General features: G+C 39.4%; 110 protein-coding genes, 1 tRNA gene and 2 pseudogenes (2 of these 113 running past the window's edge). 61 read left to right on the top strand and 52 right to left on the bottom strand.

What is annotated here, in order from left to right; translation table 11 throughout:
• Window positions 1–299, bottom strand: partial view of a gamma carbonic anhydrase family protein gene (locus ACHFIZ_RS02815; protein ID WP_410882646.1) — the 5' portion only. 211 nt of this gene lie to the left of the window's left edge; only the first 299 of its 510 coding nucleotides appear in the window; it begins with the start codon at window positions 297–299; the stop codon falls past the left edge of the window.
• A 1-nt stretch (window position 300) separates the two neighbouring features.
• Window positions 301–1,887: an L-aspartate oxidase gene (nadB, locus tag ACHFIZ_RS02810; RefSeq protein WP_410882644.1), complete on the bottom strand. Its 1,587-nt coding sequence runs from the start codon at window positions 1,885–1,887 to the stop codon at window positions 301–303.
• Window positions 1,888–2,336: 449 nt separating this feature from the next.
• On the opposite strand from nadB, the gene nadA reads away from it, so the two are divergent.
• Window positions 2,337–3,335 (top strand): quinolinate synthase NadA, encoded by a 999-nt coding sequence (gene nadA / locus ACHFIZ_RS02805; protein ID WP_410882642.1) that lies wholly within the window; start codon window positions 2,337–2,339, stop codon window positions 3,333–3,335.
• Window positions 3,336–3,370: 35 nt separating this feature from the next.
• Window positions 3,371–4,411 carry a thiamine-phosphate kinase gene (gene thiL, locus ACHFIZ_RS02800; RefSeq protein WP_410882640.1) on the top strand — a complete coding sequence of 347 codons (1,041 nt, stop codon included), beginning with the start codon at window positions 3,371–3,373 and terminating at the stop codon, window positions 4,409–4,411.
• Window position 4,412: 1 nt separating this feature from the next.
• Here the strand turns inward: thiL and ACHFIZ_RS02795 are convergent, their stop codons facing one another.
• Window positions 4,413–5,657 (bottom strand): DNA recombination protein RmuC, encoded by a 1,245-nt coding sequence (locus ACHFIZ_RS02795; RefSeq protein ID WP_410882638.1) that lies wholly within the window; start codon window positions 5,655–5,657, stop codon window positions 4,413–4,415.
• A gap of 355 nt (window positions 5,658–6,012) precedes the next feature.
• Here ACHFIZ_RS02795 and ACHFIZ_RS02790 point away from each other — a divergent pair, with 355 nt between their 5' ends.
• Window positions 6,013–6,708, top strand: a complete 696-nt coding sequence (locus ACHFIZ_RS02790) for a zinc metallopeptidase (RefSeq protein ID WP_410882636.1) — start codon at window positions 6,013–6,015, stop codon at window positions 6,706–6,708.
• On the opposite strand, the gene apaG is transcribed toward ACHFIZ_RS02790, so the two are convergent.
• Window positions 6,705–7,091 (bottom strand): Co2+/Mg2+ efflux protein ApaG, encoded by a 387-nt coding sequence (gene apaG / locus ACHFIZ_RS02785; protein ID WP_410882634.1) that lies wholly within the window; start codon window positions 7,089–7,091, stop codon window positions 6,705–6,707. The two genes, ACHFIZ_RS02790 and apaG, sit on opposite strands and share 4 nt — an antisense overlap.
• A complete protein-coding gene (gene dusB, locus ACHFIZ_RS02780; protein WP_410882632.1) occupies window positions 7,076–8,074 on the bottom strand; it encodes a tRNA dihydrouridine synthase DusB in 999 nt (332 codons plus the stop codon). The genes apaG and dusB overlap by 16 nt, the downstream gene beginning before the upstream one ends.
• A 53-nt stretch (window positions 8,075–8,127) precedes the next feature.
• Between dusB and ACHFIZ_RS02775 the strand changes: the two genes are divergently transcribed.
• Window positions 8,128–9,033, top strand: coding sequence for a CPBP family intramembrane glutamic endopeptidase (locus ACHFIZ_RS02775; protein WP_410882630.1), 906 nt, complete (start codon window positions 8,128–8,130; stop codon window positions 9,031–9,033).
• Window positions 9,030–9,836: a phosphatidate cytidylyltransferase gene (locus ACHFIZ_RS02770; protein WP_410882628.1), complete on the top strand. Its 807-nt coding sequence runs from the start codon at window positions 9,030–9,032 to the stop codon at window positions 9,834–9,836. Before ACHFIZ_RS02775 ends, ACHFIZ_RS02770 begins: the two co-directional genes overlap by 4 nt.
• Window positions 9,837–10,192: 356 nt before the next feature.
• On the opposite strand, the gene ACHFIZ_RS02765 is transcribed toward ACHFIZ_RS02770, so the two are convergent.
• Together ACHFIZ_RS02765 and mfd are read right to left on the bottom strand one after the other, a co-directional pair.
• Window positions 10,193–10,402 (bottom strand): DUF3820 family protein, encoded by a 210-nt coding sequence (locus ACHFIZ_RS02765; protein ID WP_410882626.1) that lies wholly within the window; start codon window positions 10,400–10,402, stop codon window positions 10,193–10,195.
• Window positions 10,403–10,407: 5 nt separating this feature from the next.
• Complete coding sequence (gene mfd, locus ACHFIZ_RS02760; RefSeq protein WP_410882624.1) at window positions 10,408–13,749, bottom strand: transcription-repair coupling factor; 3,342 nt, start codon at window positions 13,747–13,749, stop codon at window positions 10,408–10,410.
• A 77-nt stretch (window positions 13,750–13,826) separates the two neighbouring features.
• On the opposite strand from mfd, the gene ACHFIZ_RS02755 reads away from it, so the two are divergent.
• The 5 genes from ACHFIZ_RS02755 (at window position 13,827) to ACHFIZ_RS02735 (ending at window position 17,967) form a co-directional block, all read left to right on the top strand.
• Window positions 13,827–14,138 carry a DUF2752 domain-containing protein gene (locus tag ACHFIZ_RS02755; protein WP_410882623.1) on the top strand — a complete coding sequence of 104 codons (312 nt, stop codon included), beginning with the start codon at window positions 13,827–13,829 and terminating at the stop codon, window positions 14,136–14,138.
• An 11-nt stretch (window positions 14,139–14,149) separates the two neighbouring features.
• Window positions 14,150–14,509, top strand: coding sequence for a TM2 domain-containing protein (locus ACHFIZ_RS02750; RefSeq protein WP_410882621.1), 360 nt, complete (start codon window positions 14,150–14,152; stop codon window positions 14,507–14,509).
• 28 nt (window positions 14,510–14,537) lie between these two features.
• Window positions 14,538–15,635 (top strand): Nif3-like dinuclear metal center hexameric protein, encoded by a 1,098-nt coding sequence (locus tag ACHFIZ_RS02745; protein ID WP_410882619.1) that lies wholly within the window; start codon window positions 14,538–14,540, stop codon window positions 15,633–15,635.
• Window positions 15,635–16,378 carry a zinc ribbon domain-containing protein gene (locus ACHFIZ_RS02740; RefSeq protein ID WP_410882617.1) on the top strand — a complete coding sequence of 248 codons (744 nt, stop codon included), beginning with the start codon at window positions 15,635–15,637 and terminating at the stop codon, window positions 16,376–16,378. The genes ACHFIZ_RS02745 and ACHFIZ_RS02740 overlap by 1 nt, the downstream gene beginning before the upstream one ends.
• A 95-nt stretch (window positions 16,379–16,473) precedes the next feature.
• Entirely contained in the window at window positions 16,474–17,967 is a 1,494-nt protein-coding gene (locus tag ACHFIZ_RS02735) for a tetratricopeptide repeat protein (RefSeq protein ID WP_410882615.1), read from the top strand.
• Here the strand turns inward: ACHFIZ_RS02735 and ACHFIZ_RS02730 are convergent.
• The 4 genes from ACHFIZ_RS02730 to rsfS all read right to left on the bottom strand — a co-directional run bounded on the left by ACHFIZ_RS02730 (window position 17,964) and on the right by rsfS (window position 22,239).
• Complete coding sequence (locus tag ACHFIZ_RS02730; RefSeq protein WP_410882613.1) at window positions 17,964–19,046, bottom strand: 3-oxoacyl-ACP synthase III family protein; 1,083 nt, start codon at window positions 19,044–19,046, stop codon at window positions 17,964–17,966. The genes ACHFIZ_RS02735 and ACHFIZ_RS02730 overlap by 4 nt on opposite strands.
• Window positions 19,047–19,110: 64 nt before the next feature.
• Window positions 19,111–19,755, bottom strand: a complete 645-nt coding sequence (locus ACHFIZ_RS02725; RefSeq protein ID WP_410882611.1) for a LutC/YkgG family protein — start codon at window positions 19,753–19,755, stop codon at window positions 19,111–19,113.
• Window positions 19,756–19,815: 60 nt separating this feature from the next.
• Window positions 19,816–21,840, bottom strand: a complete 2,025-nt coding sequence (gene ftsH / locus ACHFIZ_RS02720) for an ATP-dependent zinc metalloprotease FtsH (protein WP_410882609.1) — start codon at window positions 21,838–21,840, stop codon at window positions 19,816–19,818.
• 24 nt (window positions 21,841–21,864) lie between these two features.
• The gene (gene rsfS, locus ACHFIZ_RS02715) at window positions 21,865–22,239 is read right to left on the bottom strand and encodes a ribosome silencing factor (RefSeq protein WP_410882607.1); all 375 of its coding nucleotides are present in this window, start codon (window positions 22,237–22,239) and stop codon (window positions 21,865–21,867) included.
• Between the two features lie 41 nt (window positions 22,240–22,280).
• Here rsfS and ACHFIZ_RS02710 point away from each other — a divergent pair, with 41 nt between their 5' ends.
• A complete protein-coding gene (locus tag ACHFIZ_RS02710) occupies window positions 22,281–23,057 on the top strand; it encodes a biotin--[acetyl-CoA-carboxylase] ligase (RefSeq protein WP_410882605.1) in 777 nt (258 codons plus the stop codon).
• An 85-nt stretch (window positions 23,058–23,142) separates the two neighbouring features.
• A complete protein-coding gene (gene pfkA / locus ACHFIZ_RS02705; protein WP_410882603.1) occupies window positions 23,143–24,126 on the top strand; it encodes a 6-phosphofructokinase in 984 nt (327 codons plus the stop codon).
• Here the strand turns inward: pfkA and ACHFIZ_RS02700 are convergent.
• A complete protein-coding gene (locus tag ACHFIZ_RS02700; RefSeq protein WP_410882601.1) occupies window positions 24,121–24,639 on the bottom strand; it encodes a 5' nucleotidase, NT5C type in 519 nt (172 codons plus the stop codon). The two genes, pfkA and ACHFIZ_RS02700, sit on opposite strands and share 6 nt — an antisense overlap.
• Window positions 24,640–24,798: 159 nt before the next feature.
• Between ACHFIZ_RS02700 and ACHFIZ_RS02695 the strand changes: the two genes are divergently transcribed.
• The 4 genes from ACHFIZ_RS02695 to rplS all read left to right on the top strand — a co-directional run bounded on the left by ACHFIZ_RS02695 (window position 24,799) and on the right by rplS (window position 27,142).
• Complete coding sequence (locus tag ACHFIZ_RS02695) at window positions 24,799–25,377, top strand: 30S ribosomal protein S16 (RefSeq protein WP_410882599.1); 579 nt, start codon at window positions 24,799–24,801, stop codon at window positions 25,375–25,377.
• An 88-nt stretch (window positions 25,378–25,465) separates the two neighbouring features.
• Window positions 25,466–25,993, top strand: coding sequence for a ribosome maturation factor RimM (gene rimM, locus ACHFIZ_RS02690; RefSeq protein ID WP_410882597.1), 528 nt, complete (start codon window positions 25,466–25,468; stop codon window positions 25,991–25,993).
• Window positions 25,994–25,996: 3 nt separating this feature from the next.
• Window positions 25,997–26,674: a tRNA (guanosine(37)-N1)-methyltransferase TrmD gene (gene trmD, locus ACHFIZ_RS02685; RefSeq protein ID WP_410882595.1), complete on the top strand. Its 678-nt coding sequence runs from the start codon at window positions 25,997–25,999 to the stop codon at window positions 26,672–26,674.
• Between the two features lie 120 nt (window positions 26,675–26,794).
• A complete protein-coding gene (rplS, locus tag ACHFIZ_RS02680) occupies window positions 26,795–27,142 on the top strand; it encodes a 50S ribosomal protein L19 (RefSeq protein WP_410882593.1) in 348 nt (115 codons plus the stop codon).
• Window positions 27,143–27,333: 191 nt separating this feature from the next.
• Here rplS and ACHFIZ_RS02675 read toward each other — a convergent pair whose 3' ends face one another.
• From ACHFIZ_RS02675 to ACHFIZ_RS02665, 3 genes are all read right to left on the bottom strand, one after another.
• On the bottom strand, window positions 27,334–27,993 hold the full coding sequence (locus ACHFIZ_RS02675) for a phosphatidylserine decarboxylase family protein (RefSeq protein ID WP_410882591.1): 660 nt from the start codon (window positions 27,991–27,993) through the stop codon (window positions 27,334–27,336).
• A gap of 61 nt (window positions 27,994–28,054) precedes the next feature.
• The gene (gene hpt, locus ACHFIZ_RS02670) at window positions 28,055–28,597 is read right to left on the bottom strand and encodes a hypoxanthine phosphoribosyltransferase (RefSeq protein ID WP_410882589.1); all 543 of its coding nucleotides are present in this window, start codon (window positions 28,595–28,597) and stop codon (window positions 28,055–28,057) included.
• Between the two features lies 1 nt (window position 28,598).
• Window positions 28,599–30,758 (bottom strand): transglycosylase domain-containing protein, encoded by a 2,160-nt coding sequence (locus ACHFIZ_RS02665; RefSeq protein ID WP_410882587.1) that lies wholly within the window; start codon window positions 30,756–30,758, stop codon window positions 28,599–28,601.
• Between the two features lie 124 nt (window positions 30,759–30,882).
• On the opposite strand from ACHFIZ_RS02665, the gene ACHFIZ_RS02660 reads away from it, so the two are divergent.
• The 3 genes from ACHFIZ_RS02660 to ACHFIZ_RS02650 are packed head-to-tail and all read left to right on the top strand — an operon-like array spanning window position 30,883 to window position 32,933.
• Entirely contained in the window at window positions 30,883–31,950 is a 1,068-nt protein-coding gene (locus ACHFIZ_RS02660) for an Mrp/NBP35 family ATP-binding protein (RefSeq protein WP_410882585.1), read from the top strand.
• A gap of 41 nt (window positions 31,951–31,991) precedes the next feature.
• Window positions 31,992–32,237 carry a NifU family protein gene (locus ACHFIZ_RS02655; RefSeq protein WP_410882583.1) on the top strand — a complete coding sequence of 82 codons (246 nt, stop codon included), beginning with the start codon at window positions 31,992–31,994 and terminating at the stop codon, window positions 32,235–32,237.
• A gap of 54 nt (window positions 32,238–32,291) precedes the next feature.
• The gene (locus ACHFIZ_RS02650; protein ID WP_410882581.1) at window positions 32,292–32,933 is read left to right on the top strand and encodes a hypothetical protein; all 642 of its coding nucleotides are present in this window, start codon (window positions 32,292–32,294) and stop codon (window positions 32,931–32,933) included.
• Here ACHFIZ_RS02650 and def read toward each other — a convergent pair.
• Together def and ACHFIZ_RS02640 are read right to left on the bottom strand one after the other, a co-directional pair.
• The gene (def, locus tag ACHFIZ_RS02645; RefSeq protein ID WP_410882579.1) at window positions 32,930–33,484 is read right to left on the bottom strand and encodes a peptide deformylase; all 555 of its coding nucleotides are present in this window, start codon (window positions 33,482–33,484) and stop codon (window positions 32,930–32,932) included. The two genes, ACHFIZ_RS02650 and def, sit on opposite strands and share 4 nt — an antisense overlap.
• Window positions 33,485–33,502: 18 nt before the next feature.
• Entirely contained in the window at window positions 33,503–34,732 is a 1,230-nt protein-coding gene (locus tag ACHFIZ_RS02640) for a M16 family metallopeptidase (RefSeq protein WP_410882577.1), read from the bottom strand.
• A 145-nt stretch (window positions 34,733–34,877) separates the two neighbouring features.
• On the opposite strand from ACHFIZ_RS02640, the gene htpG reads away from it, so the two are divergent.
• The 5 genes from htpG (at window position 34,878) to ACHFIZ_RS02615 (ending at window position 40,120) form a co-directional block, all read left to right on the top strand.
• Entirely contained in the window at window positions 34,878–36,767 is a 1,890-nt protein-coding gene (htpG, locus tag ACHFIZ_RS02635) for a molecular chaperone HtpG (RefSeq protein ID WP_410882575.1), read from the top strand.
• A 157-nt stretch (window positions 36,768–36,924) separates the two neighbouring features.
• Entirely contained in the window at window positions 36,925–37,488 is a 564-nt protein-coding gene (locus ACHFIZ_RS02630; protein ID WP_410882573.1) for an Lrp/AsnC family transcriptional regulator, read from the top strand.
• A gap of 120 nt (window positions 37,489–37,608) precedes the next feature.
• Window positions 37,609–38,289: a DUF4397 domain-containing protein gene (locus ACHFIZ_RS02625; RefSeq protein WP_410882571.1), complete on the top strand. Its 681-nt coding sequence runs from the start codon at window positions 37,609–37,611 to the stop codon at window positions 38,287–38,289.
• 18 nt (window positions 38,290–38,307) lie between these two features.
• A complete protein-coding gene (locus tag ACHFIZ_RS02620) occupies window positions 38,308–38,874 on the top strand; it encodes an RNA polymerase sigma factor (RefSeq protein ID WP_410882569.1) in 567 nt (188 codons plus the stop codon).
• Window positions 38,864–40,120, top strand: coding sequence for a hypothetical protein (locus ACHFIZ_RS02615; RefSeq protein WP_410882567.1), 1,257 nt, complete (start codon window positions 38,864–38,866; stop codon window positions 40,118–40,120). Before ACHFIZ_RS02620 ends, ACHFIZ_RS02615 begins: the two co-directional genes overlap by 11 nt.
• Here the strand turns inward: ACHFIZ_RS02615 and ACHFIZ_RS02610 are convergent, their stop codons facing one another.
• Window positions 40,121–42,271, bottom strand: a complete 2,151-nt coding sequence (locus tag ACHFIZ_RS02610) for a S9 family peptidase (RefSeq protein ID WP_410882566.1) — start codon at window positions 42,269–42,271, stop codon at window positions 40,121–40,123. It lies immediately after the preceding gene.
• A gap of 80 nt (window positions 42,272–42,351) precedes the next feature.
• Here ACHFIZ_RS02610 and ACHFIZ_RS02605 point away from each other — a divergent pair, with 80 nt between their 5' ends.
• Entirely contained in the window at window positions 42,352–42,615 is a 264-nt protein-coding gene (locus ACHFIZ_RS02605; protein WP_410882564.1) for a hypothetical protein, read from the top strand.
• Here the strand turns inward: ACHFIZ_RS02605 and ACHFIZ_RS02600 are convergent.
• From ACHFIZ_RS02600 to ruvX, 7 genes are all read right to left on the bottom strand, one after another.
• Window positions 42,612–44,150, bottom strand: a complete 1,539-nt coding sequence (locus tag ACHFIZ_RS02600) for a YifB family Mg chelatase-like AAA ATPase (protein ID WP_410882562.1) — start codon at window positions 44,148–44,150, stop codon at window positions 42,612–42,614. The two genes, ACHFIZ_RS02605 and ACHFIZ_RS02600, sit on opposite strands and share 4 nt — an antisense overlap.
• 86 nt (window positions 44,151–44,236) lie before the next feature.
• On the bottom strand, window positions 44,237–45,577 hold the full coding sequence (gene ffh / locus ACHFIZ_RS02595) for a signal recognition particle protein (protein ID WP_410882560.1): 1,341 nt from the start codon (window positions 45,575–45,577) through the stop codon (window positions 44,237–44,239).
• A gap of 95 nt (window positions 45,578–45,672) precedes the next feature.
• Complete coding sequence (locus ACHFIZ_RS02590; protein ID WP_410882558.1) at window positions 45,673–46,677, bottom strand: DUF3078 domain-containing protein; 1,005 nt, start codon at window positions 46,675–46,677, stop codon at window positions 45,673–45,675.
• A gap of 54 nt (window positions 46,678–46,731) precedes the next feature.
• Entirely contained in the window at window positions 46,732–47,484 is a 753-nt protein-coding gene (locus ACHFIZ_RS02585; RefSeq protein WP_410882556.1) for a hypothetical protein, read from the bottom strand.
• A 49-nt stretch (window positions 47,485–47,533) separates the two neighbouring features.
• Window positions 47,534–48,454: a glucosaminidase domain-containing protein gene (locus tag ACHFIZ_RS02580; protein ID WP_410882554.1), complete on the bottom strand. Its 921-nt coding sequence runs from the start codon at window positions 48,452–48,454 to the stop codon at window positions 47,534–47,536.
• Between the two features lie 4 nt (window positions 48,455–48,458).
• The gene (locus ACHFIZ_RS02575; RefSeq protein ID WP_410882917.1) at window positions 48,459–49,094 is read right to left on the bottom strand and encodes an O-methyltransferase; all 636 of its coding nucleotides are present in this window, start codon (window positions 49,092–49,094) and stop codon (window positions 48,459–48,461) included.
• Window positions 49,095–49,115: 21 nt separating this feature from the next.
• Complete coding sequence (ruvX, locus tag ACHFIZ_RS02570) at window positions 49,116–49,529, bottom strand: Holliday junction resolvase RuvX (protein WP_410882552.1); 414 nt, start codon at window positions 49,527–49,529, stop codon at window positions 49,116–49,118.
• 286 nt (window positions 49,530–49,815) lie between these two features.
• Between ruvX and ACHFIZ_RS02565 the strand changes: the two genes are divergently transcribed.
• Genes ACHFIZ_RS02565 through ACHFIZ_RS02555 form a run of 3 tightly spaced genes read left to right on the top strand, consistent with a single transcriptional unit; the run spans window position 49,816 to window position 52,832 of the window.
• Window positions 49,816–50,964, top strand: a complete 1,149-nt coding sequence (locus ACHFIZ_RS02565) for an ATP-binding protein (RefSeq protein WP_410882550.1) — start codon at window positions 49,816–49,818, stop codon at window positions 50,962–50,964.
• A 1-nt stretch (window position 50,965) separates the two neighbouring features.
• A complete protein-coding gene (locus ACHFIZ_RS02560) occupies window positions 50,966–52,372 on the top strand; it encodes a stage 0 sporulation family protein (RefSeq protein ID WP_410882548.1) in 1,407 nt (468 codons plus the stop codon).
• Window positions 52,365–52,832 (top strand): gliding motility lipoprotein GldH, encoded by a 468-nt coding sequence (locus ACHFIZ_RS02555; RefSeq protein ID WP_410882546.1) that lies wholly within the window; start codon window positions 52,365–52,367, stop codon window positions 52,830–52,832. The genes ACHFIZ_RS02560 and ACHFIZ_RS02555 overlap by 8 nt, the downstream gene beginning before the upstream one ends.
• Here ACHFIZ_RS02555 and ACHFIZ_RS02550 read toward each other — a convergent pair.
• Window positions 52,824–54,125 carry a UDP-N-acetylmuramoyl-tripeptide--D-alanyl-D-alanine ligase gene (locus ACHFIZ_RS02550; protein ID WP_410882544.1) on the bottom strand — a complete coding sequence of 434 codons (1,302 nt, stop codon included), beginning with the start codon at window positions 54,123–54,125 and terminating at the stop codon, window positions 52,824–52,826. The two genes, ACHFIZ_RS02555 and ACHFIZ_RS02550, sit on opposite strands and share 9 nt — an antisense overlap.
• Window positions 54,126–54,215: 90 nt before the next feature.
• On the opposite strand from ACHFIZ_RS02550, the gene ACHFIZ_RS02545 reads away from it, so the two are divergent.
• The 4 genes from ACHFIZ_RS02545 (at window position 54,216) to ACHFIZ_RS02530 (ending at window position 62,476) form a co-directional block, all read left to right on the top strand.
• Window positions 54,216–56,705: a M14 family metallopeptidase gene (locus tag ACHFIZ_RS02545; RefSeq protein WP_410882542.1), complete on the top strand. Its 2,490-nt coding sequence runs from the start codon at window positions 54,216–54,218 to the stop codon at window positions 56,703–56,705.
• A 542-nt stretch (window positions 56,706–57,247) separates the two neighbouring features.
• Window positions 57,248–60,247: a SusC/RagA family TonB-linked outer membrane protein gene (locus ACHFIZ_RS02540; RefSeq protein WP_410882540.1), complete on the top strand. Its 3,000-nt coding sequence runs from the start codon at window positions 57,248–57,250 to the stop codon at window positions 60,245–60,247.
• A 19-nt stretch (window positions 60,248–60,266) separates the two neighbouring features.
• Window positions 60,267–61,715, top strand: a complete 1,449-nt coding sequence (locus ACHFIZ_RS02535) for a RagB/SusD family nutrient uptake outer membrane protein (RefSeq protein WP_410882538.1) — start codon at window positions 60,267–60,269, stop codon at window positions 61,713–61,715.
• Window positions 61,716–61,807: 92 nt separating this feature from the next.
• A complete protein-coding gene (locus tag ACHFIZ_RS02530; protein WP_410882536.1) occupies window positions 61,808–62,476 on the top strand; it encodes a hypothetical protein in 669 nt (222 codons plus the stop codon).
• A gap of 70 nt (window positions 62,477–62,546) precedes the next feature.
• On the opposite strand, the gene ACHFIZ_RS02525 is transcribed toward ACHFIZ_RS02530, so the two are convergent.
• On the bottom strand, window positions 62,547–63,452 hold the full coding sequence (locus tag ACHFIZ_RS02525; protein ID WP_410882534.1) for an LD-carboxypeptidase: 906 nt from the start codon (window positions 63,450–63,452) through the stop codon (window positions 62,547–62,549).
• Window positions 63,453–63,492: 40 nt separating this feature from the next.
• Here ACHFIZ_RS02525 and metG point away from each other — a divergent pair, with 40 nt between their 5' ends.
• Window positions 63,493–65,598 carry a methionine--tRNA ligase gene (gene metG / locus ACHFIZ_RS02520; RefSeq protein WP_410882532.1) on the top strand — a complete coding sequence of 702 codons (2,106 nt, stop codon included), beginning with the start codon at window positions 63,493–63,495 and terminating at the stop codon, window positions 65,596–65,598.
• Here metG and ACHFIZ_RS02515 read toward each other — a convergent pair.
• Window positions 65,575–66,438 (bottom strand): hypothetical protein, encoded by an 864-nt coding sequence (locus ACHFIZ_RS02515; RefSeq protein ID WP_410882530.1) that lies wholly within the window; start codon window positions 66,436–66,438, stop codon window positions 65,575–65,577. The two genes, metG and ACHFIZ_RS02515, sit on opposite strands and share 24 nt — an antisense overlap.
• A gap of 305 nt (window positions 66,439–66,743) precedes the next feature.
• On the opposite strand from ACHFIZ_RS02515, the gene ACHFIZ_RS02510 reads away from it, so the two are divergent.
• Window positions 66,744–66,815: transfer RNA gene (locus ACHFIZ_RS02510), tRNA-Arg, on the top strand.
• A 262-nt stretch (window positions 66,816–67,077) separates the two neighbouring features.
• Window positions 67,078–68,370 (top strand): site-specific integrase, encoded by a 1,293-nt coding sequence (locus ACHFIZ_RS02505; protein WP_410882528.1) that lies wholly within the window; start codon window positions 67,078–67,080, stop codon window positions 68,368–68,370.
• A gap of 225 nt (window positions 68,371–68,595) precedes the next feature.
• Here the strand turns inward: ACHFIZ_RS02505 and ACHFIZ_RS02500 are convergent, their stop codons facing one another.
• The 4 genes from ACHFIZ_RS02500 to ACHFIZ_RS02485 all read right to left on the bottom strand — a co-directional run bounded on the left by ACHFIZ_RS02500 (window position 68,596) and on the right by ACHFIZ_RS02485 (window position 73,860).
• Complete coding sequence (locus ACHFIZ_RS02500; protein ID WP_410882915.1) at window positions 68,596–69,462, bottom strand: IS3 family transposase; 867 nt, start codon at window positions 69,460–69,462, stop codon at window positions 68,596–68,598.
• Window positions 69,459–69,773, bottom strand: coding sequence for a transposase (locus tag ACHFIZ_RS02495; RefSeq protein ID WP_410882526.1), 315 nt, complete (start codon window positions 69,771–69,773; stop codon window positions 69,459–69,461). The genes ACHFIZ_RS02500 and ACHFIZ_RS02495 overlap by 4 nt, the downstream gene beginning before the upstream one ends.
• 406 nt (window positions 69,774–70,179) lie before the next feature.
• Window positions 70,180–72,669: a hypothetical protein gene (locus tag ACHFIZ_RS02490; RefSeq protein WP_410882524.1), complete on the bottom strand. Its 2,490-nt coding sequence runs from the start codon at window positions 72,667–72,669 to the stop codon at window positions 70,180–70,182.
• Window positions 72,670–73,860, bottom strand: a complete 1,191-nt coding sequence (locus ACHFIZ_RS02485; protein ID WP_410882522.1) for a hypothetical protein — start codon at window positions 73,858–73,860, stop codon at window positions 72,670–72,672.
• Between the two features lie 516 nt (window positions 73,861–74,376).
• Between ACHFIZ_RS02485 and ACHFIZ_RS02480 the strand changes: the two are divergent.
• Window positions 74,377–74,512 (top strand): annotated as a pseudogene (locus ACHFIZ_RS02480) (transposase); the annotation flags it as partial.
• Between the two features lie 678 nt (window positions 74,513–75,190).
• Here the strand turns inward: ACHFIZ_RS02480 and ACHFIZ_RS02475 are convergent.
• The 3 genes from ACHFIZ_RS02475 to ACHFIZ_RS02465 all read right to left on the bottom strand — a co-directional run bounded on the left by ACHFIZ_RS02475 (window position 75,191) and on the right by ACHFIZ_RS02465 (window position 76,989).
• Entirely contained in the window at window positions 75,191–75,655 is a 465-nt protein-coding gene (locus tag ACHFIZ_RS02475; protein ID WP_410882520.1) for a DUF4488 domain-containing protein, read from the bottom strand.
• A 59-nt stretch (window positions 75,656–75,714) separates the two neighbouring features.
• Entirely contained in the window at window positions 75,715–75,846 is a 132-nt protein-coding gene (locus ACHFIZ_RS02470; RefSeq protein WP_410882518.1) for a hypothetical protein, read from the bottom strand.
• Between the two features lie 117 nt (window positions 75,847–75,963).
• Window positions 75,964–76,989: a LacI family DNA-binding transcriptional regulator gene (locus ACHFIZ_RS02465; protein WP_410882516.1), complete on the bottom strand. Its 1,026-nt coding sequence runs from the start codon at window positions 76,987–76,989 to the stop codon at window positions 75,964–75,966.
• Between the two features lie 217 nt (window positions 76,990–77,206).
• Here ACHFIZ_RS02465 and ACHFIZ_RS02460 point away from each other — a divergent pair, with 217 nt between their 5' ends.
• From ACHFIZ_RS02460 to ACHFIZ_RS02445, 4 genes are all read left to right on the top strand, one after another.
• Window positions 77,207–77,527: a hypothetical protein gene (locus ACHFIZ_RS02460; RefSeq protein WP_410882514.1), complete on the top strand. Its 321-nt coding sequence runs from the start codon at window positions 77,207–77,209 to the stop codon at window positions 77,525–77,527.
• A 24-nt stretch (window positions 77,528–77,551) separates the two neighbouring features.
• Window positions 77,552–80,026: a glycosyl hydrolase family 95 catalytic domain-containing protein gene (locus ACHFIZ_RS02455; protein ID WP_410882512.1), complete on the top strand. Its 2,475-nt coding sequence runs from the start codon at window positions 77,552–77,554 to the stop codon at window positions 80,024–80,026.
• A 123-nt stretch (window positions 80,027–80,149) separates the two neighbouring features.
• The gene (locus tag ACHFIZ_RS02450) at window positions 80,150–80,404 is read left to right on the top strand and encodes a hypothetical protein (protein ID WP_410882510.1); all 255 of its coding nucleotides are present in this window, start codon (window positions 80,150–80,152) and stop codon (window positions 80,402–80,404) included.
• Between the two features lie 113 nt (window positions 80,405–80,517).
• On the top strand, window positions 80,518–81,165 hold the full coding sequence (locus ACHFIZ_RS02445; protein WP_410882508.1) for a Pr6Pr family membrane protein: 648 nt from the start codon (window positions 80,518–80,520) through the stop codon (window positions 81,163–81,165).
• Between the two features lie 89 nt (window positions 81,166–81,254).
• On the opposite strand, the pseudogene ACHFIZ_RS02440 reads toward ACHFIZ_RS02445, so the two are convergent.
• Window positions 81,255–81,494, bottom strand: a pseudogene (locus ACHFIZ_RS02440) (hypothetical protein); the annotation flags it as partial.
• 180 nt (window positions 81,495–81,674) lie between these two features.
• Here ACHFIZ_RS02440 and ACHFIZ_RS02435 point away from each other — a divergent pair.
• A complete protein-coding gene (locus tag ACHFIZ_RS02435; RefSeq protein ID WP_410882506.1) occupies window positions 81,675–82,019 on the top strand; it encodes a hypothetical protein in 345 nt (114 codons plus the stop codon).
• Between the two features lie 340 nt (window positions 82,020–82,359).
• Here ACHFIZ_RS02435 and ACHFIZ_RS02430 read toward each other — a convergent pair whose 3' ends face one another.
• Both ACHFIZ_RS02430 and ACHFIZ_RS02425 read right to left on the bottom strand, forming a co-directional pair.
• Window positions 82,360–82,818, bottom strand: coding sequence for a MaoC family dehydratase (locus tag ACHFIZ_RS02430; protein WP_410882504.1), 459 nt, complete (start codon window positions 82,816–82,818; stop codon window positions 82,360–82,362).
• A gap of 181 nt (window positions 82,819–82,999) precedes the next feature.
• On the bottom strand, window positions 83,000–84,064 hold the full coding sequence (locus ACHFIZ_RS02425) for a glycoside hydrolase family 43 protein (RefSeq protein ID WP_410882502.1): 1,065 nt from the start codon (window positions 84,062–84,064) through the stop codon (window positions 83,000–83,002).
• Between the two features lie 104 nt (window positions 84,065–84,168).
• Between ACHFIZ_RS02425 and ACHFIZ_RS02420 the strand changes: the two genes are divergently transcribed.
• The 4 genes from ACHFIZ_RS02420 (at window position 84,169) to ACHFIZ_RS02405 (ending at window position 89,521) form a co-directional block, all read left to right on the top strand.
• Window positions 84,169–84,927, top strand: coding sequence for an MBL fold metallo-hydrolase (locus tag ACHFIZ_RS02420; RefSeq protein ID WP_410882500.1), 759 nt, complete (start codon window positions 84,169–84,171; stop codon window positions 84,925–84,927).
• 113 nt (window positions 84,928–85,040) lie between these two features.
• Window positions 85,041–85,418, top strand: coding sequence for a sensor histidine kinase (locus ACHFIZ_RS02415; RefSeq protein ID WP_410882498.1), 378 nt, complete (start codon window positions 85,041–85,043; stop codon window positions 85,416–85,418).
• A 9-nt stretch (window positions 85,419–85,427) separates the two neighbouring features.
• Window positions 85,428–86,039, top strand: coding sequence for an alpha-ketoglutarate-dependent dioxygenase AlkB family protein (locus tag ACHFIZ_RS02410; RefSeq protein ID WP_410882496.1), 612 nt, complete (start codon window positions 85,428–85,430; stop codon window positions 86,037–86,039).
• 71 nt (window positions 86,040–86,110) lie between these two features.
• Complete coding sequence (locus ACHFIZ_RS02405) at window positions 86,111–89,521, top strand: ThuA domain-containing protein (protein ID WP_410882494.1); 3,411 nt, start codon at window positions 86,111–86,113, stop codon at window positions 89,519–89,521.
• On the opposite strand, the gene ACHFIZ_RS02400 is transcribed toward ACHFIZ_RS02405, so the two are convergent.
• Window positions 89,518–90,726, bottom strand: a complete 1,209-nt coding sequence (locus ACHFIZ_RS02400; RefSeq protein WP_410882492.1) for an ROK family protein — start codon at window positions 90,724–90,726, stop codon at window positions 89,518–89,520. The two genes, ACHFIZ_RS02405 and ACHFIZ_RS02400, sit on opposite strands and share 4 nt — an antisense overlap.
• A 372-nt stretch (window positions 90,727–91,098) precedes the next feature.
• Between ACHFIZ_RS02400 and ACHFIZ_RS02395 the strand changes: the two genes are divergently transcribed.
• Genes ACHFIZ_RS02395 through ACHFIZ_RS02385 form a run of 3 tightly spaced genes read left to right on the top strand, consistent with a single transcriptional unit; the run spans window position 91,099 to window position 94,682 of the window.
• Window positions 91,099–93,603 (top strand): family 20 glycosylhydrolase, encoded by a 2,505-nt coding sequence (locus ACHFIZ_RS02395; protein ID WP_410882490.1) that lies wholly within the window; start codon window positions 91,099–91,101, stop codon window positions 93,601–93,603.
• A 24-nt stretch (window positions 93,604–93,627) separates the two neighbouring features.
• The gene (locus ACHFIZ_RS02390) at window positions 93,628–94,191 is read left to right on the top strand and encodes a thiamine pyrophosphokinase (protein WP_410882489.1); all 564 of its coding nucleotides are present in this window, start codon (window positions 93,628–93,630) and stop codon (window positions 94,189–94,191) included.
• Window positions 94,188–94,682: a GNAT family N-acetyltransferase gene (locus ACHFIZ_RS02385; protein ID WP_410882487.1), complete on the top strand. Its 495-nt coding sequence runs from the start codon at window positions 94,188–94,190 to the stop codon at window positions 94,680–94,682. The genes ACHFIZ_RS02390 and ACHFIZ_RS02385 overlap by 4 nt, the downstream gene beginning before the upstream one ends.
• Before the next feature lie 6 nt (window positions 94,683–94,688).
• On the opposite strand, the gene ACHFIZ_RS02380 is transcribed toward ACHFIZ_RS02385, so the two are convergent.
• On the bottom strand, window positions 94,689–95,999 hold the full coding sequence (locus ACHFIZ_RS02380; RefSeq protein ID WP_410882485.1) for a M20/M25/M40 family metallo-hydrolase: 1,311 nt from the start codon (window positions 95,997–95,999) through the stop codon (window positions 94,689–94,691).
• A gap of 11 nt (window positions 96,000–96,010) precedes the next feature.
• On the bottom strand, window positions 96,011–97,099 hold the full coding sequence (locus ACHFIZ_RS02375) for a DUF4407 domain-containing protein (RefSeq protein ID WP_410882483.1): 1,089 nt from the start codon (window positions 97,097–97,099) through the stop codon (window positions 96,011–96,013).
• A 107-nt stretch (window positions 97,100–97,206) separates the two neighbouring features.
• On the opposite strand from ACHFIZ_RS02375, the gene ACHFIZ_RS02370 reads away from it, so the two are divergent.
• Window positions 97,207–97,524 (top strand): rhodanese-like domain-containing protein, encoded by a 318-nt coding sequence (locus ACHFIZ_RS02370; protein WP_410882913.1) that lies wholly within the window; start codon window positions 97,207–97,209, stop codon window positions 97,522–97,524.
• A 2-nt stretch (window positions 97,525–97,526) separates the two neighbouring features.
• Window positions 97,527–97,727, top strand: coding sequence for a DUF6358 family protein (locus ACHFIZ_RS02365; RefSeq protein ID WP_410882481.1), 201 nt, complete (start codon window positions 97,527–97,529; stop codon window positions 97,725–97,727).
• On the opposite strand, the gene ACHFIZ_RS02360 is transcribed toward ACHFIZ_RS02365, so the two are convergent.
• Window positions 97,702–98,739 carry a dipeptide epimerase gene (locus tag ACHFIZ_RS02360; protein WP_410882479.1) on the bottom strand — a complete coding sequence of 346 codons (1,038 nt, stop codon included), beginning with the start codon at window positions 98,737–98,739 and terminating at the stop codon, window positions 97,702–97,704. The two genes, ACHFIZ_RS02365 and ACHFIZ_RS02360, sit on opposite strands and share 26 nt — an antisense overlap.
• A gap of 87 nt (window positions 98,740–98,826) precedes the next feature.
• Here ACHFIZ_RS02360 and ACHFIZ_RS02355 point away from each other — a divergent pair, with 87 nt between their 5' ends.
• Window positions 98,827–99,795, top strand: a complete 969-nt coding sequence (locus tag ACHFIZ_RS02355; RefSeq protein WP_410882477.1) for a hypothetical protein — start codon at window positions 98,827–98,829, stop codon at window positions 99,793–99,795.
• On the opposite strand, the gene ACHFIZ_RS02350 is transcribed toward ACHFIZ_RS02355, so the two are convergent.
• From ACHFIZ_RS02350 to ACHFIZ_RS02340, 3 genes are read right to left on the bottom strand one after another with little or no spacing between them, the layout of a single operon-like run.
• Window positions 99,792–100,409 (bottom strand): rhomboid family intramembrane serine protease, encoded by a 618-nt coding sequence (locus ACHFIZ_RS02350; protein WP_410882476.1) that lies wholly within the window; start codon window positions 100,407–100,409, stop codon window positions 99,792–99,794. The two genes, ACHFIZ_RS02355 and ACHFIZ_RS02350, sit on opposite strands and share 4 nt — an antisense overlap.
• Window positions 100,409–102,148, bottom strand: coding sequence for a M14 family metallopeptidase (locus tag ACHFIZ_RS02345; RefSeq protein ID WP_410882474.1), 1,740 nt, complete (start codon window positions 102,146–102,148; stop codon window positions 100,409–100,411). Before ACHFIZ_RS02345 ends, ACHFIZ_RS02350 begins: the two co-directional genes overlap by 1 nt.
• Before the next feature lie 12 nt (window positions 102,149–102,160).
• Window positions 102,161–102,862 carry a hypothetical protein gene (locus ACHFIZ_RS02340; protein ID WP_410882472.1) on the bottom strand — a complete coding sequence of 234 codons (702 nt, stop codon included), beginning with the start codon at window positions 102,860–102,862 and terminating at the stop codon, window positions 102,161–102,163.
• Between the two features lie 34 nt (window positions 102,863–102,896).
• Between ACHFIZ_RS02340 and pepT the strand changes: the two genes are divergently transcribed.
• On the top strand, window positions 102,897–104,150 hold the full coding sequence (gene pepT / locus ACHFIZ_RS02335; protein WP_410882470.1) for a peptidase T: 1,254 nt from the start codon (window positions 102,897–102,899) through the stop codon (window positions 104,148–104,150).
• Here pepT and ACHFIZ_RS02330 read toward each other — a convergent pair.
• From ACHFIZ_RS02330 to ACHFIZ_RS02315, 4 genes are all read right to left on the bottom strand, one after another.
• On the bottom strand, window positions 104,128–104,817 hold the full coding sequence (locus ACHFIZ_RS02330; protein ID WP_410882468.1) for a class I SAM-dependent methyltransferase: 690 nt from the start codon (window positions 104,815–104,817) through the stop codon (window positions 104,128–104,130). The genes pepT and ACHFIZ_RS02330 overlap by 23 nt on opposite strands.
• Window positions 104,818–104,832: 15 nt before the next feature.
• Window positions 104,833–105,342 (bottom strand): MBL fold metallo-hydrolase RNA specificity domain-containing protein, encoded by a 510-nt coding sequence (locus ACHFIZ_RS02325; RefSeq protein WP_410882911.1) that lies wholly within the window; start codon window positions 105,340–105,342, stop codon window positions 104,833–104,835.
• A 67-nt stretch (window positions 105,343–105,409) separates the two neighbouring features.
• Window positions 105,410–105,487 (bottom strand): hypothetical protein, encoded by a 78-nt coding sequence (locus tag ACHFIZ_RS02320; RefSeq protein WP_410882909.1) that lies wholly within the window; start codon window positions 105,485–105,487, stop codon window positions 105,410–105,412.
• A 172-nt stretch (window positions 105,488–105,659) separates the two neighbouring features.
• Window positions 105,660–105,866, bottom strand: coding sequence for a YtxH domain-containing protein (locus tag ACHFIZ_RS02315; RefSeq protein WP_410882466.1), 207 nt, complete (start codon window positions 105,864–105,866; stop codon window positions 105,660–105,662).
• A gap of 71 nt (window positions 105,867–105,937) precedes the next feature.
• Between ACHFIZ_RS02315 and ACHFIZ_RS02310 the strand changes: the two genes are divergently transcribed.
• Both ACHFIZ_RS02310 and ACHFIZ_RS02305 read left to right on the top strand, forming a co-directional pair.
• Complete coding sequence (locus ACHFIZ_RS02310) at window positions 105,938–106,300, top strand: hypothetical protein (RefSeq protein WP_410882464.1); 363 nt, start codon at window positions 105,938–105,940, stop codon at window positions 106,298–106,300.
• 75 nt (window positions 106,301–106,375) lie between these two features.
• Complete coding sequence (locus ACHFIZ_RS02305; RefSeq protein ID WP_410882463.1) at window positions 106,376–107,071, top strand: DUF2490 domain-containing protein; 696 nt, start codon at window positions 106,376–106,378, stop codon at window positions 107,069–107,071.
• Window positions 107,072–107,176: 105 nt separating this feature from the next.
• On the opposite strand, the gene ACHFIZ_RS02300 is transcribed toward ACHFIZ_RS02305, so the two are convergent.
• The 3 genes from ACHFIZ_RS02300 to ACHFIZ_RS02290 form a co-directional block, all read right to left on the bottom strand.
• Window positions 107,177–107,728, bottom strand: a complete 552-nt coding sequence (locus ACHFIZ_RS02300; RefSeq protein ID WP_410882461.1) for a fasciclin domain-containing protein — start codon at window positions 107,726–107,728, stop codon at window positions 107,177–107,179.
• An 85-nt stretch (window positions 107,729–107,813) separates the two neighbouring features.
• Window positions 107,814–109,337, bottom strand: a complete 1,524-nt coding sequence (locus ACHFIZ_RS02295; RefSeq protein ID WP_410882459.1) for an LruC domain-containing protein — start codon at window positions 109,335–109,337, stop codon at window positions 107,814–107,816.
• Window positions 109,338–109,362: 25 nt separating this feature from the next.
• Window positions 109,363–109,773 (bottom strand): hypothetical protein, encoded by a 411-nt coding sequence (locus ACHFIZ_RS02290; protein ID WP_410882457.1) that lies wholly within the window; start codon window positions 109,771–109,773, stop codon window positions 109,363–109,365.
• 715 nt (window positions 109,774–110,488) lie between these two features.
• On the opposite strand from ACHFIZ_RS02290, the gene rplM reads away from it, so the two are divergent.
• The 7 genes from rplM to frr all read left to right on the top strand — a co-directional run.
• Window positions 110,489–110,932 (top strand): 50S ribosomal protein L13, encoded by a 444-nt coding sequence (gene rplM / locus ACHFIZ_RS02285; RefSeq protein ID WP_410882455.1) that lies wholly within the window; start codon window positions 110,489–110,491, stop codon window positions 110,930–110,932.
• An 11-nt stretch (window positions 110,933–110,943) separates the two neighbouring features.
• Window positions 110,944–111,330, top strand: a complete 387-nt coding sequence (gene rpsI / locus ACHFIZ_RS02280; RefSeq protein ID WP_410882453.1) for a 30S ribosomal protein S9 — start codon at window positions 110,944–110,946, stop codon at window positions 111,328–111,330.
• Between the two features lie 18 nt (window positions 111,331–111,348).
• Window positions 111,349–112,176, top strand: coding sequence for a 30S ribosomal protein S2 (rpsB, locus tag ACHFIZ_RS02275; protein WP_410882451.1), 828 nt, complete (start codon window positions 111,349–111,351; stop codon window positions 112,174–112,176).
• Window positions 112,177–112,275: 99 nt separating this feature from the next.
• Window positions 112,276–113,112: a translation elongation factor Ts gene (gene tsf, locus ACHFIZ_RS02270; RefSeq protein WP_410882450.1), complete on the top strand. Its 837-nt coding sequence runs from the start codon at window positions 112,276–112,278 to the stop codon at window positions 113,110–113,112.
• A gap of 73 nt (window positions 113,113–113,185) precedes the next feature.
• Window positions 113,186–114,307, top strand: a complete 1,122-nt coding sequence (gene nagA / locus ACHFIZ_RS02265) for an N-acetylglucosamine-6-phosphate deacetylase (RefSeq protein WP_410882448.1) — start codon at window positions 113,186–113,188, stop codon at window positions 114,305–114,307.
• A 23-nt stretch (window positions 114,308–114,330) separates the two neighbouring features.
• Window positions 114,331–115,035 (top strand): UMP kinase, encoded by a 705-nt coding sequence (gene pyrH / locus ACHFIZ_RS02260; protein ID WP_410882446.1) that lies wholly within the window; start codon window positions 114,331–114,333, stop codon window positions 115,033–115,035.
• Between the two features lie 18 nt (window positions 115,036–115,053).
• Window positions 115,054–115,343 carry the 5' portion of a ribosome recycling factor gene (gene frr, locus ACHFIZ_RS02255; protein WP_410882444.1) on the top strand. 274 nt of this gene lie beyond the right edge of the window, so 290 of the gene's 564 nt are visible here — the first part of the coding sequence; the start codon lies at window positions 115,054–115,056; its stop codon lies off the right edge, out of view.

Below are 115,343 nucleotides of genomic sequence, written 5' to 3'. Positions count from 1 at the left end.
CCAATAAGAATGTGGTTCCTAACAATGCATCCATGAACTATCGCATTGTGGCCGATAGACACGCGATTACCTACAACAGTAGCAGCCTTAAGGTAGGTAGCATGGATTACAGCACCATCCTGAATATTAGTATCGTTACCGATGGTAATACTATTTACATCTCCGCGAATCACCGCATTAAACCATACTGAACAATTATCCCCCATCTCTACAGTCCCAACAATCGTTGCATTTGGGGCTATAAAACAATTTGTTCCCCACTTAGGAAGAATTCCTTTCACTGGTAAAATGATAGCCATATTAGAAAACTGTATCTTGTAAATTAACTTGATGACTTGGATAGTCAGTAGTATAATGTAATCCCCTACTCTCCTTTCTGGCCATTGCAGACTTGATAACAATGAAGGCTACTTGAATGATATTTCTAAGCTCACATAGCTTAACGGATACTTTATTCATCTTGTAGAATTCTTCAGTCTCTTGATGTAAAAGATAGAGACGGCGCATTGCACGTTCCAACCTAAAGTCGGATCGAACAATCCCTACATAATCACTCATCAACTTTTGCGTTTCTCTTAGATTATGTGTAACTAAAATATCTTCATTTGACTGGGTAACACCATGCGAATCCCATTCAGGAATGTCATCAGGAATAACGCTCTTCTTGAATGCTTCTATCACATCGAGGTAGATGCGATGTGCAAATACAGGAGCCTCAAGGAGTGAATTAGAAGCCAATCTATTTGCCCCATGGAGTCCTGTAGAAGAACACTCTCCGCAAGCATATAAATTCTTAATAGACGATCGTCCAAAATCGTCAACAAGAATACCTCCGCACATGTAATGTGCTGCAGGAGTAACAGGAATAAGATCCTTGGTCATATCAATACCAATGGATAAACATTTGGCATATATATTAGGAAAATGACTTAAGATATCCGTCTTTTTACGATTTCTGATGTCTAAATAGACGAAATCTTCTCCTGACTTTTTCATTTCTGAATCAATCGCCCTAGCTACAATATCCCTTGGTGCCAATGAACCTCTCTTATCATATTCATACATAAATTCTTCGCCATTCTTTCTTCTTAATACACCTCCAAAACCTCTTACAGCTTCCGAAATAAGAAAAGCCGGATACTCTCCAGGATGATACAAAGCTGTAGGATGGAATTGTATAAATTCCATATTTCTAACTTTCCCCTTAGCTCGATAAACCATTGCCATTCCATCACCTGTAGCAATAACAGGATTAGTTGTACTCGAATAGATATGTCCAGCGCCACCGGAAGCAAGGATAGTCACATTCGCTAATATCTTTTCAACATCGTTACGTTCTGTGTTAAAGGCATATATACCATAACAGCTAATATCTTGTGTACTCTTATTAACATGTATACCTCGATGATGTTGGGTAATCAGCTCCAAACAAAAGTAATGTGTTAATATCTCTATGTTAGCGCTCTCATGAATTTGTTTTAGGAGAACACTTTCAATTTCATAACCTGTCACATCTTTATAATGAAGGACACGGTTTTCAGAATGTCCGCCTTCCTTCGCCAAATCATACACTCCTCTCTGATTCTTATCGAAGTTTATACCATAGTCGATGATCTCTTGAATACGTTGAGGACCCTCAGTGACAACTATCTCAACTATTTTTTCATCGCACAATCCATCGCCCGCAATGAGTGTATCTTCAATATGTTTTTCGAAGGAATCACCCTTATCCACAACAACCGCTACTCCACCCTGGGCATATTTAGTGTTGGATTCATCTTCATTCGACTTTGTAACTATTAAAACCTTACCGAACTGTGCTGCCTTCAATGCAAAGCTTAAACCCGCAATACCTGATCCTATGACCAAAAAATCAACCTTTTTCATTAATTATTATAAGTGAAAACATAATGTTAACAACTATTAAATAAGTGTTAACTTAATGTCTAAATAAATAGAGCAATTAGTTTACAATGTTTAAAGCTACTCTAAAATGATAATCGAGCACAATATTTTAACTTATTTTTAAGCAACTTTGTATATGTTATTAACGTTTGACATACCTGTTAACAACAAACAAATATCTATTGATAAGTTTTTATATAAAATAATATCAGCTTGTAAATCAGCTAAAATTTCAATTTAAATAACATTTAAAATGTGAATAAAATAATAGTAAGTCATAATCTACTATCAAAAAAAAGTAATTACAAACATTACCAACACACTAATAAACAATAGAAATCTATTTATATTAAATAATTATAAATTATTGATCTGTTGAAAGCACTTACCTTTACAAAAGCTCAACAGCCAAGAACAGAAAAATGAGATCGATGGAACTGGATACTTTAGAAGAATTAAGCAGGAAAGGATTTATAGATGAAAAAATAGATCCAACTCTTGATCTGTTTGATGAGATTGAAAAGTTAAAAAAGGAAAAAAATGCAATCATTTTAGCACATTACTATCAAGATCCTGATATCCAAGATATTGCAGATTATATTGGTGATAGCTTAGGCCTTTCTCAAGAAGCTGCAAAGACTGAAGCAGATATTATAGTTTTTGCTGGTGTCCATTTTATGGCCGAGACAGCCAAGATCTTATCTCCAGGTAAAAAAGTTCTCTTACCTGATATTAAAGCCGGCTGTTCTTTAGCTGATAGTTGCCCGCCACATTTGTTTAAAATATTTAAAGAGAAATACCCGGATCATTTGGTTATCACTTACGTGAATTGTACCGCCGAACTGAAGGCAATGAGTGATATTGTCTGTACCTCTACAAACGCCGTTCAGATCGTAGAAAGTTTACCTAAGGATCAGAAGATAATTTTTGGTCCTGATAAAAATTTAGGGGCTTGGGTTTCAAAAAAAACTGGTCGTGACTTAGTGCTTTGGAATGGTGCTTGTATGGTCCATGAAATATTTTCAAGGGAAAAAATAACTAAACTTAAAGAACGCCACCCATTTGCTAAGTTCATTGCGCATCCAGAATGTGAAGACGCTGTGTTACAGATGGCCGATTATATTGGATCAACCACAGGTTTATTAAAGTATACAACGAATAGCGATGCTAAGGAGTTCATCGTGGCTACCGAAAGTGGAATTATTCATCAGATGGAAAAGGCAAATCCAAGAAAAACTTTTATTCCTGCACCACCTAACAACAATTGCGCATGCAATGACTGTCCTTACATGAAGAGAAATACGCTTGAGAAACTGTACCTGTGTTTAAAAAATGAATCACCTGAGGTTACGGTTCCGGCACATATAATTATTAAAGCAAGAAAGCCCATAGAGAGAATGTTAGAAATTTCTGCTCAGTTTGGACTGTAAAGCTTTGAATACTATTTTAATAAAAATGATAAATAATGTTTGAAAATAAAGAACTTACGGATATAGCAGAATTAGGAGAGTTTGGGTTAATTAAGCACCTGACAGATAACTTTAAAATTCGACATGAAACTAGCGTAAAAGGAATAGGTGACGATGCTGCTGTTCTTAACTTTGGTGAAAAAGAAGTTTTGATATCGACTGATTTATTACTTGAGGGTATTCACTTTGATCTTGCTTATGTACCACTAATGCATTTAGGTTATAAGGCCGTACAAGTCAATTTAAGCGATATTTATGCCATGAATGGTGTTGCTACTCAAATTACTGTTTCCATAGGCTTATCGAGCAAGTTTCCTTTAGAGGCTGTAGAAGAAATATACAAAGGTATTGAACTAGCTTGCAATAAATTCAATATTGACTTAATTGGCGGTGATACATCAGCCAGTAAACAGGGTTTGGTTATTAGTGTAACAAGCATTGGGTACGCCGATAAAAAGGATGTTACTTATAGAAACGGTGCTGAAGAAGGTGATCTTCTATGCGTTTCAGGTGACCTTGGTGGAGCCTATTTGGGTCTTCAAATACTAGAAAGGGAGAAGTTGGTTTATTTGGAGAATCCAAACATACAGCCAGATTTGGAAGGTAAGGATTACATTATAGAAAGACAATTAAAGCCTGAGGGAAGACGAGATATTGTAGATCTCTTGGCGCAAATGGATATTAAACCTACGTCAATGATAGATGTGTCTGACGGTTTAGCTTCTGAGATTTTGCACATATGTGAACAGTCAGATAAAGGATGTAACCTTTATGAAGAAAAAATTCCAATTGATCCTGTAACCTATGAAACTGCCAGGGAACTTGGCTTAGATCCAACGGTCTGTGCGTTAAGCGGTGGGGAAGATTATGAATTGCTTTTTACCATTAAACAATCTGACTATCCAAAGCTTAAAAATGATGTAGATATTAGTGTGATTGGTCATATTACGGATAAGAACTCGGGATGTAAAATGATTTCAAAGTCTAATGTTGTACATACAATTACAGCTCAAGGATGGACAGCTTTTAAAGGATAAACTATTCATTATCAGTGCTTAGATCGAGAAATCTAGTGTCTATTTGTTTAGTATTTTTAGCACCTAGTTTTCTTATCTTTTCTGAGGTACTGGAAAGGTTGCCCGCCCCTGTACTCAGTTTATTAACTGCTTTATCATAAGCAACCTGCGTCTGTTTGATGTTTTTTCCAATGCTTTCCATGTCATTAAGGAAGCCTACAAATTTATCGTACATACTTCCACTCAAACGTGCTATCTCCAGTACATTCCTATTTTGTCGTTCCTGCTTCCATATACTGGCAATGGTTCTTAGCGTTGCCAGTAAAGTTGAAGGACTTACAATTACAACTTTTCTGTCCCAGGCATAATTAAAGAGTTCTGAATCCTGCTGAACTGCTATTCCAAAAGAAGACTCAATTGGCATAAAAAGCAATACGAAGTCTGGGGAATTGATCTCATAAAGTTCATGATAGTTTTTACCTGACAGACCTTGAATGTGTGTCTTGACAGATAGGACATGTTGCTTTACATACATTTCGCGTTCTTCCTCCGTTTGCGCAGATAATAGTCTGTCATATGCCAGCAGCGAGACTTTTGCATCTATGATTACATGCTTTTCATCTGGGAGATCCAAAATTACGTCTGGCTGTAACTTGTTACCCTCTTGATGGTTTAAACTAGCTTGCAAGCGGTATTCTCTGTCTTTTACCAAGCCTGAACGCTCTAAAATACGTTCCAAAATAACTTCTCCCCAATTACCTTGTTTTTTGCTGTCGCCTTTAAGGGCCCTTGTTAAATTACCTGCTTCTTCGCTTATTAATTTACTTTGGTCCATCAACTGTGTGATAACCCCTTTCAATACGTTACGTTCATCAGATTCTGATTTGTATACACGCTCTACTTTTTCTTCAAAGGCTTTAATGTTTTCTTTTAAAGGATTGATTATCAAATCAAGATTTGCTCTATTCTGAGCAGTAAAACGTACGGATTTATCCTCAAGAACCTTATTAGCGATATTCTCGAACTCAAGTTTAAATCTCTGTTGCAATTCATTTATGTAGGATTCCTGTTGAAGATGTTTATCACGTTGTGCAATTAAGGTTTCTTCAACTTTAATCACTTTTTCGCGTTCATTCATATAATTGAGGCGAAGATCACTTAGTTCATCTTGAAGTTTCAGTTTATCCGCTTTCAAAGAGTTAATAAATTTTAGCGCAGTAAATAATACTAAAATAATGATCAATACAACTACAATTATTACTTCCATTACTAAATTTTTTAACAAAAGTCGTTAATAAGATATTGTATTGCAAATAATATTAAAAGGCAGATATATATGAATTATACCAATTTTAAAGACATTTTGAAGCATTTTAAGTACAGTTATAATCATTTAATGGACTTAGTTAAGAATAAAATGATGGGAGTACAGAATGTATAAATACTTACCAAGCCGATAGTTTGCTAATTGAAAATAAAATATCATTACAAGAGGTTAAACATACCTTTCTCTGCATTAACATTAATTCTTAAATGTATTGGAAGATATTTAACGCTTTAAACTGATTTAAATCAGGAATGGTTTTTGTTTTAAGTAGGTTGAAAAACCTACACTTACAAAAATGGGAATCTATTTTATTTTACTGATCCCGGTTCTTATATTAAGCATGTTTGTGCAGTGGCGATTTAGAAGTAAATTTTCAAAATATGCAGAAATGCAGTTGAACTCGGGGTTTTCAGGAAAAGAAGTTGCAGAAAAGATGCTGCACGATTACGGAATATTCGATGTGAAGGTGATGAATACAGAAGGGCAGCTTTCTGATCACTACAATCCTGAAGATAAAACAATTAATCTTAGTACAGACGTTTACTACGGCCGTAGTGTAGCTGCCGCCGCAGTGGCCGCTCACGAGTGTGGACACGCTGTACAGCAAACGAAGTCATATAGTTGGTTAAATTTACGAACCAGCATGGTTCCTCTTGTGAGCCTCAGCTCAACTTTATTACAATGGGTGTTGATTGTTGGTGTGTTTTTGATTGCCTTCACCTTTAACCCATTTGTCTTAACCATTGGTGTAGCTGGACTTGCTATCATTACGCTTTTTAGCGTTATCACCTTGCCTGTAGAATTTGATGCAAGTAGACGAGCCTTAATCTGGCTTAAAAATAATAGGGTGGTATTGTATACCGAGGAAGAGCATGCTCAAGCGAAAGACGCCCTTTGGTGGGCAGCTATGACCTATGTCATATCAGCTTTAGGGGCTATGACCAATCTCATTTACTACGTCTCCATTCTTTTCGGTAGAAATCGCGATTAGTTGAGTCGATATGGAACAACCAATTCAAATTCGGGAATATCGACGGTGAATTCTGTTTCATCTGCAATACGGCTCATCAGATAATTTCCGCTCATGCTACCTATCTCAGTTGTCAAGTGGCAACCAGAAACATAGGAATATTCCTCTCCCGGCTGTATTATAGGCTGAACGCCAACTACTCCTTCCCCCTCTACTTCTCTCTGAGCTCCACACGAGTCGAATATAAACCATTGTCTTCTTTTCAATTGAATTGAATAGTCGGAAAGGTTTTCAATGCTTATGCGATAAGCAAACATGAAGTGGTCATTAACCGGATTAGATTGTTCATCTTCATAACTTGTTTCGACGGAAATTTTAACTCCTTGGGTTATAGCTGTAACCATAATTCTGAGTATTTATCTGCTATTTCGTCCAATATAGCATGAATTGTTTCAATATTATCTTCTTTTACTAATTGCATTCTATAATTTTTAAAATCGGGAATGCCTTTGAAGTAGTTGGCATAGTGACGTCTCATCTCAAAAATTCCTACACGAGGACCTTTCCAGGCAATTGATTTTTCAAAGTGAGTGCGACAAACAGACACTCTTTCCGTAATTGTTGGGCCAGGTAAGATATCTCCAGTCTTAAAAAAATGCTTGATTTCCCTGAATATCCATGGGTACCCAATTGCTGCACGGCCTATCATAATTCCATCCACTTCAAACTCCATTCTCCAATCTGCCGCCTTCTTAATGCTATCGACATCCCCATTGCCAAATATTGGGATCTTTACTCTTGGGTTTCTTTTTATTTGACGGATTAGCGTCCAATCTGCCTCACCTTTGTACAGCTGAGCTCTTGTTCTGCCATGAATAGTAAGCGCCTGAATTCCAATATCCTGAAGCCGCTCCGCCACTTCTTCTATATTTTTTGTAGTATCATCCCAGCCCAATCGGGTCTTAACCGTAACAGGCAAATGCGTGGCTTTAACTACAGCCTCGGTCATCTTAACCATTTTGTCAATATCCTGAAGCAGGGCAGAGCCTGCGCCCCTACAAGCAACTTGCTTAACTGGACATCCGTAATTGATATCCATAAGATCTGGCCCTGCTGCAGTAGCTATTTCGGTAGCTTCCCGCATATGGTCTATTTCACTACCAAAAATCTGAATTCCAATAGGACGCTCATATTCAAAAATATCGAGCTTTGCGCGGCTTTTCGCAGCATCCCTAATTAACCCCTCAGAAGAAATAAACTCGGTGTACATCATATCCACTCCGCTTTGTTTACATACGAATCGGAAAGGCGGGTCACTTACATCCTCCATGGGAGCAAGCAATAATGGGAAGTCACCCAGATCAATATTCCCTATCTTTACAGACATTTTTCTATCTTCAAACCAAAATTCACTGTACAAAGGTACGAACTTTACAAATAATGAGTTTCATTCAAAACCAAAAGGAAGAAAATAGTCCTTATCTCCAGTTACTTATGCTCATATTGTACGCAGTACTGGGACTGATCGTGTGCTTTATTTTGGCTTTTGTAGTGCTGTTCTTTATGTACGGGATGGAACTAATTAGTAATCCTGCGATACTTGTTGCTCCCGATTTGAAGTACCGACCAGCATTACAAATTTTGTTGTTCGCACAATCTGTGGGCTTGTTCTTGATACCCCCTATTTTGTTAGCGGTTACCGAAGGTAAAAAAGTAAATGTTTTTTATGGGCTAAAGCTGCCCAGATTGAAACTAACAGCACTGGTTTTTTTGATCATAATTGTGAGCACTCCGCTGATGGAATGGGTTACGGTCGTTAATCAACAGATGAAATTACCTGACTTTTTAAAGGGAGTAGAAGAATGGATGAGGAGAAGTGAGGATTCGCTTATGGAAACTACCATGCTGCTGCTAAAGATGAGTTCTATACAAGAATTTTTACTTAATATATTTCTTATTGCATTTGTTGCTGCAGTTTCAGAAGAACTAATGTTTAGGGGTGCTATTCAGCGAATCTTTACGAGATTATTTAATAGCCCACATGCCGCCATCTGGTTCTCTGCCTTTGTGTTCAGCGCTATTCATATGCAATTCTATGGGTTTATTCCAAGACTTCTTCTTGGAGCCGGTTTTGGCTACTTATACTTGTGGAGTGGAAGCCTTTGGTACAGCATTCTAGCCCATTTTCTAAATAATGCTTTTGCTGTTTGCCAAGCGTATTATATGCAAAAACATAACCTGCCGATTGATGTAGAAAATGTGACTTACTTTGCTTGGTATGGCTATATAATTAGTTTTGCGCTTAGCATTATTGCTTTCCAAATATTTAAAAAACAAGCTAAATGAAAACAAGGGCAATAACTGCTTTCTTTTTTACTATTGTAATGCTAGGCTCCATATTCTTAGGAAGCTATATCTTCAGCGCATTTTATTTGCTGCTTAGTCTGGCAACACTTCTTGAATTCTATAAACTTATAAAAACTGCAGGTATCAGGCCTCATAGAAATATTGCTGTACTTGCAGCAACTTTAATGTTTTTGATGACAGCAGGGTATCACTACCTGCAATTTGAAACGAAATACCTGCTGTTATTGATTCCTCTAATCTTTTCAATATTTATCAGCGAGCTTTATAAAAAGGATAAAATTCCCTTCGCAAACATTTCCTATACCTTTGTTGGGTTTATCTACGTTACCTTGCCTTTCTGTTTGTTTTATTCCCTTGGCTTTATGGTCAATTCGGAATACAATTATCATATTCCGCTTTCGTTTCTACTAATGCTTTGGGCCAGTGATACCGGAGCCTACTTGTTCGGAAGTAAATTCGGTAAAACAAGACTATTTGAACGCCACTCTCCAAAGAAATCCTGGGAAGGTTTTTTTGGTGGGATGTTTACCAGCATAGTAGTTTCTTACCTGCTTTCTATGTTCTTTAAAGACATGAACCCTTACTACTGGGCTGGTATGGCTGTATTAATAGTTTGTTTTGGTACCACAGGAGATCTTGTGGAGTCAATGTTAAAACGCAGTCTGAATGCCAAAGACTCAGGAAGTATCTTACCGGGTCACGGAGGTTTCTTAGATCGCTTCGACGGCTTATTGCTTGGCGCACCCGTAGTGTATGCCTACATCTATCTGATATTAAATTAATGAACCTAACGTAGTTACCCGTGTTAACTTTACCGGTAATGGCTCATATCAAGCCCGAACAGGACAGCGCGACCTTGGCTATTACTTGAGTTCGGATTGGGATTATAGACTGATGTTAGGTAACTTATACTTAACAGGAAATTAAAAGGGAGTTAAAAAGGAGATGGCAGGGGCAACTTCCCTGTTACCTCCCTGTTACGTCCCTGCTATGTCCCTGTTACCTCCCTATAATATAAGACCATATAACGAGTTATTCTATAATCTGGCAACTGAAAATGACTAGCTAATATCTTTAAAGTTAAGCTTAGTTCTCTGCAGTCAGTTTTATTTGTTATACCTGGATAAGGCCCCGTAACCTATTTTCTTAAAGGCTTAAGTAAATATTCCAGCCCATTGAGTTTAATTTCGTAAAGAGTGGCAATCATCTCACCAAGTTTGCCAGGTGGAAACCCTTGCTGATGAAACCAGACTAGATAGCTCTCAGGAAGATCACACATGATACGACCCTTATATTTTCCAAAGGGCATTTGCATAGTAACCAGGTCTTTCAATATTTGTGGATTCATGAGTTTTATCTTACGACTAATTCTAACATTTCCACTGCTTCATCTACGGTATTTAATCCATCAAAAGCAATTCTCAAGCTATCTTTAACCTCTTTCAAATTGCATAGACGGGGATGAATTTGCGCAAAAAGAAGTATTTTATTGAACATAGTGGAATCAAAAAATCTGGATTGCTTGTCTGCAATAAAGTATCCCCTTAACGTACCTTTTTTATAGCTTAGCTTTTCAAAGCCGAGCTGCTTAGCAACCCACTGAAGTCTAAGGACGTGTAACATCGTTTTAACGGGCTTCGGAACAGGACCAAATCGATCTTTTAGCGCGTTTTCAAACGTTTTTAGTTGAGCTTCATCTTCTATTTTTGAAAGCTCAGTATACAAATTGTAGCGCTCCGTAATATTTGTTACATAATCATCAGGGATGTAAAGCTCCAGATCCGTATCTACTTGGGTAAAGGTGACGAAAGGCCGCTCCTTTTCATCTTTAAAAAGATCTTTAAACTCATCTGATTTAAGTTCCTGAATGGCTTCATCCAGGATTTTATGGTACATTTCAAATCCTATTTCGGCAATAAAGCCACTTTGTTCTGCACCCAAAAGGTTCCCGCTTCCGCGGATATCCAGATCACGCATGGCGATATTGAAACCACTGCCAAGGTCTGAAAACTCTTCAATTGCACTCAATCTTTTTCTTGCTTCGGAGGTGAGGGTTGAAAGTGGCGGACTTAAAAGGTAACAGAAAGCTTTCTTGTTTGACCTACCTACCCTACCACGCATCTGGTGTAGGTCACTCAAGCCGAACATGTGAGCGTGATTGATAATGATTGTATTTGCGTTGGGTATATCAAGGCCAGCCTCAATAATTGTTGTGGCTACTAAAACATCTTTCTCTCCGTTAATAAAGTTTAACATGACATCTTCTAGCTGATCACCATCTAACTGACCATGGGCAATACCGATTCTCGCTTTAGGAACCAAAGTCTGTATAAGTCCGCCTAGTTGTGGCAGATCATTCACTCTATTGTGAATGAAGAAAACCTGCCCACCCCGGTCTAGTTCGAATTGAATTGCTTCCTGAATCAGTTTATCATTGAACACATGCAATTCTGTATTTACAGCCTGCCTATTTGGCGGTGGAGTGCTCATGATTGACAGATCCCTCGCTCCCATTAATGAAAAATGTAACGTACGGGGTATGGGTGTAGCAGTAAGGGTCAGGGTGTCGACATTGATCCTTAAAGCCCTCAATTTCTCTTTGGAAGTGACACCGAACTTCTGTTCTTCATCAATGATCATGATGCCCAGGTCTTTAAATTTGACGTCTTTGCTTAGTAAGCGATGGGTTCCAATGATGATGTCCACCTTCCCGTCTGCAACTTTAGATAGTGTTTCCTTGATCTGCTTGTTGGTTTTGAACCTATTAATATAATCCACGTTGCATGGAAAGTCCTTGAGACGTGAGGTAAAGGTTTTGAAGTGTTGAAGCGCAAGGATTGTTGTTGGCACTAGTATAGCTGCTTGTTTTCCATTGGCAACCGCTTTAAAGGCGGCTCGGATTGCTATTTCCGTCTTACCAAACCCAACGTCACCACAAACTAACCGATCCATGGGATGGGGCGCCTCCATGTCTCTTTTTACATCAGCTGTTGCCTTTTCCTGGTCTGGGGTGTCTTCATATATAAATGATGCCTCCAGTTCTGTTTCGAGGTATCCGTCTGGGTCGAATGCGGTACCAACCTGGGCTTTTCTTAGGGCGTAAAGCTTTATTAAGTCCCTGGCAATGTCTTTAACTTTTTTTTTTGTTGTCTTTTTTAGTTTATCCCAGGCCTCTGTTCCCAGCTTGTTCATCTTCGGCGGTGTTCCGTCTTTACCGCTATATTTAGCTATGCGGTTCAGGGAGTTGATGTTCACGTATAAGAGGTCATTATCGGCATAAACTAGTCTGATCATCTCTTGCGTTTTTCCATTTACCTCAACCTTTTCTAAGCCGGCATATTTGCCGATACCATGGTCAATGTGGGTAACGAAATCACCTGGCTTGAGGTCTCGAAGCTCTTTTAAAGTAATTGCCTGACTACGCTGGTAACCTCTTTTAAGCTTGTATTTATAAAACCGATCAAAGATTTGGTGGTCTGTGTAGAAAGCGACATGCTGCTGAGGATCGAGAAAACCTTCTCTTAAAGGGATATTTATAGGGGTAAATTTAGCAGTTTTGTCTATGTCATCGAGAATAGCATACAAACGCTCAGTTTGTTTAGGGGAAGAACTAAATATAAAATTATGGATACCCGCCTTTTCATTCTCTTTTAGGTTGTGTATTAAAAGACTGAAATCTTTATTAAACGACGGCTGTGGCTTTGTTTCAAACTGAAATACCTGTTCAGTTTTATAGAAAAACTGCTTTCCGAATTCAACCAGAACAAAGTCCTGGAAGATGTCTGCCATCATCTTCTCATCCGTAAATGCGAATTTAGGATCTATCCAATCCTGGTTTTCCTGCTTTTCTTTGGCAGGCAGAGCCTTCCAAAGCTCTGTCGCTTTTTTGTAGCCTGCTTTAACGATGTCTAATGTAAATTCAACATCTTTAAACCAAACCTGAGTATCTTTTTCTATATAATCAAGCAAACTTATGTTATGCTCGGTCAGGTATTTAGATTGAACATTTGGTATAATAGTGAGTGTTTTGACATCCTCAACTGAAAGCTGACTTTCGATTTCAAATGTTCTTATACTTTCCACAATGTCGCCAAAGAATTCGATTCGGTACGGTAAGTCATGTGAAAAGGAGAAGATGTCTACTATACCTCCCCTGATGGAGAATTGCCCTGGTTCATAAACGAAGTCAGTTCGATTGAAATCATAATCAATTAAAAATTCGTTGATGAAGTCGATGCCCAGTTTAGCATTGAGTGCAATTTCTAGCGTGTTTTTTTCTAGAACACTTCTATCGATTACTTTTTCTGCTAAAGCTTCCGGATACGAGACTACTATTTTCCCGAACTCTGAGTGGTGATTGAGTTCATTCAATACCTCAGCTCTAGCCAAGACATTGGCTGTGTCAACTTGTGTGAACTCAAAAGCTTTTCTAAAAGAAGAAGGGAATAGCAGTACTTCAGTGTCTATTATACTTTCCAAGTCGGAAAGGAAGTAGGAAGCTTCTTCACGATCAGGAAGAATAAAAAGAATTGGTTTGTGGAGTAAAAAGTAAGAAGCGACAGCAATGGTCGCATCGGAAGAGCCAACTAGCCCCTTTAGCTGGACTTTTGTTCCTTTGCCCATGTTAAGGGCTTTTGCTAATGCTACAATGCGCTCATCTGCCTTGTATCTGTTAATCAGGTCGCGGATATTCACAGGACAAATGTAAGATTTATGATCAGCTTTAGTTGTAACAATCGAGGCAATATTATATCTAAAAACAAAAGGATTACATGAAATGGTTCACTTCCATACCAGTAGAGTTCTTGTTTTGGGTAGCTGCGTTAATTGGTTTAGCTATTACAGAACCGGAAATCCATGGGCATGTTCATCACTTCACACTTTGTCCGTTGGCAAATTTGGGAATGGAATGGTGTCCGGGGTGTGGAATTGGAAGGTCGATTACGCAGCTTTTACACGGCAACATTGAGGCGAGTTTAGCGCACCATTGGTTTGGTATTCCGGCTTTGCTTATCATTTTCTGCAGGGTGTGGACATTATTAAGGATGCAATTAAGAAGTTATAAATATTATAAAATAATATAGGAGAAAAGGATATGTTTGATTCACCATTTATGTCGCTACCGGGCATCTCGCCCCAAGAATATTCGTACTTGCAAAGTGCAACCACAGGATTTAGTGAACAACAGCTGAGGGGATTTTTAATGATCTACGGCAGCAAACGGAGAAATCCAGATGACATGGTTTTATATTGCATTCTTGGGTTCTTTGTTCCTGGGTTGCCAAGGTTCTTGGTTAATCAAATTGGAATGGGGATTTTATACTTTTTTACTATTGGCTTATGCTTTATCGGAACTATAATTGACCTGGTTAATCATAAGAATCTGGCATTCGAATACAACCAACGCATGGTTTTGGAGAGTTTGCAAATGGTCAAAATGACTAATCTTCAATAGATATAAAACGATATTGTAACTTTACGATATGAGATTATCGGTTTTGATAAAGTTTCTGGAAGAGTTTGCTCCGCCAAATTACCAGGAAGACTATGACAATTCTGGTTTGCTGATTGGTCAGCCGGAACAGGAATTGGTCGCCGCATTGGTCGCGTTAGATTGTACAGAGGCTATTGTTGACGAAGCGATAGAGAATAATTGTAACCTGATCATCACGCATCACCCTATTGTTTTCAAGGGTCTGAAAAAGATTACTGGTAAAACTTACGTGGAGCGTGTAGTGCTTAAAGCGATTAAAAATAACATTGCGCTTTATGCGATACATACCAACCTGGATCATGTGAAGCATGGTGTGAATGGTGTAATCTGTGAGCGGCTTGGATTAGCAAACGTGAAAATATTAAGTCCAAAAGGCGGCTTATTGAAGAAACTGGTTACTTTTTGTCCGGTGGATTTCGCCCCTAGGGTGCGGGAAGCTTTGTTTGCTGCAGGAGCAGGTAATATCGGTAATTATAGCGATTGTAGTTTCTCTGTAGATGGTGCAGGAACATTTAAGGCAGGAGAAGACACAGATCCCTTTGTTGGAGCGCAGGGTGTTTTACATCAGGAGGATGAAGTTAGGATCGAAGTTGTTTTTCTTACCCAGCAGCAGCGGAAGGTTATTCTAGCATTGTTAGAAAATCACCCCTATGAGGAAGTGGCCTATGATATTTATGCCTTAGAGAATTCATTAGATAACGTTGGTGCTGGAATGGTGGGCTGGCTGGAAGAAGGGTTAGACGGCTTGGCCTTTTTGAACCTTGTTAAAGACCGGATGGACGCTAAGGTTGTTAGGCACACTAATCTATTGCCAAAAAAGATAAAAAAGGTTGCTGTTTGTGGAGGCTCTGGTAGCTTCTTATTGCAGCAGGCGATTGCTTCGGGAGCGGATGCTTTTGTTACTTCAGATTTCAAGTACCACGAGTTCTTTGATGCAGACAACAAACTGGTGATTGCAGATATTGGGCACTTTGAAACTGAACAATTTACATCTAATTTGTTGATAGATATTATTCAAGAAAAATTTCCTAACTTTGCAATCCGTTTAACGGAGCACAATACAAACCCCGTAAATTACTTGATTTAATGGAACAAACTGTAGAGCAGAAGCTAAAGGCTTTATACGAATTACAAAACCTGCACACTAAAATTGATAAGATTCGCCAAATTCGTGGTGAGCTGCCAATGGAAGTTGCTGACCTTGAAGATGAGGTTGCCGGGTTGGATACACGTATACAAAAATTTAAAGCTGAATTGGATGATTCCGAAGACGCCATTGTAACACGTAAAAACATGATCAAGGAATCACAAAACCTGATCAAAAAATACGAAACACAACTAAAGGACGTAAAGAACAACCGTGAATATGATGCTTTGACTAAGGAAGTGGAAATCCAGACTTTGGATATCCAGGTTTCTGAGAAAAAGATTAGAGAGTTTGGCTTTGATATCGCTACTAAAACAGAGGTTTACGAAAAGGCTGTTGCGGATATGGAGTCAAGGAAAAAAGACCTTGACATAAAGAAAGGCGAGCTTGAAACAATCACTGCTGAAACTGAAAAGGAAGAGCAAGGATTGTCTAAGAAAGCAGAAAAAGCAGAAACTCAAATCGAAGAGAGACTTTTAACAGCCTACACTAAGTTGAGAGGAAATGCGAACAATGGTCTGGCTGTTGTAACTATTGACCGTGATTCATGTTCAGGTTGCTTCAATCAAATTCCACCCCAGCGTCAGCTGGATATCCGTCAACGAAAAAAGATTATCGTTTGCGAACATTGTGGAAGAATACTCGTTGACGAGGCTTTAACATTAGAAGTGGCACCTGTATAGGTTTCTTATATTATTTAGAAGGGTCGGATGTTCCGGCCTTTTTTTTTGCCCATTATTTCCCTAGGGATATTTAGAATTCAAAATCAATGAACACTATGAGGCCTTTTTATTTAGCGTTTAGAGTGATGCTTTTATTGCTAATAGTCCCGATGGGCGTTTCTGCAAAATTTGACTTCAATGCCAATTGTTTAAAGGCTTATAATGCCATTTTCTCCTTAAAACTCAATACCGCCAGGCAGCTAATTGCAGCAGAAAAGAAGCTTAATCCCGACAATGGCATCATCCCTCTTTTAGAGAACTATGTAGATTATTTTTATTTGCTAACTACTGATAGCAAGGTTGAGTTCGATAGACTAAAGCAAAGAAAGTCTGACCGATTGGATCAGCTAGAGGATCAGGATTCGACCTCTCCGTACTATCTCTATGCCCAGGCAGAAGTCAACCTACAATGGGCGCTTATTCGTGGACGGTACGGTGAATATTTCACTGCTGCGCGTGAAATCAAGAAAGCACATGGGCAATTGTTGGATAATCAAAAAATGTTTCCTGCATTTATATTGAACACGAAGGGAATAGGATTAATTAATGCATTTCTAGGGAACTTACCTGATGGAATGTTGAAGAGTACACTGGCTACTTTTGGGATTAAGGGGGATCTTTCTCAAGGGATTGCCATGCTTGACCGGCTTGCCGAAACACTTCCTCAATCTCAATATGAGGCGTTTTTCGAAGAGGTTGTGTTTTACTATTCTTTTGTTCTTAACGATATCGCACACAGTCCTGCGGCTTATGCTAAAACAATGAAATATACTGCGCAGATTAGTGATGCTAGCTTACTGAAAGCATATCTTAGAGCATTGGTGGCTGCCAAATCCTCACATAATGATGAAGCGATAAATATACTAATGACCCGTCCTACGGGACTAGTATATCAACCTTTTCCCTATTTGGATTATTTACTTGGCGCGGCTAAGCTAAACAAACTGGATTATTCATCATCCACCGACTTCTCCAGGTTTCTGCAGTTAAACAAGGGGGTGAGCTATGTAAAAGACGCTAACCTTCACTTGTCTTGGGTTGCGCTATTAAAAGGCGACAACGCAGCTTATATGGCTTTTGTGAGCAAAGTAAAGTCCAGCGGATATACTTATCAGGAAAAGGACAAGCAAGCCCTGAATGAGGCCAATGACGCTGCGCCACAAAAGACGCTATTAAAGGCTAGATTGTTGTATGACGGGGGATATTTTTCCAGAGCTCTTGATGTGTTCTCAGGTTTAAATGAAGCTGATTTTGCAGTTGGTAGAGACCGTACCGAATATTACTATAGATTGGGTCGTATCTTGGGTGAAGTTGGAAAAGATGATGAAGCGATAGTCAAATATCAGCGAGCGATTAACTCAGGAAGAAGCTTAAGATATTACTACGCTGCAAATGCTGCGCTACAAGTTGGAAAAATTCTTGAGCGTAAAAAAAGCTGGTTAAAAGCAAACTCCTTTTTCAATCTAGCTATTCAGATGAAAAATCACGATTATGAAAGTAGCATAGAGACCCAGGCTAAAGCAGGACTGAAAAGGATAGAGGGAAATTAAAAACGATAGACTACGGCGTTTATATGCATTCCTGCTCCCACAGAGGCGAATAATGCATAGTCTCCTTTTACGATTTCGTAACCCTCTACTTTGTTTTTTAAGACCAAGTCAATCAAAGTTGGAATAGTGGCGACTGAACTGTTTCCCAGCCAGGATATAGTCATTGGGACTAAATTTTCAGGAACAGTTTCAAGATCGTACAGCTTAAATAAGCGTTTCATGATGGCATGATCCATCTTTCCATTAGCTTGGTGAATGAATACCGTTTTAATATCCTTAATGTCGACCCCCGATTTGTCAATCGCCTTCTTGACTACCTGCGGGACATTAATCACCGCGAACTCATATAATTTGCGCCCATTCATTTTAAGATAGGAGTTGCCGGATAACTCATTTGGATTATAACTCTTACCCATAGTCAATAGCGAGCCATAAGTAGCGGCAAATGTTTGTGATTTATGCGCAATTATGCCAACAGGCTCGAGAGATTCCTTAGCTTCGAAAATAACTGCTGCGGCACCATCAGAAAATATCATTGTATCTCTATCATGTGGGTCTACGATTCTAGATAACGTTTCGGAACCTATAACCATTACCTTTTTGGCATCTCCACTTTTTAGCAAATAATCAGCCTGAATAGTTCCTTGAACCCATCCCGGACAGCCGAAAATAATATCATAAGCAACGCAATCAGGATTTTGGATACCTAAAAGTGCCTTTACTTTAGCGGCTAGCGCAGGAATCATCGTAGTTCGATTTGTTCCCTTTTCAATGTCTCCGAAATTGTGACAAAGTATAATATGGTCAAGCTCTTCTTTATCTATCCCCGCGTCAATTATTGCATTTTGAGCCGCTATGGCCGCGATGTCGCTGTTCACGACATCATCGTTTACATACCTACGTTCATTGATTTCAGTGATCTCAGAAAATTTTTTGATAATCTCCGTGATGTCTTTATCAATCAAAGCTCCATTGTCGTAAAAGACAGAGTTAAGAAATGAATCGCCTGATATAATATTTTCGGGAATAAAGCTACCCGTTCCAGTAATAACCGAGTATAGATTTGTTTTATTGCTCATTTTGAACCGCAGACTGTTTTGGTATACGGTATAAAATTAAGCTAATAAATTTAGAATTGGAAATTTAAGAGAAATCTTCAACCAGAAATACAAATAGTTCTTTAGGACCATGAGCTCCGAGAACCAATGTTTTTTCAATGTCGGCAGTACGACTAGGGCCTGTAATGGTGCTAATCATCGAAGGAATATTACTACCATATTTATTTTTCACCAGCGCGAAGGCATCCTTTAGGTCCATCACCATTTGTCCGGTTCTTGCTATTACAATGTGGTGGTGAGGGAATATACTTAGCCGCCTACCTGCGGCATTTTGATTGGAGACCATTATTGAGCCATTTCTTGCAATCAATGCCTCGCACATCGTTATTCCCACCTCTGCGAGATGGAAATCTTTATCTGTTTTGTAAAAAGGGAACTCATAGGTAGATAAAAGTTCCTGCAGTTCGGGCTCCCAGCAATAGATCTTTCTCCAGTTGAAACGCTCTGCTAGCTCGAGGATGTTCTCAATAAACTCAATCCCATTCTCGCAATAAATAAAGTTTCCAGAAACTGCAGTTAATTGTTCGGCAAATAGAACTTCAGGATATTCTGTATTCTCTCGATATAGGGGAGTGTCCTCTAAATTAGGGTAAGGGCTGTCTCTCTTTTCAAGTAGCGCCCTCCTAATCTTTTTTAACATTAACTCTTTTGGGGAGATGTTCTCTTGCATACTATATAAATTACGGCCAGCTCGATTAGAACTGGCCGCTGAAGTAAAGTTATATAATTATTAAGCCTCTTCTGGAGATATTTGCCCAGTTATTCCATCTTCCAATTCTGTTCCGGGGATTAGCCCCTCAAAAACTCGCTTACCGAATATCTCTTCCAGATCGTCTTTGAACAATACTTCTTTTTCAATTAGGATATCTGCCAGTTTGATAAGTTTATCTTTATTCTCGGTTAACAGCTTAATTGCGCGTTGGTACTGACTTTCAATTAATGCGGAGATCTCACTGTCAATGGTAATAGCTGTCTCCTCAGAATATGGCTTACCAAAGCTATACTCATTCTGACCAGAAGAATCATAATAGGTAACGTTACCAACTTTTTCGTTTAAGCCGTAGATGGTAACCATAGCTCTTGCCTGTTTTGTAACTTTTTCCAGATCACTTAATGCGCCTGTAGAAATCATGTCGAACATTACCTTTTCTGCAGCCCTACCTCCCATAGTTGCGCACATCTCATCAAGCATCTGATGTGGACGTACAATCAGGCGTTCTTCAGGAAGGTACCATGCCGCACCTAAACTCTGACCCCTTGGCACAATAGTAACTTTGATTAACGGGGCGGCGTGCTCTAATAACCAACTTACGGTAGCATGACCCGCCTCATGAACTGCAATCGCTTGCTTTTCTTTTGGAGTGACGATCTTATTTTTCTTTTCCATACCGCCAACAATTCTGTCAACAGCGTCTAAGAAATCCTGTTTATCCACAGCCTGTTTGTTTTTACGGGCGGCAATCAGTGCAGCTTCGTTGCACATATTAGCTATGTCAGCTCCAGAGAATCCTGGAGTCTGCTTGGCAAGGAATTCAGTATCTAAGTTTCCGTCTGTTTTAAGCGGCTTGATGTGCACTTCAAATATTTGTTTACGCTCGATAACGTCAGGTAGGTCAACGTAGATCTGTCTATCAAATCTTCCGGCTCTCAATAAAGCTTTGTCTAATACATCAGCCCTGTTGGTTGCCGCAAGAATGATTACATGTGTATTTGTCCCGAAACCATCCATCTCAACTAGTAGCTGATTTAGTGTGTTTTCGCGCTCATCATTCCCGCCCATCATGCTATTCTTGCCTCTTGCACGACCGATTGCATCGATCTCGTCAATGAAAATAATACATGGAGATTTATCTTTAGCCTGTTTAAACAAGTCACGCACACGTGAAGCGCCCACACCTACAAACATCTCCACAAAATCAGATCCTGATAACGAGAAAAAAGGAACCTGAGCTTCACCGGCGACCGCTTTAGCCAATAAGGTCTTGCCTGTACCAGGAGAACCAACAAGTAATGCCCCTTTGGGTATTTTACCCCCCAGATCAGTATATTTCTTTGGATTTTTAAGGAAATCGACGATTTCCATAACCTCTTGTTTTGCTTCTTCAAGACCTGCAACATCGTTAAATGTCGCATTTACCTGACTTTCTTTATCAAACAAAGTAGCCTTCGATTTACCGATATTGAAAATCTGTCCACCGCCACCACCTGCGCCTCCACCCATGCGGCGCATAATAAAAATCCAAAAGCCTATAAATAAAAGTACAGGAATGATTACTGTAAAGAACCAAGAGTTAAAAGAGCTCTGTCTGGTGTCCTTCTCAGCTAAAATCTGCCGTTCAGGAGGTGTGCTTTTTTGTGATTCTTTAAGCTGGGTATCTAAGGCATCCATGGAGCCCACGTTAAAAGATACCGTTGGCCCAGTGCCACCCCCTATACTATTTTTGTTCTCATACTGTTTGTATTTTGACTCTTTTAATCTGTCTTTTTTTATATAGACATCGACTTTAACTAGGTCCTCATGTTTATATGCTACCAGTTTGTCTACATCACCTGGAAGAAGCATCTCAGTTTCGAAAGTTCTATATGGGACAGACTTGCTAGCATCAGTGTTAAACAGGAATTGTAATAAAATAATTCCCAAAATGATGGCCGCGTAAACCCAAAAGATATTAAATTTTGGGCCTTTTTGAGGCTTCTTAGGAATATTTGGGAGCTTCTTTATCAGTTTTGGTTTTGTATCTTGGTTCTCTCTCATTGTTAGATCAAAAAATGTAAGTGATTAAGCGCTTTTATAAGAAGTTGTTTGGGCATCTCCCCATAAATCTTCTATTCCGTAAAACTCGCGTTTTTCGGTTTTAAATATGTGCACAACAATGTCAAAATAATCCAGAATAATCCAATCCGCAGTTTCGTGTCCTTCTTTGCACCATGGGTCAGTTTGTGTATTCTTATAGATTTCTTCTTCTACGCTATCGGCTATTGCCTTAACTTGCGTGGATGAATTTGCACTGCATATGATGAAGTAGTCTGAAACGGAACTAGTTAGTTCTCTTAAATCTAATCGAACAATGTCATTTCCTTTTTTTTCTTGGATGCCTTGAACGGCTATTTCTGAGAGGTATGTAGAAAGATTTCCTATTTTCTTTTTTACCATTAAATTGTTTTAATTTTGATAAACAAATATACAATCAACACTTGCAAAATAAGACTTTTTCCACATTATTTATCGCTCAAAATCTTATTCAATTATCAGCTGTTGATTCCACTAATAACTATTTAAAGCTGATGCTGTCAAAATCCGAGCCATTAGCAGAGGGAACTGTTATTTTGGCAGATGACCAATTTGCCGGGCGAGGACAACAAGGTAACACCTGGATTTCACAGGCAGGTTTGAATCTCACATTTAGCATTTATTTACGTCCCTCTTTTCTCTCAATTGTACACCAGTTTCAGCTTAATACCGCCGTTAGTGTCGGACTTGTTAATGCATTGAAACACTATGTGAGCGAAGGGATAAAGATTAAATGGCCGAATGACATCTACTTTCATAATTACAAAATAGGCGGGGTTTTGATCGAAAACACCATTTCCTCAGGCAACTTGAGGAGCAGTATTATTGGCATAGGAGTTAACGTCAACCAACGCGAATTTAATAGATCCTTGGTAAAGGTAGCTTCTTCGATAGGAAGAATTTTACATGCAGATGTTGATTTATTAGAATTATTAGAGAAGATATGTCACTCCATCGAAGTTCAGTATTTGAAATTAAGGGCAGGAAAATCGAAAGATCAACTTAAGGACTATCTCGAAAATCTATATCAGTTTGGCAAGGCTAGTAACTTTAAAAGTGACAATAAGATTTTCGAAGGCTACATCGTCGGAGTGTCTGAAGAAGGAAAATTACTTGTGGATCATGGAGGTCAGCAATGTAGCTATGGGTTCAAAGAGATAGAATTTTTGGATAACAATTAAAAATTATAAGTAATTTCACCGCCACAACTTAAAATAGCTTTGCTAGTCTGATGACACGACAATTTAAGTTAAGAGAACGAATGTAATGAGCAAAATCAAAAATATTGGTGTTTTAACTTCAGGAGGTGATGCTCCAGGAATGAACGCAGCGATCAGAGCGGTTGTCCGTGCAGCAATCTATTATAATCTGGAAGTTACTGGGGTGTTGAGGGGATACGAAGGGTTGATTAATGGTGATTTTATCGAAATGGATCGCAAATCTGTAGCAAACATCATTCAACGTGGAGGCACTATATTAAAGACCGCCAGAAGTGACGCTTTCCGTACCAAAGAAGGTCGCGAAAAAGCACACGAACAGTTGAAACAAAAAAACATAGATGCTTTAGTGGTTATTGGGGGTGATGGCACCTTCACAGGTGCAGACATCTTTTCGACAGAATACAAATTTCCAATAGTTGGCTTACCAGGTACGATAGATAACGATCTTGAAGGCACGGACTTTACAATAGGATATGATACTGCTATAAACACCGTAATTAACGCTGTTGATAAAATCAGGGATACCGCAGAATCTCATGACAGGTTATTTATTGTGGAGGTAATGGGTCGCGATTCTGGGCTAATTGCTTTGCGAAGTGGTATAGGTGTCGGCGCTGAGGCGATCATGATTCCAGAAGCTAATATGGGCGTAGACGGTTTGGTTACTCGTCTGGAAAGTGGGCGAAAAGATAAGGCTTCAAAAATTATTATTGTGGCCGAGGGCGACGAAATTGGAGGGGCTTTCAACGTTGGAGAAGTTCTAAAAAAGAAGTTTCCAGCTTACGATATCCGGGTTTCCGTTCTTGGACACATTCAGCGTGGCGGAAAACCAAGTTGTATGGATAGGGTATTGGCCAGCCGTTTGGGTGTTGCAGCGGTTGAAGGCTTGCTTAACGGACAATCTGGAGAAATGGTTGGACTAAAAAATAAAGAAATTATATTTACACCATTTGATCACGCTGTCAAGCATATCGATGCAAAAGAAATTAGTGCTGCATGGTTGAAGTTAGTGGAAATCCTGTCTTTATAATAACTTGGCTAAAACTTCCTCCCAATTATTTACCCGCTCATAATCATTTAACAAAAGGTTGTGCGGTGAGGTAAACAATAGTTTTCTGCCACTAAAGTCGACGAAATTCTTTGCGCGGTCATCAATCATGACGTCAACGTTTACGATTTTATCACCACAAAATATGATGTTCCTCCAGCCAATAAAGGGAAAGTGTTCTCCTAGCCAATCCAGTTTGTCTTCTAGGGAATTCCTGAATTCCATTGCTGCAGACACGATATAGACTTCATTGTTTTCCTGTAGCTTTTTAACTGCCTCGACGGCGCCCTCAATTAGTGGTAAGTCTCTAAAGAAGCCTTTTTGATTGATATATTCAAACCATTTACTGTTAATCTCTTCAGGGATATGATGAAAAAATTCTTTTCCAGGTTCCTGAAAAAGATCACTTGGAACATTATAGTCCCTGTTAAATAGTTGTATGAATTTGTGGATGGGATCGGCTAGGACTTCGTCCATATCTATGGCAATTCTCATAATATTCGTTTGCATCAAATATCTCTAATTGGCTCCAAACTTATGTTATATGAATTTAATATTATTGCATCTTGCTAATCGATAGTATTTTAATTACTTTTGCATCCCCGCAAGCATGAAGCTCCGGGAACTATGTTGAATACATAACTTTATAAAAGAATGGCAACTAAAATCAGATTACAAAGATTCGGTAAAAAAGGTAAGCCTTTTTTCCACGTTGTGGTAGCGGATTCCCGCTCGCCAAGAGATGGTAAATTTATTGAGCGTTTAGGCTCATATAATCCAAATACCAATCCTGCTACTATTGAATTAAACTTCGACAAAACTTTAGACTGGGTAAACAAAGGTGCTGAGCCTACGGATACTTGTCGTGCTATCCTTTCGTACAAAGGTGTTTTATACAAAAAACATCTAGAAGGTGGTGTTAAAAAAGGTGCGTTAACTACTGAGCAAGCAGATACTAAATTTGCAGAATGGTTAGGTGCAAAAGATGGCAAAATTGAGGGTAAAAAGGACGATTTAACTAAATCGAAAGATGAAGTTAGAAAAGCTGCCTTAGCTGCTGAAGCTAAGAAAAATGCTGATCGTGCTGCTGCTCTTGCAATTAAGAATGCACCAGTAGAAGAAGAAGTTATAGAAGAAACTCCTGAAGTTGAAGAAGAAGCTCCCGTAGCTGAGGCAACCGAAGAAGTTCCTGTTTCAGAGACTACAGAAGGAACAGAAGAAGAAAAGGCATAAAATTCTTATTATTCTGAATAATAGCGAAGGGTCTTTCATCAGAATGACTTTTCGCTATTTTTTTTATACCACTAAACAGTCGAAGAAATTGAATTTAGAAGAGGCGTTTTATATCGGTTATATTACCAAAACTAAAGGACTAAAAGGAGAGGTGCAATTGTACTTTGAGTACGATGAGCCTGGGCTGCTTAAGCTAGACGTAATATTTGCCGAGATCAGTAATAAGATGGTGCCATTTTTCGTGTCCTCCTATAAGCTCCACACCAACAGTACTGGTAATTTTTATTTTGATGATGTTGACCATATCGATAAGGCTCAGCCGCTAGTAAAGAAAAAGATTTATTTGCCATTGACTAAAATGCCGGATCGTTCTGAGGATGACTTTCATTACAATGACCTAAAAGGTTTCATCGTTTCAGACGAATTTCATGGAGAACTTGGGGAGATCATCGAAGTAAATGAATATCCACAGCAATTTGTAGCGACAGTTTTGTATCAGAATAAGGAGATACTCTTTCCATTAAATGATGATATGATTATCGAGATTGACGAAGAGGAAGAAACTATTCTAGTTGATCTACCTGAAGGGTTGTTGGAGTTATACATAAATTCTTGAGCTATGCGTTTTGATATCATATCTGTTTTGCCAGCTCTGCTGGATAGTCCTTTCGCTCACTCGATATTGCAAAGGGCACAAAAAAAGGGCATAGCAGAAATTTTTGTTCATAATCTTAGGGATTATTCAGACAATAAACAAAAGAGCGTAGATGATTATCCTTACGGGGGTGGTAGCGGAATGGTCATGTCTATCGCACCTTTTGCCAAATGCATTGAAAACCTGAAATCCGAGCGGTACTATGATGAGGTCATTTTTATGAGCCCCGATGGAGTTACATTAAATCAAACCATCGCGAATGAACTTTCTGGAAAAGGTAATTTAATGATTTTGTGCGGGCACTACAAAGGAATCGATCAAAGAATCAGGGATTTATTTGTTACAAGAGAGATTTCAATTGGAGATTATGTGTTGTCCGGCGGAGAACTTCCCGCAGCGGTTCTTGTAGACGCGATAACAAGGCTTATTCCCGGCGTCCTTAATGACGAGACCTCCGCTCTATCCGATAGCTTTCAGGGGGAGCTTTTAGATGCGCCAGTTTACACAAGACCATCAGACTGGAATGGTCATAAAGTTCCAGATGTGCTCTTGAGTGGACATGAATCCAGAATTAATGATTGGAGACATGAGCAAGCGTTAATTCGCACCCAGTCAAGGCGGCCGGATCTTTTGGAAGACTAAAGATCCGGAAACGATAAAGATTGTGGAAAAAAATAAAATTAGCTTTTATTTATAAAATAAAATTCTTAATATTGCAGTCCGATTTTAAACAACAAAAAGTCGGCTTAATAGCTTAAAATCATGGATTTAGTAAAATTTGTTGAAGAGCAGGTAATCGCAAAAAATGAGTTTCCTGCATTCAAATCAGGAGATACAGTGAGTGTTCACTATAAAATTCGCGAAGGTAATAAGGAACGTATTCAAATTTACCAAGGTGTAGTATTGCAACGCAATAGTGTGGGCGCAAACGAGACGTTTACTGTTCGTAAAATGTCTAATAGTGTTGGTGTTGAACGTATTTTTCCGATTAACTCTCCAAACATCGCTAAAATAGAAGTAAATAGTCACGGTAAAGTTCGTAGATCAAAATTATTCTATCTACGTGAGCTTACTGGTAAAGCAGCACGTATCAAATCTAAAAGAGTTTAGTCTTTTAGCGATAAGCATATTAACCTTCCCAATTTCAATGGGGAGGTTTTTTTGTTTCTGAATATTTTACAAAAACTTCCTCATCAACTATTCACTCCTCTTGTTATCTACAGAAGCCCCGTGCAAGCCCATTGCGTGATCGGGTATTATAAATCATAATGTTATCCAAAGAAATGCGTCTGACTTTACTGTTAAGCTAATTCCGCTAAAACCGTAATACCACCCTTTACAACTTGGTTTAGTTCAAGATTAACTTTGGTGCCTAAAGGTAAAAAGATGTCAACACGCGAGCCGAATTTAATGAAGCCAAACTCCTTTGTCTGCTCCACAGCATCCCCCTCTTTTACATACCAGACAATTCTTCTTGCCAATGCACCTGCAATCTGTCTAAATAAGATTGGAATTCCGTTTTCGTGTTCTACAACTACAGTAGTCCTTTCGTTCTCTGTGGAAGATTTAGGATTCCATGCAGCCAGATACTTTCCAGGATGATACTTAAAGAATTTAACGACGCCAGAAATTGGATTTCTGTTAATGTGAACATTAACAGGAGACATGAAAATTGATACTTGTAATCTTTTGTCTTTGAAATATTCTCTTTCTTCAGTTTCCTCAATCACGACAACTTTCCCGTCCGCAGGGCAGATCACGAGGTCATTTCCCGACATGAATGACCGCCCAGGATTTCTAAAAAATTGTAAGACAATTAAGAATAGGGCAACAGAAAATATATAGATTGACCATCTCAACCATACGATATCAGCAAACCTATAATCTATAATTGCATTGACTATAAAAATAAAAAGTAGTGAAATGGCAATCGTGGTATAGCCTTCTTTATGTATGGTCATTTCAATGAGTTATATGAACGTTGTAAAATTGAGAAAAAATATTGGATTAACTGGGATTACCCTAAACAGATTTCGCCTTATATATATCTTTGAGGTTTCGCCCAAGGCCGTCATAATCCAAACCGTAACCTACAACAAAGTCATTTTCAATCTCAAAACCAACGTACTCCAGCTCATCAATCGGAGATTTAAGTGCTTTAGGCTTTAGGAGTAATGAGCAAACTTTGATTGACGAAGGAGCCTGTTTCTTAATCTCCGAAATGATATAGCCCAGAGTAAAACCTGTGTCAACAATGTCCTCAACTACAATTACATCGCGCTCATTAAGGTTGTCAGGAAGTCCGAATGCCTGCTGAATTTTTCCACTACTCTCTGTCCCCTCGTAGCTACTAATTTTTATAAAACCTACCTCACAAGAAACTGTTACTTCTTTCAGCAGATCTGCCATGAATATAAAGCTTCCATTGAGAACACCTAAAAAATACGGACATCGATTTTCATAGTCGAGATTTAACTGGATTCCTATCAATCGGATTCGCTTGCAGATGTTGTCATTTTCAAGGAATATCTCAAATCCTTTATCAGCTATTTGTATGCTATTCATGCTAACCGTTTTCGTTCTTTTGTTTTTCCAGCTCTTTTTCCCTGCGTCGCTCCTCCCTTTTCTCCTGGCGAAGTTGTTTGTTTGATTTAAGCGTATCAACTGTTGTGGCCGGCTTGGCCACAGTATCTTTTTTCCCACCGAACAAGCGATCGAACAATGTCTTTGATTCGTCCTGCGTTTCAATGACTGGTAAAGGATCGTCATCGTCAAATGCGTTGGTATCTATTACAGTTGTGTCTGGAAGTAAATATTGTCTCAAACCGTCCCGTAGGCGTACATTATAAAAGCCATAGCCACTAGTATCTGAAGGCGTTAAACCTCGTCTTGCCATGATATTCCCTATATATTGAAAGTAGTTAAACATATAGTCCTTTAAACCACCATCACTTCTAAATTTGAAGAGGGCAATCTTGGGCCTCGGAACAATATTCGCAAGAAAAATTCCTTCGCCAATATTCAATTCTGATGGAGATTTACCAAAATAATGATGTGTTGCTTCGCCGATGCCATACACATTCTGTCCCATTTCAATAATATTAAAATACACTTCCAACATGCGATTTTTACTTACCAGCCGATTGTTTTCAATCAACCAAACAATTAATATCTCCTCTGCTTTACGGGCAAGGGTTTTCTTCCTGCTTAAAAATACATTTTTCACCAGCTGCATCGAAATCGTACTTCCCCCTCTAACAAATTTCTTTTCCTTAAAATTCACGGCAAAAGATTTGCGGATAGATTCCTGTACAAATCCCTTGTGAGAAAAAAAGGAAGGGTCTTCCGAAGTCAAGATGGCATTTTTGAAATTACTGGATACCTGTGAAAGTGGAGTATAGTTTGGATTTGAAGGGCCAATCATGATATCTCTCATGGGTTTACCATATTCATAAGGTGTATACACGAAGGGATCGTTGATCTTTTGAAGGTTAATCTTACCCCATTTAAGTATCTTGAAGTTACTTGAAGTCAAACCTGAATCAAACTTCACGCTGTCCGGCTCAGAACTATCCAGATAGAAATTCAGGGCATACTTTATTTTTCCACTCACTTTTAAACCTTCCAACGATTCAAACAATCCCTGAGGAAAGGCATTTAAAATTTCTTGAGCATCCTGTTCGGGTGCTTTTAGCTTAACCTCATAAATCTTGTTAGGGTTTAAAGTGTATTTGAGATAGGGATGTATCTTCGCTTTTTTCAAATATACAGTTGAGGTGCTATCCAGCGCTACATAGTTTGATCCTACAAGCAAGTCTGCGTCGATACGAGCCTGGGGAACAACAATGTCGTTAGCCGCAATTTTGGCATGATTGATTAGCAAATTACGAACTGACCATGAGCCCTCTATTCTATAATCGTCACCCTTGTAATCAGCCCCTTTGAGAATGGTTCTGATGGTGTCAAAACTTATTTTAGCGTGTAATTTATTGTTCAGATATGGTAATTCAACTTTCTTATTATCCGCAAATATCATTACGTCGAAATTCTTGCTTCCCGCTTTAACCTCCCCATTTACATGCCATGTTGCTTCTGTCTTATTAACGAGAATTGTTGACTTTAACACACCGCTAACGATGGTAGCAGTGCTAGTCATAAACGAGAGTTTCGCGGTGTCATTATCGTTCACAGTCAGCAGAAGATTTTTAATCTCCATGTTGTCAGGAACTTTGTACAGGATTTGATTGAGTAAATTATTTGCAATGTCTGAAAGGGCTAGTTTAGATTTTTTTTCTGTACTATCCTTCTTTTTTCGTTTTAAGATGAAGTCAACGTTACTTAACGAGTCTTTAAAAACCAGGTTTATCTTTCCATCTTTGAGATTCATCTCCGAAAGCTTAACGTCTCCAAAAATCAACGGCCACAATTTGACCCCAATGGTCATGTCGCTTATAATAGTTAACGTATCTCGCTCTTTCGGAACCACTGAAATATTGGTCATATGTACCGTGCTTAGGCCATTGAATCCAGTCTTACCAATTTTAACATCAAGGTCGTAATCCTTATTCGCTTTTAAAATCGCTTTAGCGATCATCTTTTGCAGTAAGGCTTCCCGCTTGCTGTAGGCAACACTGCCAATGATAATGAGGAGTATTGTTAGAGTCCCTAAAACCAAGGCACCGATCCTCAATCGCTTTTTAGAGATGTTAATTTTTGGAAGCTGCATGCTGTTAATTAGGTGTTTAATGCTAAACGTTTAATACAAACTAAAAGTTTAATTCGCGTTAAAATTACAATAAAATGGGGCATATAAAAGTTATATCGCCCGTAATTTAACTAAATTTGCTGCAATGATAATTAGTCCCGAACAAGTGCTGTCAGCCCTTAGAAATGTGGAAGACCCTGATCTCAAAAAGGATCTGGTGACCTTAAATATGATTAAGGACCTGAAGATCGAAGGTAATGGCGTGAGTTTTACGCTAGAGCTCACCACACCCGCGTGTCCCATGAAAGACATGTTAAAGAACGCCTGCAACAATGCGGTTAAGCATTTTGTAAGCAAGGACGCTGAGGTGCAAATCAATGTGACCTCTCGAGTTACTAAGCCAATGGATACCACCCAACTGAAGGATATTAGGAATATTATACTGATCTCATCTGGAAAGGGTGGAGTTGGTAAATCAACTGTTGCCAGTAATTTAGCGGTTACTTTAGCTGCAGAGGGGGCGAAGGTCGGCTTAATCGATGCCGATATTTATGGCCCCTCAGTTCCAACAATGTTTGATCTGGTGGGAGCAAAGCCTTCGGCAAGAGAAACTAAAGATGGAAAAACATTAATTCTTCCAATTGAAAAATACGGTATCAAATTACTATCTCTAGGTTTTTTTGCCGATCCTGATCAACCCGTACCATGGCGTGGACCAATGGCATCGAATGCCGTAAAGCAATTATTTAATGATGCAGATTGGGGAGAGCTCGATTACCTAATAGTTGACCTTCCTCCGGGTACTGGTGACATACACATTACCATTACGCAAAGTTTCCCAATTGCAGGGGCAGTAATAGTTACCACACCCCAACAAGTAGCACTAGCCGATACGAGAAAAGGTTTAGCCATGTTTAAGATGCCAGGCATAAATATCCCTGTCTTGGGGGTGATAGAAAATATGGCTTATTTTACACCGGAAGAACTGCCGGAAAACAAGTACTATTTGTTTGGTAAAGACGGAGGCAAACGGCTGGCAACATCTTTTGATGTTCCCTTTTTGGGAGAGATCCCCATCGTTCAAGGCATAGCCGACGCGGGAGACAGCGGCTCTCCAATAGCGCTAGATACTTCAAATATCATAAGCAAAACCTTTTCACAAATAGCAGGAAGGGTTGCTCAGCAAATAGCAATTAATAACGCAATCTCCTAATTCATAAAAATTTACTATTTTTATACTTCAAAATTTAACCAATGAATTTAACAGAACAAGTAGAGCAGGCACTCGAAAGCATACGTCCATATCTAATTGCAGATGGTGGCGATGTTGCTATAGAGGAAATCACGGAGGATAATGTAGTTAAATTGAAATTATTGGGTAATTGCGGTTCCTGCAAAATGAGTTTTATGACCATGAAAGCAGGTATTGAGCAGGCCATAATGAAATCGGTCCCACAAATTACTTCTGTTGTGGCCATCAACCTGGCGGAACCTGTTTAAGGCAATTTAACACAATTTAACTAGTAGTGCTGTTTAATACAGGTAAGTTTGTATATGAAGTACCCATTAACCATCATATTGCTTCTTTTCTTTTCTTCTGTCTTCGCACAGCGAATCACTCCTGAAAAGAAACTTATTCAATTTTCCGGTATAATTACCGATGTTGATAGTAATTCTGTAGTTCCTTACGTAACCGTTACCAACCTTAGTAATAAAGACCAGAGATATGCTGCGAATTATAAAGGCTTCTTCTCATTTATAGCACATCCTGGGGATACCATTCTATATACAGCAGTAGGTTATCGGGACTTGTTGCTTCCAATCCCAGCTGATATTACAGACACTAAATATACTGCATTAGTAAAGCTTAAATCTGAGATTGTGAACCTTCCAACGGTGAGGGTATATCCATGGGCAACCGTAGAAGACTTCACCAGAGACTTTATGACGATGAAGATCGCTGATGACGATTACCTGATTGCCATTAAAAATCTGTCCAGAGAAAGCATTTCTGCGTTGATGATGACGCTGCCACGAGACGGAGGTGAGGTTCAGAGTACCAATTTTAGACTCAATCATTGGAATTCCCTGAATAAAAATATGGTGCAAACCAATCCGCTGCTTAACCCTTTTGCATGGGGTAAATTATTGGAATCTATTAGTAAAGGCGATAAGAGTAGAAGCTCTTCTAACTAACGTTTCTTGCGTTGGTTAGGAAAACGCATCTTATAATCAGTACTAATGTTCCCCTTAGAAATGTTGTCCAATTTGCTTTGAAGCATTCGTTTACGTAATAAGCCTAACTTGTCGGTAAATAGCGTTCCTTGTATGTGATCGTATTCATGCTGTATCACGCGTGCTGGCATACCCGAAACGGTTTCCTCCTGCAGTTCCCATTTCTCGTCGTAATATCTGATCGTTACATTTGGCTTGCGCATCACATCTTCTCTCACATCAGGAATGCTTAAACAACCTTCATTGAAAGCCCACAGTTCTCCTGTTTCTTCGAGAATTTCAGCATTGATGAAAACTTTCTTGTAGCGAGCCTTATCGTCACTTCCAGTATCAACAATGAAAAGACGGATAGGCAGTCCAACTTGAGGTGCAGCTAAACCCACTCCGCTAGCGTTGTTCATCGTATCAAACATGTTGATGATCAACTGCTGTAAATCTGGGTAAGCTTCGTCTATTGGACCGCATACTTTTTTTAGTACTGGATCTCCATATGCTACAATGGGTAACTTCATAGTACAAAGGTATAAATATTACACAAAAGGATAAAAAGTTAAGGAGCTCAAATTGCGCTCGTCAAGAATTTCCGAACTAATGGTGGCTGCATCGGTAGTGGAAACCGACTGGATTTTTTTAAACACCGTCTCCAAATCATCGATGCGATCGTATTCCAACAGGCTCTTCGCCATGGAAATAATTAGGCCAATCCTATTTTCTTCTCCCAAGGCAATTTGACCAATAAACTTGTTTTTTGCCTTCTGAAGCTGCGTCTCGGTCAATGGTTTATCTCTAAGCCTCTTGAATTCTTTATTAATCAGACTCAGCGCCTTATCTACTTTCTCGATGTCTGTTCCGAAATACAGTGTAAAGATTCCCGTATCTGTCAGGGGACTATACCCGGATTCAATGGTATAAGCAATTCCATATTTTTCTCTTATCTGAAGGTTCAAAACTGAGCTCATGCCGGTGCCACCAAAATGGTTATTAAGCAGTAGTAGCCCCGTCTTGTAACTTTCGTGAAGAGAATATGCATGACAACCTAGAACGGTGTGTGCTTGCGCAATAGGTTTTACTTGCGAATGCTTAAAAATTGCTGGCTTAGCAGGAGTCAGGCGTCGTTTTATATACAGATTTTCCGGAATATCAGCATAATGCTTGCTGCCGACTCTTATAATTTTCGAAAATGAATAATTTCCAATCACGGCAACAACGATTTTATCCGTATGATAGTTCTCTGCAATAAACTTTAAAATATCCGCTCTTTGTAAAGCGGTAACCGATTCTGCAGACCCAAGAATATTTCTGCCCATCGGATGATTTGCAAAAATAAGATCCTCAAAATCATCATAAATAGCTTCTTCGGGTTGATCTTGATAAGAGGCAATCTCATCTAAAACTACGCCTTTCTCCTTCTCAATTTCTTCCTCGGGGAAAGTAGAGTGAAAAACAATATCATTGAATAGTTCCAACGTCCTATCCATATATGGATTTAAAAAGCTAGCATGAATGCAGGTATACTCTTTAGTAGTATAAGCATTCAGATCTGCACCAACACTTTCCAGACGATTAAGAATTTGACTAGTATTTCTTTTGGAGGTCTGTTTAAATATGAGGTGTTCAATAAAATGTGCTAGCCCTGATTGATCTTCTTTTTCATCCCTTGATCCACTGTTTATAATAATGCATGAATGAGAAATTGTCGAGGCAGAAGGGACGTGTAGCAGTCGAATCCCATTTGGTAAAGTATGAACATTGTATTCCATCGGCACACAAATGTACGCAGAAATGTTTTATTTCAGCGCCGTATTCATCAACGTACCCGATGTTTAATCCTGTCAATTTGACAATATCATTGGTTTGGAATAACCATTGCTAAGCTGATTATGTACTTAAAAATCAGTTAATAATATGAGCATAGAAGAAAAAGGAAGTATATCCATCCATACAGAGAATATTTTTCCAATCATTAAGAAATTCCTGTATTCAGATAATGAGATCTTTTTAAGAGAGCTTGTTTCAAATGCCGTAGACGCGGTACAAAAAATTAAAAGGCTAGCTGCGCTTGGCCAGTATAATGGCGAGCTGGGAAATCCACTAGTGGAGGTTTCACTTGATAAAGAAGCCAAAACAATCACTATCACCGACAATGGTTTAGGGATGACTGCTGAAGAAATAAAAAAATATATCAATCAGGTTGCATTCTCCGGAGCTAGTGAATTTGTTGAGAAATTTAAGGATGCAAAAGACGCCAATGAGATCATTGGTAAGTTTGGTCTTGGCTTTTACTCCGCATTTATGGTTGCAGACTTAGTCGAAATCCAAACGTTATCTTACCAGGAAGGTGCAGAAGCTGCCCGTTGGGTATGTGACGGAAGTACTGAATTTGAGATTTCAGCAGGTAACAGAACCATCCGTGGTACACAGATCATTCTGCATGTAAACGCTGATTCAGACGAGTTCCTTGATAAAAATAAATTAGAAGGAATTCTTGATAAATATGGCAAGTTCTTACCAGTTCCCATTAAGTTCGGTACAAAAACAGAGCAGGAGGCAGATGGCGACGATGAAGAAGGAAAACCTAAAACTAAAAGCGTCGAAGTTGACAATATCATCAATACGACAAACCCTATCTGGACAAAAGCACCTGCAGAATTGTCAGATGAAGATTACCTTTCTTTCTACAAGCAACTTTATCCTTTCTCAGAAGATCCTTTGTTCTGGATCCATCTTAACGTTGATTATCCATTCAATCTTACAGGTGTCTTGTATTTCCCTAAAGTGAAGAATGACTTCGATATGCAACGCAACAAAATCAAGTTATTCTCACGTCAGGTATTCATCACAGATGAAGTAAAAGATATTGTTCCTGAATTCCTAATGCTGCTACACGGTGTGATTGATTCACCGGATATTCCTTTAAATGTCTCAAGAAGTTTCCTACAGGCAGATAGCAATGTAAAAAAAATAAACAGTTACATCACCAAAAAAGTAGCTGATAAATTGCAGGAACTATTCAGTAAAGACCGTAAGGGCTTCGAAGAAAAATGGAGCGACATTGGTCTTTTCGTAAAATACGGAATGGTTAGTGAAGACAAGTTCAATGATAAAGCGAAAGATTTCGCATTGCTAACTAATACGAAGGAAGAACTCTTCACTTTAAATGAGTACCATGACAAAGTGAAGGACTTTCAAACGGATAAAAACGGACAAGTAGTTTATATCTATTCAAATGACCCGGCTAAGCAGGATAGCTTCATTCAGTCTGCCAATAAAATAGGATATGATGTCTTATTAATGAATTCGCCAATCGATAATCACTTCGTCCAACACTTAGAGCAGAAACTGGAAAAGACATCGCTTAAGCGTGTAGATTCTAGTGTTGCAAGTAAGCTGATTGATAAAGACGATCATGTAGAGTCCGTATTGACAGAGGACCAGGCTAAATCAGTGAAAGAAGTATTTGAGAAAGCTATTACAAAACCTGGATACACAGTGGAAATAGTTGGGTTAAACCCAGAAGAGCTCCCGGTGACTGTGACCATGGACGAGTTCATGAGGAGAATGAAAGACATGGCTGCGATGGGTGGCGGAATGGGATTCTACGGAAGTATGCCAGATAGTTATAAAGTAGCGATCAATGGTAACCATAAACTTATTAGTAAGATCCTTGCTTCGGATAGCGATGAGACGAAAGGTCTACTAGCTAAACAAGCTATTGACTTAGCATTATTGGCTCAAGGGATGCTTACGGGTGCTGAACTAACCGCATTTGTCAGCAGAAGTGTTGAGTTGATATAAACGCGATCCAGTTACAATTTAGCATATAATCAAAGAGAGAGGAGCTACACCTCTCTCTTTTTTGTTGTTTGAAATTTTATAAAATTAATAAATACGTAATGTTAACTTTAAACGGACTACATTGCAAAAACAACGATAACCATTTATAACGCTCTCCATGACTAACATTTTAGACCCAACAGATATTGCTATTTGTAAGCTCTTATTGGGCAATGCAAAAATGACAATGAAAGTTTTGGGTAAAGAAATATTTCTATCCGAAGAAGCTGCCAGAAGTCACGTAAAAAGATTAGAAGATCTTGGATTTATTATGGGTTACCACGCAACCCTGGATAGTGCGAAGTTCAACAAAGTTGTGCTAATGTATTACCATATTAAACTTATCAGCAATGCGGGAAACAATCTTAAACTTTTTATGGATAAATCTAAGGAATCAATCCAAATAATAAATTGTCAACAGGTAGCTGCTGACGGTTACGATTTTATTGTGACAGTAGAGTCCCCAAGTCTCAACGAAAGCAATCGAATTATAACAGCTGAATTGTGTGATTATTTTGATATATATTCAATATCAAATGCAGTTGTGTTAAGTGAAACTAGAGTAAATAAGATAAGTAATTTCTCTTCAAGAATAAAAAAAGACTTGAATAAAGTAATTGTTTTAATAGCTTCTTTTAGTCAATTCTTGAATGTGGAGACCATATCTTCCTGTCAACTGTAAAAATTTAATGCCCGCTTGTAGCGTTTCTTTATGTATTCTCGTATAAGGTATCAAAAGTGTTAATGGCCATTAACCTATTGTTTTATTGAATAGAGAAATCGTTTACTAAAGAGAAATGAAATGAAAATTAAATCCCTTATTGCGGCACTTGCCATCACCACACTTTTAGGATCTTGCATGAAAGATCAAGAAATACAACCTCAACAACCAGTAGCTGGCTTAAGCATCGTTCAGGCTTCACCGACTACAGAAAATCTTGACGTTTACGTGGACAGTACAAGAGCTGTTTCTGATCTTGCATATGCTAAAAAAGTTGATTACCTGAACTTATTCCCTGGAAACAGGAGATTAGCAGTCAAAAAAAAAGGAAGCCAGACTACTTTATTGGCAGAGCAACTTACGCTAAAAGATTACATCGGCTACACACTATTTATCGTAGACCAATTGGAAACAGTCAAATTTTTGTTTCTAGAAGATGACTTGGCTAAACCTGCAAATGGCAAAGCAAAAGTTCGTTTTGTGAACTTAAGTCCAGACGCACCTGCGCTAAATCTTTCAATAACCGGTAAAGAGGCCGACCTGGTGACTAACAAATTATTTAAGGAGTACAGTACCTTTGCAGAAATAGATGCTGCGGAAAAAGTCACATTCAACGTAAAAAATAAAGAAACAGGAGCCTTAGAAACCAGCATTGCTGATGTTAAAGTCGATGCTGGAGGTATTTATACCATTTGGGTAAAGGGATTAAAATCTGCTACAGACAGCAAAAAACTAGGGGTAGCTATTTTCCAGCATAAATAAAAACTCCTAATACCGCAAATGCTCAAGCTTGAAGACGCCATCACTGGCTGTCAGCAAAATAAAAATAAGGCGAAAGAAATGATTTATAAATCGTTCTATGGATACCTTATGGGCGTGATTCTGCGATATGTCAGCGACAGGAACGATGCCGAAGAATTAGTGAACGATTGCTTTGTTAAAATCTTTAAAAACATAGTAACGTTCACTTTTCCTGAAAAACCGGATGAACTACAAAAGGCCTTCAAAGGATGGATAGCAAAAATTTCTTCCAGAACATCAATAGATTTCCTGCGTACTAAAAAAACTAAGGTTTATGTTGATGACCTTGATGAACACCAACATCCAGTTACAGAAGTTAATGTTATCTCGAAACTGCATGTACAAGATATTTTAGCATTGCTCGATGCACTTCCTGATACACAAAAGATTATTTTTAATATGTATGAAATTGAAGGCTTCTCTCACGATGAAATATCAAAAATCCTTGATATTTCCTGCAGTTCGAGTAGGGTTTATTTAACACGCGCAAAAAATAGGCTGAGAACATTATATTCCAAATCATTAATTCAATCGTATGCCAATTAAACGTTTGAAACAATCCTCAAATGAGGAACTGATCCCCCATATCAAGAGTAGCCTTGTTGGTCATGAAGAGGAGTATGTAACGGGATCATGGGAAAATTTCAATAAAAAAGATAAAAAGCCATCTGGCCTAATCTTCTGGATAGGCGGACTATGCACTGCGGCAGCGATCTTACTAATTGGTTTCGGTCTGTTTTTCTACTTAGAAAACAATACTGAAGTAACTTCTTTAAACAATGACATCGTTAATAATACCCCTATAATTCCAAAGCCAAATCATGATTTTGCAAAAAGCAAAAGCTTAACGGATAGCAATAGTCAATCAGCACCCGTTCGTACAGCTGCACGAACTAATGTCAATCTGGATTCTGCAATAGCTTCAGGTCGGGACTTGACTATCGTTTCTAAAGAGTTAATAATTAATAACTCAAGCAATGCGATCAACCCAATCGAATCCGGCAATGAATTGATCAGTCAGCAACACGCCATTTTAGTAACAACAGCAGATCCACCAGTTGCAATCCCAAAAATGCCAATTACGCTGGACGAGTTTCTTGTTAATGAAAACGATCTTAAAGGGAATGAAAAGGATAAAGCTGGGAAACAACTTTCAGGAAGCAAATGGGATCTTGGAGTTGTGGTCTCACCATCTTTCGGCAATACTGATAAGCTAAACATGGGTTATGGTATAAGCTTGGCTTATAACCTTAACAGTAAACTGTCTTTAGGTTCAGGGATGTCGTATAATGAGATGGGTGCTTCCAGGCAAATTACAGGAAATAACGTGCAAAATAGCCCATCATCAAATGCGCTGGTGAGCGATACTAAAAGCCTACAATCAGTAAATATTATAGTGAGTGGCATAGACATCCCAGTTGAGGTTCGCTATAACTTAAGCAATCGATTTTACGCAAATGTGGGCGTTTCTGCTTTTGCGGTAATCAATCAGCAACAAAACAATGTTTATTTACAAGGTACGGTAGTCCAACGATCGTCTGTAAATCTTGCTGGGGATGTGCAGCCACAATTATTCCTGATGACAGAGAAAGTGTCAGAGAAGGCGCAAGAAACGTTAAGCCCTAATAGTAAACTCATAGGATTCTATAATTTCTCCTTCGGATACAAACAGAAAATTTCTAAAGATAAGTCGATCGGGGTTGAGCCCTTTATTAAGGTTCCAATGAAAGACGTTACGAAAGAAAACCTGCGCCTTTTGGGCACAGGTCTTAAGATTAAGTTTGATTTCTAGCTATTTGTAGATTCCCTCTAACGTGAATAAAAAAGCGTAGTTCAAGGCAATGTCCTTCAGGTAATCAAACCTACCAGAAGCACCGCCGTGTCCGAAGTCCATATCAGTTTTAAGCAGTAATATGTTTTTATCAGTTTTGGTTGCTCTTAACTTCGCTACCCATTTGGCAGGTTCAAAATATTGTACCTGACTGTCATGCAATCCTGTTGTCACCAGCATATTCGGATAAGCCTTTTTCGTAATGTTTTCGTAAGGTGAATAGCTTTTCATGTAGGTGTAAGCATCCTTGTTTTTCGGATTACCCCATTCGTCGAACTCGTTTGTAGTCAGCGGAATGCTTTCGTCAAGCATCGTATTAACCACATCTACAAAAGGAACCTGCGCAATAATTCCGTTCCACAAATCTGGAGCAAGGTTAATCACAGCACCCATTAATAATCCACCGGCACTTCCCCCTTGAGCATACAAATGTCCCTTCGAAGTGAATTTCTCGGAAATCAGGAAGTTCCCGCAATCAATGAAGTCAGTAAAGGTGTTCATCTTTTTCATCAACTTTCCATCTTCATACCAGTACCGGCCCATCTCTTGTCCGCCGCGAATGTGTGCCAGCGCATAAACAAATCCTCTATTTAACAAACTTAAATTGTTACTGGAAAAACCAGCATCCATAGTTGCCCCATAAGAACCATATCCATATAACAGTAGGGGAGCAGAACCGTCCTTTTTAAGCCCCTTTTTGTAGACCAATGAAATAGGAACCTTTGTTCCATCTTTTGCTGTAGCGTATACCCGCTCCGTAACGTAATCTTCTTTATTATAACCGCCCAAAACTTCCTGTTCCTTCATCAAGGTCTTTTCCTTCGTTTCCATGTTGTAATCGTACACAGAGTTGGGTGTCGTCATAGACGTGTAGACATACCTCAATATCTTAGAATTGTATTCCGGATTACCATTATTTCTTGCGGTATAAGTAGGCTCAGCAAAATCCAGGTAATGTTCATCGGCACTTTTTAAACTCTTGATCCTTAGCTGAGACAATCCATTTTTACGTTCAGATAAAACAATGAAGCCCTTATATTCGTCCACACCACTTAAAAGCACATCTTTCCTGTTTGGGATCACCTCCTTCCAGTTCTCTCTGCCAGGTTTATCCAACGGGGTTTCCATCATTCTGAAGTTTTGAGCGTCCCAGTTTGTCACAATAAGAAACTTATCGTCCAAAGCCACAACATCATATTTCATGTCTTTTACTCTTGGCGTAAAAACCTGGAAGGTTGCTTGAGGTTGATCTGCCGGAATCATACGAATCTCATCCGACATCGTTGCTGAGGAATAGACAAAGATATATTTCCCCGATTTCACCTTTGCCACACCAATATAGTTGGACTTATCCTTTTCTTCGTAGACTACAGCGTCGCTCGATGCTGCTGCACCTAAAACGTGCCTCTTAATCTTTTCACTCAACAATGTCACCGCATTTTTAGAAGTATAGAATATCGTTTTATTGTCTGAAGCCCAGACCGCATAGCCTTCTGTATTGGCGACAGCATCATTATAGATTTCTCCGGTCTCCAGATTTTTAACATGCAATACATACTGTCTGCGAGACACCTCATCTACACCATAAGCCATCATTTTATTATCTGGGCTCACGCTAAAGCCTGAAACTGAATAGTAAGGGTGATTCTTTGCCATCTCATCCACATCCATTAACACTTCTTCAGGGGCATCCAGACTACCTTTTTTGCGACAATATTTATAGTATTGTTTCCCGTCTTCGGTTTTTTTGTAGTAATAATAGCCATTGTCCAACACAGGTACAGATTCATCTTTCTCCTTCACTCTCCCTTTTAATTCTTTAAACAAGTCCTCTCTGAATGCTTTCGAACCATTCATCATGGTGTCCAGATACTTGTTCTCAGCGGTTAGGTATTCAACAACTTTTGTACTGTCAGGCCCTTTTTTAAAGTAATCGATCATCCAGTAGTAGTTGTCTGCCACCGTATCTCCATGTAGAATCCGTGTTGTTGGTTTGATTTCTGCTACTGGTTGCGTAGCGACTGGCCATTTATAAGTTTCCATTTTATTATCTTTGTTTGTACAGGAAAACGCTGTTGTGATTAGCAGCACCACCGGGAGAATTTTCTTCATATCTGTAAGGTTTAAGGGTCGGATGATGCAAATTAAAATTTATTCACCTACAAACCTCATATTAATAAAGAATTAAAGTTATGCAACAACCATTTGACATTAGATTAGGGGATAAAGATTATGCTGTTTTCCCAGAGGGAAACGATGTTTATGTAATTTTCAAGGACGGAAAGGAGTACCTATCCATTCAAAAAGATACTGACCTCCAATGGATAAAGCTCGATGCAGAAACGGGAACACCAATCTTTGAGACTGATGATGAAATCAATAACATCGGCAGAGAAATACTTGCCTACGTACCTGAAGAAGACGACGAGGAAGAGCTGGAAGAGGACAAGGATTAACCGGCCCAACTGTCCCTATCTAAACTGCGATAATGTATTGCCTCTGCCAAGTGTTCAAGCGCTATAACTTCACTCTCCGCCAGATCCGCAATTGTGCGTGATACTTTTAAAATCCTGTCATACGCCCTCGCTGAAAGTCCCAGACGTTCCATGGCTTTCTTAATGAGCGCCTGTCCCGCCGCGTCTATTGTGCAAATTTGCCTTACCATATTCGGATTCATTTGGGCATTGTAATGCAAGGTTGTATTTTGTTTGAACCTTAAATCCTGAATATCGCGGGCTTTAATTACCCTCCTGCGGATCACTTCACTTTTCTCTGCTGCCGAAAGAGAGATCAGCTCATTGAAATTCACAGGAGTCACTTCTACATGCAAGTCTATACGATCCAGTAAAGGGCCCGAGATCTTACCCAGATATTTCTGCACCACACCTGGAGCACAGGTACATTCCTTCTCGGGATGATTGTAAAACCCACATGGACAAGGGTTCATTGAAGCAATCAGCATAAAGCTAGCCGGATATTCTACGCTCATCTTTGACCTCGAGATCACAATGCTCCGTTCCTCCAGAGGTTGCCTCATTACTTCTAATACACTTCTCTTGAACTCCGGGAGCTCATCTAAAAATAATACACCATTGTGTGCCAAAGAGATTTCTCCGGGTTGGGGATTGGAACCACCGCCCACAAGTGCCATGTCAGAAATCGTGTGGTGCGGACTACGATAAGGGCGTTCTGTCATCAAGGCATCCGCAGCGCTTAACTTCCCTGCAACCGAGTGGATTTTCGTGGTTTCTAATGCTTCCTGCAAATTCAATGGGGGCAATATACTTTGTAAACGTTTCGCCAGCATGGTCTTTCCAGAGCCTGGCGGACCAATTAGTATCACGTTGTGGCCTCCCGCTGCGGCGATCTCCAGCGCGCGTTTAATGTTTTCCTGACCCTTCACATCGGAGAAATCATGATCGTAGCAATTCACCTTCTTATAAAACTCGTCCCTCGCTTTGACTACTACAGGAAAATGCTCTACGCTTTTAGTAAAAAAGGAGACTACGTCTGATAGATTTCTCATGCCGTACACCAATAACTCGCTGACTATCGCTGCCTCACGGGAATTGTCAATCGGTAATATAAAGCCTTTGAAGGATGCTACTCTGGCCTGTATCGCAATAGGTAGAACCCCTTTTATAGATTGTAGACCCCCATCAAGAGAGAGCTCGCCCATGATGAAATACTTATCCAGTTCGTCACTATCTATTTGTCCTGATGCCGCCAAAATAGCTATCGCAATTGGCAGATCATATGATGAACCCTCTTTACGAATATCCGCCGGAGCCAGATTGATTACAATCTTTTGTCGCGGCATCTTTAAGCCTGTACTTTGGATCGCACTTTCTATTCGCCTTAGGCTTTCCTTGATGGTATTGTCTGGCAATCCAACAATATGGTATTTGTTGCCCGTGCCAATGCTAACTTCAACAGTAATAGTTAAAGCATTAACGCCGAATACAGCACTTCCATAAGTTTTTACGAGCATAGACCAGGTTGATATTACCTGTCAACTAAACTCTATGATTAAAAAATAAGATGGTTGAAAAAAAGGAGATTTTTTAGTGAGATCAACTACATCTTGCCCTGCGGCATCTTGGGCATGTTTTTCATCATCTTTGCGGCTGCGGCAGGGTTAGAGAACTGTTTCATCACCTTACGCATATCTTCAAATTGCTTGATCAGTTTAGTAACCTCTTCGATCTTTGTACCAGATCCTTTAGCAATACGTAGTCTTCTGCTCTGCTGAATACTATCAGGGTTTTCACGCTCATATTTAGTCATCGATTGAATTACGGCTTCCACACTTTTAAAAGCATCATCTTCGATATCAACATTTTTCATCATCTTCCCAACACCCGGAATCATGCCCATCAAATCCTTCATGTTTCCCATTTTTTTGATCTGTTGGATCTGGTTGTAGAAGTCATTAAAGTCGAACTTATTCTTACGGATCTTTTTCTGAAGTTCTGCTGATTCCTTCTCATCAAACTGCATCTGCGCACGCTCAACAAGGGAAACCACATCACCCATACCCAAAATACGGGAAGCCATACGCTCCGGATAGAAGACATCCAAAGCTTCCATCTTCTCACCGGTACCAATAAACTTGATAGGTTTATTTACTACAGATTTGATCGAAAGAGCAGCACCACCACGGGTATCACCATCGAGCTTGGTCAAAACCACGCCTGTAAAGTCAAGCCTGTCATTAAACACCTTAGCGGTGTTTACAGCATCCTGACCAGTCATCGCATCCACTACAAATAAAATCTCATGGGGCTTTGTGCTCGCCTTAACAGCAGCAATCTCATCCATCATTTGATCATCTATTGCTAAACGACCGGCAGTATCTATAATAATTACATTTGCATTTTGCTTTTTACCTTCAGCAATACCCTCCATGGCAATAGCAACAGGATCCTTTGACTCTATATTTGCGTAAACTGGTACACCAACCTGTTGGCCCAAAATCTGAAGTTGATCCACTGCAGCCGGACGATAAACGTCCCCTGCAACTAACAAAGGTTTTTTACCTTTTCCTTTCAGGTAGTTAGCTAGTTTACCAGTAAAAGTAGTTTTACCAGCACCATTCAATCCCGCGATAAGTATGATTGTTGGATTATTTTTTAGATCGAGTTCTGTAACCTCACCACCCATTAAAGCAGTAAGTTCGTCATTCATTACCTTAGTTAGCAACTGACCGGGAGAAACTGCAGTCAGTACATTTTGCCCTAATGCTTTCTCTTTCACATCATCAGTAAAGGTCTTGGCTGTTTTGTAATTCACATCGGCATCAAGCAATGCTTTACGAATCTCCTTCATGGTTTCTGCCACATTGATCTCCGTAATACTGCCTTGGCCTTTTAAAACTTTAAATGCACGGTCTAGCTTGTCTTGTAAATTATCAAACATTTTCTTTAATGCTTAGTGTGTAAAATGGTGAGCCCCAAAGTTATTAATTTTGCGGGTAAACAGAAGGTAAAAAAAGTTATACAATTTCGATACTTTTACCGCGGAAAGGTAAAGCCAAATCCAATGGAAAGGTTCTGTCGGGCCTGTATTTCTGTATCGGCATCCTTATCAAATAAGGCCGTTCCCGATAAACTAGCATTCATGAATTTATTGATCTTAAAAGTCAGACGAGCATCAAGGCTATGATCTACATGGTCCAATGGCCTGTCATACGGAATGAACATGTTATACCTCCAGTATAGGCCTACATTAGTGAAGATTTGTTTTTCAAATGTAGTGGTGACCTGGAAAGCCAACTCATTTCTAAAATTCTTGTTTTTGCTTCTATCCACACCAAAATAGCCGGGATTATATTTCTGATTATATACAGAAGTATCAATTATAATGGTTTGTTTCGCTGTCCCTGTACCGAACCTCGTAGAAAAGTAGTTCACAGGCTTATACTCAAAACCGATTGATTCCGTGAAATAACCAGGAGCCATAAATTTAGAGATTAAAAATTCCTGCTCAATATTGTCAATCCTCTTATACACGAATCCCCTGTCGAACTGTGATTCAAAAGTAATGGCACCATAGAAAAACCAGCTTTTTGAGAATTGTAAGTTGGCCTTGTTGTCCCAGAAAATCCTGTCCTTTGTTTTCTTTTGTAACTGATCCTTGTTTTTTACTTTACCATATTCAAGTCTGATCTCACTCGTGAAACTATAGCTCTCCTTACTGTAAATCGTCTTGTAATTCAATAATCCACCGATGGCGATGTTGTTCACCCCTCCACCTTTCCAGTTCTTAGAATACTGACCCTGGTTTAAGTCAATTCCGATAGCGGTCACCGTTTTCCAGTAATTGATCTTCTCTGATAAAACAAGTGGGGCAATAGGAGTGGGCTTGTAAAGAATTGTCTCTGTCCTGCTAGGAAGAGGACTGCGTTTCAGCTTGATTTCTAGTCCCTTAGTGTTAATAGGAATCGTGTCAATCTCCTGGGCTAAAGCACCAGAACACACGATAAGTAATAATAAAAGGCAGATATTAAAACGCTTCATTACTACAAAGGAAAACAAAAATGTGACTTTATGAAAGTTTAATCTAGCTTTTTATTAAAACTCCTTGACAATCACCTTAGGAAGTGGCTGTAGCCTAAATGCAGCGGGATTTCGCTTGTAGCTCGCATAGCTATTCCTTAGAAAGACCACAAAAGCATATTCTGATGCCGTTAGTACAAAGTCGTACGTGGGCCGATACTGCTCCATGAAGTCTAATATTTCTGCATCCTTTAGCTGCAAAATGGTCTTTACATATTTAGGCCTGAACCGATAATCAATGATAGATTCCTTGTAATCGCGCTCCAGTATTTTTTGAAGGTGGCGCGCGTTCTTTCCTTCACGGCTCAGCAAATTATAGATCGCATCAATGCCAAGACCGGCTCCGGCAGACCCAACGCTCAATATGTCTTTAGAACTGCCCCTGTCTAATTTATATTTATATTCTTTCAAACGTTGCTGGTACTGTTCCTGCGGACTAAGCTTTTTCCCTGCAATAGCAACTTCCCGCAGGTTAATTCCTAAAGACTTTAATTGAAAAAAAATGGCCTGCGGCCCTTTCAATACAACAGTATCCACGGCATACCCCTGCAAAACAGCAAACAAAGTATCTCCCGGTGCTGCCATTATACGGAATTCACCCTTCGAGGTATTGTAAATTCCTTCGTCTTTTTTAGAATTATAGATGTATACTTTCGCTAGCCTAAGCTTAGAATCCTTATCGATCACAAAACCCTGTACCGTACCAGTTTGCGCAGATAGTTTTAGCATCATACCCGAAAAGAAGATCAATAGGCAGAAAAGTCTCATAGGAACACAAAGCTACAAGTTAACCATATGCAGCGATTGCACATTAACATTATTTAACTAATAATAATTTCTGCCCAATCTTAATAGCATTATCAGTAATGTTATTCAAAGATTTAAGTTCCTCAATGCTGATGTTAAATCTTTTAGAAATATTGTAAAGCGTGTCTCCTTGCTTCACCACATAGGTTTTATCTGCTGAAATCGCCTGTACAACAGGTGGAGTAGCTGTTGCTGTGATCGGTACAACAATCTTTACCGGGTTGATTGCAGTGGTATCCGAAACCGTAAGTACCTGTTTTGATGGCGGCGTTTCTACTGGTGTAAATTTCTTATATTCTTTAGGCATGTTCGCGTTGATTTCTGAGAATACCCTGTCTTCACGTTTTAGCTTTTCCGTTTCAGATTCCGACTGGTCATATTGATTAAGCTGATACTTGTCAATGATATTGATCAATAGGTCGGGGTACTTTGGATTAGTAGCATAACCTGCTTGTTTTAAACCCCGAGCCCAGCTTTTGTAATCGTTTTTATCGAGCTCAAATAGAAAACTATACCTTTTTCTTTTTAAAAACTCCGAGTGATCCTTGAATGATTCCCGGGCATCTTTATACACCCTGAAACAATCGTTGGCCTGATCGTCATCTTTAAAATAGCCCTTTCCCCTCCATTCTGACGTACATTTTATGCCGAAATGGTTGTTCGCGAAACGTGCCAGACTGCTATTGCCACTTCCAGATTCAATGATGCCTTGCGCTAACGTGATGCTTGCAGGTATTCCGTATCCGTTCATCTCTTCAATCGCTACACCTTTAAATTCTTCAATATAATTAAGTGTTGTTCGAGATTTGTAATCAGGATTAGCTTTGGTAGCGGCCTTTTCAATCTGCTTGTTGTTTTTGCTGTATTTTCTCGTGGAGCAGGCGCTTATTATCAACATTACAAAAACAATAGGGAGTATATTTCTAGTCATCAAATTACTTTTTTCTTATAATAAACAGTCCATCTCTAACTGGAAGAATAAGTTTTTCCACTCGGCTGTCCATCGCAACTTTATCATTAAATGTACTGATATTCTTAGTGTCCTTATCTTGGACATCGTTTAAAACCTTACCACTCCAGAGTACATTGTCTACAATTATAATTCCACCACTTCTAACCCTTTCGAAGATCAAATCGTAATACGTACCATTATTTTTTTTATCGGCATCGATAAATACCAAGTCAAAGGTTTCGTTTAAGTCAGTAATGCTTTCTGTGGCATCACCAATGATGTATTTGATCTGATCATTGAATTCAGAAGCAGCGAAATTAAAGCGAACCATGTCTTCCAGTTCTTCATTGATGTCTAACGTATACAAAATGCCTGCTTTAGCTAATCCTTCAGCCAGACAAAGCGTAGCATAGCCTGTAAAAGTGCCGATTTCTAATATCCTTGCCGGACTAATCATTTTACTGAGGAGACTCAATACCCTGCCTTGATAGTGACCAGAAAGCATTCTTGGCATCAGCACCTTCAAGTACGTTTCTCTGTTTATCTTTTGAAGAAGCTCCGATTCCGGTTCACAATAATTTAAAAGAAGCTGTTGAAGGTTATCATCAATCATGTTGATTTTTTTAAAGGTACCATTGCATTAACGGGGCTGTTCCATAAAATATTGCAGAATAATGGTGGCAGCAATGGTATCAACACGCTCCTTATTCTGACGATCCTGCTTTTTAAGGCCGCTCTGCATAATTGTTTTCTGTGCCAAAATGGAGGTGAAACGCTCATCAATCCAGTGTTGAGGGATCTCGGGATAAGTTCTACGGAGTGTTTTCGCAAATCCCTTCACATGTTGAGCTGAATCTGAAGGACTGCCATCCATTTGCTTGGGGTCACCAAATACAAATGCTTCAACCGGTTCCATCGCCATATACTTCTTCAAATATTCCAGGACATTCTTAGGGTGTACGGTATCGAGCCCGGTTGCAATGATCTGAAAGGGGTCGGTCACAGCAAGTCCGATCCGTTTAGTTCCATAATCAAAAGCAAGAATTCTAGGCATATTTGAGGATGTTCTTCTCTATAAATTTAGTTGCAGCGAGATCAAAGATAGAGAATATCTGCAAATGAAAGGCCGATCCTCCTGCCAGAAAAGGCAAAATGAGCCTAAGGTGTTATAGGGTTGGATAGGTATAAGAGCAGGTTTACAAGGGGTTTGTAAGCATAAAGGGCACCTTTACCCTTACAAGCATGCAGGAAGACGCTTACCAGCTGCTTCTGAGCTTAGGCCCTGAAGCAATGAACTTATCAGCATTCGATATTGTGTAAATTTTACTATTTTGCACCAAATGCAATTTAAAAATATAGTCGGACAAGATAGCATCAAGCAACAGTTGATTCAAACCGTTGCAGATAACCGCATTAGCCATGCGCAGTTATTTTTATCTTGCGATGGGAGTGGCGCATTGCCACTCGCAATCGCCTATGCTCAATACATAAATTGTTTGGATAAACAACCTGATGATAGTTGCGGTGTCTGTTCATCTTGTAGAAAGTACGAGCGCTATATTCACCCCGACCTTCATTTCTCCTATCCATTCTTTGCATCTAAAGATGTGAAAACTGCCGTAGATGTCCTGGATGAGTGGAGAAGCCTTTTATTGGAAGACCCCTATGTAGACTTAGATATTTGGCGCTCAAAGTTAAACGCTGACAATAAACAGGCCAACATCAACATTGCGGAATGCCATGATATCATAAAGAAATTAAGCTATAAGGCTTTTGAAGGAGACACCAAGGTCTTGATTATGTGGTTGCCCGAATACCTCGAAAAAGAGGGCAATTCGCTATTGAAAATAATTGAAGAACCGCCAGCAAATACGCTGTTTCTTTTAGTGGCAAATAACCAGGAGCAAATTCTTTCTACTTTACTTTCTCGCACACAGATTGTAAAGATCCCAAAGCTGCCATTTGATGCGGTGGAATCTTACCTGATAAACAAGCATAGCCTCTCAGAGAATCAGGCTACGGAATACGCGTTCCTGGCAGATGGAAATCTAATCGAGGCAAAGCAGCTAGCGGCAAATACCCACAATGAAAATTCGGAGAAATTTGCAGAGTGGCTGAGGATGGGGTACGGCAACAAGGTGCTGGAATTAACTGTTTTTGTGGATCAGATTGCTACTTGGGGAAGAGAAAATCAAAAGAATTTTTTAAAATACGGGATCAGTTTCCTAAGAGAATGCAGCCTGCTGATTAGCGGTGCTGATGAGTTGGTGAAACTGCCCCCCCTTGCTTTGCAGACAGCAAGAAAATTGTCTGCACATGTACTGGATTTGAATATGGCGGATGCCATCATATCAGAATTGGAAAAAGCGCATTACCATGTAGAAAGAAATGCGAATCCTAAAATTCTGTTTTTAGATGTATCTTTACAACTAGTTAAAATTATTAAGTTCAAAACGTTCCCGCAAGGGACTCAACATATATACAATTAATATGGGATGTGGAAGTTGTTCTACAGGAGGCGGTTGCGCCCCCTCAGGCTGCAAAAGTAACGGCTCTTGCCTTACTGGTGGTTGCGGAAAAATGGAAGTTTACGATTGGCTGTCCAACCTGGATGCGCCAACAAATTATAAGCCTTTTCCTGTTATAGAAGTTAAATTCAAAGGTGCTAGAAAAGAATTTTTCTTAAATAACGACAATATATACTTAGAAATCGGAGAGCTAATTGCAGTCGAAGGTGCTACAGGTGGATATGATATTGGCCACGTTTCTCTTACCGGAGAATTGGTTAGAATCCAGATGAAACGTAGGAAAACTCCGATTGATCAGGTTACCAGAAAGGTATACCGAAAAGCATCCGAGACCGACGTTGAAAAGTGGAAGTTGGCGAAAGGTTTAGAATGGGAAACCATGCATAAAGCACGGACTTTAGCTTTAGATCTTCGCCTGTCGATGAAGATTAGCGACGTTGACTACCAGGGAGATAAAACGAAAGCCACTTTCTTTTACACTGCCGAAGGTCGTGTAGATTTTAGAGAGCTCATTAAAAAGATGGCAGAAACATTCCGCGTCAGAATTGAAATGAGGCAGATCGGAATGCGACAGGAAGCAGGAAGACTAGGCGGTATAGGCTCTTGTGGTCGCGAATTGTGCTGTTCAACATGGCTAACTAACTTCAAAACAGTTTCTACAGCTGCAGCAAGGTACCAGAACCTTTCCCTAAATACCCTGAAACTCGCAGGTCAGTGCGGTAAATTGAAATGCTGTCTCAACTATGAGCTTGACACCTATTTAGATGCTTTGAAGGATATTCCAGATCGCATCGAAAGCTTACAAACGGAAATTGGCGTTGCGCGTCATCAAAAAACAGACATCTTTAAAAAGGTGATGTGGTTTGCTTATCCGAACACAGAAGACTGGATTCCTTTGAAAGTTGATCGCGTAAAAGAGATCATGGCTATGAACAAAAGAGGTCAGAAGCCAGTGAATTTGAAAGAAGAAGCGCTGGAGTTGAAGCCGACAGCAGTGGTGGAGAAGGTTCTTGATTACGAAAACGTTGTTGGTCAGGATAGCTTAACGCGCCTTGACGACAAGCAAAGAAATAAAGGCAATAGAAATAACAACAACAATAAAAATAGGACGCCTCAGGTAGCACAACCAGCATCTGCAGTTAAGCCACCTCAACATATTAAAAATAAGCCTGAACTGAAGAAAGAAAGTGGCCAAGCAAAACCTCAAGGGAGCACACCAAAACCTAGAGCGGCGGCACCAAAGCCTCAGCCAGATGAAGCACCGGTTGAGGGGCAAGGAGTTGCGACTACAACACCGTCCGTGAATAGGAATAGAAACAGAAATAAGAACCGTAGAAATAAGCCTAAGGATCCACCTAAAGATGAATAATGTTAGAGTCTTTCGGGCGCTATTCCCAGTGTTTATATTATTTTTCTGCGGATGCGACACCAATAATTTGGTGGATAACAATTTGTCAATGCCTTCTCATAACTGGGGCTATGACCGAAAGATTAAAGCAGTGATTGATGTTGCAGATCCGGCGCAGCCTTTCAACGTCTATTTCAAATTAAGAAATACGGGCAACTATCGGTACTCCAACATCTTCGTACTCCTTCACATCAGTGGAGGTGGTATGAAAAAGCAAACCAGAAGATTTGAATATAAACTTGCGGAGACAGACGGACAGTGGACAGGCTCTGGTTCAGGCAATTTATTTACTAGCCGGGTGTCGATGATCACCGGATATAAGTTTCCAAATAAAGGCAAGTATTTGTTGGAAATTGAGCAGAATATGCGCGACAATCCATTGCATGAAATCAGCGATGCTGGTATTGAAATCTCAAAGTAGTGGAAGGAGTTGCTCTAAAGCCATCCCTCTCGAACCTTTAAGTAATACGAGGCTATTCTTAACCGAATTTTCTTCCAAATAAGTCTTGGCTTCTTTAGGACTTTCGAAGAACAACCCATCTACTTTCCCCTTCATCGTGTAGAAATATTTCCCAATAAAGATCGTGGTACTTGCCCGGAGCGCTAAAGCTTGAGATGCAATTAGTTCATGCTGGATGGCCGCTTCAGGACCTAATTCAAACATATCACCGATAATAACCACTTTGCTGCTAGCACTAAGTTGATTTAGGTTGTTCAAGGCTGCTGCCATGCTGCTTGGGTTGGCATTATAAAAATCGCAGATTACCGTGTTGCTTTCTGTTTTTGTAAGTTGTGAACGGTTGTTTTTAGGATGGTAGCCTGCTAGTCCTTCATTTATTTGCTGCGGACTAACTTTAAAAAACAGTCCTATACATATTGCGGCAAGGATATTTTCGAAGTTATAGCTACCAGTTAAGTTGGCAGAAACTTCGTGTTCGTCTTGATCACTCTGCCATTGAACTGTTATCAAAGGATCTGAACTTAATAACTTTCCCGACACATAGTTACCTGGATTAGCACCATAATAAATGACCTTTTCGAGTCCTGCCGTTTGACTCATTTCCATGAGATTGGGATTATCAGCGTAGATAAAAGCGTATCCGTTATTGGCCTGAATCCAGGAGTATAGTTCCGCTTTTCCTTTCTTGACGCCTTCAAACCCACCAAAGCCATCCAGGTGAGCCATGCCAACATTACTAATCAAGCCATGTGTAGGTTGTGCGATTGAACAGAGCAATTCAATTTCCTTTTGGTGGTTTGCCCCCATTTCTATCACGGCGATTTCGGTTTCTTTGGTTAAAGAAAGTATGGAAAGCGGGACGCCGATGTGGTTATTTAAATTCCCTTGAGTAGCAAAGGTCTTGTAGCGCTCAGACAAAATAGCCTTGATCAATTCTTTCGTAGTAGTTTTGCCATTACTTCCCGTAAGGCCGATCAGGGGGATGTTCAATTGCGAACGGTGACGTCTCGCTAAATCCTGCAGTGTCCTGAGCGTATCTTCTACTAAAATGTGGCGATCTGTAGTATTATATGTAGTATCATCTATAATCGCAAATGCGGCACCTGCTGCCAGTGCCTGATCGGCAAAAGTATTGGCATCAAAATTATCCCCTTTTAGTGCAAAAAATAGACAGTCATCTACAATACTCCGAGTGTCGGTACATATAATGGGATGTTTTATAAACTGCTGGTAAAGGGATTCTACGGTGTGCATGAAAGAAAACTAGTAAATGGTACGGTAAAATTACATTATGAAATAGAAACAAAAAATAATCTTTACTATTTTGGAGCATATTAACTATTAATGAGATATTTCCTGCTTCTAATCGTATTCCTGTTTTTCGGCTGGACCGACAGTACCGCACAAGTCAAATCCCCGGATGAATTCCTTGGTTATACTTTAGGTAGCCGGTTTACTGCTCATCAAAAAGTAGTGGACTACTTTAAGTATGTTGCTGCAGCTCATCAAAAAGACATGAAGCTGCAAACCTATGGTAAGACCTACGAAGGCAGGGAGCTTCTGGCAGCGATCATCTCTTCAAAAGAAAACATTGAAGATTTAGAAAAGATCAGAAAAAACAACCTGAACATCAGCAAAGCTCTAAAAACCGATGTAAAGTCTAATCCGCAAACTGCAGTGTTGTGGCTTAGTTACAATGTGCATGGGAACGAAGCCAGTTCTACAGAGACTGCGATGCGTACTTTATATTCGCTCACAGAACAAACGGACAACAACGTAAAGAACTGGCTCAAGAATGTAGTGGTGATCATCGACCCTTGCTTAAATCCTGATGGTCGGGAGCGCTATGTAACTTATTTCAATGGGGTGGTAGGAGATAAACCCAATCCGGATCCCATGGCGAGAGAGCACTTTGAGCCATGGCCAAATGGCAGGCCGAATCATTACTACTTCGATTTGAACAGAGACTGGGCATGGCAATCGCAGGTGGAGACGCAGCAGCGATTGAAACTTTATAACGAATGGATGCCCGAGGTGCATGTAGATTTTCATGAACAAAGCTATAATGAACCCTATTATTTTGCCCCTGCTGCAGAACCTATCCATGTAGACATCACCCCATGGCAGCGTGCTTTCCAGGTAACGGTTGGTAAAAACAACGCGAGGTATTTCGACGAAAACGGATGGCAGTATTTTACTAAAGAAAGGTTCGATCTGCTCTATCCTTCATATGGGGATACTTATCCTTTATATAATGGTGCGATCGGAATGACCTATGAGCAGGGTGGTATTGGCGCCGGCTTGTCTGTAGTCACAATTGATGGAGATACTTTAACCCTAAAAGATAGGATTGATCATCATTACACCACAGGAATGGCTACACTGGAGACAGTCTCTAAAAACGCAGACCGCCTGGTTTCAGAATTCAAAAGCTATTTTGATAAGGCTGTTGCTAATCCCCCTGGAATTTACAAAACCTACGTTGTGAAGGCGGAGAATTTAAGCAGGATAAAGCGGCTGGCGGCCCTCTTAGTAAGAAATAATATTGAGTATTCATTTGGTTCAGATAAATCGTTGAAGGGTTACAGTTACGAAAGCAAGAAAACGGAAACATTTAAGATAGACAGGAATGACCTGATCGTAAATGTTTCGCAGCCCAAGGCAGTTCTGGCAAATGTGTTATTCGAGCCGCAAACCTCGATCACAGATTCAAACACCTATGACATCACGGCATGGGCGCTTCCGTATGCATACGGTTTAAAAAGCTACGCCGTCAAAGAATCCTTCAAAGGGAGTTTTTTCGCGATAGATGAAAAACCTGATGAGCCGTTATTGATCAGTAAGCCCTATGCCTGGGTGCTGCCATGGAATTCAGTGGAGGATGCGCAAACACTGATCGCGCTGCAACGCGCTAACATCAAAGTGCGGATTGCTGAAGAAGGATTTTCCGCATCAGGTAAGTCTTTTCCATCCGGATCACTCCTTATATATAGAGCAGAAAATGAACGGGCTGTGAAAAGCCTTTCTTCTAAAATTTCAGCCATTCAAAAAGAGCGGGAGGTTCGACTCTATCCTGTCGCTACCGGGTTTGTTGAAAAAGGAAAAGATTTCGGTTCTTCTGTCTATACGCCAATAATATCCCCTAAGGTAGCGGTTGTTGGGGGCACTGGGATCTCTGCTCAAGGCATGGGTGAAGTTTGGCATTTCTTTGAGCAAGAGTTGAAATATCCATTGACAATTATCGGCGTACAGAACCTTTCTAATTTAAATATTAATAAGGTGAATGTGCTCATTATGCCCGATGGCTCGTATGGTGATAACGTAAATGAAAAACTCGAGGATTGGATTGGGGCAGGAGGAAAGGTAATCATGCTGGAAGATGCCATCTCGAGCGTTCAGGGGAAAAAACCATTTGATGTTAAACTTAAGGAACTTCCGAAAGAAGAGATAAAGCCCAGCAACTCGAGAAAATACGTCACTCGCAATCAGGACGACCATTCCAGTGCAATCCCAGGAGCCATATTTAAAGTGAACCTGGATAATACCCATCCTTTATCAGCCGGACTGGGGGATTATTATTATGCCTTAAAAACTGATGATAAGATTTACGAGCCCTTCGGATCTGCTTTAAATACGGGGGTGCTCAAACCCAACAGTTACATTGCTGGTATTGCAGGTAAGTCCGTTTTGAAAAAATTGAATAACGGGATGCTGTTTGGAGTTCAGAATATTGGAAAAGGAAAGGTGATATACATTGGAACAGATTTATTGTTTAGAAGTTTCTGGGAAAGCGGGAAGCAGATGTTCGTGAATGCGGTATTTTTGGTGAATTAACCGCCTTAAAATCGATATTACACTTGTTTCTGGCTTTCGTTTTGTGGGCTAATTTCTGCAGAATACTGCACTTTTTATCCTATGTTTCTTATTGTTGTCTGCTATTTGCCATTATATTTCGTGTGTTATCGTCTAAAAGTCTTAGTTTTATAGATTTATACCTTTAATATTTTGTTTTTAGTTCAGAATATTATCATTAATTAAGAATCTAATGAAAGTCTTGATTTCTCTGCGCGTGAAATAGCTTTTTTAACAAACTACTTGCTGCTATATTTTTCTCTAATCTCTTTTGTTACAAAAGTGTTAAATTAAGTTAAATATTTTGTTTTTGTAACCAAAACAGGATAAAACAAATGTAAAAATGGCAAATCCAATCCATTTTGAAATTAAGTTTGGCTTATGGGGTGATATGCGGTCTATTATCGCCCTATGTAAAGTCATGATAATGTCATAAATGCCAAAGCTCGTGTTAAATATTATGCTAGCATATCAGATTGCTCATATATTTAGACATTATTAACTAACCTAAATTTTATTAATTTATGAAAAAACTTCTACAAAGTTTGTTCATTTTGTTGTTTGTCGCAGGATCTGCGGTGGCTCAAGATCGAACAGTTACTGGTACAGTTACTAGTAAGGCAGACAACAAACCTCTACCTGGAGTAACGGTAAAAATCTCAGGTGTCTCAGCAGGCACCCAAACAAATTCTGATGGTAAATACGCTATTAGTGTTCCCTCATCAGCAAATACCTTGGAGTTTTCTTATTTAGGATTTGTCTCAAAATCAGCGGCAGTTTCGAATGTTGTTAATATCGCACTTGAAGACGATAATAAAGCATTGTCAGAAGTTGTTGTTGTGGGTTATCAAACACTTAGACGTTCTGATATCGTTGGTAACGTTGCTACTGTTCAAGGTAAAGAGGTCGCTCAACAACCAGCTACTTCATTCACACAATTGCTGCAAGGTAAGGCAACAGGCGTACAGGTAACTGGAGCTAGTGGTAGACCAGGTGCAAATGCTTATATTAAAATTAGAGGTGTTGGTTCGATTTACGCAGGTACAGAGCCTTTGATCATTTTAGACGGATTGCAGATCACCACCGCAGCCTATAACTCCATTAACCCAAATGACATAGAAGAAATCAACATCTTAAAAGATGCTGCTTCTGCTGCTATTTACGGTTCCAGAGCTGCTAACGGTGTAATTGTAATTAAAACTAAAACAGGTAAAATAGGTGATCCAACTTTACAGTATTCCTTCCAATATGGAAAATCTGAAATTCAGAAACTGAAAAATGTGCAGCTAATGAATGCTGCTGAGAAACTTCAGTATGAGTTTGAATTAGGATTTACCAACCCTGATATTCAGGCTCAGATTCCATCAACTTCTAGTATCACTACACTTACTCCTGCTCAAAGGCAAACAATTTGGGACGGGCTAATTGCAACTGGTGCCGGGAACTGGCAAGATTTTCTGTTTCAAAAAGGAACTGTAAAAACCCACGAGATTTCATTGAGTGGAGCAGATTCTAAAATCAAATACTTCATGTCGTTAAATGCAACAGATAATGACGGTACTGAGATTAACTCTTACTTTAACAGAAAAGGTGGGCGTTTGAACGTAGAATATCAGGCGAAAGATTGGTTTAAAATGGGTACTAACCTTGGTGCAACGCAATCTAGAGAAAGACAAGTTAGAGAGCCGTTTAATTCTCAGAACTTGTATGGTTCGTTATTCTTCTACAATCCATATGAAAAGGTTCGCAATGCTGATGGATCGTATAACGTAACAGCTCAAGGTTTTTCTGCTATTGAGGGATCAGAGAATAACACCGTTTTTTTAAATCGTGTAAATACGTACGGTACTGGTTATGCTGAGGCCAAATTTTTTGACCATTTAACAATTAGATCTCAGGCGGCACTTAGTTACAACCGCCTTATGTCTGAGAATTATCTAAAACCAGGATCGAACTTAGCGGTTTTGTTAGGTTATAATCAAAAGACAGACGCAGGAAATGACGACTTGTTTTATACACTCACTAATACAGCGAACTGGAATCAAACATTTGCTGATAAACACAATGTAAATTTCTTACTTGGTCAGGAGTTTAACTTAGATAATTTCTATTCTTATACATTGACCGGACGTAATTTTGCTACATCATCAGTGGAAACTCTTGAAAACGCATCTACGCCAATTACCACTTCAACTTCGAGGTCTAAATATGCGCTTGAGTCATATTTTGCTAGTGCATCATATAATTACGATCAAAAATATTATTTGACTGCAAGTTTAAGGAGAGATGGTTCATCTCGTTTTGGAGCAAACAACAAATATGCTAATTTCTGGGCTGTTGGAGCAAGCTGGAATGTTAAGAAAGAAAATTTTATTAACGCGGATTGGCTGAATGCTTTAATACTTAAAGCTTCTGTGGGTACAACTGGTAACAACAACATTGGTAATTACGATGCATTAGGTACCTATTCTCTTGCAACAAAATACAATGACCTGCCGACTGCTACTCCTTTTAGATTGCCTAATCCAGATTTGACTTGGGAGACTAGTACACTTTATGATGTTTCCACTACTTTCAGTGTTTTGGATAGCAGAATTAGCGGTGAATTTGGGTACTATACAAGAGCTACTAATGATTTACTTTATCCAGTAAACGTATCATATGCTACTGGATTTGCAACTTATCAAGGAAATATTGGTAATATGAAGAATTCAGGCATCGAAGCTTCATTAAGAGGTGATATAGTTCGTACTACTGACTTCAATGTAGCCTTGAATGTTTCGTTCTCTTCAGTAAACAATGAAGTAACAAAATTGTATTCCGATAATTCTGTTGCCCCAAATACAGATTCTTATGGAAGGTTAGTTCAAGGTGAATCGTTCGGAACATATTTCTTAGTAAAATGGGCCGGAATTAATCCTGATAATGGTAAGAACCAATTCTATAATATAGATGGCACAAAAACAGAGACGTTTTCTGCTAGCCAGGCTCAACTTTTGAAAGGTAAATCACCTATTGCTACTTTCTTTGGAACAATTGGTACAGACATCAGATACAAGAGTTTTGACTTAGGAGCCAGATTCTACTATACTGGTGGTAACTATATACTGAACGTAATGGATCAGGTTGCCGCATCAGATGGTGAGAATGTCAATAATAACCAATATACTTCAGCATTTGCGTACTGGAAAAAGCCAGGAGATAATGTGCTTTATGCAAACCCACTGGACCCTACGCAGAACACTACATATGACACTGATAAATACCTGGAAAAAGGAGATTATATCTCTTTGAGAGATATAACTTTAGGGTACACCCTGCCAACCAAGTATGCAAAAGTGATTAAAACAAAAAACATTAGATTATTTGTTCAAGGTACTAACTTGGCATTATGGACTAAGTTTAAGGGATTACCTGAGGTTGGAGAATCTAATAGAGAGAGATCAGATTTTCCAGGAGTATTTAACCTATATGGTTACCCACCATTAAAGGCGTATACTTTTGGTATAGATGTTAGGTTTTAAAATATAATTGAAGAACATTATGAAAAAGATATTATTAGCGGTTGGTACCCTAGCAGTACTAATTTCTGGATGTAAGAAGGACTTAACGCAATTCCCTTACAATCAGGTTGAAACTACACAAGCGTTCAATACTGAAACAGATTTAAATTTAGCAGTGAATGGTATGTATGCTGGCTTAAGGACGTCTGGTTCTTATTTTGTCGGACAATGGAATATTATGGCTGATGTATTAGCAGACAACTTGGTTTTAAATCCAATTGGTCGTTTAAGCTTAAAACAACCATTTTATGAGTGGAGATATACTGGTGAAAGTACTTATGGTTTATTCCAAGGCGGATATACAATTACAAGAAGAGCAAATGCTATTCTTGAAAATGTGGGTAAGTTGCCAGAAACAGCTGTTACTAAGGATGCAAGAGGCCAGGCGCTGGCTATCAGAGCTTTAACATATTTCGATATGTGTAGAGCTTTTAGCAAAACTTATTTAAATGCTGACGCAACTGATTTTACACTCCCTTACGTTACGGTGACCGATCCTACAATTTTACCTGGAAATGAGTCTGTGCAAGGATTCTATGATAAGGTTATTGCTGATTTAGTTGAGGCTGAAGGTTTAATTAATACTTCAACAGCATCTGTAGCCGCCGGGAAAATCAACAAAAATGCTGTTGCTGGTATCTTGTCGAGAGTTTACCTATACAAAGGTGATTATGCAAATTCGATTGCAGCAGCAAATAGAGCCTTAACGGCAGTTCCTTCTATAGGTACTTTAACAACTTTCCCGAATATTTGGACTGATGCTACCAGCGAAAGTGTATTGTTTAAAGTTCGTAATACTGTTATAGATGGCGTTAATAGCCAGGGTGTCAACTACTATCAGACTGTTGGCGGTCTACGTAAATCAGAGTACCTTGTAGATTACAGTTTCTATCAACTATTTGCAGCGAATGACATTAGAAAAACTACTTACATCGCTACCAGCTTGTACGCCGGAAACAATGCAAACCATATTATTAAATACAATGGTAGACCAGGTTTAGCAGCTGGCGTAGTTGATGCGAAAGTAATTAGAACAGGTGAAGTTCTTTTAAATAGAATGGAAGCTAACTACAGAAGTGGAACGATTTCTGCAGCAGTTGCAGATTTAGTACTTCTAAAATCTAATCGCTATACTGGTTACGTTTCGACTTTAGATTTAGCGCTTACTGGAACATCTTTACTTAATGAAATTTTATTACAAAGAAGACTTGAGCTTGCTTTCGAGGGGGATAGATTCTGGAATCTTAAACGTTTGAATCTTCCGGTAAATAGAGATGCTGTTCATGGCGAAAGAGCTGATGGAACGGGAACACCTCCTGTATTCCCTATACTAGCAGTGGGCGATAAACGTTTCCAACTTCCTTATCCTCAAGTGGAATTAAACTTCAATAAAAACTTGAAACAGAACAAGGATTACGATAAACCATAAATCGTTTTTTTAGAAAAAGGTACAGTCGTTAAGATTGTACCTTTTTTTGTTTAAAATTCTTATATTTAGGATGAACTAACCCCCCTTCCCTTATGAGAATTAAAAATCTTATTCTAACTACCGGATGGCTATGTTGCGCAGCTGTTAGCGCAAGTGCACAACAAATCGCCATTCAAAATCAATATGGTAAATACGCTTCCGAAAAAACAACCATTAATGTTTCCGGATCACCATACCTCACGGATGACTGGGCTGCCGCGACTATTAAGATGAAGTCAGGGCTTATGGTGAAAGAGAAGGTTAAGTACGATTTACTGGATGATATTCTTTATTTTAAGACTACTGATGGAAAATTCATGACTTTTGCAGAACCAGTTAGTGAGTTTAGAATAGAGGAAGGATCTGGCGCTGGATTGTATAGGAATAATTATGATAATTCGAGGTTTGGCAGTAAGACTACATTTTATCAGGTTCTTTTTGATGGTAAGGTAAAGTTGCTAAAGCGCATGAATAAAGGAGTAAACGACGTTATGGAATACAACGCAGCTTCGCCGACTAAGACAATTACTCAAAAGGTTCGTTATTATGCGGTGAGTGTGGATGGTACTTTTGTTGAAGTTAAACCTGCGAAAAAGGATATTTTAAATATTATGAACGCAAAAAAAGTTGAAGTTGACAAGTTTTTGTCTTCATCACATATAGATTTTAAAGCAGATGCTGATTTGGTGACGTTATTCACTTATTATAATTCATTAGTCTAAGGACTAATTTTTTTTGATAAAGGGAGTCATCGTCAGGATGCCTCCCTTTTATTTTTATACACAGTTTAAGCTATAGGACGCTCAATTCTGTGGTTTTCTGATCAATCTTCAAAACAACGGCTTTACCTACCACCATAGCCCGGTTATCGTCAATGTGACCTACCGGAAAATTAAAACATACCGGGTAATCGTACTCTCTTACCAGTTCCCAAATCACCTCTTCAGGAGAGGCACCAAAAGGGATATCTTCCACCTCAAATCCATTGAAAGTACCCACAATCAAGCCTTTTAATTGGCTTAGTTTTCCGTTACGTTTAAGCATCCTGATCAAGCGATCGATGGCATATTCATGCTCGCCGACATCCTCAATAAATAAAATTTTGTTTGTATAATCAATCTCTGATTCAGAACCCTGCAACATTACGAGCAAGGTCAGGTTTCCGCCAATTAGGATCCCCTCTGCCTCTCCTGGGCGGTTTTTTACAGACCCGTTAAATTCAGTTTTGTAAACTAGCTCACCGCCAAATAAAGCCGTTTTTAAATAAGCTAGCGCCTCAGGAGTTGAATCTTTAAAAGTGTAAGGCATTTGTCCGTGGATGCATTGTATCTGGTATTTTGCATATATATGCGATAGCAAAACAGTAATGTCGCTAAATCCAACAATCCATTTTGGATGCGCTACAAATTTAGTAAAGTCAAGCTCATCAATGATTCTGATGGTTCCATAACCCCCTCTTCCGGCAATCACCGCCTTGATCTCAGGGTCATCCAGATACCGTTGTAAATCGGCTGTCCGTAGTGCATCATCACCTGCAAATTGGTGATAACTTGCTGCCACCGTTTCGCCAATAACAACCTCCAGCCCCCAATCTTCAAGGATCGCAACCGCGGTTTCTATGCCTTTCGGAAGCTTCTTCGCGGGACAAACAATTGCTATTTTGTCACCCTTTTTTAAATATGCTGGCTGTTTAATCATTAGTAAAAAACTTATCTTTGCCAAAATAATAAAAATAGTTTTGGATAACAGTAAAATAAAAAGATATACCGTTACAGCCGCTTTGCCGTACACCAATGGTCCGGTTCATATTGGTCATTTGGCCGGCGTTTACCTTCCTGCCGATACTTACGTGCGATATTTGAGGTCGAACAAGCGCGATGTTAAATTCATTTGTGGCTCAGACGAGAATGGTGTTCCCATCACTTTGAAAGCTAAAAGAGAAGGTGTAACTCCGCAGGTAATCGTAGATAAATACCATAAAATCATTGGCGATTCCTTCAAGGAATTTGGTGTGTCGTTCGATATCTATCACCGTACTTCATCCTTAATGCATCACCAAACGGCCTCAGATTTTTTTGAAACGTTATACAATAAAGGCGTATTTACTGAGGAAGTAACCGAACAATATTACGACGAAAAGGCACAGACCTTTTTAGCAGATAGATACATCACCGGAACTTGTCCGAAATGTGGTAATGAAAACGCTTACGGCGACCAATGTGAAAACTGCGGGAGTACCCTAAATGCGACCGATCTTATCAACCCAAAATCTACACTTTCAGGAGAAAAACCAGTTAGAAAAGAAACTAAGAACTGGTTCCTCCCATTAGATCAATACGAAGACCGTTTAAGGGCCTACATTGATGGCCATAAGGAATGGAAGCCAAATGTATATGGGCAGTGCCAAAGCTGGTTAAATGCCGGCTTACAGCCTAGAGCGATGACTAGAGATTTAGACTGGGGAGTTAAAGTCCCGGTGAAAGGTGCAGATGGCAAAGTATTGTATGTTTGGTTTGACGCTCCGATAGGATACATTTCTGCTACGAAGGAGCTTTTTGAATACGCCAGACTAGATGTTTGGAATCCTAAAGCAGAAGAATATTACATCAACCAAAGCGAGTTAGAGAAAGGAAACTGGGAAGACTATTGGAAGAGTGAAAACACGAAGCTGGTTCATTTTATAGGCAAAGACAACATTGTTTTCCATTGCATCATTTTTCCCGCAATGTTGATGGCACATGGGGAGTATACCCTGGCAGATAACGTACCAGCCAATGAGTTCTTGAACCTGGAAGGACAGAAGATCTCTACCTCTAAAAACTGGGCAGTTTGGCTAAATGAATACCTTGTAGAATTTAAAGATAAGCAGGACGTTTTGAGGTATGTGCTAACTGCTACTGCTCCTGAAACAAAAGACAACGATTTTACCTGGAAAGATTTTCAGGCGAGAAATAACAACGAATTGGTGGCGATCCTTGGGAACTTCATCAATAGGGTAACGGTATTGACCCATAAGTATTTCGACGGAAAAGTGCCCATGCTGATGGAAATTAAGCCGGAAGACCAACAGGTAATCGACGATTTAGCCGCATTCCCAGCAAAAATCAGTGCTTCAATAGAGAATTATAGGTTTAGAGAAGCGTTATCAGAAGTGATGAACGTTGCTCGTTTGGGGAATAAGTATCTTGCGGAAACGGAGCCTTGGAAAGTAATTAAAACTGACGAAGACCGTGTTCGTACGATCCTAAACATCGCATTACAAATTGCTGCGAATATTGAGATTTTGATCGAGCCATTCTTACCCTTCACTGCAGACAAGCTCATGAAGATGCTGAACTATGGCGGACATCTTTGGGAAGACGCCGGTAGTATAAACCTGCTTCATCGCGGTCACCAGTTGAACGAGCCCGTGCTTTTGTTTGAAAAAATCGAAGACGAAGCGGTACAAGCACAAATAGATAAACTTAACCAAAGCAAGGCAGACAATGCGGTTCCTGCCGCCGTAGAACCTGCGAAAGAAAATATTCAGTTTGAGCAGTTTTCGGCAATAGACATTCGTGTTGCCACTATTATTGCAGCAGAGAAAGTAGAGAAAACCAAGAAACTATTGAAGCTGACCTTAGATACAGGTATCGATCAACGCACCGTTGTTTCAGGAATTGCAGAACATTATGCTCCTGAAGATATTATCGGACAACAGGTTAGTGTTGTGGTAAATCTTGCTCCTAGAGAAATAAAGGGGATTATTTCACAGGGCATGATCCTGATGTCTGAAGATGCAAATGGTAAATTAGCTTTTGTTGCGCCTATTGAGAGCCATTCAAGCGGCAGTATTATCAGGTGATCCCGGTAACAAATGAACTGGAGCGGGCGGCGGCAGCAAGAGTTGCCGTCCAGTTTTAAAATCCATTTCATCCCACCTTTCGCGAGTATCCGTATCTACTGGTCCATCTGTAATGTGTGCACTAAGAATGGCACTTGGATTAAACTGCTTATTATTCAATATAACATCACCAGCGAACGTTGTTTTGTAGAACTGCAATGAAATTGCAATTATGCACAAGCAACCAGGTTGTGTAGAAAAGGTTGTCTCTTGTGAAGGGATGAGTGTTGTGGGGTAGGTTCGTTGAATATCAAAAAGGTGAGATTCTGTTTGGTTGTAGAGCCCATTCTCTAAATCGAAAAGGCCACAAGTTACGACCAGTTTACATTTAGCAATTTCTGAAGGAAATACAAACTCCTTAGGAGATTTCATTTCAGGTATAGTAATTTTCACCAGGTTGTTATCGGAGTAATCGACCATAAACTGTGCGAATAAATAGTTCTGAATAGGCGATTTAACGTTGAATTCAAACCCTTCTAATCTTTTAAAGCTATTTTGCTTAAAAATGAAATTTAGGTTTGTTTCGTCTAAGACTGGCTTGAAACTTTCCACTATCAGCCCTGTTAGGCGGGTGGACATCGCGCTATCATGAAAGTCATTATATGCGTCATACATAGACAGTCTAAAATAGAAACCCAGATTACTGGCTTTTCCAAACACAGTTGCACTATCTATCGTTGCAGCTGATTTATCATACTTAGGCTTTCGCGATAATCCTTTAGAAATTTGCACTCCATTTCGTACGCTATAGGTCACATTATAGATTTTTCCTCTAGTGAAGCCATTCTTAATTATTGCCATGAAATATATTTAGTTAGGGGAGTAATGGTACGGTTTATATTGTGCTATTATTATATCCAATGTGAATATGACACAAATGAGTAGTAAGTCCAATTATTATCGGGCCAGATTGGACTTGCATTGCTTTTACATTGGACTTGTATTGGACTTGCCCAAATTACAACCTTAAGTCTGTCCTATCCGTAGGTCGTTCAAGGGATCACAGTTTCTCCTGTTTTTTGATGAAGTGATTTGTTGGCAATGAGGCTGTTTTATTATTATATTTGCGCCAGCCAATTGAAAGATAACTAGATTGGTGATTGATTGGTCCCGTAGTTCAACGGATAGAATAGAAGTTTCCTAAACTTTAGATATGAGTTCGATTCTCGTCGGGACCACAACCTTTAGCATCAAAAACTATCAAAAACCTGTAAATGAATGATTTACAGGTTTTTATTTTTTCAGAAAATACCCGTTTTAAGCACCTTTTCCCTGTATTCTGGTGCGCAAATCGAGCGCAAAATGGAAAAATCAAATCTGCTCACCAGAAGTGCTTTAATTAATTGAAAATCAAGTAGTTCAAAATTTGAACATCTTGACAAAATGGCCCCAAAAAGAGACTTTTGTTATACTTTTTAAATCAATTTTGGTGAGCAGATTATGAATGTAAAATTTAACCTTCTTTTCTTTTTAAAGAAAAGGGCCAATTATCAGTCTGGAAGCGTTCCAGTATACCCCCGCGTTACCGTTAACGGTAAAAGAAGCGAGATCGGCATTAGTAGAGAAATCGAACCCATAAACTGGGACCACCGGAAAGAGCGGGCTAGGGGCACTAAGGAAGAAGCCCGAGAAATCAATGCCCACATCGAAAACGTTTCGACCAAGATCAGGTCGATCCAGAGTAAGCTGGAGAAAGAGGAAATATCTTACACTTCAGAAGAACTGAAGGACGAATTCCTTGGTAGGGGCTCGAGCTCCAAGATGTTGCTTGAGGTGCTTGAAGAGCATAATACGGAAATGGAAAACGAAGTGGGTAGCGAAAACGGTTTTAGTGCCAATACCGTGCGAACCTGGAAAAGCACGCACGCCCATTTAAAACAGTATATCAACGAAAAATATGGAAAACCAGATTACGAGATCAGGCGTATCGATGTCAATTTCATTACTGGTTATCGTGCCTTTTTAAGGACGACAAGGAAATGTATACCGATTTCTGCGGATAAATATCTAAAGTACCTTAAAAAGATTATACTGCTTGCGCTTTCCAGGAAGTGGATTATCGAAAATCCTTTTCTCTTTGTAAAGCTTACCGCTAAACCTAGCCCAAGAGAATTTCTCAGGGCACATGAACTTGACCTGATCAGGAACAAAGAAATCAAGATAGATCGCATGGCTCAGGTAAGGGATATCTTTGTTTTCTGTTGCTATACTGGTCTTGCCTACATAGATGTCAGAAAACTGAACAGGGAAGAGATTGGTATCGGTGACGATGGCAAGCAGTGGATATTTGCAAAGAGGCATAAAACCGATACCCCTGCAAGGATTCCGTTATTGAATGAGGCGTTAGATATTTTGGAACGCTATAGTGACCATCCAATGTGCAGGTTAAAATCGACCCTGCTCCCTGTTTACACCAACCAACGGATGAACAGCTATCTAAAGGAAATAGCCGATATATGCGGTATCCAGAAGACGTTCACCTTTCATATGGCCAGACACACCTTTGCCACGACCGTTACCCTGACAAACGGCGTGCCCATGGAAACGGTCTCAAAAATGCTCGGTCACACGAGCATTGTTACCACGCAGCACTACGCTAAGATCTTGGATGGTAAAATCGCAGAGGATATGCAATTTCTACAGGAAAAGCTAGACCGTAAAGCTGGAAGGAATGTAAAGGTCGAGGATGTGCCAGTTCCACAAACAAGAATTCTAAAGATGTACAAGCGTTAATTTCAAATAATTTCCCCCGCACATTTGCGGCCTACGTAACCGCCCTCCCACTATTCCACCCCACAGGTTACCGTTTTGGTGTCTACGGAAAATGTAACCCCTGTTTTGCATGGGGTGGAATGTTAGTGTCCGCTGGTGTGTAACCAATAACCATCCGCTTAACCCCCAATCCCTATAATATCTGCATCTTGTTACTGGAATTGCAACAATAAAGTTGACATTCGGCTAAGCTGCAATATTCTGTTTGTTTAAGTTTCGGGCAAATTCCTCTGGGGACAAATATCCCAGTGCAGAGTGTAGTCTTTTACGGTTATACCATGTTTCTATATATTCAAATACAATACGTGCTGCATGCTCTTTGTCAGTGAATTTGTGTTGGTACACACATTCAGCTTTCAATGTTTTAAAGAAGCTCTCAGCCACTGCGTTGTCCCAGCAATTGCCCTTCCTACTCATGCTTCTAATGATTAATGGATTTTTTTCCAGTAACAACCGGAATTCGTGGCAAGCATACAGAACCCCACGATCAGAATGAAAAATGAGTTCCCGGGTAACTGGTCGTCTTGATTGTGCCATTTTAAAAGCAGGGATAGCCGTGTCATTCGCTTTCATTGTTGTACTAAGTGCCCAGCCAATAATTTTTCTATCACCCAGGTCAATTACTGTAGTCAAGTACAGCCAGCCTTGCCTGGTCCTGATATAAGTAATGTCGGAAACCCACACAGCACACAATATTCTCGGCTTAAAATTACGATCCAGTACATTCTCTGGTACAGGGAACTTATGGCTAGAGTCTGTAGTAACCTTAAACTTCTTCTTTACAATGCTTCTTAACTTTGCTTTTCTCATGATCCTGGCAACTCTGGACCTGGAGACCTTGATTGATTTTTTATGCAGCTCCAAGGTAATCCTGGGACTACCATAAATCTTTTTACTCTTCTCAAAAGCTTGCAATACCTCGGTCTCAATCATCTGATTTTCAATACTTCTGTTTGACGGCCTGCTAGTTGCCCACTTGTAAAACCCAGCCCTGCCAACCTTAAATACTGAACACATTTTCCCAACTAAAAATATCCTGCTGTGATCCTTTATGAACCCGAATATTTGTTGTCTCCCTTGGAGAAAATGCTGATGGCCTTTTTTAGGATATCGCGCTCCATTTGTGTTTCACGCAATTCTTTCTTCAACAAAGCCAACTCTTGCTCAGCTGCACTAAGTATGATTTTCCCATTTCCAGGAAAACTACTGTCCTTTTTATTGGAAAACTCTTTCCGCCAACGATACAACAATGCGGGACTAATATCTAGTTCTTTCGCAAGGGCACTCTGGTCTGTGCGGGTGTTACTTAGTTCAACGCTCATCACCTTGAACTCTTTAGGATACGATTTTCTTTCTCGTGACATAATTTCTGTTAAGTTACCAAATTCACTTAACTTGCTGTCTACTCAAAGGTAGCAACTCCAAGTAACTCTAATAGTTATAGTAATTAGAGTTACATCTATTAGAGTTTAATTAGAGTTTTTGGTGATAAATATCCTTTACAAGTTGTAAATGCAGATTATTAATTAGAGTTAATTAGAGATGATGATGATAAACATGCGGGCTCTGTTAGTATTTCTGGATCTTATGATAATATCTAAGTCTTTTATATCTTGTTAATTCTGTTAGGGGATAGCTAAATTCGACTATTCTTACCATACCTCCTTAATATCGCTCTGCGCTCCTCCCGGGTTATATTCGCTTATGTAAGCCAGTCGTCCATCGTCATGGTCCATAATAGCGAAGAGGGGGCAATGAGATCTATTTGAATTACTGACCCACCTCAGGGACTTCACTCTCCTCAGCATTGGCTGTTTTCAATTTTTCCTCCCATTCCCTCTTTTTTTCCTCTGGTTCAATCAAAAGCTTGTATTCGATGTAATCTGTAAAGCAGCGGATAAACTCCTCATTGCAATTCTCCTTTAATAAAGCGATGACGCCCTGCAGATGTATTTTCTTCAAAGAAAGTTTAGTTGTTGCAAGTGCATAAAGGAATTCCACGAGGCCCTCACCCTGCTCTTGGGTATGGTATTTTATCAATGTCTGAAATGTGCCGTACATTTCGAAAGAAAGGTCCGTGTCGATATGATAGGCAAGTTCATCCGGTTTTGCTGCCCGAAGGATTGACGCCTGTATAATGCCGTCATTGAACCTATTGAAGTTTCCGGGGTCCAGCAGATTTCTTACAAAAGGGGATTGGGCCAGGCATTTTATAGGTAAGGATTTTTTGGGGGGAGCAAGCTCGTTATTCCTGAGTGTATTTATGATATTGGACATGGTAAAGTAGATGTCCGCCTGGCTCACATCCTGGTCATAATCCTCAAAATCAAAGAAGGCAAAATTCTTACGTATCCTGAGTTCCTCTTGCCCACTGTCTACAAGCCGAGGGAAGAAGAGTTGGTCAGCGAGCCCCCGCATCTCATCTCCCTCACTTTTTTGCAATAGTGCTTTCCTTTTTTCCAGGTAGGCCACCGACTGCTCTGGGATATTTTCTTTGCTTCTGAAATACCCAATCATAGAGGCAAGAAAATTAGACTCGCTTAGCCAAGAAGTATCTATAGAATTATTCTCACAGAATATGGTTTCTACCTCATGGAAACTATTGGTATCGGGGCCATATGCGCCTTGCTTGAGATTACTTTTGAGGCCATGGAGATATTTAATGTTTTTAGTTCGAGATATGCCGATAAAATATACAATCCTAAGCTGATGAAATTTTCTCAAAGCTCGGCTTATATAAAGCAGATTTTTTCCATTAGAAATGCACGATCCAACCACAACGACACTACCAGCGGCACAATCCTCTAAATCCTTAATGTCATCCTGAGTTATCACTTCAGGAACTTCTGCATTTTGGTAGTTGGCCGAAATTTCCTTCTGTATCAGGCCAGCCAATTGAAGAGAAGCTTTGTCATCCTGAGTTATCACTTCAGGAACTTCTGCATTTTGGTAGTTGGCCGAAATTTCCTTCTGTATCAGGCCAGCCAATTGAAGAGAAGCTTTGTCATTCAGACTGATAATTTTTCTTGTACTACTCGGTATGTATTGATTGATATAATTAGTCAATCTCTCACTATAGTGCGGATATTTGCCTTCCGACACCCCTTTTAGTACCTGATAATAATCAATGTATATTTCGTATTTGCTCGACTGGCTCTCTTTGTAGTTGACTTTTAAGACATTTTCCTTTCGTTTCACCGACATAAACTGTTTCACAAACTTGGACAGATAGGTTTCCGTATCTTTCACACCGATCATGATTCTATTGATATGTGGTTTTTCTAAAAGGAATACGTCCCCAGAAACTTCCACAGGATAAGAGCCACGGTCACAGAGGTCACAGGCTCCTTCGGCATAAGTCTGGTAAAAAGGAACTCCATTAACATTCCCAACAGATTGGGTAAGATTACAAACTACTTTGTCTCTTATGTTTGCCAATTTTGTTTCATCTCCCAAAAAGAATAGGATGATGATGTTCTGCCTCTCGATTAGGCGGTGCCTTTCCAATATGTAGGTAATGATTTTTGCCGATGTAGAGGCCGAAATGAGCAGGAGCGCATTGGACATGTAAGTTACCGGATTTTTGTAAAGGCCTTGGTAAGAACTAAAACTGTCAATGGGTACTTGGATTTTATCGTCGTTGCCCAAAAACCTGTTCTTGAGATTGACAAGCGCAAAGGCCAAGCTATTTATGGAGGAGGTATCGCAGTAGATCTGGGAGTGGATTTCTTCGTCAAAATGACCAAGCATAGCAAATGCAATAAAATATATCTCAGAACTATAGAGCAGTATATTGCCCGTCCTTAGAAATTTGTCACAATGCTTACCAGATGGAAAAACGAAATGGTGCGCTCCCTCTGCAGAAACCAGTCCGCCACGTTTGATAAATATCTGCTGGAGGCCTTCGTTCAAAAAATTGTCAGCAAATCCTTTTGGGAGGCCCCCAAGATTATCTAGTTTCCCATTCTTTTGAAACGTTACGACCTTTAGTCCTTCTGCAAGACTTGTTTCTTGTCTTTTGGGTATGCCTTTAAACGTTCTGTTGATGTCCTCGATAAATATCTTGTTGAGCTTATCGGAAAGATAAGCCGGACCTAGAACAAATATTTTGTCCGTCTGGTAGTGGGCACCATAAAAACGCTTGATTTCCGCTTGGAGAATATCTTGATCGATTTCGTCGCGATCACAAAATATGACTGTTGCCGAAACTGATTTGTGCACCTCCTTGTAGTCAAATCTGTATATAAAGAAATTGTTCATTTAAAATTCGGTATATGCTATTGGATAGACGATCGTCACAACCGTGCCTTCAATGGGTTTGAACTCAGTAAACTTGTCGTTCGTATTGTTTCTCCAATCGTAGAGTATTATATTCTTCGACTCGGCAAGTTCCTTATATCCGTGAGAGATCATATTGCGGTACACGCACGAGTGCCCGGTTTTGATCCTGATAAGGCCCCTGCCGTCAAGTATCTTGAGAATTTCATCGAGACCCAGCCCCTTTTCCTCTTTGTACATCCCGTGATCTGACGTAGCATGCTTTGTCAAGCACCTTTTAATGATATCGATTTCATCCATCTCATGTCCGACCTCGTTCAAGGACCGGTATTTGGCAGCAAATCCTATTCCTCCGTCAAATACCGACATTTCCATGAAATAAAGTTCATTGTTGGAATTTTCCTTCAGCTTCTTGCTCGAAAAAAAATCTTTCATTCCTTTGTGCAATTTGTATTCTTCGATCAGGGTACTGCGTTTCTTTTTAATAAACTTGACAAGTGTGCCCCTGATATTAGGTTCCAGTCTAACATGAAATTTATCATGTCGACCCCATTCGAACGTATTCTTCATAAGTTCATAAATAATTGCTACGAACGGATCCTTTTCATGGTCAAATGCCCTGGGAAGTTCAGAGTGCATATAAAAAACTTCCCTTATTCCTTTCTCTATGCTGTTTCTGAGCTGGGTCTTCGTCTCGATGAATTCGTACCGATTTCCAAAACAAGGTAATAGCCTATCATCTGGGAGATGGTCGAATTCTGTGAGCAACAGTTTGTTTCCAGGGATTGTCCTTCCATTGAGCATTCTATCGCCGTAAAGCTTAGTCAGTTCTCGCAAAGGCATTTTAAGGTTGATGCCATTTTTGGAAAACACGCCTACTCTGTTCCAGTTTAAAACAACCACTGGAAAAATCAATTCATTTTTGAATAGCTCAGACAGGCTATCTTCCGATGTATCTTCGATGTCGATTAACAGGCGTTCCGCCTTTTCATACCTTAACCAAGTGATAATAAACTGTATTAAAGCAGGCACTATACCGAAGTGACCATAGTTAAGCATTTTTGGCAGCATAACATTTGCCCCGACATCAAATTTTCGGGCATTTTCAAGCTGCGTGAGATAAAGATCTACGTCTTCTAATCTTGAATTTTTCTCTATATTGATTGTAATCATCTAGGCTAATCTGAGTTCCTTAATAATCTTATAAATATAGTGGTTGGCAAATGATTTAAATCATCTATAAGAAATAAATCAAAAGTGTTGGATACTGTTAGCTTCAACTAAGTGCGAGGTGGGGTTATCATAGCCGAAACAGAATATTTAGAGGTATTGCTTAGGGCAGAATATCATGATGACAGCGGGTCATTTTCGTAAGGATGAAGAGGGAATAATATCTCGGTCGAGGCCGATAGTGGCAATACTATTTCATCTTTTTAAAAACATTCCCTATCTTAGTGTATCATTTGGGGCCAAAACAACGTCAAACAGTTTTGGTGAGCAATTTGATGGTTAGACTCTAAAAATAGGCCTTTTAACATATAAGAACGGGATTCTTCGATTCTCGTCGGGACCACCAAAAGCACTCATCGAGTGCTTTTTTATTAGGAATCGCCCTTCTAGGCCATTTTGAGAATAAAAGCATATCATATTGTATAGAATAAAACAGGCCATTCGGTTACCTATTGGACAGCCAACACAATTAGCGAGCTTTATAAAACCAGATGGCAAATTGAAATTTTCTTCCGAGAAATTAAGCAGAATCTGCATATTAAATCCTTTGTGGGAACAACTGAAAACGCGGTGATGATCCAAATCTGGACCGCCCTGATTACCATCCTCATTTTAAAAGCACTCAAGGCGATGGCTAAATATAAATGGCACCTCTCAAATTTTATGGCGTTCATCAGGCTGAATATATTCGTCAAAATAAACCTACAGCAATGGTTAGATAAACCCTTCGATGAACCACCATCAACAATGCCTAATTCTTGCACACACGGGATTCTTTTCTAAAAATTATCAAATACATCCCAGATTTGACCTTAGGTAGGGACTTTACCTAAAAAAAACGTTTAGGACACTATTATTTTATCATGTTTAAAAACATTATCTCCACATTTATTCTTGGTTTTATAAGACGGATAGATTGCGATTGTTAAAGATTTCCAGCAAAGAGAAAATAAGTAAAAGCAGTCGAAATACTATAATGGTGCAGGTAACATTTTAATTTCTGTCTATACAGCTTTGTTAAATGAGATAGTTTAACGGCATTCATAAAGGATTTTACAGTTAGGAGAAAACAATTAAGCGGTCGGAATACTTTAATGTTTTCTGCTAACCTTGAAAACGGTAAAAAAATTATAATTTTAAGTTCCTAATCCGTTGTTTTTAGCATCCCAGCATGGAAGAAAACAGCCTTGCAAGCTCCAATAGATTGCTCATATTATCTGATTAAAACTTTATCTGTGCGTTAAAGATTTCCCGCTGCTGGATGAAACTACTTTCATCGTACAAGAGTCCGTGGTATAGCTTCTAAACTAGACTTAGGTTTGACAGCTACCTTCCTTACTTCTATTCTTTTCCAGGTTTCCTGCCAACCAGAATTGCCGGGAACAGGGTCAGCTTTTAGAGTCAGCAGCTTTTTATCTTTGCTGAATTGATAATAGATATGGGCAGTTTTACCAGCCGCCTGCGCCATGAAATCATCTGTATCTTGGGCAATGAATTCCCAGTACTCTAACTCACTTTTGATCACATATTTGCCATGATGTGTGTTAAACACCTTATCACCAGCAGTCCTAGTATTGAAAAACTCTCCTCTTTTATCAAAATACTTCTGAAAACTATACCCTGCATCTGCAGGTATGCCTGTCAGCTCCCAGCCTCCGAGGAAAGGGTTCTCCTGTGCATTCAGGTTGAAAAAATTGAATAGGAAAAGGCAGAGCAGAATGAGTTTAGATTTGATCATGGCGTTTAAAATTACTAGCCAATATAAAAAAAAATATTGGGGCTGTATATAAGAATTTATCAGTTGAATAATGAACCAATCTGAATGTCGAATTCTTTGGCTAGAGCTGTCAAATCATATCTGGTATTACTCAGTTCAACGCTCAGCACTTTGAAGCCTTTCGGGTACGCTTTTCTTTTTCCTGACATCATGTTAAGTTATCAAATTCCCTTAACTTAATGTCTGTTCAAATGTAGCAACTTCAGTGGAAGAAATGATCCAAGCTTTAGGAATACTGGCATCGGTGTTTAGGTAATAAGACGGCGTTTTTACTTTTTTGTAGAACTTTGCCTCGGCATAATTTCCGCTTCAATAGTTATTTCTTTTTTGATTTCGGGATTGGATTTTCCGTTTATTAAATGGGTAAAATATACATTAGCCGCACTTCTCCCCATATACTTACTTCTTTGATTCACAGAGGACAGAGTTGGTTTTACCAGTTCTGTAAAAGTTTCATTCGCAAATCCAAAAACACCCAATTGTTCTGGAATTTTTAACCCTAATTGTTCCGCTGCACTAACAATACCTAAGGACTGGTAATCGGATACATTAAAAAATGCATCGGGCGGTTCTGGCATGGCTAACATAGAAAGAGCTTCATGCATAGCTTCTTCACGTGAAAATGCACAATCAACAATAAAGTTGTAGGGTATGCTTAAGCCAGCTTCTCTTATAGCTTGAAGATAACCCTCTTTACGATTTTTAAATGCAATTAAATGTTCAGGCCCCCCAAGGAATGCGATCCGCTTATAGCCTTGTTTAATTAATTGACTTACAGCACCATAACTAGCTTCTTTGTTGTTATTGACAACTCTCCAGCTATCCACATCTTCAAGATACCTGTCAAATTGGATCAAATGAATATGATTATTTCGTATTTGCTCTAAATAGTCTGATGATTTAGTTTCTGCAGAAATGGAAATGATGATACAATCTACATTTTGATGGATGAGTGTATCAATAGAAATACTTTCTTTTTTATAGGATTCCTGTGACTGACAAATAATTAAGTTGTGGTTATTTTCAAAACAGACTTCTTCTATTCCAGCAATGGCATCAGAAAAAAAATGCTGATTAATATGAGGCACAATAACACCTATGGTTTTTGATGATCCTCTGCGCAGGTTTGCAGCAGTTGAATTGTGCTTGTAATCTAATTCAATTGCTTTTTTATTAACCATTTCTTTTAGCTTCTTGCTAGCCCCGCGATAATTGTTCAAAGCTTTTGATACGGAGGAGGGAGAAATGCCCAATTCTAAAGCGATATCGTATATAGTAGCTCTTTTTTTCGTCATGAATAGGTTAATTAAAACAAAGATAACAAATCGAATAACATCAGATAATGGAAATAGATATCGATAATATCTAAAAAAATCAATCATTGATAGTCAGGTGTTTATAATTTATACACACGCTTTGAATGTAATTATGGAAATCGATTTCTGTAATTACATATATTTGTTTTAAATCAGAATTTACTCCTGGTTTAAACCTATTAACCAAATATGGCGTATGAAATATTTTTTAACTAAAAGCAGAGGTCACTCTGCTGTCGATATCGTACAGCTGCGGTCTTTCAGATGGTTCGTACCTTACCTGGCTATTATTTTATTATTTCTCTTTTTTCCACCCGCTGCACATGCCCAACAAAAGATTGCCGGCAAGGTCACGTCTGCTACTGAAACCTTGATAGGTGCTACAATTGAGGGATTGGGTTATTTTGACCTTAAAAGATGGCAGATTGCCGCTGAAGTATTGAATAATGTTAAAGACGGCTTACTTCCCTATAAAATCAAGTTAAGTACAATTTTATACTATTTAGATAACAATTAACTAATAAATCCTTAATTTTTTATCATGATAAAAAAAATCTTCATCACTATCTTCTTGGGATACGGGCTTATATCGACCGTATTTGCACAACAGAATCTGCAACTTTGGTATAAACAACCCGCCACAACCTGGACGGAAGCTTTACCATTGGGCAATGGCCGCTTAGGCGCGATGGTCTTTGGAAAGGTGGATGAAGAAATTATCCAACTCAATGAAAGTACGCTATGGTCAGGTGGCCCTGTTAAAACAAATGTAAATCCCAATTCGCCATCGTATCTACCTCAGGTAAGAGAGGCTTTACTAAAAAACATGGATTATCCTGCCGCATTAGAACTTAACAAAAAGATGCAAGGTCTATATTCTCAGTCCTATTTGCCTCTTGGCGATTTGATCATTAAGCAAAAGTTTAAAAATGGCTCACCCTCATCTTATTATCGGGATTTAAATATTCAGGATGCCATTACGACCACAAGGTTTAAAGTAGATGGAACATCATTTACCCGTCAGGTATTTGTATCAGCACCTGATCAGGTTATTGTCATCAGGCTTACTGCAGATAAACCCAAACAACTCAGCTTTAAAGTTGGAACCAAAAGCCTGTTGAACTATGAAAATGTGGTTGTGAATGAAAATGAGATGGTCATGAAAGGTAAGGCGCCATCAAATGTTGACCCCAACTATTATAATCCAAATAAGGAACCGGTTAAGTATGAAAAACCAGGTTCATTTAATGGCATGCGTTATGAGTTAAGAGTGAAGGCTTTGAGTAAGGATGGAACTATTCAAACAGATGAGAATGGAATTGATGTTAAAAATGCTTCGGAAGTATTGCTTTTGCTTTCTGCTGCAACTAGTTTTAATGGCTTTGATAAATCTCCTGACCTGGAAGGTAAAAATGAAAGTAAACTGGCACAGCAATACCTGAATGCTGCAACACCAAAGCCGTTTGCAAACTTGTTGAAAAACCATTTATCCGATTATCATAAATATTTCAACCGAGTAACTTTTAGCTTAAAAAACAATCCCGTCAACACAAATTTCTTATTGCCTACTGATGAACGATTAATAGGTTATACTAAAGGTGCGCAAGATCCAGGATTAGAAACCTTATATTTTCAATATGGTCGTTATCTGCTTATATCCAGCTCCAGGCCTGGCGGCACAGCGGCAAATTTACAGGGAATTTGGAATAAAGAATTGCGAGCACCCTGGAGCTCCAATTACACCATCAACATTAATACCCAAATGAACTACTGGCCGGCCGAAGTTACTAACCTATCCGAAATGCATGAACCATTATTTGACCTCATAAAGGGTCTTGCTAAAACTGGAAAAACAACAGCTAAGGAATTTTACAATATGAATGGCTGGGTAGCCCATCACAATTCTGATATCTGGGCACTTTCAAATCCTGTTGGCGATAAAGGCCATGGAGATCCCAAGTGGGCTAATTGGGCAATGGGTGGAAACTGGTTAAGTCAGCATTTATGGGAACATTACCAATTTACAAGAGATAAAAAATTTCTCAAAGAAACTGCCTATCCATTAATGAAAGGAGCTGCGCTTTTTACACTCGATTGGTTGGTGGAAGATAAAGACGGATATTTGATTACAGCACCTTCTACATCTCCAGAAAATGATTTTATTTATGATAAGGGCAAAAGGGCAGGCATATCTATAGCCACTACGATGGATATGTCTATTATCTGGGATTTATTTACTAACCTGATTGATGCCTCAAATGAACTTGGTGCAGATCAGGATTTCCAGAAATTGCTGATAGAGAAGAAAAAGAAATTATATCCGCTCCATATCGGACATCAAGGAAACCTGCAGGAATGGTATAAAGATTGGGAAGACGTGGAACCACAGCATCGCCATGTTTCTCACCTGTTTGGTCTTCATCCTGGAAGGCAGATATCCCCAATCAACACGCCTGAATTTGCGAATGCAGCAAAAAAAACACTAGAGGTACGTGGAGATGATGGCACAGGCTGGAGTAAAGCCTGGAAGATAAATTTTTGGGCCAGACTTCTGGATGGAAACCATACCTATAAACTACTCCGCCAATTGTTAAAAGCGACAAACGTCACCACAACAGAAATGTCTAAAGGTGGAGGTACTTATCCTAATTTATTTGATGCACATCCACCCTTTCAGATTGATGGTAATTTTGGTGGTACAGCAGGAATAGCAGAAATGCTTATACAAAGTCATTTGAATGAAATACATCTTCTACCAGCCATCCCCGATACCTGGAGTCAGGGAGCGGTAAAGGGACTTAAAGCCAGAGGTGGTTTTGAAGTGTCTATGAACTGGAGTAATAACAAATTGACCTATGCAGAGATAAAATCGCTTGCAGGAAATACATGCAAAATAAGAACGGGTATTCCTGTAAAAGTCAAAGGACTGAGCCTTAAGACTGAGTTTACAAAAAATGGCTACGTGATGTCTTTTCCCACACAAAAAGGAAAGAAATACGAGCTAATAGCGCTGTAGTTTAATTACAGGGTACTTACGTCACATAACATTAACTTATTTTATCATGGCTTTACCTGCTGGTTTCATAATGAAAAATATGGATATAAAATTGGAATCATAACAGATTTAATCTTATTCGCGTTGGGTTGCTTCTTATTTGTTCCTGCTGCAAACACCAAGCATTACGATTTCTTCCTGGTGGCATTGTATGCGGCCATTAATATACTGTCGTGTTTTGTTGCCATTTCAGCACATGGAATGATAACCGTATATGCTGTAATCTTCTTGTTTGGATGGAAGGGACATAAACTAGTAAAAGCCTATGCCGATCAAGGAGGGATTACCGTATTTGATACTGCCGGTAGCAGCCGAAAAACTGGCATTGGAAGAGATTAAGAAGCTAATTGTAAAATACAAAGCCTTTACATACATTTATCTACTACTCATAAAATATGTGTGAATACACGATTAATGGCAAGCATCTGATAATTTTTTCAACTTAAAAATAAATGAAAAAAATAACAACAAAAGCAAAGCAAATATTTTTAATGATTGGAGCTACAATAACATGGTTCGCTATTGGACTTCAATTTTATCTTATTATTCTTAATAGGGTAGAAGCAGTGCCAGAAACAATCGTTAGGTTTTTTAGTTTTTATACCATCCTTACTAATATTCTTGTTGCTTTGTGTCTTACGGTTCTTTTGTTGAAGCCGAATTCTCGCTGGGGTAATTTTTTTTCACGACCAAATGCGTTAACCGCTATAACAATTTATATTGCCGTTGTTGGAATATTATACAATTTAATTTTGCGACAAATATGGAACCCTGAAGGGTTTCAGCGAGTAGCGGATGAACTACTCCATGTGGTTATTCCTTTACTGTTTATTTTGTATTGGTGTATATTTGCGCCAAAAGCTGGATTGGGATGGAAAAATGCTTTTCCCTGGCTTATTTATCCTCTTATTTATGCGATTTACATTTTATTTCGTGGTGCATTATCTGGATTTTATCCTTATCCATTTATTGATGTAAATGCCCTTGGATATAATACAGTGCTTTTAAACAGCGTTGGTTTATTTATTGGATTCTTCTTACTATCACTATTGTTTATTGCAATTACAAAAGCGGTGAGTCGGAGGAACGCTAATACTTGAGTAACCTTTTGTATGATTTTATTTTGGTGTTCGTCATAACAAAGTATGTCATGCCTGGGATAACGATAGAAAAGGGCAGATAGGTATCCCTACATGCAGGATGCGACGTACCTTACCTGAGTTTTGGCTGTAAGCGTATCTTTAAACCATTTGGTGATATCACCTTTTAGCCTTATATCCATTAAATGGTCATAATAGAGGCTTCTATTAAGTTGCAGGAAATCAGATAAGTATAATATTGGTTGTTTTGGGATTCCCTTAGAAACAAGGTACAAAAAGATCATTAATCTTCCAACCCCACCATTTCCATCCAGAAATGGGTGAATGGTTTCAAACTGTTAATGTATCAGGGCAATCTTCAAAAGATCAGGATAGTAATTGAGTTCATAATTCGCAAATTTTTCAATGTCCGACATTAGTTCTGCAATAGAAGAATGCCATAGGAAGAAGTATGTGGTTTGAAAACTAGCGCAATAACAGTAAATCATGTAAATTGCCCAAAATGATTTATGAGTACAAATAACGTAATTCCAGAATACCAAAGTTTTAATGAATTCTATCTTCAACAGGTGATTCCTTACAAACAATTGAATCCAACTCATATTAGATTAGATGGTAAGATTTTAGGATCGTCAAGGAACGTTTCCGCATACTTCTGGTATCTGAACAAAAAATGGAAAGTTGATGCTGATACGCATATCGATCGACTGAAGTTGGCATTTTATAAGTCAGAAACTACCGCTGAGCCTTTTTCAATAAAACAAACCAGGGATAAAAAAGGGGAATGTTTGGTAATCAAAGGACAACCTTTAAGAGACAAGAAGTTTTATATTTACAAAGCGAGCAAAGAATAGCGGAAGAACGTGGTCATCAGGAAAAGTAAGTGCTAAACCCGGCGAAATTGTAGTAAATAGCAAATGAATTAAGAAGAAGGAGAATTTTAATAAATTCCAGGCTAACCTAAAAGAAGCACTTCATAAAAACTGGACAAGAACTTGTCCATGAATGCTCATCCCACTGACCATGACATCCTAACTTATGAAGGGATGCACCTTGTTTAAGATTACGGTTATGGATCAGGTCTCTCTGGTTAACAGAGGGGATTGCTGGTTTCATTTGTTGATGTAGATTTTTTCTCTCTATTTCGTCATCGGGTTCGAGGCCTTTTTTATTACAGAAACAAAGCGGAATCTCCTAAATAAAGTGGTATAAGAAAACAACATCACCCGTATAGGCAGGTTTCTTTTGGTCTTTGATATTTAATGTTGCTTCAATTACAACTTTGGTAGTTCCTCTTAGGTTTGCGATAGCTTTAAGTTTTGCCTTTAGCTGTACTTCATTATCAACTAAAACGGGTTGCCCGAATTTAAAGTTCTCAATTCCGTAATTGATCTCCATTTTGATATTGCGCACTTCCGCAATCTGTTTCCATAAATAGGGAATCAAAGATAATGTTAGATAGCCGTGGGCAATAGTTGCTTTAAACGGTCCTTCACGTTCTGCTTTCTCTTTATTAACGTGAATCCATTGGTGATCCAATGTGGCGTCAGCAAATTGATTAATTTGATTCTGGTCAATCGTATGCCATTGGGAAAGACCTATTTCCTTTCCTAGATGCGACTCATACTCTTCAAAGTTGTTTATTATTATCATATTCTTTTTATCACTTTAACTATATGCTCAGACCGAGCAACAAATTTCAATCCAAATTAGCTCTGGCAGTTCTTTCGGCTAAGCTGTTCTAAAAGTAAAAAAAGCCAGCAGAATTCCCTGCTAGCTTTTGCTTTTATTTTAAATAAATTTCAATATTCTTTATATTAGCCATCAAACTTATCTATCCCGAACTCGGGAAGGCTTTTCTTAATGCTTCCGCCTCACCGGCTGTAAGTTTTGAAACACTACCGTGGCGGGCATCTGGCGGTATAGAAATCTTCTCTATAATTTTCCAGTTCATTAGGTCTTTTGATCTAGAGATTCCATACCTATCAGCCATGGGATAGTCGTATAGTAATAGCCATCCTGATGTGAAAGGGTCTTTCATCACACTTGGACCCTCTGTTATTGTCGGTGCGATCTGTCCCTTATTTAATGGGCCGCTATAGATTTGGTAAGGACCTTCAATTTTATTAGAAGTCGCTACTCTTATTCCCCTTCGCTCTCCTGTTTTAATCCCGAATTCTTCTTCTTTATGAAATAGATAATATATTTTACCATTCTTTATTAACGTGCCGTCAATTACTGAATATGGAGGGTTGAACAGTACTTTCGCTGTTGTAAATGTCTTCCAGTCTCTGGTTTTTGAATACCAAAGTCTACTTTTTTTCCAACCGGCATCCTCGAATGTAGAAGACCAGAATAGCGTGTATTCCTTTGTCGCTTCTTCGTAATAAAACTCTGGTGCCCAAATGTTGTTAACCAGGTTGCCAGATTCATTTTTCACCTCTTTCATGAGGTAAAGAGATTGCTCAAATTGCCAATGAATCAAATCTTTTGAAGTTGCGAAGGTGCAACTTGGACCATATTTTTTACGGGCATCCGCATCACGACTCCCACCTGTTGCTACCAATCGCCATAATCCATCTGACCCGCGGCTTATAAACTGGTCACGAACAAACTGGTCCCAAATAGGTTTATTGTCGTTCAAAGGGGTCCAATTCCTCCCATCTATGGACAGTGCGATATGCAGCTTTGCAATTAACATGGGGTCTGGTAATGGGACCTCTATTGTTTCGCCCTTTTCATTGATCTCTATTCTTGTTGGGTAGCGCTGACGAAAATAAGTTAGCATCCAAACGTCTTTTTTGCTATTCTTGAATTGTGAATAAGCCGGTTTAATTCCTATAAGGAGTAGCAAAAGCGGGATAAATCCTAGAAAAGGTAAAGGAGTTGATCTGGTCATATCTTAGGTAAAAGTAAAGTTGAGTAATTAATATTAATTGCCAAAGCAAACAATCATTGCATATGATGGTATATAAATATACATTTAGTCTTAAATAATTTTTTATGAAACTTAAACATGCTTTGATTTTATTGTTGTTGGCAGGAATATCGGCCAGCCAGGCACAAATGGTAACTCCGGAAAAAGTTAAAGTTAAAGGTGGAGAGCTTGTGATCCAACCGATTACGCATGCGACCTTAGTCTTGACTTACCAAAAAAAGAATATTTATGTAGATCCAACTGGTGGCGCGGAAGCTTTTAAAGGACTAGCTGCCCCAGATATTATTCTAATTACTGACATCCATGGTGATCACTTTGATCTTAAAACCATTCAGGCAATTAATACCAATAAGGCTGTGTTTATAGTCCCTCAGGCTGTGGCTGACAAACTACCTGCTACGTTGGATAAGCAGAAGCTCGTAATCTTAAATAATGGCGATAAGATTATGCAATTGGGAATGTCTATCGCTGCGGTTCCAATGTACAATCTTCCGGGAGCACCAAATGCTAACAACCATACTAAAGGACGAGGCAACGGGTATATTTTAGTAATAGGAGGCAAAACGATTTACATTTCCGGAGATACAGCCGATACCCCGGAAATGCGCGCTTTGAAAAATATTGATATCGCCTTTGTTTGTATGAACCTACCCTATACAATGGACGTGAATTCTGCTGCGGAAGGTGTACTGGCTTTCAAACCTCAAGTTGTTTATCCCTACCACTATCGCGGACAAGATGTAAACAAGTTTAAAAGTCTGGTAAATGCTGGTGATAAAAACATTGAGGTAAGGTTGCGCAACTGGTATCCTGAGGCGAAGTAGCTAATAGGAGCTATTGCTTGTTAGCAAATAATAACGGCGTTCGTCAAAAAGCTAAAAATACTATATTTAGTGATTGGGATAGATTAAATAATCATCAGTAATTCATGTAGTTAATGCTTAAAATACGCTTGCTCGTTTTGCTTGGAGTTTTCCCCGCATTTATTTTTGCCCAACAACAGGCTCAGATAGATTGTTTAGCGAAACTGCTGACAAAGGCAAGTACTCAAGGTATAAAAAAAGTGACGGGATATGCTTCGCAAGCTAGATTGCTTTCTGAAATGCTTAAATATCCACGGGGGGAGGATAACGAGATCAGTGTTATGATTGAAGATAATGGTATTGGTTTTGATCAAAGCAGTAAAGATTTTTCTAACGGCATTGGCTTAAAGAATATACAAATCAGAATAGAGTATTTGAAGGGAACTGTCGACATCTCTTCTGAGCCCGGAAAAGGTACGCTTGTCGCTCTTTATGTTCCATTAGAATCTTAAATTTGGCTCATGATAGATTTGTTCCACATGGGCTCAATTGAGGATGAAAACCTGCTCCCAAAAGATGGTGTCGTTAATTATTATGGAAAAGTAATGTCCTTAGCTCACTCAAATATTTATTTGCAGAAGTTGATGGAAACCATTGCCTGGAAACCTGATGAAGCCGTTATTTTTGGCAAGCACATCTTTACGAAGAGAAAGGTAGCCTGGTATGGCGAAAGCGAGTTCAAATACACGTATTCCAAAACTACAAAGCAGGCCCTAGTATGGACTCCTGAACTATTAGAACTGAAAGTATTGATTGAGCATAAAACAGGTGAAACATTCAACTCATGCCTTCTGAACTTATACCATAACGGCGATGAGGGAATGGCATGGCATAGCGACGGGGAAAAAGATCTTAAAAGGAATGGCGCAATTGGATCGCTCAGTTTTGGCTCCGAGCGTAAGTTTTGTCTTAAGCATAAAATAACTAAAGAAACAGTATCGTTGACGCTGGAAAATGGGAGTCTTTTGGTGATGAAGGGGGAGACCCAATCTCATTGGTTACATAGATTGCCACCAACAAGGCTTGTGTCCAAGCCAAGGATCAATTTAACCTTCAGAACAATAACTGATTAGTCATAAGGTGCAACTTGAAAAAGGACTGAAAATTCATTAGATTTGCAATAACACAACTAAATAAAACCTGTATGTTTCAATTCAGATATGCAAAAATATACGCTGGTATATTCTTTGCCATATGTATCTCAATCGCGCTTTACGCCTGTAAAGCCGTTGCTCCAAAATCAGCCGCTGCTAATAACGAATCAAATCCTCAAACGATGAAAGCCGCCAGAATATTAGTGTTTTCAAAGACTAAAGGCTTCTACCATTCTTCTATTCCAGAAGGCATTAAGGCGATAATGAAGCTTGGTGTCGAAAATAAATTTCAGGTCGATACTACTAAAGATGCCAAATACTTTGTGGACGATAGTCTAAAGAATTACAGAACTGTAATATTTTTGAGCACAACGGGCAACATTTTGAACTCTGATCAGCAAGTTGCATTCGAAAGATATGTTGAAGCCGGCGGAGGTTTTGTTGGGATTCACGCTGCGGCGGATACAGAGTATGACTGGCCATGGTATAACAGGTTGGTTGGAGCGTATTTTTTAAGTCACCCAGGTAATCCAAACGTCCGCAAGGCAACGATAGAAGTGAAAGATACCACTCATATACTGACTAAAGGCTTGCCGAAAAGGTGGGAAAGAACTGATGAATGGTATAATTATAAAAGTATTCAGGAAGACCTCAAAGTCTTGGCGAGGTTGGACGAAACCACTTATGAGGGTGGAGAGAATGGAGACAATCATCCGATAGCATGGTACCATGATTATGATGGTGGTCGCGCATTTTATACAGGTGGAGGCCATACTGATGAAACATATAAAGAGCCACTTTTCTTGAATCATTTGCTTGCTGGAATCAAATATGCAATTGGAAATAATACGTTACTAGACTATTCGAAGGCCTACGCGGTTAAGAAACCGGAAGACAACCGTTTTACTAAAACTATTTTATCAGACGACTTGAATGAACCAATGGAGCTTGCTGTTGCCCCAGATGGGCGCGTCTTCTTTATTGAAAGAGCGGGAAACTTTTATGTTTTCAACCCAGAGGATAAAAAAACAACTCTTGTATATAAATTCCCTGTCACAGCAGTCGATAAGTACCTGAATGGGCTACTTGGTATGACAATTGATCCGAATTTTGCTACTAACAATTATTTATATTTCTTCAATACAGCTGGGCCAAACGACAAGCTCAGACAACATATTTCGAGATTTAAAATAAGCAAAGATAATCAGCTTGATCTAAAGTCCGAAAAAGTGATTATCGAGATTCCTATCGAGGCTGAAGTAAGTGCGCATACAGGTGGGTCTATGGCCTGGGACAAGCATGGTAACCTTTTTATTTCTACCGGAGACAATACGGTACCCTTCGAGTCTGAAGGTTTCGCCCCTATCGATCGAATGGCTAACCGGGTAAACTATACAGCGGAACGATCTGCTGCCAACACGAATGACCTTAGGGGAAAAATACTACGCATACATCCGGAAGCAGACGGTAGCTATACGATTCCGGAAGGAAACCTGTTTCCAAAGGGCATGACACTAACCCGCCCAGAAATTTATGTTATGGGTTGTAGAAATCCCTATCGCATTTCTGTAGATCCGGAAACGTCTACGGTCTACTGGGGAGAAGTTGGTCCGGATTCTGGAACTGATGGAAAGCAAGGACCTAGAGGTTATGATGAATTTAACCAGGCTAAGTTGGCAGGAAACTTCGGCTGGCCTTATTTTGTTGGAGACAACAAGCCGTATATGCAGTACGATTTTGCCACCAAAGTAGTCGGTGCACCTTTTGATGTAAGTGGCCCGGTTAATAACTCGCCATATAACACCGGACTTAAAAAGCTTCCTGCTCCGCATAAACCTATGGTATGGTATCCATATAATCGCTCTGATCAGTTTCCTATGCTGGGTCAAAGCGGCCGCTGCGCCATGGGTGGACCGATGTATCACTTTGACGCAAAGTTGAGTTCAGGCACGAAGTTTCCTGAATATTATGACAAAGGGTTGTTTGTTTATGATTGGATGCGGAACTGGGTGTTCGTATTAAGGATGGATGAGAATCAAGATTACAAACGTATGGAACCCTTCATGGAAACAAATGGGGATTTTAGACGTCCGGTTGATATTGAGATTGGTCCGGATGGCACTTTTTATATGTTAGAGTATGGTGCTGTATATGGCATTGATAATGTAGATGCCCGACTGGTTCGAATAGATTACAATGGTGGGAACAGAGCTCCGGTGGCGAAACTTATAGCTAAAGATACAGTGGGCTTAGCCCCTTATAAAGTAGCATTCAGCTCTAAAAGTTATGACAATGACGATGAAGATAAGTTGAGCTATCAATGGTATTTTGATGGAAAGACGGTTGGTTCTGTAGTGCAAAACCCAACACATACCTTTACTGAGAATGGAATCTATAACGTGAGATTGGAAGTTAGAGATGCGGCGGGTTTGGTAGCAAAAGACAATGTACAGGTTAAAGTAGGTAATACATTTCCGGATGTAACCATCAGTACACCTAATAACAGTTCATTCTTTTTCCCGGGTGTTCAGAATCTCAATTATAAAGTTGTTGTGAAGGATAATGAGGATAAAGTTATTGATCCAAAGAAGGTAAAAGTTAATCTTGATTTTATTGCAAAAGTAGAAAGCAATACGTCTTTAGTTGGACACCAAGAAATTACGCCCAGCTATAATTTCGGACAAGCGTTAATCGCAAAAAGTGATTGCAAAGCTTGTCATCAGGTGAATGCTAAATCTGTAGGCCCCTCCTTCCTGCAGGTTGCCAAGCGTTATCAAGGGCAGAAAACTGCCGTGGCTAAATTAGCGAATAAGATCATCGTTGGTGGTGGTGGTGTTTGGGGAGAACACTCGATGAGTGCACATCCGCAGATCTCGAATGATGATGCCACAGAGATTGTGAAATATATATTATCCTTAGGTATTACAAAAGACAATACGTCTTTGCCTCAGCAAGGAATCGTTGCGCTGAACAAGCACACTGCATTGCAAGACCAAGGTAGATATGTGCTATCAGCATCCTACACTGACAATGGAGGAGCAATTACTCCTTTGACTAAAAAGGAGACTATTGTGCTACGGCCGGCAAAAGTTCAGGCTGAAGATGCAGACTTAATCAAAAATGCTAACAAAAGCAGCACTAATGTGGGAAGTATTCACAATAAGTCTTATTTTGTTTTCAGGGGTATTGATCTTAAAGGTATCGGTAGCTTAAGTTACTTTTACGCCTCTTTAAATCAGTCGGGTTTGATAGAAGTTCGGATGGATTCTCCGAAAGGCGAGGTAGTCAGTAAAATAGAGTTCAAACCAACTGGTAATTGGGACAACTACAAAACGCTTACTGCTCCTTTGACTGCGGTTACTGGAAAGCATGATTTGTATTTTATTTTTATTAAGGATGCAAAGCCAAATAATGACCTTATTAGTGTGGATTATATTAATTTCAACAAGGTAGGAAATTAGTGAACTGAAGCTGGTTGGTGTTTCTCTTTATGGAAATTTTCCATTACAAGAATCGCGGCACCAATCAGCTCTGCATCAAATCCAATTTCGGAGATAATTATATCTGTTTCACTAGAAAGCCTGGGAATACAATATTTATTTAGGGCTTGCTGGATAGGAGCCAGAAGTAGTCTCCCAACTTTAACACCTCTTCCGCTTATTACTATGGCCTTAGGATTCATGATGTGTATAAGAATGGAAAGACCGCGACCAATTTTGTATCCAGCTTCTGAAAGCAATTCTATAGCAAATTGATCCCCCTTGTTTGCCACATCCATCAAAGCATCTCCTGCGTCAACCTTCGATCTTTCATCAAATCCCCGAAAGCTGGAGATACGGCCGCTTTTAATTCCTTCCAAAGCCTTTTCTGCTACTGCAAGTAGAGAAGCTTCGGCTTCAAGACAGCCTTGCTTACCACAGGAGCATAGTGCACCTTCTTCCGTAATTGGAATGTGACTAAATTCCCCTGCGAAACCTGAATGGCCTCTGAAGAGTTGTCCGTTAATAATCATACCGAGACCAATACCCCAGCTTAAATTAATAACCATCACATCTTTAATATCTTTAGCCACCCCAAATTTGAGTTCGGAAAGTGCGATGAGACTGCTGTCGTTGTCGATAAAAACAGGTAAACCGATCGCATCAGAGATATGTCCTGTTAAGCTCTCTTCAGCGGCGTCTAAATACGTATGATTAACGCCTTCATTAATATTGACAAAGCCTGGCATTCCGATACCCACGCCAATTAACTTTTCTTTATCAAGGCTATGTTTTGCAATATGATCTACGATTATCTTCGTGAGTGAGGCTAGAGAGTTAACGTTATTTAAAAGCTTAAGCTCAAAAATTTCTACAGGTGTAATATAATTGTTGAGAAGATCAACCGTAACTATTCGTGTAGAAAGCTGATCCATTGCGACTGTAACTATAAATAGCCTATCGGATTTTACGGCATACATTAATGGTCTCCTTCCCCCGCTTGACGGAGCGTAGCCTTGTTCAATTACCAATCCCATTTCAATTAAATGGTTTAGCGACTTGGTAACCAGTGGTATACTTTTATCTATTTTGGAGCTCAACTCTGCGCATGACATTACAGTGCCATAATAAAGTTGCTGAATAATTTCAGCGTACAGCTTTGAGTTCTTCTTGTTGGTGTTAAACACTCTGATGGATTTAAATAAAGATGCAAAAATATGCATTAGGTTTATAAAGACTGTTAACTTTAATAAAAAGAATTACCCTTAACTAGTGATTTTTCTGCTAACTAGACAAACTTAATTGTTTATTTAAATATCTTATTTAATCTTATTAATTTATTTTTAAAGTTCCATATTAATTTTATTAGTTTTGAGATAGGCAGAGGTCTATGAACCAGCTATTTACAGTAGACTATCGAAATAAGCTTTTTAGAACCAGAGCGCTAAGTTTGTTGAAATCGTTGGTATATGCTATTTCGATAGTGCTGTGAATCGGGCTGATGGAGAAAAGAAACATTCGTTTAAAAATTTAATACCTTGCTGAGGTAATTCTTAACTATGAAAAAGTCCCTGCTTTTTATCCTTGTTTTAATTTTAACCAAAGTTTCCTATTCCCAAAAGCGATCATCTTTTGATGCCAGAGGCCTGAAAGTAAGCTGGGAAACGGTGGAGAATAATTATAAGGAAACAAAGGAAACCTATTCAAAATTGACCTTGACCAATATTAGTAAAGAGTTTTTTCCCGCAAGCGGATGGACGCTTTATTTTAATGCACCAAACCTTAAAAGTCTTAATGAAACAGGAGGCTCAGTTAAGGTTGAGCTGATCAATGGGGATTTCTTTAAAGCTAGACCGGAGAGGATATTCAAGGGATTGGGATCAGGTAAATCTATAGTTATTCCATTACTCTCAAGAGACCTTATCAAGAGAACCGATTTCCCGAGAGGATTTTATGTCGTATTTAGTTCCAGGCCTTCCAACGCGATTCCTGTAATTTATGAAGCGCTAACGGCTATAGACTACAGCAGACAACAGCAATTGATTGCGGAAAAAAATTATCAGGAGAATGACGAGATCGAAGACATTCCTCTATCATTATTGCCACCTATATTCCCTAGTCCTTCGAGCATCAAGAATACTAAAGATATTTTCAATCTGAATAAACTGACGAAGATAATCACCGACCCAGCATTTGGCCCCGAGGCAGCGTACCTAAATGACGAGTTTGAAAAGCTTTTTACCTTCAAGCCGCTACCTGGGACTACGGAAAAGCAAAACGTAATTATTTTACAAAAGCTTTCTTTACCGTCTAAAGAGGCATATAAACTACAGGTTACTTCAAATGAGATTATAATAGGAGCTTCTGGCAAAGAAGGTTTGTTTTATGGAATTCAATCCTTAAAGAACCTATTTCCCATCTCAATCTGGTCGACTAAACAGGATGCTATAGCGATCCCTGGAATATCAGTCAGTGATGCACCACGCTTTCCTCACCGTGCCTTTATGATGGATATTGCCCGTAACTTTCAGGGTAAAAAGGCAATACTTAAGGTCATTGAAATGATCTCGTTTTACAAGCTAAATGTGCTCCATTTGCACCTTAATGATGATGAAGGCTGGAGGATAGAGATTCCAGGTTTACCTGAGCTGACTGATGTTGGCTCCAAGAGAGGCCACACACTTAATGAACAGGAAAACCTGATACCTTCTTATGGATCGGGACCGACTGTTAACGCCAATTCAGGAAGCGGCTTTTTAACAAGAGCTGATTATCTCGAGATATTGGAATATGCAACAATACGACATGTGGAAGTTATTCCGGAGTTTGAGACCCCAGGACACGCCCGTGCAGCAATAAAATCTATGGATGCCCGCTATGAAAAATTGCTTAAATCTGGAGATAAGACCGGTGCTGAACAATATTTATTGCGTGATCTAAATGACGCTTCAGTGTATAGATCTGTCCAGGGCTGGAACGATAACGTAATAAATCCGGCACTACCCTCAGTCTATAAGTTTATTGAGAAGCTGGCAGACGAAATGATCGCTGTTTATAAAGAAGCAGGCGCCCCATTAAACACCATACACTTTGGTGGTGATGAAGTGCCAGCAGGCGTTTGGGAAAAGTCTCCTGCCGTAGCTAATCTCTTGAAAATAGATGCCAGCGTAACATCTGTCGATGAGGTTTGGAATTACTACTTTAAAAACGTCAACAGAATATTGAAAGCGAGAAACTTGTTTCTTTCAGGATGGGAAGAAATCGGTTTAAAGAAAGAGATGGTAAATGGGCAAAAGCAAATGGTTTTGGACCCACGGTTTGCCGGGGAAAACTTCCACGCAAACGTATGGAATAACCTAAATCCTAATGAAGACCTTGCGTATAAGCTTGCGAATGCCGGATACAAAGTTATATTGACAAACGTAACCAATATGTATATTGACCTTGCCTACAATAAAAATTTTGAGGAGCCCGGACAATATTGGGGTGGTTTTGTTGACGTAGATAAATTGTTCCGCTTTAATCCTTTTAAGCTTGATCAGCCTGCCAATAAAGAGGTTTTAACGGAGAAGGGTAAACGCAATATTATTGGGTTGCAGGCGCCGTTGTGGAGCGAGATAATAACTACCGAGGGTCAGCTGGAATATTTGATGTTGCCTAAATTATTGGGTCTTGCCGAACGCAGCTGGTCACCCACTCCAGATTGGGCAACGCAAACTGATGTTAAAAAGGTTTCTTCATCCTATCAATATGCATGGTCAGAATTTCTCAATGTGATTGCTAAGAAAGAACTTCCAAGATTAGATTCCTATGCTGGTGGTTTCCGCTATAGAATTCCTATGCCGGGTCTGATTATGGAAGAGGGTAAGGTCTTGGCAAACGTGCAGCTCCCTGGTTTTGAGATACGCTACACAACAGATGGCACTGAGCCCGGTAAAAGCAGTAAACTGTATGTGGAACCAGTTGCAGATGCAAAAAATCTATCATTCAGGGTATTCAATGCTTCGGGCAGAGGAGGTAAAACTATCAAGTTTCTAAATGGAGAAAAGGAAGGCGTAAAATAAGGACGAACTCACTATCTTCGTTATATGTCCTCACACCACATCGTTCGCGAAAAGCAGGAGCCCGCTTTATATATACACTGTCTGGGTAATTTTGATGAAGAATATCTTGGTCAGCTACTAGAGTGGAGTCCTTCATTGATCGTTAGCTCCTCTGAATTTGAGAAGGTTCTTAGTCTTGGACTCAAGGTTGATATAGTTGTAAACCCAATAGAATCCCATAGTTTTCAAGAAAATACCAGGCTAATCAATACCGGCAACAACGATATGATCTCAGTTCTGGATTATTTAATTACAGAAGGGTATCCAGCGGTTAATTTGATTGATGGAAGTGCTGAATTTCACACTCTGCAAAACTATATTCCACAAATAAATATTGTTGTTTTTACGGAAACGCAGAAGGCTTATGCGATAAAATCTGGTTTCAAAGTCTGGAAGCCATCTGGAACAATATTCAATGTCTTTGGAGCTATGGAATTTGCGCATACCAATCTGTTGACGATTAAAGAAGGCGAATTTGAGGTCGCCCATGATGGCTTTGTAGAATTTACATTCAGCTTTCCGTACTTATTTGTTAGCGAAACTTTATGATTATTTTAAGAAAAGCAAAAGAAGAAGATGTTGAGGTTATCCAGCATATCGCTAACAATACCTGGTACGATACCTACGGCAGTATTCTCACACTAAAACAAATTGAATACATGCTCGATAAAATGTACAATAAAGGTATGCTCCTTTCGCAATTGCAGGAAGGTCATACTTTTTTAATTGCTTCAGAAAACCAGAATGACATCGGTTTCATGAGTTTTTCATTGACAGATGCTGATAAAAATGTTTACAAACTTCACAAGCTGTATGTGCTTCCATCAGCTCATGGCAAAGGTTTAGGCAAACTATTGATGAATGAAGTCTACAGCATCGCCAAGAATGAAGGAGGAGTTTCTCTGGAATTAAACGTTAACAGAAGTAATAAAGCTGTCGATTTTTATAAGCACGCAGGTTTCCAAATAAAAGAAACCGTCGACCTCGATATTGGCGGCGGTTTCTTTATGAATGACTATGTGATGGAAAAAGCCATCTAATTAATTTTAATTGCTAAGTTTTGGAATTCTCATCGGCGTATCACTTCCTTTCACGATCGTGACAGCGCTTTTTGCTATTCCTCTTATCGTTGATAGGATATTGTTTACATCTAATGAGCTAAATTCATCTTTAACGGTATGGTAAAGTTTGTCTCCGTCAATCTGAACAGTGCTGATGGTATGGGCAGGAACGCCAAGTGCAGCTAAAGTAGCGTTGTCGCTTCTGTAGAATAATTGTTGAGAAGGATAAGGATCCGGATGGAAAGTGAACTCAGTGCCTTTAAGATTTTTTTGTAGAATGGCTCCAAAATCAGACTTTTCAAAACCGGTGATATAAGCTGTATTTGGACCAAACTTGCTGTCTTTTCCAATCATCTCAATATTAAACATGGCAGTGACATTGTCTGGATTCAGCTTCGAAGAAAAGTACTGCGATCCATAACCACCTATTTCTTCGGCGGTAAAGGCAACAAAGACCAGTGTGCGTTCATTGTTGTTTAACTTTTTGTAATATTTAGCTAGCGCAATCATGCCGGTAATTCCGGATGCATCATCATCAGCCCCATTAGCAATACTATCTTGCTCAACAGACTTGATTATCCCAAGATGGTCGTAATGGCCCGAGAAAACCACAATTTCTTTTGCCTTTGACTTACCGGGAATCATTCCTGCCACATTAAATAATGGCATATTAAGAAGTGTGTTCTTCAGCTCGATCTTATAGTCTGTAACCGACGTTGACTCGTCCAAAATGAATACGATAACATTCGGATTGCTGTTGATGTTCTTTTGATCTACAATGCTTCCCTGATCCAAGCGGACTTTGATCCTGTTGAAGTCGTCTGCTAAGCTTGGGTTAACCATGACAATTTGTTTCTTCCCACTACGAGATATTGGTCTGAATTGTTCCATGAAGGACTTTGATGCATCGAAATTGACCACAGGCGTGTTACTTGACTGATCAAATGATAGGCTTTCTGATGTATTTCCAGATACCATGACGTTGCTAGGATTGATTAGCTTGCCATTTATTGTAACCTTTGTCTCAGATGGTTTTAGTTGAATTTTTGAGAACGATTGTCTTAGCCCGTTTTCGTCAGTCAGTGGTTTTAATCCAATACTCTTGAACTCCGATTCAATGAACTTTGCAGCTTTGTCAATGCCTGGTGTGAAGGTTGCACGGCCTTGCATATCGTCGCTACTCAATGTTTTTATAAGTCTTTCTACGTATTCTTTGGAGATAATCTGTTCGATAGTTTGTGCGTATGTTTGATGACTGACAAAAAGTAACAGCACCAGATAGGTGATTTTTTTCATTTGTTAAGTAACTAGTATGTAGAATTAAATTTGTTTATACGCTGGGTTATTTCTGAGGAAACTCGGGTGTCGTGTACCCCGTCGATTACAGTCACGTCGTAATCTCTATCTTTATTAGATTCGTGGATTTGTGAGTCTTCCGTATTTTCAATAGAATGGTCGTATGGCCCCCTTCCGCTCATCAACTTTACAAATACCGGTAAGCATTCGAAAAAGACAAACAGCAGGCCAATGAATGTAATGGCCAAAGCGGTATTGGTATCCCTTGTACCATTGGTATTGAAACTTAATTGTCCCAATGCCCAGTTTCTATCTGCGAAGCCTGCAACAGAGGCAAGGCTATCCAATGTTTTGTCAGTAAATAGTTTTTCATTCATCAGTCCATCGAACTGTTTGCGGTCTAGAACAAAGCCTTCACGTCTTCTTAGCTCTAAAGACAGGGTGTCTAAATCCTTCTGACGTTGTTGGAGCTCCAGTTCTTTCCTTTTTGCATAGGGGCCGTAACCCAGAACCCCTGAAGTCTCCGTAGTTTTATTTCCAAAGATCTCGAAGTTTAGCTTCTGACGATCAGATTTTATGGCGCTTTCCAAGGAATCCCGTTGGATCTTAGTTTCGTTTAATTTACCGATCTCAATCTTGTATTTGTTGCCAAAGGCGAGGTTTAGGGTATCGATTTTTGAGCGTTGATTATTTAGATAGCTTACCTTTAAGCGCGCTCTGATCTCTTTATCGAAAATCTTTAATTCAAGAGGACGAGAGATGACCATCCCAATCATTATCGCAAGAAGAATCCTCGGAGTAGCTTGAAGGATTTGTTTGTCCGTACTGGCACTTTTGTTTATGCTCGACACAATGTATCTGTCCATATTAAAAATGGCAAGTCCCCAGATCAACCCGAAAAGAACGGCAAAAAACCAAGCTCCAGTACCGCCCTTAAAGACAAAATACATTGCGTAACCTCCTGACAACGTTGCGAACAAGCCTGTAAAAAATATCGTAGCCCCGATACCAAAATATTTATTCTGCTCTGTAGGATGCTTTTCCAGGGTTGGAATGTGTACACCAGAACAAAACCAAAAGAAACGCGATATTGAATTCATGATTGATTCCCAAATTTAGCAGAAGACCTTCTATTAAACGCCTGATCCACTTAGTTGTTACAGATTAGCCCCGGAATCCTTATCTTTACAGAAATCAAAATGATATGATAAAGGAAATAACTGTCGAAGAGCTTAAAAAGAAAATAGACAACAACGAAGATTTTCAGTTGATTGATGTTAGAGAGACTTTTGAGTACGAGACCTCCAATATAAATGGTGTAAATATCCCTTTAGGAGGCATTTTAATTGAGGCCGACAAAATCGAGAAAGATAAGCCTGTAATTATTCAGTGCAAAAGTGGTAAAAGAAGTGCTGCCGCAATAATGCAATTGGAACAGCAGTTTGGCTTAAAAAATCTATATAACCTTAAAGGGGGAATACTTGCATGGCAAAGTGCTTTTGATCCAGATATGCAGGTTTATTAGTCATGAAGAGAAAGATCGCATTAAATGTTTTTTATAATCTTGGACTAATTGTATCCATTTGTGGGATATTTTGGGCCTTCAAGAATCATAGCTATCTGGTTACAGCTTTATTTGTCGCAACAGCTGCATTTTTTCTTTATGTGAAGATCCAGCTGATAAAGGACATTAGAAGTTCGCTTAAGAATAAGGAAAAAGAGTTGTAGGAATTCCCTCTAGTCCGAGCCCTGGAAGTGTTGTTGGGATATATTTTCCGTCTGACATTTTCGGGTCTTTAAAAGGGTTGTTCGTTGTGAGCCATGGCCCATCCAGATCTGACCAGTCGCATAGTGGAGCGAGCGCTATCCCGGCCAACGTTGCGCAAGAAGTTTCGCTCATACATCCAATCAATATTTTCATGCCAAATGAGCGCGCCTTTAAGATCATCTGATGTGCTTCATACATTCCTGTACTTTTCATTATTTTGATGTTTATTCCATGGTAGGCCCCTACCAAGGAATCCATGTCTGCGAGTCGTTGCACAGCCTCATCTGCTAAAATTGGTATTGGACTTCTGCCTGTTAACCAGGCATTGCCCTCTCTGTCATTTTTATCCATGGGTTGCTCGATCAACAGGACGCCATTATCATGCAGCCAGTAGATCATGTCGATCGCTTGCGCCTTGTCCGTCCATCCTTGATTTGCATCCACGTAGAGTGGAAGGTCACTGACCGATCTGATTGTGTTGATGAGTTCCTTATCATTATCGCGGCCAAGTTTTATCTTTAATACTTTAAAGTCTTTCGCATAAGCCACCTTTTCACGCATCACTTCTGGTGTATCAATCCCTATCGTGTAAGACGTAAGAGGCATTTTCAGCGGATCAGAACCATAGACACTCATGCATGTTTTTTCAAGCATCTTTCCGTTAAGGTCATTCAAAGCAATATCAATAGCTGCTTTCACTGCAGGTTGGTAGGCACCAAGGCCATCTAAATATTCGTTAATCTCTTCAAAGTCAAATGGAAATTTGAATCTACTCCAGGCTACCTTTTGCAAAAAAAGCCCTGCAGTTTCAATACTTTCTCCCATGTATGGGACCATTGATGCCTCGCCAAAACCTTCATAACCTTCGTAACTGAGTTTTAATAGAATAATCGGAGTATTCGTTCTGGAGAATTTGGCGATAGAAAAGGAATGTTTTAATTCCAATAGGTATGGAGTGTAAACTGCTAGCATAGTAAAAACGTGTTTCCGTAATGCTAAAGTTAAAAAAATAGGGGCTGTAACCAATGTAAAAATAATATACCTAATATTGCTCTAGTAATGAATAGCACAATATACCAGCCCTTCCAAAACTTTGATTTTAAGTACCAGAACTGCTTTTTAAGTGGGGATACTTTTAGTTCCCCAGTAATAGAGATCCCTATTCTTCCTAAGTGGTTATTGGAAGTGGCTAATTTTAGTGGAGAAGAACAGATCAAGCTTCTTGATGAAAGTATTCGTAGCTACAATTCATTGACGGTTCCATGCAATGAAGAAGTTCTGGAGCGCTTTATTAATCCCTTGGAAGCCATTATCGAAGCTGCATTTACGGCGGGTTATGTTGGAGTCTCTAAGTTGGAAGAGGTTGATCTTTTCCGCTGGATTGGTAAGTTTATGTACGGGTTGTTATATGTTGAGATGCATGCCGCAGTAAAGCAACAACAGATTAGTGAAGATGGCATCAATATGTCACAAGGATTGATGCACAAATTCGGCAACCTCCATACCATGATCCAGGGCATCTATACCAACGTAGAGTTTGAAGATTTTAAACCTTGGTCTATAATCGTAGTTCCGCTGGAAGATAAAAACACGCCCTTCAGTTTCAGAGACGAGATCAATACGCTTACCTTTTCCCTAAAATTGAAAGACTTCGCCATCATTGCGGTTCTGCAGGATAATGGGACCAACAAAATATACCACGAAGAGATCTTAGAACAGATTCAAAATAAGCCTTTAACTGCACAACAGATCGAAGAGCTTACCGCTAGATTCTACTATTCGGCCTATTTATTTAACAGGCTACCAGAATATACCATTTTACCTGTGGAGGGATCAATCTATATCGATGCCATGCCACTAAGAGGTACAGTTAATAAAGCTTTGTTTGACCATTGGCAACACAAAACCTATGCTCAAGTTCTTCAGGATTTCTGGAAGCCATGGGGACATACTTTGTTTGAGATTATTAAGGACCCAACAAACCCAATCAGTTATTTCAACCCACCATCTTTACCGCCAACTACTTAGCCGATTTTGCTCATTACCTGTTTAATAAAAAACGGGATCACACCGGGCATTAAGAGTACAGTTAAGATCATACCTGATAGTGCGCCATAAAGGTGGGCATCATGGTTAATGTTATCTCTCGATTGTTTGGAGGCATAAGCGCAGTAAATTAAATATAAAGGGCCAAAAGCAAGCGCCCATATTCCAAAAGGTATTGGCATGATGTACATCTTTGAGAATGGTTGAAATAGGATAAAACTAAAGATGACTGCACTTACAGCCCCAGAAGCCCCAAGGCTATTATACCACAAATCATTTTTATGCCTGAATACGGTGGGAAGATCACTTGCCACTAAACTTACAAAATATAGGATAGCGAAATTCACAGAGCCGATCATGCTTTCCAACGCAAAGCCAAAAGAAAAGAAGGTTAGCATATTAAAAATCAGGTGCATCCAATCTGCATGTATAAAGCCACTCGTAATTAATGTATAGACTTTGTGACGGCGAGACACATTATAAGGACTTAAAACGAATTTGCCAAAAAGGCTATTGTCGTTGAACGCGTAAATGCTGGTAACAATTGTAAAGATAAAGATGAATGAAGCTACTGGGGTATTATTTATATAATCCATTATTTAAGGTTTAGTTTAATATTCTCCAGCATGCGGGCTATAGGATATCGGCTATAAGTTTTTTCAAAGTAAGCAGAATTCTTGTAAATGAAGTCGAGTTGAGCATCCGCGCTTTTTGCAAGCACAGGATTTCTTGCCTTTTCTTCCTCTAGTTTCTCTTTAAGTGAGGAATCTTTTCTGAGTAACTCTGCTGCGGTGTCTTCGAAAACGTATGCAGAGAAATGTTCTTTCATGCTCAATATGGAATCGAAAAAGTTCCAGTTGAAGAAAGAATCCATTGCCTGAGGTTCCAGGGTTTCTACTACATACCTATTTGTAGGTTGGTCTACGTATATTACGAAATCACCCTTGTAGTATTGTAAGGATTCCTTCACCGAGTTTAGTTTCACTGCCGAATGCAAATAATGACCTTCGTATGGTCTGGTACCAGTCTTATAGTCTGCAATATAATATAGTTCAGCTTCGATCTTTTGATCACTTGCCAATGTGGAAACTTTCACATTATTTAATTTTAAAAGCTGTACTACTTTAGACCAGGCTTGGGGAATAATGTAGGCCACTGGTTTAGTTATGGTCGTTGACGCTTCAAAGGTGTTCCAATATTTTATGGTTTTAGTATAAGGTTCATTTCTATCATAGTAAAGCCTATCTAAACCACTCACTTCACTAGGTTTGTACTTTGCTGCGTAACCTTTAAAGTCGAATGTTTCGAAATCCTTGGTATTTAGCTTCCAGTCCAGTGGGAATTCCTTTTGCTTCGCTACATCTGTATCTGCTATCTTTTTATTCTCAGCTATAAGTTTAGAATCCCGCTTTACGATAGCTACGTAGATTTTCAATAGTTTGCAAGTTGCATCCACACGTTTGTCATAATCCTTTAACATATGTGTTTCTGGCATAAAGCCAATGGTGTTATGTAAAGTTGTGTAACCGGTAGAGTAGCGGGGCGACTCCAGAAAGCCAGTAATCCCCTGGTCGGGAGTTTCCTCTATAGAATTCACGTAAGGTGTCATCTCATATCCAACAGCGGCCATTTTCTCGTATAGAGATGGCAGCATTGTCTTGCTAAGATAATTTGAAAGAATAGGGTTCATCTTATCCTTATGTGTGGGAATCAGTGTCATGGTATACTGGTAATCTGCGCCATTACTAGTATGGGTGTCTACAAATATCTCGGGCTGCCAGGTATTAAAGATTTGTTGGAATGCCAAAGAATTTTTAGAGTCAGATTTAATGAAATCTCTGTTCAAGTCGTAATTTTTTGAATTGCCCCTAAATCCATAATCGGTAGGTCCATTTTGATTTGCGCGCGAGGTAGCCGTACGGTTAAAGCTACCATCGATATTGTAAACTGGAATGATGCAGATCACCACATTTTTAGGCAGCAGTTTATCTTTCAGAAGGTCTCTGGCTAGCATCATACTGGCATCGATTCCTTCTGGTTCTCCCGGGTGAATACCATTGTTAATTAGCAATACTATTTTATCTGCTTTTTTTACAGCAGCGGGTTCAAATACTTTATCTTTGGAGAGGACCAGCACATGCAATGGTTTTCCAAAATCAGTACTTCCGTAGCTGAGTAATTTGGCTTGCGGATAAGTTTTGGCTAGCAAGGTATAGTATGCTATTGCCTGATCGTATGTGGCTGTTTCCTTTTTACCACTGGTTTCGTAGGGCGTTATCTGTGCTGAAGTTTCAATAGCCATTAGTAGCATTAATAAAGTGATTAAACGTCTCATTGAATTCATGCGTTAATAAAGGCTTTTTCGAGATACACCAACCGGACCGAAGTGGTATTTAATGCCTACGCTGTAATAGTTATATATATCAGGATTGCTATTTTTAAACCTAACAGAGGAATCATCATAACCGTCAAGACCTTCGCCAACAGTTACGTTGGTTTGAAGATTAATGTTCACCGCTAGTCTGGGAATTCCAGAATAGCTCCGAAAATAAATATTCAGGCCTAGATCAAATGGGAAAGTGATATTATTGGAATAGTCGTTACCCGGAAACTTATAGCCGGTGCTTTCCTGGAATCGTGCAACGCTCCTCATCTTATTGTGAATCACCCCCGCTCCTGCGCCAACATACAAATACTTGGCAAAATTTGAGAAAGAGCTCCTGTTATAATTTATAAACGCACCTAGGGCTAGTTTCCCATTTACAGTGGCGGAGGTATAGGAATTTACAAATTGCCGCTCATAAGGATCTGTTTGAACGCTTCCCCCCACAATCTGGCCCTTTTGCAATTCACCGCCAAAGCTAACAAATGGTGTAAAATAATAGTCCAACGTCCCGTAACCAGCCAGATCGAAGTCATGCTTCTGAACATCGGTAAAGGAATGGGTATAGCCAATACCACCTCCGATACTTAATTTATAAAAGTTGGATTGTGCCATGACGTTTGTGCAAAGCAATAAGGCAATAAATAGAGTGCTGACTTTTTTCATGGATCTTTATATAACTTTGCTTTTTTACGAGACTATGCTAAATTATCAAAATAAAACTAATTCCCTCCAAAAACGCTTCATCAAGTACGTACAGATTGATACACAATCTGACCCGCTATCAAACGCTATTCCTTCCACAGCCAAGCAAAAAGACCTTGGTAAGGTATTAGTTGAAGAACTGCTTAACCTTGAAATTAAGGATGCGCATCTGGATGAATATGGTTATGTATATGCTACAATTCCCTCAAATTCAAACAAAACCGTTCCAGTCATTTGCTTCTGCTCCCACATGGATACTTCTCCGGATTGTAGTGGACAGCATGTAAAGCCAATTATCCATAGCAATTATCAAGGACAAGATCTAGTATTGCCGGATGACAATACCATTATTTTAAAAATGATTGATCATCCTGATCTTAAAGATCAAATCGGCAATGATATCGTTACCGCCAGCGGCACTACTCTTCTAGGTGCGGATAATAAATCTGGACTGACAGAAATCATGGAAGCCGCTGCTTTTCTGATGGCTAATCCTGAGGTAAAACATGGAACTATAAAGATTCTTTTTACTCCAGATGAAGAAATTGGAAGAGGGGTAGATAAAGTGGATCTCAAAAAGCTAGGTGCTGATTTCGCCTATACCGTAGATGGTGAAACTTTGGGTTCTATAGAAGATGAGACCTTCTCTGCTGATGGAGCTGTTTTGACAATCAATGGCGTAAGTGCGCATCCTGGCTTTGCCAAAGATAAAATGGAAAGTGCGATCAAGATACTTTCAGATGTAATCAGTGCCTTACCTACTGATTGCCTTTCTCCAGAGTCTACGGAAGATCGAGAAGGGTTTATACATCCGGTTAGTTTGTCCGGTAGTGTGGAACAGGCAGAAGCGAGGTTTATTATCAGGGCCTTTGATGACGAACAGTTACAGGCCAATGGCGAATTCCTAGATGCTACAGTGCAGAATATTATCGAAGACTTCCCTAACTCAACTTACGAACTTAAGATCACGGAACAATATAGAAACATGAAGAAAGTCTTGGATCAAAACCCCGAGATTATGGAAATAGGGGTGCAGGCAATCGAGCGCGCCGGTATTAAACCTAAACGTCAAAGTATTCGCGGCGGAACTGATGGTTCGAGGTTGTCGTTCCTGGGTTTGCCTTGTCCGAATATTTTTGCGGGCGAACACGCGTTCCATGGTAAACAGGAATGGGCTTCAGTACAGGATATGGAAAAGGCAGTTCAGACCATCATCAATATTGCAGTTATTTGGGAAGAGAAAGCTTAGCTAAGTACTGGTCCTGATCGTCTTCAAATACGATTTCAACAATCCAGCCTTGCTTTTTAGCGAGGCTCTTTAGTGTCTGCTGGTCAACGTATATCCATTTAAACCATGCTCCCTTAACGCTTTTATACTCGTACCTGAAACTTACTTCGCCATAGTAGCCTTTTACTGGAAAAGCCACTTCCTGGTATAGATACGATAAATCTGAGCTGTCGAATATGAGCTGTCCATCAGGCTTAAGTAATGATTTTACCGATTTAAGAAAAGACGTTAAGCCGGCGATTGTTCCAGTCAATCCAATGCCGTTCATCATGAAAAGCAAGGTGTCATATGTGTCGCCGCCGTATTTGATAATGTTACCTTCGATTGCTTTTTTAAGTCCGCGCTGCTTCATGATGGTTACAGCCGAAGCAGAAATATCCATGCCTACAACATCAAATCCCCTGCTTTGTAATATGAGCGCATGGCTACCTACACCAGCTCCTACATCAAGTACTTTCCCCCTACATAACGATAGCGCTTTCAGTTCCAGGTCGGGCATCTCGCGTTCATCGCGAAAGTAAACATCAACCGGCATTTCTTCCGGTTCATCGTAATTGTTATGTACCCAGAGTGTTTCTGAAGGTGGCTTTGAAAATTGATCTTTTAAGGCTTCACCGAAAACATCCATGAAAGCAAAGATAATTTATATTTCAAACTCCTGATGGTACTCCGGAATTTCAATGTGCTTAAAGCCTTTTTCTCTGAGCTTAACGGCAAAGTTCTGCTGCACCTCATATTCTCCATGGACGAGAAATAACTGCTTGACTTCGGCTGCAACGTCGTGATCTTCTCTAAAAATGCGCACGGATTTGTTACCTGCCAATAGCTTGCCGCCAAGGGATCTCGGCTCTGCATAGCCAACCATCAAAATTGTATTCTTCTTATTCCCGATATTGTTCTTAATGTGATGCCTAATCCTACCTCCATCTGTCATTCCCGAAGCTGAGATGATTACGGAGGGTCTAGGATCATTATTAAGCGCTTTAGAGTCTTCTGCGCTTTCGATGAATGTTAGCCCTTTGAAGTTAAAGATGTCTTTATCAATTTTCAGCAGACTTTGAACTGCACTATTGTAAACTTCAGGATGATTTCGTAGGATTTCGATAACTTTAATGGAAAGAGTACTGTATACATATACCGGAACATCTGGCAGTCTGTGCTTAAGCTCCAGTCCGTTTAAAGCATATAGTAGATCTTTGGTTCTACCAACGCTGAATCCATTAGCAGTATACGTTCAAGATCCAGGGGATCAACCCACAGTGGTCTATGTGTGCATGGGAAAGAACAAGATGCGTAATGCTCTTGGGTTCAAAGCCAAAACAACTGTTGAGTAATGTCAGTTACTTCGCCCATTCCCTGGAACATTCCGCAATCCAGTAAAATTTGAGTGTTATTGTTAAGGGTTATGAGGTGTTACTACCAGTAACAGCGCGCGCTGCACCTTGGAAAGCGATTTTCATTCAGTTCGACTTATCCTCTTAAGCCTGAGATTGAATCTTTAACTTTATCAGATACATCAGCAAACTTATCTTTTGAAGAATCTAAAAGATCGCAGAACCAGTCTGTAACTTTCTCTTTTAAGTCTCCTTCTTTATCTGATGATAGAATTAGTGCTACTGCAACGCCTAGTGCTGCTCCTGCTAATACTCCTGCAATTATTTTCGTTTCTTTTTTCATGATCTGTTTTATCTATGAAGGTAAAACAAAAACGATGGTGAATAGTTCTGTCTTTGACTATAATTATTAAAATGGTAAAGAAACTATCCTACTTGAACATCGCTTTTGCGATAGCTTATTTCCTTCTTTATCTGCTCAATAGCACATCCTTCGCTATGATTGGGATAATGGTAGTAATCGTTTTCAACGCTGTGGTGTTGAAACACCTGAAGAAAGATGAGCCTTTCAAAAGCGTTCATTTTGTTATGGGGGCAACGAATATCTTCTTTGCCGGGTTTATGATCTTATGGGTAAGTCACATCGTTATTTCTTCACTTAATTACCATTACTTTGGAAATACCTGGTTCTATATTACATTTACTAGTTTGTTTATTATCAGTATACTTACGCATTTTATCTTAGTGCTTCGCATCGGTAGAACCATTAATCAGTAAACGCTTCTTTTGTATTATGTAGATCAGAATCCGACTAATCTATTATTTTTGTTGATATTAAAAGACCCTATACATATGCGTAAAATAATTTCAACTCTCCTACTAGTATTCGCACTAGTCAGTGTATCGAAAGCACAAACTGTTCATCAAAATACAGGCTGGCTTTTTTTGATGAACAGCACAAAGTTCAACGCCAGGTGGGGAGTGCATTTTGATCTACAATTAAGGTCTTCGGATGAGTTCAATAATGTTAGAAACCTATTAATCAGACCTGGGTTGATTTATTTTTTCAATAGCACCAACAATTTAACGCTCGGGTATTTATTCACTCAAACTTATACTTCAGGAGCAGAAACACTCACGGAAAATCGCTCATGGGAACAATTTATTCACACTCAAAAGATTCAAAGCATAAGTGTAAGCCATCGTTTTAGATTGGAACAACGTTTTATAGAGAAGATTTCTGAAGATGACGTCTTCTCTCAAAGACTTCGCTATTTTGTTAGATTCCTTATTCCATTAAAAAAGGATGCTGCAGTATTTGAGAAAGGTTTTTTTGCAGGGGTGCAGAATGAAATATTTCTGAATGTTCAAAACAAAGGAGTTGTAAATAATAATCTCTTCGATCAGAACAGAGCTTACCTTGCCTTGGGTTACAGGATTCAGAAGAAGATAGATATTGAAGCGGGATATATGAATCAAGCGGTAAAAAGCCTGAGGGGACATATAAACAATAATATACTACAGGTTGCAGTCTACACCAGGTTCTAGAGCTTAATAACCCCAATAGCTCGAATAAAAAAAAGCCGGCAACTTTTCAGTACACCAGCTATCTATCAGCAAACCTTTTTGACAAGATTTGTAGGCAGGTTAATGTTATTTGGGCATTACAACGGTGTCGATAACGTGTATTACTCCATTTTTTTGCATAACATCAGCAATAGTAACGGTAGATTTGCCGCCCTTTTCATCTGTTAAGATTAATTTTTTACCGTTCATTGAAGCTGTAAGTTTTCCACCAGCAACGGTTGTAAACACCGCTTTTCCGTTTCCAGCTTTAATCGCTTTGGCAATGTCTTTAGAAGTCATTTTGCCAGCAACAACATGGTAAGTAAGAATTTTTGTCAGTGTCGCTTTATTCTCTGGCTTTAATATTGTTTCAACGGTTCCTGCAGGAAGTTTTTTGAATGCAGCATTTGTAGGTGCAAAAACAGTGAATGGACCCGCAGATTTTAATGTCTCCACAAGACCTGCTGCCTTTACTGCAGCTACTAATGTGGTATGGTCTTTTGAATTTACAGCGTTATCTACAATGTCTTTAGTAGCATACATTGCTGCACCGCCGACCATTGGATTTTTCTGTGCGAATGTTGGTGTTGTGAATGCCAAAGCTGCTATGGCAACAACAGATAAAATAATTTTTTTCATAAAATTTCTAAGTATTTTAGTTTTGATACCATAATCTACGTACAAGAGAAAATTACAGATGTTGAAAATCAATAATAAGTTGAAGTTATTTGCTGTATATGAATTCTGGATTTCTATAACCCTTGCTTACGTTGTCATACCAATCTGCAAAAGATTTTCCACCACTGGCTGCCCATTCCGCAAAGTGTAGGTAAGCGAGTGTTACATCTTTTCCTTCAATAGGATATTGAAATTTGCTTGCCGGTACTGCAATAGCATAAGGAAGTCCAGTTTTTGTTACATAATAACGCCCAGTAGCCGGATCACTACTATCGTCGCTAGTTCCAAAAAGACTTTTGTCGATGAGGTCTGTAGGGGCATTGCCAGCCATATGAACTTCGTGCCTGGATTTACCTACTTTATAAAATATAAAGGGATTGAATTCCAGCCCGAAATCTTCTAAAAGTGGACCCTTGTTTATGTCGAACTTAACCGTGTATTCTTTTGCCTCCGACTGTGGTTTACCGGGTTCTGTATTCCCATTTGCCATTTCTTTGTGCATGTTTTCAAAAAGTATAATTACGGCTTTACTTTGGTTCTCTTCTAAGACCGCGCCTTCAATCTTAACTACTTCGGATCGGTCTAACGGGAACATGACGCCAAAACCGTTGTCAATTGAACCACCTGCAGCCTGTAACATATAATTTCCGATCACCTGAACAACTATGTTTTTAGCATTCGTGATAACGGTGTATTTAGACGTTATTACAAGGTCGTTTATATCGAAGTCGCCTCTAACAGGCCATTGATCTTCAAAACCTATTGTTGAACCTTCCCCTAAAGAAGAAAAACTTTTAAAAGCTTTATCAGCATCGTCCGGAAAATCGTCCATCAAGTCTGGAATACCATCTCCATCTCTGTCTGCCAATTCTTTTGACAAATCAAGAGCTATATTGATATCTATATTTACCGCACCAGTCAAGGCAGTTAATTTGCCAGTTGTAGTCGCGCCGGTCATCATGGCAATGCTCGCGGTAGCAATAATATTTCCTACAAACGTGCTGTAGGTCCCAATAGTAGCCGATGAGCCGACATACCAAAATACGTTTGGCCCCCCTTTACCACCGCTTTTCATGATTACTTTAGAGCGGGCGGCTGTAGTGAGTGTTGAACCTATTTTGAATACAAACACTGCGTTTGGGTCTCCGCCGTCATCTAAGGTAAGGGTTCCTGTAATCCCAACAGAGGAAGGGAAACTATAGGTTCCTGGTTTTAATGTTAGAGAACCAAGGTCCTTGCCTGTTAAGTCGTTTTCTACAGGAATAGTAAAAGTTGCTAATTTATCAATGTGCAGTTGTGCATCTTTCTGAGCTGTTCCTGCCTGCGACAATGCGCTGGAAAATTTCGCGCCTGAAATGGTTTCAGCAGGTAGAAAGCCAGTAATCGCGCTACCAGGGCTAACTCCAGCATTTCCATTGATCACGGTGCTGCCATTATTTGTAACGGTAGATGAGGCTAAAACAGCAAAGCTTTGTGCATCATCGATTGAGGGTGCATATTGTCCAAAAGTCGCGTTAATGGAAGATATAAGTAATAGTGCAGCGATTGCTGCGAAACTTGAAAATTTCATGATGTTGATTTAATACTGATTTGAACTAAGCACCCATATTAATGTCCAGATCTGCAGTGCCTGCCTTTATATTTCTTGTTGTGATTGTTTTGTCTGGTGCCATACAGACGATGTAAAGCTCTGTTACTTGGTTTGAGAGGTATAGCTTAGTCTTAAATCTTGTTATGACTGTCAATGATCCTTTTGCCAAGAGTTTGCCTCCGGCTACGCCATCGGATGTATATATCGCTACCACATACAGCTTGCCGGGGAACTTATTCTCCGCAATGCTGATGCTGAGGTTTAAGTTTCTGGAGTTTTCCCATTTAAATCCTACAGGCGCTAATATTGCGTTGGTCGTTTTAGCGGGTTCAATCGGGGGTTCGATAGCTGGTTTTTTACAAGAGGCCAAGGAAACCGATGCGATGGACGCGATGATGAGGAATTTTTTAATCATAGTTTGGTGATTTTAAAGTGCTTTTGGTGATTTGGTCACTGCAATTGCCTATCCAATAGTTATATATTTTATTGACAGGTGGTTAGGAAAAATGGGTTCCCAAGTATTGTTATCATTTGGGGAAGTTTGTCTCTTTCTTGCCCAATAAATAAACTATTATGGTGAATTTTTAATTTATAATAATCCTACATAAACGTAAGTTTATTTATTGATAATTTAATATTAAATGGAATTGCTTTTTATTTAATTACGAGGTTGGGTGATGAAGTTGTTTTAGGCGGTTTGGTTATGCTCAAATAGTAGCTGATAATTGTATCTTAAAAATGGAAGTATCAATCCTATAAAAACTGTAAATTGCTTTTTAATTACTCTAAGAATAACCCAGAGTTTAGTTGGAGTATAGATCTGGTTTGTAATTATGGGCAGATAACAGGGACATAACAGGGAGGTAACAGGGACGTAACAGGGAGAATGCCCCTGTGAAATCCTGGTTAACTACGAGTTATATTCTATTGAGGTCATATTTACCTAAAAGGACGTTACTATCCTTACTGGGTCAGAGCCTAAAATAGACTGTCATCAAAGCATTGCCATAACAAATATAGATCTTAAGATTTTTTCGCCAACTATTTGACAATAACAGATATTACGCTATCTTTGCAGTCCCTAAAAATATGGGGAATAAATAATTGTTTAACAAATTAAATACAAGCAAGTGAATACGTTAAGTTACAAAACTGTCTCTGCCAATGCAAAAACTGTTAACAAACAGTGGGTTGTTGTTGACGCACAAGGCGAGATTTTGGGGCGCTTGTCATCGAAGATCGCAATGATCATCCGTGGTAAAAACAAGCCTGAGTACACCCCACACGTAGACTGCGGCGATAATGTGATCGTTATCAATGCAGACAAGATTAAGTTGACCGGAAACAAATTCGCAGAGAAGATCTATACTTCTTACACGGGTTACCCAGGTGGTCAGCGTTTCATTTCTCCTAAAGAGTTAATGGCTAAACATCCAAAACGTGTTATCGAGAAAGCGGTACGTGGTATGTTACCTAAAACTAAACTTGGTGCTAAATTGTACACCAACCTTTATGTTTATGCAGGGACAGAACATCCTCATGCAGCACAATCACCAAAAACCATTACACTTTAATTAAAGAAGAAATGTCAGTTACTAATACTTCAGGAAGAAGAAAGACTGCTGTTGCTCGTATCTATTTAAAAGAAGGCAGCGGCATTATTACCGTTAACGGTAAAGATCACAAAGAATATTTCCCAACATTGCCATTACAATACATTGTTAATCAATCGTTCACAGTTTCAGAACTAGTTGGTCAGTATGATGTTAAAGTAAATGTTGCAGGTGGTGGTGTTAAAGGTCAGGCAGAAGCTGTTCGTTTAGCTATTGCTAAAGCTATTGTTGAATTAGATGCTGAGAAAAAACCAGCATTACGCGCTAAAGGGTTAATGACCCGTGATATGCGTATGGTTGAGCGTAAGAAACCAGGACGCAAGAAAGCACGTAAGAAATTCCAATTCAGTAAACGTTAATCTTAAGGAGACAAAACAATGGCAAGAACTACATATCAAGACTTATTGGATGCAGGTGTACACTTTGGTCACCTTACCCGTAAATGGAACCCAAAAATGGCGCCTTACATATTCATGGAGCGCAATGGTATCCACATTATAGATTTAAATAAAACTTTAACTAAAACTGAAGAAGCTGCTTCGGCGATCAAACAGATCGTGAAATCTGGGCGTAAGATCCTATTTGTAGCGACTAAGAAACAAGCTAAAGAAATCGTTGCTGAGCAAGCTAAAAAAGTAAATATGCCTTTCGTAACTGAGCGTTGGTTAGGTGGTATGTTAACTAACTTTGCTACTGTACGTAAGTCAATCAAGAAGATGGTAACCATCGATAAGATGACTAAAGACGGTACTTATTCAATCCTTTCTAAAAAGGAGCGTTTAATGATCCAACGTGAGCGTATCAAATTGGAAAGCTTATTAGGTGGTATCTCGGATCTTAACCGTTTACCAGCTGCTATCTTTTTAATTGACGTTAAAAAGGAACACATCGCTGTTAGTGAGGCGTTGAAATTAAACATTCCAACTTTCGCAATGGTAGATACTAACTCTGATCCTTCAAACATCGATTTTCCAATTCCTGCGAATGATGACGCTACTAAATCTATCTCTTTAATTACTGATATCATTATCAAAGCAATTGAAGAAGGTCTGGACGAGCGTAAACGTGAGAAGGACGAAGAAACTGAAAAGGAAGCTGTAGCTGCTAAAGCTGCTGCTGATGCTCCGGAAGCTGCTGCTCCTGGTTCAAGAAGAAAAAAAGTTGAGGCTGATACCACAGAAGAAGGTACTAGCGAAGAAGCTTAAAATAGTATAATTTGGGTTGTATGGTGCGTTGAAGGGTTTACTTACAACAATACTGTACAACCCATAATTTTTAAATCATAACTTAAAAAGAAAACTAAAATGTCAGTACAAATTACTGCTGCAGATGTAAATAAATTACGCCAACAAACCGGTGCCGGTATGATGGACTGCAAAAAAGCATTAGTGGAAGCAAACGGAGACTTTGAAGCAGCCGTTGATTATTTACGTAAGAAAGGTGCTAAAGTAGCGGCTTCTCGTCAGGATCGTGATTCTAACGAAGGCGTTGTTATTGCTAAAGCAACTGCTGATGGTAAGCGTGGTGTTGTCGTTGAATTGAACTGTGAGACTGATTTTGTTGCTAAAAATGCTGATTTTGTTGCTTTGGCTCATAAATTTACAGATTTAGCTATCGAGAAAAACCCGGCTACTTTAGAAGAGCTTTTGGCTTTAGAAGTTGATGGTCATAAGGTTTCTGATGTAATCATTGAATACACAGGTAAAATCGGTGAGAAAATTGGTATCTCTAAATTTGAAACTATATCAGGCGAAAAAGTCGTTCCTTACATCCATGGCAACTACCGTTTGGGTGTGTTGGTGGCTTTGAACCAGGATGTTGCAGGTGTTGAGGATGCGGGTAAAGATGTTGCAATGCAAATTGCTGCAATGAATCCGGTTGCCTTAGATAAAGATGGCGTTGATGCCACTACTATCGAACGTGAAACTGAAATCGCTAAAGAAGTGATCCGTGCTGAAGGTAAACCAGAAGCAATGGTTGAAAAAATAGCAGCTGGTAAATTGAACAAATTCTACAAAGACAGTACTTTGTTGAATCAGGAATTCGTTAAAGATTCTTCGAAAGATGTTCGTAAGTTCTTAGATGATACTGCTAAAGGTTTGACCGTTACTTCATTCAAACGCGTACAATTGGGATCTTAATTTTAGGATTTTAGTTTAGATATAAGAGGTTCCTTGCCATTGGTAAGGGACCTTTTTTATTATATTTACTTTTATGATTGCGATTATAAATTGTAAGTTTTTTATTGATAAGATGCTGCTAAATAATCAGACCATCCTGATTCAGGAGGATGTTATCGTTGATGTGGGAAATGTTTCCCCACCAGAAGACGCGGAGGTTATAGATGCGAAAGGGTGCTTTGTTACACCGGGGCTTTTAGATCTTCAGATTTATGGAAGTGGAGGCAACCTATTTTCGGCCTACCCTACTGCTGAAACACTGGCTCAGATGGATGATGATCTTTCCAGTAAAGGAACTACAGGATTTCTTGCTTGTGTGGCTACTAATGCCCCCGAAATAGTAGCAGCATCTATTGCAGCGGCTAGAGCATATAGAAGGCATGCCAAAGGCTTCCTTGGTCTTCATCTGGAAGGGCCGTATCTAAATCCTAAGCGCAGGGGTGCTCATATCGAGGCTTATATAAAGAAGGCGACGCTTGAAGAAGTGAAACTGTTAATAGAAAGTGCAGAGGGGGTAGTCAAGATGATGACAATTGCTGCTGAACTTCAGGATGATGATGTGCTAGACTATTTGCAGCAACAGGATGTGGTGCTATCCCTTGGCCACAGCGACGCTACATTTGAGCAGGCTTCTTTGGCTTATAGTCGCGGTTTCAGTACAACTACCCACTTGTTCAATGCCATGCCTTCGATACACCACCGTGCGCCAAATTTGCCTGTCGCGGTATTAAATCATGATACTGCAATGGCCAGTATCATTGCGGACGGTCGGCACGTTGATTTCGAAATGGTTAAGCTTAGCCACCGGTTAATGGGTGAGCGGTTGTTTCTAATTACTGATGCAGTTACGACTTGTAATGTCGGACCTTATCAGCATCAGTTGAATGGAGATAAATTTATTACACCAGACGGTACACTATCGGGTTCAAACATTACGATGCTAAAAGCGGTTCAAAACTGTGTTTCGCACTGTGGTATTTCGTTGCCGGAGGCCTTGGCTATGGCAACAATAAATCCTGCCCGACTAATGGGGATAGAGGAAAAATATGGTAGTTTAAGTGTTGGGAGGATAGCTAACCTTTTGTTTTTAGATCAAAATTTAAGCTTGCAGAAGGTTTTTGTGAATGGCGCTGAACATTTGAGCACTATAAATTAAAACAAATAGCTATTTTTGAGGCCATGAAGTATAAACGGATCCTGTTAAAGTTAAGTGGCGAATCGCTGATGGGCGATAAGCAATACGGAATTGATAATGAGATGGTACGCAAGTACGCAGAAGACATCAAAGCTGTTCATGATAAAGGCCTCCAAATTGCAATTGTTATTGGTGGGGGGAACATCTTCAGAGGTCTTAGTGCTGAGAAATCAGGTATGGATCGTGCGCAAGCTGACTATATGGGAATGCTTGCTACCGTAATCAACAGTATGGCTTTACAGGATGCCCTTGAAAAAGTTGGGTTGAAGACAAGATTGCTTACCGCGATTAAGATGGAGCAAATTTGTGAACCCTTTATTCGTAGAAGAGCCGTTCGTCACTTAGAAAAAGGAAGAGTTGTGATCTTTGGTGCTGGAACTGGGAATCCGTATTTTACTACCGATTCGGCAGCTGCGTTGCGTGCAATTGAAATTAAAGCAGATGTTGTCTTAAAAGGAACTCGTGTAGATGGGATTTATACTGCAGATCCTGAGAAGAATCCATTGGCTACAAAATATAAAGAGATTTCCTTCAAGGAAGTGTACGATAAGAGCTTGAATGTAATGGATATGACTGCCTTTACGCTTTGTGAAGAGAACAAGCTTCCAATCATTGTGTTTGATATGAACAAGAGCGGAAACTTCATGAAAATCGCTAATGGCGAAGAAATCGGTACCTTAGTTAGATAAAATATTACAGCATATAGTATGAATGACCTCATAAAGAAACAGTTAGAAGATGCTCAAGCCGCTATGGATAGAGCTATTAATCATTGTGAATCGGAATTGACAAAAATCCGGGCCGGTAAGGCATCAGCAGGGATGCTCGATGGTATTATGGTTGATTATTATGGAAGCGCTACTGCCCTAAGCCAGGTAGCTAGCATTAATACTCCCGATGCCCGTACACTGCTTGTTCAACCTTGGGAAAAGTCGTTACTAGTGCCTATTGAGCGCGCGATAATGGAAGCGAACATCGGCATCAATCCTCAAAATGA

Source organism: Pedobacter sp. JCM 36344, assembly GCF_046546555.1.
Taxonomy (GTDB): domain Bacteria; phylum Bacteroidota; class Bacteroidia; order Sphingobacteriales; family Sphingobacteriaceae; genus Pedobacter.
The sequence above is the reverse complement of the archived record's forward strand: the minus strand, read 5'-3'. Positions and strand labels throughout refer to the sequence as shown.

Bases quoted from the DNA above. Each gene is read 5' to 3' on its own strand.
- ACHFIZ_RS02470 (WP_410882518.1), bottom strand. From the start codon at position 75,846: ATGATGTCAGGAAAAAGAAAAGCGTACCCGAAAGGCTTCAAAGTGCTG.
- ACHFIZ_RS02565 (WP_410882550.1), top strand. From the start codon at position 49,816: ATGCAATTTAAAAATATAGTCGGACAAGATAGCATCAAGCAACAGTTG.
- ACHFIZ_RS02530 (WP_410882536.1), top strand. From the start codon at position 61,808: ATGAGAATTAAAAATCTTATTCTAACTACCGGATGGCTATGTTGCGCA.
- thiL (WP_410882640.1), top strand. From the start codon at position 3,371: ATGTTTGAAAATAAAGAACTTACGGATATAGCAGAATTAGGAGAGTTT.
- ACHFIZ_RS02425 (WP_410882502.1), bottom strand. From the start codon at position 84,064: ATGACCAGATCAACTCCTTTACCTTTTCTAGGATTTATCCCGCTTTTG.
- ACHFIZ_RS02495 (WP_410882526.1), bottom strand. From the start codon at position 69,773: ATGTCACGAGAAAGAAAATCGTATCCTAAAGAGTTCAAGGTGATGAGC.
- pfkA (WP_410882603.1), top strand. From the start codon at position 23,143: ATGAGCAAAATCAAAAATATTGGTGTTTTAACTTCAGGAGGTGATGCT.
- ACHFIZ_RS02360 (WP_410882479.1), bottom strand. From the start codon at position 98,739: ATGCTAGCAGTTTACACTCCATACCTATTGGAATTAAAACATTCCTTT.
- ACHFIZ_RS02455 (WP_410882512.1), top strand. From the start codon at position 77,552: ATGATAAAAAAAATCTTCATCACTATCTTCTTGGGATACGGGCTTATA.
- dusB (WP_410882632.1), bottom strand. From the start codon at position 8,074: ATGTCTGTAAAGATAGGGAATATTGATCTGGGTGACTTCCCATTATTG.
- htpG (WP_410882575.1), top strand. From the start codon at position 34,878: ATGAGCATAGAAGAAAAAGGAAGTATATCCATCCATACAGAGAATATT.
- ACHFIZ_RS02465 (WP_410882516.1), bottom strand. From the start codon at position 76,989: ATGACGAAAAAAAGAGCTACTATATACGATATCGCTTTAGAATTGGGC.
- ACHFIZ_RS02310 (WP_410882464.1), top strand. From the start codon at position 105,938: ATGGTAAAGAAACTATCCTACTTGAACATCGCTTTTGCGATAGCTTAT.
- ACHFIZ_RS02605 (WP_410882564.1), top strand. From the start codon at position 42,352: ATGCAACAACCATTTGACATTAGATTAGGGGATAAAGATTATGCTGTT.
- ACHFIZ_RS02350 (WP_410882476.1), bottom strand. From the start codon at position 100,409: ATGGATTATATAAATAATACCCCAGTAGCTTCATTCATCTTTATCTTT.
- ACHFIZ_RS02650 (WP_410882581.1), top strand. From the start codon at position 32,292: ATGAAGTACCCATTAACCATCATATTGCTTCTTTTCTTTTCTTCTGTC.
- ACHFIZ_RS02700 (WP_410882601.1), bottom strand. From the start codon at position 24,639: ATGAGAATTGCCATAGATATGGACGAAGTCCTAGCCGATCCCATCCAC.
- ftsH (WP_410882609.1), bottom strand. From the start codon at position 21,840: ATGAGAGAGAACCAAGATACAAAACCAAAACTGATAAAGAAGCTCCCA.
- apaG (WP_410882634.1), bottom strand. From the start codon at position 7,091: ATGGTTACAGCTATAACCCAAGGAGTTAAAATTTCCGTCGAAACAAGT.
- ACHFIZ_RS02340 (WP_410882472.1), bottom strand. From the start codon at position 102,862: ATGAAAAAAGTCAGCACTCTATTTATTGCCTTATTGCTTTGCACAAAC.
- ACHFIZ_RS02430 (WP_410882504.1), bottom strand. From the start codon at position 82,818: ATGATAATAATAAACAACTTTGAAGAGTATGAGTCGCATCTAGGAAAG.
- ACHFIZ_RS02305 (WP_410882463.1), top strand. From the start codon at position 106,376: ATGCGTAAAATAATTTCAACTCTCCTACTAGTATTCGCACTAGTCAGT.
- ACHFIZ_RS02665 (WP_410882587.1), bottom strand. From the start codon at position 30,758: ATGCAGCTTCCAAAAATTAACATCTCTAAAAAGCGATTGAGGATCGGT.
- ACHFIZ_RS02435 (WP_410882506.1), top strand. From the start codon at position 81,675: ATGAGTACAAATAACGTAATTCCAGAATACCAAAGTTTTAATGAATTC.
- ACHFIZ_RS02420 (WP_410882500.1), top strand. From the start codon at position 84,169: ATGAAACTTAAACATGCTTTGATTTTATTGTTGTTGGCAGGAATATCG.
- ACHFIZ_RS02590 (WP_410882558.1), bottom strand. From the start codon at position 46,677: ATGAAGCGTTTTAATATCTGCCTTTTATTATTACTTATCGTGTGTTCT.
- ACHFIZ_RS02550 (WP_410882544.1), bottom strand. From the start codon at position 54,125: ATGCACACCGTAGAATCCCTTTACCAGCAGTTTATAAAACATCCCATT.
- ACHFIZ_RS02345 (WP_410882474.1), bottom strand. From the start codon at position 102,148: ATGAGACGTTTAATCACTTTATTAATGCTACTAATGGCTATTGAAACT.
- tsf (WP_410882450.1), top strand. From the start codon at position 112,276: ATGTCAGTACAAATTACTGCTGCAGATGTAAATAAATTACGCCAACAA.
- hpt (WP_410882589.1), bottom strand. From the start codon at position 28,597: ATGAATAGCATACAAATAGCTGATAAAGGATTTGAGATATTCCTTGAA.
- ACHFIZ_RS02600 (WP_410882562.1), bottom strand. From the start codon at position 44,150: ATGCTCGTAAAAACTTATGGAAGTGCTGTATTCGGCGTTAATGCTTTA.
- ACHFIZ_RS02660 (WP_410882585.1), top strand. From the start codon at position 30,883: ATGATAATTAGTCCCGAACAAGTGCTGTCAGCCCTTAGAAATGTGGAA.
- ACHFIZ_RS02790 (WP_410882636.1), top strand. From the start codon at position 6,013: ATGGGAATCTATTTTATTTTACTGATCCCGGTTCTTATATTAAGCATG.
- ACHFIZ_RS02740 (WP_410882617.1), top strand. From the start codon at position 15,635: ATGGAACAAACTGTAGAGCAGAAGCTAAAGGCTTTATACGAATTACAA.
- ACHFIZ_RS02460 (WP_410882514.1), top strand. From the start codon at position 77,207: ATGAAATATTTTTTAACTAAAAGCAGAGGTCACTCTGCTGTCGATATC.
- rplS (WP_410882593.1), top strand. From the start codon at position 26,795: ATGGATTTAGTAAAATTTGTTGAAGAGCAGGTAATCGCAAAAAATGAG.
- ACHFIZ_RS02445 (WP_410882508.1), top strand. From the start codon at position 80,518: ATGAAAAAAATAACAACAAAAGCAAAGCAAATATTTTTAATGATTGGA.
- ACHFIZ_RS02610 (WP_410882566.1), bottom strand. From the start codon at position 42,271: ATGAAGAAAATTCTCCCGGTGGTGCTGCTAATCACAACAGCGTTTTCC.
- ACHFIZ_RS02560 (WP_410882548.1), top strand. From the start codon at position 50,966: ATGGGATGTGGAAGTTGTTCTACAGGAGGCGGTTGCGCCCCCTCAGGC.
- ACHFIZ_RS02755 (WP_410882623.1), top strand. From the start codon at position 13,827: ATGAAATGGTTCACTTCCATACCAGTAGAGTTCTTGTTTTGGGTAGCT.
- ACHFIZ_RS02630 (WP_410882573.1), top strand. From the start codon at position 36,925: ATGACTAACATTTTAGACCCAACAGATATTGCTATTTGTAAGCTCTTA.
- ACHFIZ_RS02505 (WP_410882528.1), top strand. From the start codon at position 67,078: ATGAATGTAAAATTTAACCTTCTTTTCTTTTTAAAGAAAAGGGCCAAT.
- rpsI (WP_410882453.1), top strand. From the start codon at position 110,944: ATGTCAGTTACTAATACTTCAGGAAGAAGAAAGACTGCTGTTGCTCGT.
- rsfS (WP_410882607.1), bottom strand. From the start codon at position 22,239: ATGGTAAAAAAGAAAATAGGAAATCTTTCTACATACCTCTCAGAAATA.
- nagA (WP_410882448.1), top strand. From the start codon at position 113,186: ATGATTGCGATTATAAATTGTAAGTTTTTTATTGATAAGATGCTGCTA.
- ffh (WP_410882560.1), bottom strand. From the start codon at position 45,577: ATGTTTGATAATTTACAAGACAAGCTAGACCGTGCATTTAAAGTTTTA.
- nadA (WP_410882642.1), top strand. From the start codon at position 2,337: ATGGAACTGGATACTTTAGAAGAATTAAGCAGGAAAGGATTTATAGAT.
- ACHFIZ_RS02490 (WP_410882524.1), bottom strand. From the start codon at position 72,669: ATGAACAATTTCTTTATATACAGATTTGACTACAAGGAGGTGCACAAA.
- ACHFIZ_RS02555 (WP_410882546.1), top strand. From the start codon at position 52,365: ATGAATAATGTTAGAGTCTTTCGGGCGCTATTCCCAGTGTTTATATTA.
- ACHFIZ_RS02775 (WP_410882630.1), top strand. From the start codon at position 8,128: ATGAGTTTCATTCAAAACCAAAAGGAAGAAAATAGTCCTTATCTCCAG.
- ACHFIZ_RS02315 (WP_410882466.1), bottom strand. From the start codon at position 105,866: ATGAAAAAAGAAACGAAAATAATTGCAGGAGTATTAGCAGGAGCAGCA.
- ACHFIZ_RS02725 (WP_410882611.1), bottom strand. From the start codon at position 19,755: ATGCAAGAGAACATCTCCCCAAAAGAGTTAATGTTAAAAAAGATTAGG.
- ACHFIZ_RS02695 (WP_410882599.1), top strand. From the start codon at position 24,799: ATGGCAACTAAAATCAGATTACAAAGATTCGGTAAAAAAGGTAAGCCT.
- ACHFIZ_RS02750 (WP_410882621.1), top strand. From the start codon at position 14,150: ATGTTTGATTCACCATTTATGTCGCTACCGGGCATCTCGCCCCAAGAA.
- ACHFIZ_RS02380 (WP_410882485.1), bottom strand. From the start codon at position 95,999: ATGAAAAAAATCACCTATCTGGTGCTGTTACTTTTTGTCAGTCATCAA.
- ACHFIZ_RS02615 (WP_410882567.1), top strand. From the start codon at position 38,864: ATGCCAATTAAACGTTTGAAACAATCCTCAAATGAGGAACTGATCCCC.
- ACHFIZ_RS02735 (WP_410882615.1), top strand. From the start codon at position 16,474: ATGAGGCCTTTTTATTTAGCGTTTAGAGTGATGCTTTTATTGCTAATA.
- ACHFIZ_RS02745 (WP_410882619.1), top strand. From the start codon at position 14,538: ATGAGATTATCGGTTTTGATAAAGTTTCTGGAAGAGTTTGCTCCGCCA.
- ACHFIZ_RS02475 (WP_410882520.1), bottom strand. From the start codon at position 75,655: ATGATCAAATCTAAACTCATTCTGCTCTGCCTTTTCCTATTCAATTTT.
- ACHFIZ_RS02675 (WP_410882591.1), bottom strand. From the start codon at position 27,993: ATGACCATACATAAAGAAGGCTATACCACGATTGCCATTTCACTACTT.
- ACHFIZ_RS02365 (WP_410882481.1), top strand. From the start codon at position 97,527: ATGAAGAGAAAGATCGCATTAAATGTTTTTTATAATCTTGGACTAATT.
- ACHFIZ_RS02580 (WP_410882554.1), bottom strand. From the start codon at position 48,454: ATGACTAGAAATATACTCCCTATTGTTTTTGTAATGTTGATAATAAGC.
- pepT (WP_410882470.1), top strand. From the start codon at position 102,897: ATGCTAAATTATCAAAATAAAACTAATTCCCTCCAAAAACGCTTCATC.
- ACHFIZ_RS02770 (WP_410882628.1), top strand. From the start codon at position 9,030: ATGAAAACAAGGGCAATAACTGCTTTCTTTTTTACTATTGTAATGCTA.
- ACHFIZ_RS02395 (WP_410882490.1), top strand. From the start codon at position 91,099: ATGAAAAAGTCCCTGCTTTTTATCCTTGTTTTAATTTTAACCAAAGTT.
- ACHFIZ_RS02640 (WP_410882577.1), bottom strand. From the start codon at position 34,732: ATGGAATACAATGTTCATACTTTACCAAATGGGATTCGACTGCTACAC.
- ACHFIZ_RS02540 (WP_410882540.1), top strand. From the start codon at position 57,248: ATGAAAAAACTTCTACAAAGTTTGTTCATTTTGTTGTTTGTCGCAGGA.
- trmD (WP_410882595.1), top strand. From the start codon at position 25,997: ATGCGTTTTGATATCATATCTGTTTTGCCAGCTCTGCTGGATAGTCCT.
- ACHFIZ_RS02385 (WP_410882487.1), top strand. From the start codon at position 94,188: ATGATTATTTTAAGAAAAGCAAAAGAAGAAGATGTTGAGGTTATCCAG.
- ACHFIZ_RS02355 (WP_410882477.1), top strand. From the start codon at position 98,827: ATGAATAGCACAATATACCAGCCCTTCCAAAACTTTGATTTTAAGTAC.
- ACHFIZ_RS02655 (WP_410882583.1), top strand. From the start codon at position 31,992: ATGAATTTAACAGAACAAGTAGAGCAGGCACTCGAAAGCATACGTCCA.
- ACHFIZ_RS02585 (WP_410882556.1), bottom strand. From the start codon at position 47,484: ATGAGACTTTTCTGCCTATTGATCTTCTTTTCGGGTATGATGCTAAAA.
- ACHFIZ_RS02525 (WP_410882534.1), bottom strand. From the start codon at position 63,452: ATGATTAAACAGCCAGCATATTTAAAAAAGGGTGACAAAATAGCAATT.
- ACHFIZ_RS02535 (WP_410882538.1), top strand. From the start codon at position 60,267: ATGAAAAAGATATTATTAGCGGTTGGTACCCTAGCAGTACTAATTTCT.
- ACHFIZ_RS02415 (WP_410882498.1), top strand. From the start codon at position 85,041: ATGCTTAAAATACGCTTGCTCGTTTTGCTTGGAGTTTTCCCCGCATTT.
- ACHFIZ_RS02795 (WP_410882638.1), bottom strand. From the start codon at position 5,657: ATGGAAGTAATAATTGTAGTTGTATTGATCATTATTTTAGTATTATTT.
- ACHFIZ_RS02390 (WP_410882489.1), top strand. From the start codon at position 93,628: ATGTCCTCACACCACATCGTTCGCGAAAAGCAGGAGCCCGCTTTATAT.
- ACHFIZ_RS02730 (WP_410882613.1), bottom strand. From the start codon at position 19,046: ATGAGCAATAAAACAAATCTATACTCGGTTATTACTGGAACGGGTAGC.
- nadB (WP_410882644.1), bottom strand. From the start codon at position 1,887: ATGAAAAAGGTTGATTTTTTGGTCATAGGATCAGGTATTGCGGGTTTA.
- ACHFIZ_RS02545 (WP_410882542.1), top strand. From the start codon at position 54,216: ATGAGATATTTCCTGCTTCTAATCGTATTCCTGTTTTTCGGCTGGACC.
- ACHFIZ_RS02620 (WP_410882569.1), top strand. From the start codon at position 38,308: ATGCTCAAGCTTGAAGACGCCATCACTGGCTGTCAGCAAAATAAAAAT.
- ACHFIZ_RS02515 (WP_410882530.1), bottom strand. From the start codon at position 66,438: ATGGCAATAATTAAGAATGGCTTCACTAGAGGAAAAATCTATAATGTG.
- ACHFIZ_RS02300 (WP_410882461.1), bottom strand. From the start codon at position 107,728: ATGAAAAAAATTATTTTATCTGTTGTTGCCATAGCAGCTTTGGCATTC.
- ruvX (WP_410882552.1), bottom strand. From the start codon at position 49,529: ATGCCTAGAATTCTTGCTTTTGATTATGGAACTAAACGGATCGGACTT.
- ACHFIZ_RS02625 (WP_410882571.1), top strand. From the start codon at position 37,609: ATGAAAATTAAATCCCTTATTGCGGCACTTGCCATCACCACACTTTTA.
- rpsB (WP_410882451.1), top strand. From the start codon at position 111,349: ATGGCAAGAACTACATATCAAGACTTATTGGATGCAGGTGTACACTTT.
- ACHFIZ_RS02405 (WP_410882494.1), top strand. From the start codon at position 86,111: ATGTTTCAATTCAGATATGCAAAAATATACGCTGGTATATTCTTTGCC.
- ACHFIZ_RS02410 (WP_410882496.1), top strand. From the start codon at position 85,428: ATGATAGATTTGTTCCACATGGGCTCAATTGAGGATGAAAACCTGCTC.
- ACHFIZ_RS02290 (WP_410882457.1), bottom strand. From the start codon at position 109,773: ATGATTAAAAAATTCCTCATCATCGCGTCCATCGCATCGGTTTCCTTG.
- ACHFIZ_RS02765 (WP_410882626.1), bottom strand. From the start codon at position 10,402: ATGAATCCACAAATATTGAAAGACCTGGTTACTATGCAAATGCCCTTT.
- pyrH (WP_410882446.1), top strand. From the start codon at position 114,331: ATGAAGTATAAACGGATCCTGTTAAAGTTAAGTGGCGAATCGCTGATG.
- ACHFIZ_RS02295 (WP_410882459.1), bottom strand. From the start codon at position 109,337: ATGAAATTTTCAAGTTTCGCAGCAATCGCTGCACTATTACTTATATCT.
- ACHFIZ_RS02485 (WP_410882522.1), bottom strand. From the start codon at position 73,860: ATGATTACAATCAATATAGAGAAAAATTCAAGATTAGAAGACGTAGAT.
- ACHFIZ_RS02330 (WP_410882468.1), bottom strand. From the start codon at position 104,817: ATGGATGTTTTCGGTGAAGCCTTAAAAGATCAATTTTCAAAGCCACCT.
- def (WP_410882579.1), bottom strand. From the start codon at position 33,484: ATGAAGTTACCCATTGTAGCATATGGAGATCCAGTACTAAAAAAAGTA.
- ACHFIZ_RS02375 (WP_410882483.1), bottom strand. From the start codon at position 97,099: ATGAATTCAATATCGCGTTTCTTTTGGTTTTGTTCTGGTGTACACATT.